Annotated in this window: 100 protein-coding genes, 1 tRNA gene and 1 pseudogene (2 of these 102 running past the window's edge); 54 read left to right on the top strand and 48 right to left on the bottom strand. The window is 67.8% G+C overall.

What is annotated here, in order from left to right; translation table 11 throughout:
• Nucleotides 1-47, top strand: partial view of a Dyp-type peroxidase gene (locus tag AC0KUR_RS02220; RefSeq protein WP_049028163.1) — the end only. Its footprint begins 835 nt before the window's first position; 47 of the gene's 882 nt are visible here — the last part of the coding sequence; the start codon falls outside the window, past its left edge; it ends in the stop codon at nt 45-47.
• A gap of 104 nt (nt 48-151) precedes the next feature.
• Here AC0KUR_RS02220 and AC0KUR_RS02215 read toward each other — a convergent pair whose 3' ends face one another.
• Together AC0KUR_RS02215 and AC0KUR_RS02210 are read right to left on the bottom strand one after the other, a co-directional pair.
• On the bottom strand, nt 152-553 hold the full coding sequence (locus AC0KUR_RS02215; protein WP_049028162.1) for an OsmC family protein: 402 nt from the start codon (nt 551-553) through the stop codon (nt 152-154).
• 81 nt (nt 554-634) lie between these two features.
• The gene (locus AC0KUR_RS02210; RefSeq protein WP_034185677.1) at nt 635-1558 is read right to left on the bottom strand and encodes a LysR family transcriptional regulator; all 924 of its coding nucleotides are present in this window, start codon (nt 1556-1558) and stop codon (nt 635-637) included.
• A 458-nt stretch (nt 1559-2016) separates the two neighbouring features.
• Here AC0KUR_RS02210 and AC0KUR_RS02205 point away from each other — a divergent pair, with 458 nt between their 5' ends.
• The 6 genes from AC0KUR_RS02205 (at nt 2017) to AC0KUR_RS02180 (ending at nt 8009) form a co-directional block, all read left to right on the top strand.
• Entirely contained in the window at nt 2017-3081 is a 1065-nt protein-coding gene (locus AC0KUR_RS02205) for a helix-turn-helix domain-containing protein (protein WP_301741938.1), read from the top strand.
• Nucleotides 3030-4346, top strand: a complete 1317-nt coding sequence (locus tag AC0KUR_RS02200; protein ID WP_175900455.1) for an Nramp family divalent metal transporter — start codon at nt 3030-3032, stop codon at nt 4344-4346. The genes AC0KUR_RS02205 and AC0KUR_RS02200 overlap by 52 nt, the downstream gene beginning before the upstream one ends.
• An 81-nt stretch (nt 4347-4427) precedes the next feature.
• Nucleotides 4428-5018, top strand: coding sequence for a phosphatase PAP2 family protein (locus AC0KUR_RS02195; protein WP_049028189.1), 591 nt, complete (start codon nt 4428-4430; stop codon nt 5016-5018).
• 435 nt (nt 5019-5453) lie between these two features.
• Nucleotides 5454-6242: an SDR family oxidoreductase gene (locus AC0KUR_RS02190; RefSeq protein ID WP_034185681.1), complete on the top strand. Its 789-nt coding sequence runs from the start codon at nt 5454-5456 to the stop codon at nt 6240-6242.
• Between the two features lie 37 nt (nt 6243-6279).
• Nucleotides 6280-7296 carry an NADP-dependent oxidoreductase gene (locus AC0KUR_RS02185; RefSeq protein WP_034185682.1) on the top strand — a complete coding sequence of 339 codons (1017 nt, stop codon included), beginning with the start codon at nt 6280-6282 and terminating at the stop codon, nt 7294-7296.
• 194 nt (nt 7297-7490) lie between these two features.
• Nucleotides 7491-8009, top strand: coding sequence for a thioesterase (locus AC0KUR_RS02180; protein ID WP_473375280.1), 519 nt, complete (start codon nt 7491-7493; stop codon nt 8007-8009).
• 9 nt (nt 8010-8018) lie between these two features.
• On the opposite strand, the gene AC0KUR_RS02175 is transcribed toward AC0KUR_RS02180, so the two are convergent.
• From AC0KUR_RS02175 to AC0KUR_RS02160, 4 genes are all read right to left on the bottom strand, one after another.
• Nucleotides 8019-9071, bottom strand: coding sequence for an AI-2E family transporter (locus AC0KUR_RS02175; RefSeq protein WP_473375279.1), 1053 nt, complete (start codon nt 9069-9071; stop codon nt 8019-8021).
• A gap of 236 nt (nt 9072-9307) precedes the next feature.
• Complete coding sequence (locus AC0KUR_RS02170) at nt 9308-9892, bottom strand: BPSL1445 family SYLF domain-containing lipoprotein (protein WP_034185685.1); 585 nt, start codon at nt 9890-9892, stop codon at nt 9308-9310.
• A 64-nt stretch (nt 9893-9956) separates the two neighbouring features.
• A complete protein-coding gene (locus AC0KUR_RS02165) occupies nt 9957-10343 on the bottom strand; it encodes an ElaB/YgaM/YqjD family protein (RefSeq protein WP_034185686.1) in 387 nt (128 codons plus the stop codon).
• Nucleotides 10344-10628: 285 nt separating this feature from the next.
• On the bottom strand, nt 10629-12476 hold the full coding sequence (locus AC0KUR_RS02160; RefSeq protein ID WP_473375278.1) for an ExeM/NucH family extracellular endonuclease: 1848 nt from the start codon (nt 12474-12476) through the stop codon (nt 10629-10631).
• A 207-nt stretch (nt 12477-12683) separates the two neighbouring features.
• Between AC0KUR_RS02160 and AC0KUR_RS02155 the strand changes: the two genes are divergently transcribed.
• From AC0KUR_RS02155 to AC0KUR_RS02120, 8 genes are all read left to right on the top strand, one after another.
• On the top strand, nt 12684-13037 hold the full coding sequence (locus tag AC0KUR_RS02155; protein WP_034185688.1) for a YciI family protein: 354 nt from the start codon (nt 12684-12686) through the stop codon (nt 13035-13037).
• Nucleotides 13038-13162: 125 nt separating this feature from the next.
• On the top strand, nt 13163-13582 hold the full coding sequence (locus AC0KUR_RS02150) for a YciI family protein (RefSeq protein WP_034185689.1): 420 nt from the start codon (nt 13163-13165) through the stop codon (nt 13580-13582).
• Nucleotides 13583-13620: 38 nt separating this feature from the next.
• The gene (locus AC0KUR_RS02145) at nt 13621-14037 is read left to right on the top strand and encodes a VOC family protein (RefSeq protein ID WP_034185690.1); all 417 of its coding nucleotides are present in this window, start codon (nt 13621-13623) and stop codon (nt 14035-14037) included.
• On the top strand, nt 14034-15302 hold the full coding sequence (locus AC0KUR_RS02140; RefSeq protein WP_049029219.1) for an RNA polymerase sigma factor: 1269 nt from the start codon (nt 14034-14036) through the stop codon (nt 15300-15302). The genes AC0KUR_RS02145 and AC0KUR_RS02140 overlap by 4 nt, the downstream gene beginning before the upstream one ends.
• Nucleotides 15303-15527: 225 nt before the next feature.
• Nucleotides 15528-15950, top strand: coding sequence for a rubrerythrin family protein (locus AC0KUR_RS02135; RefSeq protein WP_473375277.1), 423 nt, complete (start codon nt 15528-15530; stop codon nt 15948-15950).
• Between the two features lie 122 nt (nt 15951-16072).
• The gene (locus tag AC0KUR_RS02130) at nt 16073-17410 is read left to right on the top strand and encodes a heterodisulfide reductase-related iron-sulfur binding cluster (RefSeq protein ID WP_473375276.1); all 1338 of its coding nucleotides are present in this window, start codon (nt 16073-16075) and stop codon (nt 17408-17410) included.
• A 28-nt stretch (nt 17411-17438) separates the two neighbouring features.
• The gene (locus AC0KUR_RS02125) at nt 17439-18020 is read left to right on the top strand and encodes a DUF3501 family protein (protein ID WP_034185692.1); all 582 of its coding nucleotides are present in this window, start codon (nt 17439-17441) and stop codon (nt 18018-18020) included.
• Between the two features lie 704 nt (nt 18021-18724).
• On the top strand, nt 18725-19666 hold the full coding sequence (locus AC0KUR_RS02120; RefSeq protein WP_034185693.1) for a DUF6566 family protein: 942 nt from the start codon (nt 18725-18727) through the stop codon (nt 19664-19666).
• Nucleotides 19667-19813: 147 nt separating this feature from the next.
• On the opposite strand, the gene AC0KUR_RS02115 is transcribed toward AC0KUR_RS02120, so the two are convergent.
• Nucleotides 19814-21340 carry a mannose-1-phosphate guanylyltransferase/mannose-6-phosphate isomerase gene (locus AC0KUR_RS02115; RefSeq protein WP_034185694.1) on the bottom strand — a complete coding sequence of 509 codons (1527 nt, stop codon included), beginning with the start codon at nt 21338-21340 and terminating at the stop codon, nt 19814-19816.
• 428 nt (nt 21341-21768) lie between these two features.
• Here AC0KUR_RS02115 and AC0KUR_RS02110 point away from each other — a divergent pair, with 428 nt between their 5' ends.
• From AC0KUR_RS02110 to AC0KUR_RS02065, 10 genes are all read left to right on the top strand, one after another.
• Nucleotides 21769-23142, top strand: a complete 1374-nt coding sequence (locus tag AC0KUR_RS02110; RefSeq protein WP_034185967.1) for an undecaprenyl-phosphate glucose phosphotransferase — start codon at nt 21769-21771, stop codon at nt 23140-23142.
• A 63-nt stretch (nt 23143-23205) separates the two neighbouring features.
• Entirely contained in the window at nt 23206-24618 is a 1413-nt protein-coding gene (locus tag AC0KUR_RS02105; RefSeq protein ID WP_059558449.1) for a UDP-glucose dehydrogenase family protein, read from the top strand.
• Nucleotides 24619-24648: 30 nt separating this feature from the next.
• The gene (locus AC0KUR_RS02100; protein WP_034185696.1) at nt 24649-25092 is read left to right on the top strand and encodes a low molecular weight protein-tyrosine-phosphatase; all 444 of its coding nucleotides are present in this window, start codon (nt 24649-24651) and stop codon (nt 25090-25092) included.
• Entirely contained in the window at nt 25086-26264 is a 1179-nt protein-coding gene (locus AC0KUR_RS02095) for a polysaccharide biosynthesis/export family protein (RefSeq protein WP_034185697.1), read from the top strand. The genes AC0KUR_RS02100 and AC0KUR_RS02095 overlap by 7 nt, the downstream gene beginning before the upstream one ends.
• Before the next feature lie 50 nt (nt 26265-26314).
• On the top strand, nt 26315-28540 hold the full coding sequence (locus AC0KUR_RS02090; RefSeq protein ID WP_034185698.1) for a polysaccharide biosynthesis tyrosine autokinase: 2226 nt from the start codon (nt 26315-26317) through the stop codon (nt 28538-28540).
• A gap of 64 nt (nt 28541-28604) precedes the next feature.
• A complete protein-coding gene (locus AC0KUR_RS02085; protein ID WP_059558447.1) occupies nt 28605-29564 on the top strand; it encodes a glycosyltransferase family 2 protein in 960 nt (319 codons plus the stop codon).
• 43 nt (nt 29565-29607) lie between these two features.
• Entirely contained in the window at nt 29608-30744 is a 1137-nt protein-coding gene (locus tag AC0KUR_RS02080) for a glycosyltransferase family 4 protein (protein ID WP_034185700.1), read from the top strand.
• A gap of 10 nt (nt 30745-30754) precedes the next feature.
• Nucleotides 30755-32221: an O-antigen ligase family protein gene (locus tag AC0KUR_RS02075; protein WP_034185701.1), complete on the top strand. Its 1467-nt coding sequence runs from the start codon at nt 30755-30757 to the stop codon at nt 32219-32221.
• Nucleotides 32218-33402 (top strand): glycosyltransferase family 4 protein, encoded by a 1185-nt coding sequence (locus AC0KUR_RS02070; protein ID WP_034185702.1) that lies wholly within the window; start codon nt 32218-32220, stop codon nt 33400-33402. The genes AC0KUR_RS02075 and AC0KUR_RS02070 overlap by 4 nt, the downstream gene beginning before the upstream one ends.
• A complete protein-coding gene (locus tag AC0KUR_RS02065) occupies nt 33402-34568 on the top strand; it encodes a glycosyltransferase family 4 protein (protein WP_034185968.1) in 1167 nt (388 codons plus the stop codon). Before AC0KUR_RS02070 ends, AC0KUR_RS02065 begins: the two co-directional genes overlap by 1 nt.
• Nucleotides 34569-34697: 129 nt before the next feature.
• Here AC0KUR_RS02065 and AC0KUR_RS02060 read toward each other — a convergent pair whose 3' ends face one another.
• Nucleotides 34698-35933 (bottom strand): MFS transporter, encoded by a 1236-nt coding sequence (locus AC0KUR_RS02060; protein WP_473375275.1) that lies wholly within the window; start codon nt 35931-35933, stop codon nt 34698-34700.
• A 129-nt stretch (nt 35934-36062) separates the two neighbouring features.
• On the opposite strand from AC0KUR_RS02060, the gene AC0KUR_RS02055 reads away from it, so the two are divergent.
• Nucleotides 36063-36533, top strand: a complete 471-nt coding sequence (locus tag AC0KUR_RS02055) for a winged helix-turn-helix transcriptional regulator (protein ID WP_473375274.1) — start codon at nt 36063-36065, stop codon at nt 36531-36533.
• Between the two features lie 144 nt (nt 36534-36677).
• Here the strand turns inward: AC0KUR_RS02055 and AC0KUR_RS02050 are convergent, their stop codons facing one another.
• From AC0KUR_RS02050 to AC0KUR_RS02040, 3 genes are all read right to left on the bottom strand, one after another.
• Entirely contained in the window at nt 36678-38117 is a 1440-nt protein-coding gene (locus AC0KUR_RS02050; RefSeq protein WP_473375273.1) for an MFS transporter, read from the bottom strand.
• Nucleotides 38118-38243: 126 nt separating this feature from the next.
• Entirely contained in the window at nt 38244-39017 is a 774-nt protein-coding gene (locus AC0KUR_RS02045; RefSeq protein ID WP_034185705.1) for a helix-turn-helix transcriptional regulator, read from the bottom strand.
• Nucleotides 39018-39042: 25 nt separating this feature from the next.
• On the bottom strand, nt 39043-39384 hold the full coding sequence (locus tag AC0KUR_RS02040) for an FKBP-type peptidyl-prolyl cis-trans isomerase (RefSeq protein ID WP_034185706.1): 342 nt from the start codon (nt 39382-39384) through the stop codon (nt 39043-39045).
• A gap of 583 nt (nt 39385-39967) precedes the next feature.
• Between AC0KUR_RS02040 and AC0KUR_RS02035 the strand changes: the two genes are divergently transcribed.
• Entirely contained in the window at nt 39968-40885 is a 918-nt protein-coding gene (locus tag AC0KUR_RS02035; protein ID WP_034185970.1) for a metal-dependent hydrolase, read from the top strand.
• A 433-nt stretch (nt 40886-41318) separates the two neighbouring features.
• Nucleotides 41319-42800, top strand: a complete 1482-nt coding sequence (locus AC0KUR_RS02030; RefSeq protein ID WP_034185707.1) for a sigma-54 dependent transcriptional regulator — start codon at nt 41319-41321, stop codon at nt 42798-42800.
• A 1024-nt stretch (nt 42801-43824) separates the two neighbouring features.
• Here AC0KUR_RS02030 and AC0KUR_RS02025 read toward each other — a convergent pair.
• Complete coding sequence (locus tag AC0KUR_RS02025; protein WP_034185708.1) at nt 43825-44607, bottom strand: ABC transporter substrate-binding protein; 783 nt, start codon at nt 44605-44607, stop codon at nt 43825-43827.
• A gap of 234 nt (nt 44608-44841) precedes the next feature.
• Here AC0KUR_RS02025 and AC0KUR_RS02020 point away from each other — a divergent pair, with 234 nt between their 5' ends.
• Together AC0KUR_RS02020 and AC0KUR_RS02015 are read left to right on the top strand one after the other, a co-directional pair.
• Entirely contained in the window at nt 44842-45261 is a 420-nt protein-coding gene (locus AC0KUR_RS02020; RefSeq protein WP_049032081.1) for an MbcA/ParS/Xre antitoxin family protein, read from the top strand.
• A 2-nt stretch (nt 45262-45263) separates the two neighbouring features.
• Nucleotides 45264-45959, top strand: coding sequence for an RES family NAD+ phosphorylase (locus AC0KUR_RS02015; protein WP_080287698.1), 696 nt, complete (start codon nt 45264-45266; stop codon nt 45957-45959).
• Between the two features lie 45 nt (nt 45960-46004).
• Here AC0KUR_RS02015 and AC0KUR_RS02010 read toward each other — a convergent pair whose 3' ends face one another.
• A complete protein-coding gene (locus AC0KUR_RS02010; RefSeq protein ID WP_124668815.1) occupies nt 46005-46736 on the bottom strand; it encodes a metallophosphoesterase in 732 nt (243 codons plus the stop codon).
• Between the two features lie 137 nt (nt 46737-46873).
• Here AC0KUR_RS02010 and AC0KUR_RS02005 point away from each other — a divergent pair, with 137 nt between their 5' ends.
• Entirely contained in the window at nt 46874-47527 is a 654-nt protein-coding gene (locus AC0KUR_RS02005) for a DUF1345 domain-containing protein (RefSeq protein WP_034185712.1), read from the top strand.
• A 6-nt stretch (nt 47528-47533) separates the two neighbouring features.
• On the opposite strand, the gene AC0KUR_RS02000 is transcribed toward AC0KUR_RS02005, so the two are convergent.
• Both AC0KUR_RS02000 and AC0KUR_RS01995 read right to left on the bottom strand, forming a co-directional pair.
• Nucleotides 47534-48202 (bottom strand): glutathione S-transferase, encoded by a 669-nt coding sequence (locus tag AC0KUR_RS02000; protein ID WP_049033432.1) that lies wholly within the window; start codon nt 48200-48202, stop codon nt 47534-47536.
• Nucleotides 48203-48287: 85 nt separating this feature from the next.
• The gene (locus AC0KUR_RS01995; protein ID WP_473375272.1) at nt 48288-48995 is read right to left on the bottom strand and encodes a class I SAM-dependent methyltransferase; all 708 of its coding nucleotides are present in this window, start codon (nt 48993-48995) and stop codon (nt 48288-48290) included.
• Nucleotides 48996-49302: 307 nt separating this feature from the next.
• Here AC0KUR_RS01995 and AC0KUR_RS01990 point away from each other — a divergent pair, with 307 nt between their 5' ends.
• Nucleotides 49303-50955: a DUF3459 domain-containing protein gene (locus tag AC0KUR_RS01990; RefSeq protein ID WP_473375461.1), complete on the top strand. Its 1653-nt coding sequence runs from the start codon at nt 49303-49305 to the stop codon at nt 50953-50955.
• Nucleotides 50956-51025: 70 nt separating this feature from the next.
• On the opposite strand, the gene AC0KUR_RS01985 is transcribed toward AC0KUR_RS01990, so the two are convergent.
• From AC0KUR_RS01985 to AC0KUR_RS01965, 5 genes are all read right to left on the bottom strand, one after another.
• Nucleotides 51026-51619 carry a thiamine phosphate synthase gene (locus AC0KUR_RS01985; protein ID WP_124668818.1) on the bottom strand — a complete coding sequence of 198 codons (594 nt, stop codon included), beginning with the start codon at nt 51617-51619 and terminating at the stop codon, nt 51026-51028.
• 22 nt (nt 51620-51641) lie between these two features.
• Nucleotides 51642-52985, bottom strand: a complete 1344-nt coding sequence (locus AC0KUR_RS01980) for a hemolysin family protein (protein ID WP_034185715.1) — start codon at nt 52983-52985, stop codon at nt 51642-51644.
• 76 nt (nt 52986-53061) lie between these two features.
• On the bottom strand, nt 53062-53844 hold the full coding sequence (locus AC0KUR_RS01975) for a sensor histidine kinase (RefSeq protein ID WP_059558430.1): 783 nt from the start codon (nt 53842-53844) through the stop codon (nt 53062-53064).
• A 67-nt stretch (nt 53845-53911) separates the two neighbouring features.
• Nucleotides 53912-54835 (bottom strand): DMT family transporter, encoded by a 924-nt coding sequence (locus AC0KUR_RS01970; protein WP_473375271.1) that lies wholly within the window; start codon nt 54833-54835, stop codon nt 53912-53914.
• A gap of 41 nt (nt 54836-54876) precedes the next feature.
• Nucleotides 54877-55734 (bottom strand): LysR family transcriptional regulator, encoded by an 858-nt coding sequence (locus AC0KUR_RS01965; RefSeq protein ID WP_034185718.1) that lies wholly within the window; start codon nt 55732-55734, stop codon nt 54877-54879.
• A 116-nt stretch (nt 55735-55850) separates the two neighbouring features.
• Between AC0KUR_RS01965 and AC0KUR_RS01960 the strand changes: the two genes are divergently transcribed.
• The 3 genes from AC0KUR_RS01960 to AC0KUR_RS01950 all read left to right on the top strand — a co-directional run bounded on the left by AC0KUR_RS01960 (nt 55851) and on the right by AC0KUR_RS01950 (nt 58877).
• Nucleotides 55851-56234: a tautomerase family protein gene (locus tag AC0KUR_RS01960; protein WP_034185719.1), complete on the top strand. Its 384-nt coding sequence runs from the start codon at nt 55851-55853 to the stop codon at nt 56232-56234.
• A 125-nt stretch (nt 56235-56359) separates the two neighbouring features.
• On the top strand, nt 56360-58006 hold the full coding sequence (locus AC0KUR_RS01955) for a CHAD domain-containing protein (protein WP_473375270.1): 1647 nt from the start codon (nt 56360-56362) through the stop codon (nt 58004-58006).
• A gap of 34 nt (nt 58007-58040) precedes the next feature.
• Entirely contained in the window at nt 58041-58877 is an 837-nt protein-coding gene (locus AC0KUR_RS01950) for a TOBE domain-containing protein (protein ID WP_200086658.1), read from the top strand.
• Between the two features lie 167 nt (nt 58878-59044).
• On the opposite strand, the gene AC0KUR_RS01945 is transcribed toward AC0KUR_RS01950, so the two are convergent.
• From AC0KUR_RS01945 to AC0KUR_RS01930, 4 genes are all read right to left on the bottom strand, one after another.
• Nucleotides 59045-59746, bottom strand: a complete 702-nt coding sequence (locus tag AC0KUR_RS01945) for a sulfate/molybdate ABC transporter ATP-binding protein (protein ID WP_034185722.1) — start codon at nt 59744-59746, stop codon at nt 59045-59047.
• 55 nt (nt 59747-59801) lie between these two features.
• Nucleotides 59802-60479 (bottom strand): molybdate ABC transporter permease subunit, encoded by a 678-nt coding sequence (gene modB / locus AC0KUR_RS01940; protein WP_034185723.1) that lies wholly within the window; start codon nt 60477-60479, stop codon nt 59802-59804.
• A gap of 10 nt (nt 60480-60489) precedes the next feature.
• On the bottom strand, nt 60490-61290 hold the full coding sequence (gene modA / locus AC0KUR_RS01935; protein WP_034185724.1) for a molybdate ABC transporter substrate-binding protein: 801 nt from the start codon (nt 61288-61290) through the stop codon (nt 60490-60492).
• Nucleotides 61291-61419: 129 nt separating this feature from the next.
• Nucleotides 61420-62118 carry a phosphatase PAP2 family protein gene (locus tag AC0KUR_RS01930; protein ID WP_034185725.1) on the bottom strand — a complete coding sequence of 233 codons (699 nt, stop codon included), beginning with the start codon at nt 62116-62118 and terminating at the stop codon, nt 61420-61422.
• A 259-nt stretch (nt 62119-62377) separates the two neighbouring features.
• Here AC0KUR_RS01930 and AC0KUR_RS01925 point away from each other — a divergent pair, with 259 nt between their 5' ends.
• The gene (locus AC0KUR_RS01925; protein WP_124609078.1) at nt 62378-63487 is read left to right on the top strand and encodes an extracellular catalytic domain type 1 short-chain-length polyhydroxyalkanoate depolymerase; all 1110 of its coding nucleotides are present in this window, start codon (nt 62378-62380) and stop codon (nt 63485-63487) included.
• A 78-nt stretch (nt 63488-63565) separates the two neighbouring features.
• A complete protein-coding gene (locus tag AC0KUR_RS01920; protein WP_069245880.1) occupies nt 63566-63742 on the top strand; it encodes a DUF3563 family protein in 177 nt (58 codons plus the stop codon).
• A 107-nt stretch (nt 63743-63849) separates the two neighbouring features.
• Here AC0KUR_RS01920 and AC0KUR_RS01915 read toward each other — a convergent pair whose 3' ends face one another.
• The 5 genes from AC0KUR_RS01915 to AC0KUR_RS01895 form a co-directional block, all read right to left on the bottom strand.
• Nucleotides 63850-64269, bottom strand: a complete 420-nt coding sequence (locus AC0KUR_RS01915) for an organic hydroperoxide resistance protein (protein ID WP_034185184.1) — start codon at nt 64267-64269, stop codon at nt 63850-63852.
• A gap of 154 nt (nt 64270-64423) precedes the next feature.
• Entirely contained in the window at nt 64424-64876 is a 453-nt protein-coding gene (locus AC0KUR_RS01910) for a MarR family winged helix-turn-helix transcriptional regulator (RefSeq protein ID WP_473375269.1), read from the bottom strand.
• 195 nt (nt 64877-65071) lie between these two features.
• Nucleotides 65072-65881, bottom strand: coding sequence for a BPSS1780 family membrane protein (locus tag AC0KUR_RS01905; protein ID WP_034185728.1), 810 nt, complete (start codon nt 65879-65881; stop codon nt 65072-65074).
• Complete coding sequence (locus AC0KUR_RS01900; RefSeq protein ID WP_034185729.1) at nt 65872-66870, bottom strand: homoserine kinase; 999 nt, start codon at nt 66868-66870, stop codon at nt 65872-65874. Before AC0KUR_RS01900 ends, AC0KUR_RS01905 begins: the two co-directional genes overlap by 10 nt.
• A gap of 101 nt (nt 66871-66971) precedes the next feature.
• The gene (locus AC0KUR_RS01895) at nt 66972-67367 is read right to left on the bottom strand and encodes a hypothetical protein (protein ID WP_021160838.1); all 396 of its coding nucleotides are present in this window, start codon (nt 67365-67367) and stop codon (nt 66972-66974) included.
• A 129-nt stretch (nt 67368-67496) separates the two neighbouring features.
• Between AC0KUR_RS01895 and AC0KUR_RS01890 the strand changes: the two genes are divergently transcribed.
• Nucleotides 67497-69023 carry an AMP nucleosidase gene (locus tag AC0KUR_RS01890; RefSeq protein ID WP_473375268.1) on the top strand — a complete coding sequence of 509 codons (1527 nt, stop codon included), beginning with the start codon at nt 67497-67499 and terminating at the stop codon, nt 69021-69023.
• Nucleotides 69024-69113: 90 nt separating this feature from the next.
• Here the strand turns inward: AC0KUR_RS01890 and AC0KUR_RS01885 are convergent, their stop codons facing one another.
• From AC0KUR_RS01885 to AC0KUR_RS01870, 4 genes are all read right to left on the bottom strand, one after another.
• Nucleotides 69114-69677 (bottom strand): Tautomerase enzyme, encoded by a 564-nt coding sequence (locus AC0KUR_RS01885; RefSeq protein ID WP_226226847.1) that lies wholly within the window; start codon nt 69675-69677, stop codon nt 69114-69116.
• A 149-nt stretch (nt 69678-69826) separates the two neighbouring features.
• Nucleotides 69827-70819: a GlxA family transcriptional regulator gene (locus tag AC0KUR_RS01880; RefSeq protein WP_473375267.1), complete on the bottom strand. Its 993-nt coding sequence runs from the start codon at nt 70817-70819 to the stop codon at nt 69827-69829.
• Nucleotides 70820-70955: 136 nt separating this feature from the next.
• A complete protein-coding gene (locus tag AC0KUR_RS01875) occupies nt 70956-71255 on the bottom strand; it encodes a hypothetical protein (protein WP_034185731.1) in 300 nt (99 codons plus the stop codon).
• Nucleotides 71256-71645: 390 nt separating this feature from the next.
• Nucleotides 71646-72404 (bottom strand): LOG family protein, encoded by a 759-nt coding sequence (locus tag AC0KUR_RS01870; protein WP_034185732.1) that lies wholly within the window; start codon nt 72402-72404, stop codon nt 71646-71648.
• Nucleotide 72405: 1 nt separating this feature from the next.
• Between AC0KUR_RS01870 and polA the strand changes: the two genes are divergently transcribed.
• The 3 genes from polA to AC0KUR_RS01855 all read left to right on the top strand — a co-directional run bounded on the left by polA (nt 72406) and on the right by AC0KUR_RS01855 (nt 78044).
• Nucleotides 72406-75159 carry a DNA polymerase I gene (gene polA / locus AC0KUR_RS01865; protein ID WP_069705002.1) on the top strand — a complete coding sequence of 918 codons (2754 nt, stop codon included), beginning with the start codon at nt 72406-72408 and terminating at the stop codon, nt 75157-75159.
• A 278-nt stretch (nt 75160-75437) separates the two neighbouring features.
• Entirely contained in the window at nt 75438-76772 is a 1335-nt protein-coding gene (locus AC0KUR_RS01860; RefSeq protein WP_049036581.1) for an NAD(P)/FAD-dependent oxidoreductase, read from the top strand.
• Nucleotides 76773-77168: 396 nt separating this feature from the next.
• A complete protein-coding gene (locus tag AC0KUR_RS01855; RefSeq protein WP_034185735.1) occupies nt 77169-78044 on the top strand; it encodes a dienelactone hydrolase family protein in 876 nt (291 codons plus the stop codon).
• A 54-nt stretch (nt 78045-78098) separates the two neighbouring features.
• Here AC0KUR_RS01855 and AC0KUR_RS01850 read toward each other — a convergent pair whose 3' ends face one another.
• Together AC0KUR_RS01850 and AC0KUR_RS01845 are read right to left on the bottom strand one after the other, a co-directional pair.
• Nucleotides 78099-78968, bottom strand: a complete 870-nt coding sequence (locus AC0KUR_RS01850) for a sulfurtransferase (RefSeq protein ID WP_059558411.1) — start codon at nt 78966-78968, stop codon at nt 78099-78101.
• 117 nt (nt 78969-79085) lie between these two features.
• The gene (locus tag AC0KUR_RS01845; protein WP_473375266.1) at nt 79086-80192 is read right to left on the bottom strand and encodes an aromatic ring-hydroxylating oxygenase subunit alpha; all 1107 of its coding nucleotides are present in this window, start codon (nt 80190-80192) and stop codon (nt 79086-79088) included.
• 270 nt (nt 80193-80462) lie between these two features.
• Here AC0KUR_RS01845 and AC0KUR_RS01840 point away from each other — a divergent pair, with 270 nt between their 5' ends.
• From AC0KUR_RS01840 to folE2, 4 genes are all read left to right on the top strand, one after another.
• A complete protein-coding gene (locus AC0KUR_RS01840) occupies nt 80463-80756 on the top strand; it encodes an exodeoxyribonuclease VII small subunit (protein ID WP_034185738.1) in 294 nt (97 codons plus the stop codon).
• On the top strand, nt 80753-81637 hold the full coding sequence (locus tag AC0KUR_RS01835; RefSeq protein WP_034185739.1) for a polyprenyl synthetase family protein: 885 nt from the start codon (nt 80753-80755) through the stop codon (nt 81635-81637). The genes AC0KUR_RS01840 and AC0KUR_RS01835 overlap by 4 nt, the downstream gene beginning before the upstream one ends.
• A gap of 81 nt (nt 81638-81718) precedes the next feature.
• The gene (gene dxs, locus AC0KUR_RS01830; protein ID WP_473375265.1) at nt 81719-83623 is read left to right on the top strand and encodes a 1-deoxy-D-xylulose-5-phosphate synthase; all 1905 of its coding nucleotides are present in this window, start codon (nt 81719-81721) and stop codon (nt 83621-83623) included.
• A 154-nt stretch (nt 83624-83777) separates the two neighbouring features.
• Nucleotides 83778-84587, top strand: a complete 810-nt coding sequence (gene folE2, locus AC0KUR_RS01825) for a GTP cyclohydrolase FolE2 (protein WP_011355803.1) — start codon at nt 83778-83780, stop codon at nt 84585-84587.
• Nucleotides 84588-84675: 88 nt separating this feature from the next.
• Here folE2 and tsaD read toward each other — a convergent pair whose 3' ends face one another.
• Nucleotides 84676-85716, bottom strand: a complete 1041-nt coding sequence (gene tsaD / locus AC0KUR_RS01820; RefSeq protein ID WP_034185741.1) for a tRNA (adenosine(37)-N6)-threonylcarbamoyltransferase complex transferase subunit TsaD — start codon at nt 85714-85716, stop codon at nt 84676-84678.
• 130 nt (nt 85717-85846) lie between these two features.
• Here tsaD and AC0KUR_RS01815 point away from each other — a divergent pair, with 130 nt between their 5' ends.
• From AC0KUR_RS01815 to AC0KUR_RS01790, 6 genes are all read left to right on the top strand, one after another.
• Entirely contained in the window at nt 85847-87067 is a 1221-nt protein-coding gene (locus tag AC0KUR_RS01815) for a BaiN/RdsA family NAD(P)/FAD-dependent oxidoreductase (protein WP_473375264.1), read from the top strand.
• Between the two features lie 105 nt (nt 87068-87172).
• The gene (gene rpsU / locus AC0KUR_RS01810) at nt 87173-87385 is read left to right on the top strand and encodes a 30S ribosomal protein S21 (RefSeq protein WP_006479415.1); all 213 of its coding nucleotides are present in this window, start codon (nt 87173-87175) and stop codon (nt 87383-87385) included.
• Between the two features lie 194 nt (nt 87386-87579).
• On the top strand, nt 87580-88026 hold the full coding sequence (locus AC0KUR_RS01805) for a GatB/YqeY domain-containing protein (protein WP_006479409.1): 447 nt from the start codon (nt 87580-87582) through the stop codon (nt 88024-88026).
• 70 nt (nt 88027-88096) lie between these two features.
• Nucleotides 88097-89968 carry a DNA primase gene (gene dnaG / locus AC0KUR_RS01800; RefSeq protein WP_034185743.1) on the top strand — a complete coding sequence of 624 codons (1872 nt, stop codon included), beginning with the start codon at nt 88097-88099 and terminating at the stop codon, nt 89966-89968.
• Between the two features lie 88 nt (nt 89969-90056).
• Entirely contained in the window at nt 90057-92477 is a 2421-nt protein-coding gene (rpoD, locus tag AC0KUR_RS01795) for an RNA polymerase sigma factor RpoD (RefSeq protein WP_080287699.1), read from the top strand.
• 129 nt (nt 92478-92606) lie between these two features.
• Nucleotides 92607-92682, top strand: a tRNA-Ile gene (locus AC0KUR_RS01790).
• Between the two features lie 253 nt (nt 92683-92935).
• Here the strand turns inward: AC0KUR_RS01790 and AC0KUR_RS01785 are convergent.
• From AC0KUR_RS01785 to AC0KUR_RS01765, 5 genes are all read right to left on the bottom strand, one after another.
• Nucleotides 92936-95110 carry a TonB-dependent siderophore receptor gene (locus AC0KUR_RS01785; protein WP_473375263.1) on the bottom strand — a complete coding sequence of 725 codons (2175 nt, stop codon included), beginning with the start codon at nt 95108-95110 and terminating at the stop codon, nt 92936-92938.
• 181 nt (nt 95111-95291) lie between these two features.
• A complete protein-coding gene (fhuB, locus tag AC0KUR_RS01780; RefSeq protein WP_473375262.1) occupies nt 95292-97316 on the bottom strand; it encodes a Fe(3+)-hydroxamate ABC transporter permease FhuB in 2025 nt (674 codons plus the stop codon).
• Complete coding sequence (locus AC0KUR_RS01775) at nt 97309-98283, bottom strand: iron-siderophore ABC transporter substrate-binding protein (protein WP_473375261.1); 975 nt, start codon at nt 98281-98283, stop codon at nt 97309-97311. The genes fhuB and AC0KUR_RS01775 overlap by 8 nt, the downstream gene beginning before the upstream one ends.
• Nucleotides 98280-99110 carry an ABC transporter ATP-binding protein gene (locus AC0KUR_RS01770; protein WP_124609461.1) on the bottom strand — a complete coding sequence of 277 codons (831 nt, stop codon included), beginning with the start codon at nt 99108-99110 and terminating at the stop codon, nt 98280-98282. The genes AC0KUR_RS01775 and AC0KUR_RS01770 overlap by 4 nt, the downstream gene beginning before the upstream one ends.
• Complete coding sequence (locus tag AC0KUR_RS01765) at nt 99107-100780, bottom strand: cyclic peptide export ABC transporter (RefSeq protein ID WP_473375260.1); 1674 nt, start codon at nt 100778-100780, stop codon at nt 99107-99109. Before AC0KUR_RS01765 ends, AC0KUR_RS01770 begins: the two co-directional genes overlap by 4 nt.
• 220 nt (nt 100781-101000) lie before the next feature.
• On the opposite strand from AC0KUR_RS01765, the gene AC0KUR_RS01760 reads away from it, so the two are divergent.
• Together AC0KUR_RS01760 and AC0KUR_RS01755 are read left to right on the top strand one after the other, a co-directional pair.
• Entirely contained in the window at nt 101001-101786 is a 786-nt protein-coding gene (locus AC0KUR_RS01760) for an AraC family transcriptional regulator (protein WP_034185749.1), read from the top strand.
• Between the two features lie 202 nt (nt 101787-101988).
• Nucleotides 101989-103539: a phospholipase D-like domain-containing protein gene (locus AC0KUR_RS01755; RefSeq protein WP_473375259.1), complete on the top strand. Its 1551-nt coding sequence runs from the start codon at nt 101989-101991 to the stop codon at nt 103537-103539.
• Nucleotides 103540-103546: 7 nt separating this feature from the next.
• Here the strand turns inward: AC0KUR_RS01755 and AC0KUR_RS01750 are convergent.
• Nucleotides 103547-103960, bottom strand: a pseudogene (locus AC0KUR_RS01750) (MocR-like pyridoxine biosynthesis transcription factor PdxR); the annotation flags it as partial.
• Between AC0KUR_RS01750 and AC0KUR_RS01745 the strand changes: the two are divergent.
• On the top strand, nt 103937-104116 hold the full coding sequence (locus AC0KUR_RS01745) for a hypothetical protein (RefSeq protein WP_059558398.1): 180 nt from the start codon (nt 103937-103939) through the stop codon (nt 104114-104116). The pseudogene AC0KUR_RS01750 and the gene AC0KUR_RS01745 sit on opposite strands and share 24 nt — an antisense overlap.
• A gap of 51 nt (nt 104117-104167) precedes the next feature.
• Here AC0KUR_RS01745 and AC0KUR_RS01740 read toward each other — a convergent pair whose 3' ends face one another.
• The 6 genes from AC0KUR_RS01740 to AC0KUR_RS01715 form a co-directional block, all read right to left on the bottom strand.
• A complete protein-coding gene (locus AC0KUR_RS01740) occupies nt 104168-105784 on the bottom strand; it encodes a DUF3300 domain-containing protein (RefSeq protein WP_473375258.1) in 1617 nt (538 codons plus the stop codon).
• A gap of 450 nt (nt 105785-106234) precedes the next feature.
• Complete coding sequence (locus AC0KUR_RS01735; protein ID WP_034185753.1) at nt 106235-108067, bottom strand: S53 family peptidase; 1833 nt, start codon at nt 108065-108067, stop codon at nt 106235-106237.
• Between the two features lie 630 nt (nt 108068-108697).
• Nucleotides 108698-109660, bottom strand: coding sequence for a sensor histidine kinase (locus tag AC0KUR_RS01730; protein WP_473375257.1), 963 nt, complete (start codon nt 109658-109660; stop codon nt 108698-108700).
• Nucleotides 109657-110349 carry a response regulator gene (locus AC0KUR_RS01725; protein ID WP_473375256.1) on the bottom strand — a complete coding sequence of 231 codons (693 nt, stop codon included), beginning with the start codon at nt 110347-110349 and terminating at the stop codon, nt 109657-109659. Before AC0KUR_RS01725 ends, AC0KUR_RS01730 begins: the two co-directional genes overlap by 4 nt.
• Before the next feature lie 101 nt (nt 110350-110450).
• On the bottom strand, nt 110451-111881 hold the full coding sequence (locus tag AC0KUR_RS01720; protein ID WP_473375255.1) for an efflux transporter outer membrane subunit: 1431 nt from the start codon (nt 111879-111881) through the stop codon (nt 110451-110453).
• Between the two features lie 4 nt (nt 111882-111885).
• Nucleotides 111886-113896, bottom strand: the 3' portion of a protein-coding gene (locus AC0KUR_RS01715; protein WP_124668832.1) for an efflux RND transporter permease subunit. 1133 nt of this gene lie beyond the right edge of the window; the window shows 2011 of its 3144 coding nt (coding positions 1134-3144); the start codon falls outside the window, past its right edge — the gene reads right to left on this strand; the stop codon is at nt 111886-111888.

The following is a 113896-nucleotide window of genomic DNA, read 5'->3' as shown; positions in this document are numbered from 1 at the left end:
CGCCGATGAAGGGCGGCAAGCTGGACCTGTCCGCGCTCGGACTGTAAGCGCGCGGCGGTATCGATGAACGGGCGGGTCGCGCATCATGCGCGGCCCGCCCGTTTTGCATGTCGGGCGGCGATCGCGTGTCGCGTGTCGCTCGCCGCGTGCATCAGTTCAACGTCGTTTCGATCCGCGTGCCGCGCTTGATGAACTGCGTCACCGGCGTCTTCTCGCAGATTTCCGCGAGACGCTGGCGTTGCGCGTCGTCGAGCGGGCCGTCGAGCGTCACGACGCGCCGCACGTACTGCACGCCTTCGCGATCGGCATGCAGCTCGGTGCGCACGGCGATGCGCACGGCCGGCCACGTCTTGCGCTGCATGTACATGCGCAGCGTCGCGGCCGTGCATTGCGCGAGACCGGCCAGGACGAACTCGTACGGCGCCGGCCCGCGATCCTGGCCGCCTTCGCGCGGCGCTTCGTCGCCGGTCAGCGCGTGCGTGCCGGCCTGCAGCTGGACGACGTAGTCGGGTGCGTCCGCGTCGAGCACGGCGGCGGCATGGATGAGCGACATGGCAAGTCTCCGGTAAGCGGGAAGTAAAAGGCGGGCGCCGCGTGACGGCGCGCAGCCGTCAGCATACCGTCCCGGCCTGGGCTATGCGTTGGCGGCGCCGGCGCTGCTGCGCACGAGTGCGGCGATGCGTTCGCGTACCCACTGGTGCGCGCGATCGGTGTCGCGCGATTCATGCCAGTACGCGAGCAGCGGAAACGGCTTGAGCCGCAACGGCAGCGGCCGCACGACGATCGGCAGCAGTGCGGCCATCCGCAGTGCATACGTATGCGGCAGCGTGACCAGCAGGTCGCCCGTCGCGGCGATCTGGCACGCGGCGAAATAGTGCTGGCAGGTGAGGCGGATATCGCGGAAGCGCCCGTCGTTGCCGAGCAGCACGTCGAGCGATTGCGGTTCGCCGAGCGACGACACCGCGATATGTCGGGCCGCGAAATAGTCGCTGCGCCGCAGCGGGTCGCCCGCCAGCGGATGATCGCGGCGCAGCGCGACGACGAGCGAATCGTCGAGCAGGTGTTCGGTGGCGATGCGCGGGCCCGTCTGCACGCGACGATCGACGACGAGGTCGGTATTGCCCGACGCGAGTTCGCGCTCGATGTCGGCCACCGCGACACGGCGGCTCACGAGTCGCAGGCCCGGCGCTTCGTCGGCGAATGCCGCGACGATCCGCGGCAACGCAATGGATTCCAGCACGTCTCGAATGCCGACGGCGATGCTCAGGTCGAGCGTCGCGGGATCGAAGGCCGACGGATCGCGCACGGTGCGTTGCAGGCCCTTCAGATGCAGCTGCACGTCCGCGATGATCGCGCGCGTGCGTTCGGTCGGCACGACGCGATTGCCCTGGCGCACGAACAGCGGATCGTCGAAATGCGCGCGCAGCCGGTTGAGCGCGTGCGTGACGGCCGGCTGCGTGAGATGCAGCGCGCGGGCGGCCGCGCCGATGCCGCCGTATACGTACACGGCGTCGAGCACGCGAAACAGGTTCAGGTCGAGGCGATGATCGGCAGGCACGGCGCGCGGTGGGGGGTGAACGGTGGATCGATTCTAAGGGATGCGCAGGCAACGGATGCGCCGCGTGTGGTGCGTGACGTGCGTGCCGATCGAACACGTTCGATGCGTATCGATGCCGTTCGGACCGGTACGCGCGTGCGGCTTCGCCCGCAGTGCGGCAGGCCACGATGCGTGCCTCGCTTGCGTGATTCTGCATGGGCATACCGGCAATACGTGAGAGCCTGTAGTAATCCGCCATCATGCTGTCCACGTCGGCCATTTCGTGCCAAAGGCGCTACCCGTTCGGCTAAGATGCCGTCGCTTCATATTTCGGGATAGCCGTCCTGTCGCACGCATTCAAACCAAATATAAGCCTGACAGTTCGACGGTATTAGAAGAAGTCGAACAAGTCGGGGGCTTGGCCAGTGAATGCAGCAGATCAGCGGTGGGTCGTTATCTATTTGAGTACGGGGTTTTCGTTGGCCCAGGCCGCGCGTCTTGGCGAGGCCTTCAACCTGGCGAATCGCCTGCATGCGTACAGTGCGGATTACCAACTGAAGTACGTATCCGAAAGCGGGGGACTGTTGCAGTCGTCGTCCGGCGTGAGAATCGCGGCCGAGCCGCTTGGTGACGAGCATGGCCGTCGCGCACTCGCGTTCTTTCATCTTCACGGCGAGCGCGCGGCCGTCAACTGGGACGACGCGTTGCAGCGGCGCCTGACCGACATTCGACGGCATGCGCGCTGGATCGTCGATGCGATGGACCTGCCCGCGCTCGCGGCCACGCGGCGGCCGTCGGCGTCGATCGACGTGCGGCCGGGCCGGGGGGCGCGTCGTGGCGCGACGACGGTCGAGTTGCAGGCCGGCGAGACCGACGTGTTCGCCGCCGCGCTCGACATGTTCCGCGTCGACCTCGGCGACAGCGCCGCGCAGGAGATCGCCAGCAACATGATGCGGCCGGTCGAGCAGCGCTACGCGCAGTCGATGTGGGCGTTTCGCGAACTGAGCGCGAGCCCGCCGATCCGGATGTCGGCGCAGCGGCTGCGCGCGCAGAGCGTGAACCGCGTGTCGATCGCGAACGCCGCGCGGGTCGCCGCGATGAGCGAGCGCAATTTCCTGCGGCGCTTCAAGAAGGAGATCGGCGTGACGCCGACCGAGTTCGTTCAGCACGTGCGGCTCGAGCGTGCGTGCCACATGCTGATCCACACGACGCTGCCGGCCGACAAGGTCGCGCGGCGCACCGGGTTCGGCAGCGGCGAGCGGCTCGCGAAGCTGTTTCGGCAACGCCTGCTGATCTCGCCGACCGAATTTCGCGTCGCCGAGCGGGACCGGCTGCTGAATCGCGGCACCATGTCGACCGAGGCGGACGAGGGTTCCGGCGCCGCGTACCGCGCCGGCGACGGGGCGAGTTGGGACGCGTGTATCGACGCGCACGAGAAAACGGGACGGATACCCGTAAAATCGCCCTGTCGCGATCTCGATTCCCGGTTTCCATGCCCTTCCTCCCCACTACCGCCACCGCCCCTTTCTGCCCGTCGGAAGTAAAGGGCAGCATCACGATCGACGCCGGCGCGCCGCGCTGGCAGAAGCTCAAGCGCTTTTTCGGCCCCGGCCTGCTCGTCGCGATCGGCTACATGGATCCCGGCAACTGGGCGACCGACATCCAGGCCGGCTCGCAGTTCGGCTATTCGCTGCTGTGGGTCGTCGCGTTCTCGAGCCTCGCGGCGATCTTCCTGCAGATGCTCGCGGCGCGGCTCGGCCTCGTCGCGGGCAAGGATCTCGCGCAGGCCAGCTACGAACGCTACGGCCGGTTCGGCCGCATCGTGCAGTGGATCACCGCCGAAATATCGATCATCGCGTGCGACATCGCGGAAGTGCTCGGCTGCGCGCTGGCGTTCAAGCTGCTGCTCGGCGTGCCGCTCGCGTGGGGCGTCGTGCTGACCGCGCTCGACACGGTGATCGTGCTCGGCCTGCAGGGCAAGGGCTTCCGGCAGATCGAGGCGATCGTGCTCGGGCTGATCGCGACGATGGCGTTCTGCTTCGTCGCGCAGGTCGCGATCACGCCGCCCGACTGGCATGCGGTGGTCGGCGGGCTCGTGCCGGGCGATCCGGGCCATGACCGCAAGGACGCGATCGTGCTCGCGCTCGGCATCGTCGGCGCGACGATCATGCCGCACAACCTGTACCTGCATTCGTCGGTCGTGCAGACGCGGCATGTCGTCGGCGGCGCGCGCGGCATGATTCGCGACACGCTCGCGCTCGTGCGCATCGATACCTGCGTGTCGCTGTTCGTCGCGATGCTCGTCAATGCGGCGATCCTGATCGTCGCCGGTGCGGCGTTCCACGCGACCGGCCTGCACAACGTGACCGACATCGAGCAGGCCTACAAGCTGATTACGCCGATCGCGGGCGGCGCGGCCGCGTTGCTGTTCGGCATCGCGCTGCTCGCGTCGGGGCAAAGCTCGACGCTGACCGGCACGATCGCCGGCCAGGTGATCATGGACGGCTTCCTGCATACGAAGATCCCGTGCTACCAGCGCCGGCTGATCACGCGCGGGCTCGCGCTCGTGCCGGCGCTGATCGGCGTGCTGTGGCTCGGCGACGGGTCGGTCGGGCAACTGCTCGTGTGGAGCCAGGTGCTGCTGAGCCTGCAGCTGCCGTTCGCGATGTGGCCGCTGATCCGCTCGGTCAGCGACCGCAACACGATGGGCGAGCACACGATCGGCCGCGGGATGCAGGTCGCCGCGTGGGCGCTGTTCGTCGTCATCACCGGCACGAACCTGTTGTTGATTACCGGTGTCGCGGGCTGATACAGCCTGTCACAGGCTGACACAGCCGCGCGGCGCGCATGCGGTAAACTGCGGCCTTTCCATCGTTGTCCGAAGTCCGTTATGTGGAGTGAAATCAGCAACATCGGCGACGCCGCGCTGACCTTGCCGATCGCGCTGACCTGCGCGGCCTGGCTGGCGATGGCCGACTGGCGCCTCGCCGCCCGCTGGGGCATGCTGCTCGCCGCCGGCATGGGCGTCGTCGGCGCGACGAAGATCCTGTATGCCGGGTGCGGCATCGAGCTGCCGCAATTCGATTTCCGCGTGATCAGCGGCCATACGATGCTGTCGACGTCCGTGTGGACGGTCGCGTTGTCGATGCTGTGGCAGGCGTTCCGGCCCGGCAAGGCGCCCGGCATCGCGGCCGGGCTGGCCGTCGGCGCGATCACGGCCGTCGCGCGTGTGTTCGACCACTCGCACACGCTGCCTGAAGTCGTCGTCGGCTGGCTGCTCGGCGCGCTGGTCGCGCTGGTGTTCCTGCGCGGCTACGACGGCGCGCGGCAGCGCGCGTTCTCGCCGCGTATCGCGGCGGTTTGCCTGCTGCTCGTGTCGGGCATCGCGTACGGGCATCGCGCGCCGTTCCAGCAGATGATCGACATGCATTCGCCGCAGCTCTGCGCGTTCGTGCGCGCGCCGTCGGGCGACGGATTCTGACGGCTGGCCGTTTCCCGCCGGCGTTCGTCCGGCGGTTCCCCGATCGATTGTCCCGAGCGCCATTGCGCGTCCCGCGTCGCGGAACGTCACCCTTGCCATTCCCCGAATCGGCGCATCGGCCGGCCCGCCGGATCGTCCGTATCGGCTCGCGCGTTCGCGCAGGGGCGCGAAGGTCATGAACAGTGCCTATGACCGGGTATAACGAATATTCATTTCATCGATTGGCGGCATTCGCGTACGCTGGCTGACGTTCATCCGGGGCCGGCCGCCGGACTGACCGGTGCGCGTCACGATCATCTCGATATACTCGCGGAAACCGTGCGGTGCGTCGTCACGACCGCGCATGGTCGACCGGCCCGTGTCGGCCGGGATAGGCACGGAAAAACCCGTCGCGGCAGCGTTCCGCGACGACGAACCACGACAGGAGCCCGTCACATGACAGCCGTTTCATCGCGCCTCGCAGGCAAGTGCGCATACATTACCGGCGCCGCTGGCGGCCTCGGCCGCGCGATCGCGCGCCGGATGGTCGAGCAGGGCGCGCGCGTGTTCGTGACCGACATCGCCGAGGCGGCGGTGCTCGATGCGTTCGCGCAGGAACTCAACGCGGGCCACGCCACGCCGGTTGCGTTCGCCGCGACGCAGGACGTGCGCGACGAAGCGCGCTGGCAGGCGCTGCTGGCGCAGGCGGTCGATGCGATGGGCGGGTTGTCGGTGCTCGTCAACAACGCGGGCGTCGGCTCGATCGGTTCGCCCGCGCAGATCGAGCTGGACGAATGGCGGCGCGTGATGGCGATCAACGTCGAGAGCATCGTGCTCGGCTGCAAGCATGCGCTGTCGTATCTGGCCGAGAGCCATCCCGCGTCGATCATCAACATCTCGTCGGTCGCCGCGTTCAAGGTCGAACCGGATTTCACCGCGTACAACGCGTCGAAGGCGGCGGTCGCGTCGCTGACGAAGTCGGTCGCGATCGACTGCGCGCGCCGCGAAATCGACGTGCGCTGCAATTCCATTCACCCGGCGTTCATCCGCACGGGGATCGTCGAGCCGCTGTTCCAGTCGCTCGGCGAACGCGACGCGACGCGCAAGCTCGCGCGCGGCATTCCGCTGCGCCGGCTCGGCGAGCCGGACGACGTCGCGCACGCGGCGGTGTATCTCGCCTCCGACGAGAGCCGCTTCGTGACGGCCGCCGAACTCGTGATCGACGGCGGCATGTGCGCGGTCTGACGCGCATCCCGAACCACAACGACTGGAGGAGAACATCGTGTCGACACCCGTGAACCGCCAACTGCTGCTGAAGACGCGCCCCGAGGGGCGCGTCGGCCGCGAACATTTTTCGCTCGTCGAGACGCCGGTGCCGGCGCTCGCGGACGGCGAGGTGCTCGTGCGCGTGCTGTACCTGTCGATGGACCCGACCAACCGCGTGTGGATGAGCGACGTGCCGCAGTACCTGCCGCCTGTCGCGATCGGCGAGGTGATGCGCGCGCTCGGCATCGGGCGCGTGGTCGCGTCGCGTCATGCGGGGTTCGCGCCCGGCGATCTCGTGCAGGGGCTCGTCGGCTGGCAGGACTATGCGGTCGTGCCGGCCGACCAGGCCGCGCAGCTCGTGAAGCTGCCCGCGCAGTCGGGCCTGCCGCTGCCGACGCTGCTCGGCGCGTGCGGGATGAGCGGGCTGACCGCGTACTACGGGCTGACCGACATCGCGCCGGTGCAGCCGGGCGAGACGCTCGTCGTGTCGGCGGCGGCCGGATCGGTCGGCTCGATCGCCGGGCAGATCGGCAAGATCCACGGCGCGCGCGTGGTCGGCATCGCGGGCGGCGCGGACAAGTGCCGCTATCTGACCGAGACGCTCGGCTTCGACGCGGCCGTCGACTACAAGGCCGACGATTTCCGTCAGCAACTGAAGGCGGCGACGCCGGACGGCGTGCACGTGAACTTCGAGAACGTCGGCGGCGAGGTGATGCGCGCGGTGCTGTCGCGAATGGTGATCGGCGGGCGCGTCGCGCTGTGCGGCGTGATCTCGAACTACAACAGCGGCCGCGCGGCCGACGACGTCGGCGTGCTGATCTCGAAGCGGTTGACGATGCGCGGCTTCCTGATCCTGGACTACCGCAAGAGCCGCGAAGCCGTGCAGACGCTTGCCGGCTGGCTGCGCGACGGCCGGCTCAAGGCCGAGGAAACCGTGGCGGATGGTCTCGAGAATGCGCCTGACGTGCTCAATCGCCTGTTCGACGGCGACCATCGCGGCAAGCTCGTGCTGCGCGTCGATCCGGATGCGTGACGAGGCGGAGAGGCGGGTCGCCGGTTGCCGGCGACCGGTGCCGACTACAGTGAGTTCGATTAACCGGGCCGCATTTTAGGACTTGTCCCATATCTTGTCCCGGCCGCTCTCCCTAAAGTGATTGCCAGCAGACAGGCGGCGTGACCGACGCGTCACGCCGCCTTTTTTTGGTCACGCGAAAGGGGAGAGGGAACATGCGAAACGACGCGAAACGGGGGGCATCGGCATCGGGCGCGGTGCGCAATCGAACGGCATCGCGTACGGGTGCCGTGCAGCGGATCGCTGTCGGGCTCGGTGTCGCGCTGGCCATGTCGAGTGCGATGGCAAACGGGCAGGCGACGTCGGACGGCGTCGTGCATTTCACGGGCGCACTCGTCGATCTCTACGACGTGACGCTCGATGCGCCGTCCGGCGCCTTCGTTGAAGGGCGGGAGATGACCGGCAGCGCGGTGGCGACACTGCGGTTCGAAGCGCACGGCCGGCGCTTGCCGGGCGCGCAGGTGACGCTGGCCGCGGCCGATGGCACGCCGTTCGAGCCGGATGCCGGTTCGGGGGTACGCGCCACGTGGCGCGATGCGCGCGACGATCGAAGCGTGCCGCTGGTATCGGGGCGCGCGTATCGCGTCGGCCCGTACGGCGGTGTGATGACGGTTGCGGCGGATGACGAAACGGGCGCCGTGGCGCCCGTCGTCATCAACATCCGTCATCCTTGACGGCGCGCGTCACTCGCCCTGTTCCGAGCGTGCATAGATGTCCCAGCTCGCCATGAACAGCGCCGCCACGAGCGGCCCGATCACGAACCCGTTGATGCCGAACAGCGCCATCCCGCCGAGCGTCGAGATCAGCACGACCCAGTCGGGCATCTTCGTGTCCTTGCCGACGAGGATCGGGCGCAGCAGGTTGTCGACGAGGCCGATCACGCCGACGCAGAACGCGACGAGGATCACGCATTTCCAGACCGCGCCGATCATCAGGAAGTAGAGCGCCGCCGGTACCCACACGAGGCCCGCGCCGATCGCGGGCAGCAGCGACAGGAACGCCATCAGCGCGCCCCACAGCACGACGCCCTCGATGCCGAGGATCCAGAAGATCAGGCCGCCGAGCGCGCCCTGCACGAGCGCGACCGCGATGTTGCCCTTCACGGTGGCGCGCACGACCGTCGTGAATTTCGCGATCAGCAGGTTCTTGTGCTCGTCGTCGAGCGGCAGCGCGCGGCGCACGCGGCGGCCGATCTCGCCGCCGTCGCGCAGCAGGAAGAACACCATGTACAGCATCACGCCGAAGCTCACGATGAACTGGAACGTGTTCTGGCCGATGCTGAGCGCCTGGGTGGCCGCGAACTGGCTGATCTGCGCGGCGCCGTCGGTCAGCTTCTTCTGGATGCCCGGGATGTTGGTCAACCCGTATTTCTGCAGCAGGTGCTGGATCGACGACGGCAGCGCGTGAATGATGTCCTGGAAGTACTGCGAATAATTCGGCGGCGCCGACTTGATTTCCTGGTAGACATACGCGATTTCCTGCACGAGCGTCGCGGCGACGAACACGAGCGGCAGGATCACGATCAGGATGATCAGCGACAACGTGAGGAGCGCGGCCAGGTTGCGCCGCTTGCCGAAGCGCGCGGCGAGCCAGCGCTGCACGGGCTGGAACAGGATCGCGAGAATGGTGCCCCAGAACACGGCGCCGGAGAACGGCGCGAGGATCCAGCAGAGTCCGACGGTGACCGCGGCCAGCAGGAAATAGAAGAATTTTTGGTGATCGTGTCCGCTATCCATGGGTGGCGTTCGCGCAGATTGTTGCTTCGTTTGATTGAATTGCGTGGCCCGGCGCGCGATCGGCTCGCGAACGTCACGGGTTCGCGGCGGAGCGCGGCGCGGGGCGGCCCGAACGGGAGTATGCCCGCAAAGGCCCCGCGATCATAGCGGCTGCGTGTGACCCATGCGAAAACGCCGCGGCCGGGGCCGCGGCGCTGCCGGGAAGCGGGCGCGGCCCGAGGCCGCGTGCCGCATCGTCAGATGTTGAGCTTCGTCACCTTGGTGCCGTTCACCGACAGGTCGCCCATCAGGCCCGCGTTGGTCAGGACCAGCACCTCGACCGGTGCGGTGGCCGTGTTGGAGTCGACCGCGCCGTTCGCGCCGACCTTCACGACCGCGACCGACGCGTCGGCGCCGGCCGACCAGCCTTCGGACTTGCGGAACGAGTCGAGCGCATCCTGCGTCATGAACAGGAACACGATCGCCTTCGACTGCGCGCCGGCCTGCAGGCCGACCGACAGCGACGACGTGTTGTAGTAGCCGACGGTGCTGCCGCCGACGCGCAGCGCGCCATTGCCGGACTGGCCGCCGACGATGAAACCGGCCTGCAGCACGTTCGGGAACACGAGCGTGCCGCGCGATTTCGCGACGAGCTCACGCGAACCCGGCACCGTCGAATAGAGGCGCGACAGCGTGGCGTTCACGCTGGCGTCGATCGACTGGCGCTTCGATGCGCTGGCGGCGGGGCTGTCGGGTTTGTCGGGCGTGGTCGTGCAGCCGGCGAGCGCGAGGCTGCCGAGCATCACGGCGGCGGCGGCCTTCATGGCGAGAGACTTCTGCATGGCGGTTCTCCTTCGTTGTCTGATTGAAGATGGGCGGTGCGGGCAGCGGGGCGGCTGGCCGCGGTCAACGGCGGGACAGCAGCAGGCCCGCAACGAATGCGAGACCGGCCACGACGCCGGCGGTTTGCCACGGGTTGTCGTGCACGACCTGCGACACGCGTTCCGCCGACTCGCGCAGCCGGGCGGCCGCGCTGCCCGACGCGTAGTCGAGCGCGCCGCGTGCTTCGTCGAGTTTGGATTGCACGCGCTTGCGCAGGGCGGCGATATCGCCGTCGCCATCGTTTTTCAACAGGTCTTCCAGTTCGTCGACCAGCCCGCGCAGATCGTCGGTCACGTCCGCGTGCAGGTCGCGGGCGGCCGAGCGTGTCGTACGTCCCACGCGCCGGCCGGTGCGACGGATGTCGGAGAGGCCGCGGTCCAGCTTGTGTTCGATCGAGTCGGTGAGCGCCATGATGTTTATCCTCCTTCGATTCAAGGCCAATTTGAAGATAAGACGAATCCCAGCAACCAATGTGATTCACTTGACCCGATTGAGTTTCGAGACAATTTTTCAATTCGTCGGCGGAATTGCCGGGAAGCCCCGCCACGCGGGGCCGCGCGAAGATTGAAAAAAATTCTCAATTGGGCGAAACGCGTGCAGCTCAAAGCGATACGAAGTGAATGTGCGGTAAATATGGCGTCGCCCGGGGTACCAGGTAAATAGTGCCATTGCATGCGATGGGCTGATGCAAATGCACTAATCGACGCCGTACGGGCGAGCAGGGTTCGTGCCTGCGCCCGGCATTCGCGGGCCGTTGCCCAGTGCGAGGTCGACGACGACGGGATCGTGGTCCGATGACCGATACGCGTCGGGTGCGTAATAGGACGACCGATGCGCGGCCGTTTTGTAATCGGGCACCGGTTGCAGGGCAAACGGTTCATCGGCGTTGATGTGCCAGACGTGCACGGCCCTGACGCGCGCGGCCAGGCCCGGCGTCGCGAGCGCGTGATCGAGGCTGCCGGCTTCGCCGCCGAATACGTAGCTGTACGCAGTATCACCGACGAAGCGTGCCACCAGGTTCGTATAGCCGCGCGCTTCGAGCGCACGAACGGGGTCTTCCTTCGCATAGCTGTTCAGGTCGCCGATCAGCAGCACGCCGTCGGCCGCGGCGCCCGTCGGCGACGTGGCGAGCCAGTCGGCGACGCGCACGGCTGCCCGCGTGCGGGCCGCATTCCAGCAGCCCTGGCCGTCCGACTGGTCGCGATCGGCGCCGCTCGCGTTCGGGCAGTTCTTCGACTTCAGGTGATTGACCGCGACCGTGAACGCACGTGTGCCGCCGACGCGCCGGAATGTCTGCGCGAGCGGCGGTCGGTGCCGGCCGCCCAGCGTGACGGTGGCGGCGCGCCCGACCGGCTCGACCGCGCGGCTGTCGTACAGCAGCGCCACCGCGATCGCATCGTCGCCGAGCCGCGCGGTACCGGGATCGACCGCGCGCCAGCCGTCGCCGAGTTGCGTGGCGAGACGCCGCACGGCGCTCGTGTCGCCGTGGCCGTTGTTCGCGATTTCCATCAGCCCGATCACGTCGGCGTCCAGCGCGCGCAACGCCGCGACGATCTTTGCTTCCTGTCGCGCGAATGCCGCGGGTGATTTTGCGCCGCGATCGGCCGCTGCGCCGAATCCGCCGCCGTGGCCGTCGCCGTTGAAGTAGTTGAAAACGTTGAACGACACGATGCGCACGTCGGCGTCGGGATGCCGGCGTGGCGCATCGGTACGCGGATTCGTCGCGGCGTCGAACACCGGTGGTGCGCCGGCGGCCGGTTGCAGGCGCCACGCGCCGTAGCGCAGCTCGAGCACGCCTTCGACGCCGCGCACCGTGTAGCCCGCGCGCAGCGTGTTGGCGGCGCTCAGTGCGGGTGGCGGATAGCGGACTGCCGTGCGATCGAGGCGGTTCGAGCCGTCGTCGAGCACGATGCGGTTGCGCGCGTTGGCCGCCGCGCGCACCGCGGCCTCGGCGGGCGGCGCGACCTGGGTCGGGATGCGCAGCCGGCCGTTGCTGAGCACGACGCTGCCGTAGCGGCCGAGTTCGTGCGTGTCGCTGACCGTCAGCGTTTGCGGCAGGCGCACCAGCATGCTTTCGTGCGCGGCCAGCACGTCCGGCGTGGCGACCGGCAGCGTGAGCGTGGCGGGCGTGACCGTCTGCCCGCGTGCGCAGACGGCGATGCCGCCCGTCAGCGTGAATTGCGTGCGGCCGTATCGATCGTCGACCCGGCCGGTGAGATGCACGAGATCGCCGGCGTTCGCGCGTGCGTTCGGCGCGTATACGAACAGGCCTTCCGGGACGCCCGGCGTGCGCTTGCGCCGCGCGTCGGCCTGCTGGACGAAGAAGCCGCCGAGGCCGTCGGCCCCGCCGAACGCCGCCGTGACGACGGCCTCGATCGACGTCGTGTGCCCTGCCGCCGGCGACGGGCCGCCGGCGCGGCGCAGGTCGGCAATCGCCGAGGTCGCGCCGCCGCAGCCGGCGCTGACCGGCAGCGCGGCCCCGGCCGGGCGGACGAAGAGGGCGGGCAACAGCGCAACGGCAAGCAGCGGCGGCAGGCGTGACATGGGGCGGTCCTCGGGAAGAAAATCCGACAGTTCGGGCCTGCATCCTGAAGGCAAAATGTCAGGAAGCGGCCGAATGGGCCGTCAGGCCAGTGCCGATCGGCCAACGATGTCGGCCGGCCGCATCGCGGCTGTTACGCTTTCGCATCGGGTGCCGCGTGCCGATCGCGCGGCGAACGCTGCCGCGCCCCGTCCCCACAGGAGAAATCCATGTCTTACATGCTGTTGATTGTCGAACCGACCGAACAGCGCGCCGAGCGCACGCTCGACGAAGGTCAGGCGCTGTACGCGCGGATGGTCGATTTCGCCGAGACGTTGAAGGCGCGCGGCGTGCTGCGCGGCGTCGAGTCGCTGGAGCGCTCCGAGCGCGGCACGCGCGTGCAGGTGCGCGACGGCGAGACGCGCCTGCTCGACGGCCCGTTCGCGGAGGCAAAGGAAATGGTCGGCGGCTTCTTCCTCGTCGATGTCGACACGCGCGAAGAGGCGATCGAGATCGCGCGCCAGTGCCCGGCCGCGCAATGGTGCACGGTCGAGGTTCGGGCGGTGGGGCCGTGCTTCCTGTAACGACGGCGATTCGGTATTTACCCTGATGTGTCGCGGCGCGTGTCGATCCGGCCGTCTTTCGTCCGTCGTCCGGATAAGGCCCCGATGAACGGGCGCCTCCTGCCATCGACGACAAGGAGTACACGATGCGATTCATGATCATGATCCGGGCGAACGCCGTCAGCGAATCCGACGCGTTGCCGGACAACCGGCTGGTCGAGGCCATGACCGTCTATCACGAGGAACTGGCCAAGGCCGGCGTGCTGCTCGACGCGAACGGGCTGCGGCCGAGCGCGCGCGGCTGGCGCGTGCGCTACACGGGCGGCAAGGGCACGGTGGTCGACGGGCCGTTTGCCGAAACGAAGGAACTGATCGCCGGTTACACGCTGATCCAGGTGCGTTCGCGCGACGAGGCGCTCGAATGGACGCGGCGGTTTCCCGCGCCGTTCGGTGCCGAGATGGATTGCGAGATCGAGGTGCGGCCGCTGTTCGAACTCGACGACCTTACGCCGAGCGATGCGGTCGAGCGGTTCCGCGATCTCCACGTCGGCCGCGCCGGCGCCTGAGCGTCCACGTCGATTCAACTTCACCGGGAGCACCCGTCATGCACAAGATGGTCTTCATCAACCTGCCCGTGGCCGACCTGCCGCGCTCGAAGGCGTTCTACCAGGCCCTCGGCTTCGAAGTCGTGCCGGCCTATACCAACGACCAGGCCGCCTGCATCAAGATCAGCGACACGATCTTCGCGATGCTGCTCGTGCGGCCGTTCTTCCAGACCTTTACCGGCAAGACGATCATCGATCCGGCGACGCAGGTGCAGGTGCTGTCGTGCCTGTCGTGCGACAGCCGCGCCGAGGTCGACGCGATCGTCGCGAAGGCGCTCGCGGCCGGCGGCTCCGCGCCGCAGGCCCCGCGCGAGTATCCGAACATGTACGGCCACGGGTTCGACGATCCGGACGGCCACGCATGGGAGCTGATGGCCATGCCGCTGGACGCGTCGGGCCAGGGGCAGGCGTCGTGACGCTTGAGGCGACGCATCGTGCGATCGAAGCGGTCTGGCGGATCGAGGCGCCGAAGATCATCGCGCGTGCCGCGCGCGTGGTGCGCGACGTCGGCGTGGCCGAGGAACTGGCGCAGGACACGCTCGTCGCGGCGCTCGAACACTGGCCCGTCGACGGCGTGCCCGACAATCCGGCCGCGTGGCTGATGACGGCCGTGAAGCGCCGCGCGCTCGACCGTGTCCGGCAGGAGTCGCTGCATGCGGCGAAGCGCGACCAGCTCGGTCACGAGATGGACGCGCTCGAAGCGCACGTCGTCCCCGACATCGCGGAGGCGCTCGCCGACGCGAGCGAGGACGACATCGGCGACGACCTGCTGCGGCTGATCTTCACGTCGTGCCACCCGGTGCTGTCGACCGATGCGCGGGTCGCGCTGACGCTGCGGCTGCTCGGCGGCCTGACGACCGGCGAGATCGCGCGTGCGTTCCTGACGCCCGAGCCGACGATCGCGCAGCGGATCGTGCGGGCGAAGCGCACGCTGTCGGCCGCGCACGTGCCGTTCGAGGTGCCGGCCGCCGATGCACGGCCGGCACGGCTCGCGTCGGTGCTCGAAGTGATCTACCTCGTGTTCAACGAAGGCCATGCGGCGACCGCCGGCGACGACTGGACGCGTCCGGCGCTGTGCGACGAAGCGCTGCGGCTCGGCCGCGTGCTGGCCGGACTCGCGCCGGACGAGAGCGAAGTGCTCGGGCTCGTCGCGCTGATGGAACTGCAGGCGTCGCGCATGCATGCGCGCACCGATGCGCAGGGCCGGCCGGTGCTGCTGCTCGATCAGGATCGCAGCCGCTGGGATCCGCTGCTGATCCGGCGCGGCCTCGCGGCGCTGGAGCGGGCGACCAAGCTCGGCGGCGTGCGCGGGCCGTATGCGCTGCAGGCCGCGCTGGCGGCCTGCCATGCGCGTGCGCGGCAGGCGTCGGATACCGACTGGGCGCAGATCGTCGCGCTGTACGACGCGCTCGCCGAGGTTGCCCCGTCGCCGGTCGTCGAGTTGAATCGCGCGGTGGCGGTGGGGATGGCGTTCGGGCCGGCCGCGGCCCTCGACATCGTCGATGCGTTGCGCGACGATCCCGCGCTCGCGCGTTATCACTGGCTGCCGAGCGTGCGCGGCGACCTGCTGGCCAAGCTCGGCCGCACCGACGAAGCCCGGCTGGAGTTCCGGCGCGCGGCGGACATGACGCGCAACGCGCGCGAACGCGAATTACTGCTCAAGCGCGCGACCGATGCCTGACGCATGAGGCATGACCCACGCGGAGCGCGCCGAACGCATGGTCCCGACGCCACCCGCGCCCCCACCCGACACTATCGCGCGCATTGAAAAAGCCTATTGGGGGATGCGAACGCGAGCGCCTAGATTGAAGAGCACGATGTGCGCGCCCCGGCACACGCATCGTTCCCCACATACTTCATCGGCCCGGCTTCGCACGCGGCCGCGCCGACTCGAACGGAGGCGCAAATGGCTCAACTCAAGGGCAGCAAAACCGAAGAGAACCTGAAGGCCGCATTCGCGGGTGAATCGCAGGCGAACCGGCGCTATCTGTATTTCGCTTCGAAGGCCGACGTCGAAGGGCAGAACGACGTCGCCGCGCTGTTCCGCTCGACCGCCGAAGGCGAAACGGGCCATGCGCACGGCCATCTCGAATACCTGGAAGCGGTCGGCGATCCGGCCACGGGCTTGCCGTTCGGTTCGTCGCGGCTGAATCTCGAATCGGCGATCGCCGGCGAGACGCACGAATACACCGACATGTATCCGGGCATGGCGAAGACCGCGCGGGACGAAGGCTTCGGCGAAATCGCGAACTGGTTCGAAACGCTGGCGAAAGCCGAACGCAGCCACGCGAACCGCTATACGAAGGCGCTGGACAGTCTCGTCGACTGACGGGCCGCCGCGGGCCGCACGGCATCGCCGCGCGTCCGGCATGCGGCCGGCCGTTCGTTCATCGCTGCCCGCCGCGCGCGGGCGGCGCGCTCGCGCGCATGCGCGCCACGCTGGAGCGCCCCATGCCCCACAAGGAAGGCAGTCTCGAAGCCCCGACCCGGCATCCGCTCGACTGGCAGTCCGATGCGTTCTACGACCAGGCCGCGATCGATGCGGAAATGACGCGCGTGTTCGACATCTGCGCCGGGTGTCGGCGTTGCGTGTCGCTGTGCGGCGCGTTTCCGGCGCTGTTCGACCTGGTCGACGACACGCCGATGGGCGACATCGAGGAAGTGCCGAAGGCAGCGTTCGGCGAGGTCGTCGACCAGTGTTATTTGTGCGACCTCTGCTACATGACGAAATGCCCGTACGTGCCGCCGCACGCATGGAACGTCGACTTCCCGCACCTGATGCTGCGCGGCAAGGCCGCGCGCTACCGGCGCGGCGAAGTGGCGTTGCGCGACAAGGTGCTGTCGAATACCGATGCGCTCGGTCATTTCGCGGGCATTCCGATCGTCACGCAGGCCGTCAACGCGGTGAACCGCACGCCGCCCGCCCGCCACGCGCTCGAAGCGGCGCTCGGCGTCGATCGCGACGCATGGCTGCCGGAGTTCGCGCCGCGCAAGTTCCGGCGCGCCGCGCAGCGCTCCGGCAACCCGCCCGTGCGCGACGGTGAACGCACGCCCGGCAAGGTCGCGATCTACGCGACGTGCTACGTGAATTTCAACGAACCGGGCATCGGCCACGATCTGCTCGCGATCCTCGCGCATAACGACATCCCGTACGAACTCGTCGCGCGCGAAGCCTGCTGCGGCATGCCGCTGCTCGAGCAGGGCAACCTCGCGGGCGTGGCCGCGAAGAAGGCCGCGAACATCCCGGTGCTCGAACGCTATGCGCGCGAAGGCTACGCGCTGATCGGCGCGATTCCGAGCTGCGTGCTGATGTACAAGAGCGAGCTGCCGCTGATGTTCCCCGGCGACGACGCGGTGCGCGCGGTGGCCGATGCGTTCTGGGATCCGTTCGAATACGTGATCGCGCGCCATCGCGACGGGCTGCTGAAGACCGATTTCAAGACCGGCCTCGGCACCGTGTCGTATCACGTGCCGTGCCATGCGCGCGTGCAGAACATCGGCCGCAAGACCGCCGACGCGCTGTCGCTCGTGCCCGATACGCGCGTGAACGTCGTCGAGCGTTGCTCGGGGCATGCGGGCACGTTCGGCGTGAAGAAGGAATTCCATGCGGACGCGATGCGGATCGGCGCACCCGTGTTCAAGGCGATGGCCGAGCCGCGGCCGGACGTCGTGTCGTCCGACTGCGCGCTGGCCGGCCATCACATCGTGCAGGGCATCGACGAGAAGGGGCTGCCGTCCGCGCCGCTCGCGCATCCGCTCACGCTGCTGCGCCGCGCCTACGGCGTCTGACGACGCCCGCCATCCTCGAGGACCTCTCATGACGCTGACCCGCGACTCCCTGCTGACGCTCGAGGCGTACGCGAAGATCCGCCGGGCCGAACACGCGCGGCTCGTCGCGTACAAGCGCCGCCGCGCGGTGGCGCTAGGCAACCATCTGCGCTTCCTGTTCGAGGACGAGACGACGATCCGCTATCAGATCCAGGAGATGCTGCACATCGAGAAGATCTTCGACGAGGCAGGCATCGAAGGCGAGCTGGACGCGTATCTGCCGCTGATACCCGACGGCACCAACCTGAAGGCGACGATGCAGATCGAATACGAGCACGAGGCCGAGCGGCGCGCGGCGCTCGCGCGGCTGATCGGCGTCGAGGATCGCGTGTACGTGCGGGTCGACGGGCATGCGAGCGTCTACGCGATCGCCGACGAGGATCTCGAGCGCGACACCGCCGAGAAGACGTCGGCCGTGCACTTCGTGCGTTTCGAACTCGACGCGCCGATGCGCGCGGCGCTCAAGGGCGGGGCGGCGCTGTCGATCGGCTGCGATCATCCTGCCTATACGATGCCGCCGCAGCGCATCGACGCGGACGTGACCGCATCGCTGGCCGGCGACCTGCGCTGACCGAGCGCCGCGCGTCCCGCGCGCCCGGTTTCCGCCGTTCCGTTCCGACCCGAAACAGGGGGCCGCCCGGCTGTCGCCGCGAAGATGTAACACGCGTCACGAATTTGCACGCGGAGACATACCGTGCATCGCGCGTCACCGCCCTTTCATCACTCGCAGAGAAACAATATCAAGATTGTGTACGAAGATAATCACGGCGAACGGAAATTGAATGATTTACCGATTCGTGAATCTCTTGTTACGAATTTTCCCATGATTTACCGATTTTAGGCAGCAGTTCCGGCGATTGTTGCCGGCAAGGGTCGGACCAGCCTGTAACCGGTTATTTCAAGCCATTCTTCATACCCTGTAGAGCCCCGCCAGGCGGGCCTTTGCAGCGACGGGCATAAAGATCTCGCAAAAAAATTCAAGCGTAAATGGATTGCGCATCAATGGCAGGTTGTTTCAGTGCGTAACATTAAGTCATTGTCATATTGAGATAAACCCTGAGGATGGTATGCTTCGTGCACAAAAATTCCCACATTGGAGTGAGACCGTGATTTGTGCGCCATTGCCGGGAATCACGGCACCGTAAAAGTGCGGTGCCGAGCCGGCATGCACAACACCGGATAACCATAATGTGCAACCTGGCCGCCCCCGCGACGCGAAGTGTCGCAATGGCGCCGCCAATCGCAGCCCGGCCTGGCTGCGTGGAGAGATCTACTATGTTCTTCGATGAGCTTAACGATGAAGAGTGGTTTCGTCTTTCAACGCTGATCGCCGATGAACCCATCCGGCTGAATCGTCGCGGGCGTCCGCGCGCCGAACCGCGCGTCGTCGCCAATGCGGTGCTCTGGATCCTGACGACCGGTGAAGCCTGGTCCAAGCTGCCCGGCCGCTATCCGTCCGGGCCGACGTGCCGCCGCCGCTACGAGGAGTGGCTTGCGAACGGCACGCTGCTGCAGATGATCGACGTGCTGACCCAGTTCAGCGGGCGCACGTTCGCGTATATTCCGCCGCCGCCGGTGCCTGTGGTTCCCGCGCGCCGTGTGGAATCCGTGCCCGACAACGATCGCTTGCGCGGCGTGTTCTGGCAAAACCCCGAGTCGTGGCAATTGCCGGTCGCTCAGGCAAACGTTTGGGAGGGCGAAGGTGCGTCGGTCAGCGCGAGGCAGGACGATGCGGTGATCGACCGGTCCGACGCATCGTTCGTGGTGCCCGGCGCGCCGTCGACGGAGTTGCGTCATGCGCATGTGTCGTCGGCGAGCTTCGCCGCGGCCGAACCGCAAGTCGACTCGTATCGCGGCTATACGATCAGCGGCACCGCGCAGCCGGTGCAGAACCTGATGTATCGCGCGTGGGCCGAGATCTCGCAGGACGACCGGCGCGTGGAACGCTCGGGCCTGATCGGCCCGCGCTTTACCGACGCCGAGGAAGCCGAGCAGTACGCGCTCGACTGGGCGCGCCAGTGGATCGATCGCCACGGCGCGAGCGACGAGCCGGCGCGCGCGCCGCAAAGCGAGGTGCTGGCCGGTCTGTCGGCGCTGTCGCGTGCGGAGTCCGACATCAAGCGCTTCATCGCCGAGCGTCATACCGGTGCGCTGACCGAAAGCCGCAACGATCCGGTGCAGTCGGAACGTCGCGAGTACGCGTACCGCGTCGGCTGATCGCGGTGCCGATGCGAGGCGCGGGCCGTCGTGTGCCACGACGCCCGCGCGTGCCTGCCCGGGTACGTTCGCGAGACCGTTGTCGGTGTGAACGGGCCTGGCCCCCGGGGCGCCGCCGTCGAAGCGGCGCCCCGGGCGTTTGATGCATCACTGGCGGCCGTAGGTATCGTCGAAGCGGACGATGTCGTCCTCGCCGAGATACGCGCCCGATTGCACTTCGATCAGTTCGAGCGGCATCTTGCCCGGGTTCTCCAGGCGGTGCGAGACGCCGAGCGGGATGTAGGTCGATTCGTTTTCGGACAGCAGGAACGTTTCGTCGCCGCGCGTGATGCGCGCGGTGCCGCGCACGACGATCCAGTGTTCGGCGCGGTGGTGATGCATCTGCAGCGACAGTTGCGCGCCCGGCTTCACGACGATGCGCTTCACCTGGAAGCGCTCGCCCATGTCGACCGAGTCGTAGTGGCCCCACGGGCGATGCACCTTGCGGTGATCGGTGGCTTCCGCGCCGCGTTGCGCCTTGATGCGGCCGACGATTTTCTTCACGTCCTGCACGCGCGACTTGTCCGCGACGAGCACCGCGTCGGGCGTTTCGACGACGACGAGGTTCTGCGTGCCGACGCAGGCGACGAGCCGGCTTTCCGAATGCGCGAAAGTCGATTCGGCGCCTTCGAACAGCACATGGCCGCGGCCGACGTTCTGCGCATCGTCCTTCGGCGAGATCTGCCAGATCGCGTCCCACGACCCGACGTCCGACCAGCCGGCGTCGAGCGGCACGACCACGCTTTCGCACAGTTGCGGCAGGCTCGCGAGCGGCTCCATCACCGCGTAGTCGATCGAGTTCGACGGCGACGCGGCGAACGCTTCGCGATCGACACGGAAGAAATCGCCGTCGTCCTTGCCCTGGGCGACGGCCGTTTCGCACGCGGCGTAGATCGCCGGCTCGAGCTGGCGGATCGCCTTCAGCCAGACCGACGCGCGCACGATGAAGATCCCGCTGTTCCACCAGTATTCGCCCGATGCGACGTACTGCTGGGCGAGTTCGAGGTGCGGCTTCTCGACGAAACGGTCGAGGCGGCGCACGTCGAGGCTGCCGGTCGCGGCGTCGCCGAGCGGCGCACCCACGCGGATGTAGCCGTAGCCGGTCTCCGCGTGCTTCGGCACGATGCCCATCGTCGCGATCTTGCCTTGCGCGGCGCAGTGCACGCCGGCCGCGACCGCTGCATGAAAGCGCGGCAGGTCGGCGACCGCGTGGTCGGCCGGCATCACCGTCATCACCGCATCGTTGCCGCCGGCGACGAGCCGCAGCGCGGCCAGCGTGAGCGCGGGCGCGGTGTCGCGGCCGAGCGGCTCGAGCATGATCGTCGCGCGCTTGGCCGTCAGGCGCAGCTGTTCGGCGGTCGTGAAGCGGTGATCCTCGCCGCACACGATCAGCACGTCGTCGTTCAGCGGATGGTCGGCCGCGAGGCCGTCGAGGCGCAGGGCGGTCGACTGCAGCAGCGAATGATCGCCGAGCAGGCCGATCAGCTGTTTCGGAAAACGTTCGCGCGACATCGGCCACAGGCGTGTGCCGGAGCCGCCGGCAAGAATCACCGGTTGCACCGCGAGGCGCGTGCCGGCGGCGGGGGCGGCGGAAGAAGCATGGCGCGTTTCGGCTGCCACGGCCGGAGCATTCATGATGGCACTCTCCACGGTTGAAGTCAGTGCCTGTCGTTGTAGCATGAAGTAAATCGACAATAAAACCGGGCCCATTGCCTGATATTCATCGGGCATTCATCTGGAAAAATTTTCCGCGCTAGCATCGGATGCAAATAAAAAAATAAAAAATAATTCCGTCTGCCGGCGGCTGGCGCTTGCCTGTAAATGGATTGAGCCGAACGTAAAGTTTCCGAAAAATTCTCGATTTCAGATCGATTCGGGAAAACGTGCCGAATTAATTCAAAAAGTTCGCGGCAAGAATTTCCGATTATTTTTCGAAATACTTGTGCGCTTGAGGGGGGATTTTCTTGTCGCTTCAATAGCGTCATGCAACGTTTGAATCGAAGGTGCGGCACGGGTCGCACGAGGAGCTGTTCGGCAAACGCCTGTTCAAAGAGGAAGCAGACATGTTGAGCGTGCTGGCGAGAGTCATCGATATCGCGATGGTCGTAGCGGGGGCGCTGATCGCCGCCGCGCTGCACGACGGCAGTATCTGGCTCAACGACCTGCAGCGCACGACGGTGCTGTTCGACTGCCTGCTCGTCGTCGTGTTCTTTCCGGCCATCGGCATTTACCAGTCGTGGCGCGGCAAGCGTCTCGTCGGGCTGGTGGGCCGGGTCGCGTTCGCGTGGCTCGTGGTCGAGCTCGCGGGCATCCTGATGAGCTTCAGCTTTCACCAGTCGGGCGAACTGTCGCGGCTGTGGCTCGGCTACTGGGCGCTCGTGACGATGGCGCTGCTCGCCGGCTCGAAGACGTGCGTGCACGTCGTGCTGCGGCAGCTGCGTCGCGGCGGCTACAACCTGAAGGCGGTCGCGATCGTCGGCGGTACGCCGGCGGCGCGGCGGCTGATCGCGCAGATGCGGGCGCGGCCGGAAGCCGGTTTCAACCCGGTGTGCGTGTACGACGAAAGCGAGGCGCCGGGCGAAGTGGCGCTCGACGACGTGCGCATCGAGCGGCAGTTCGAATCGCTGGTGTGGCTGGTGCGCAGCCGCGCGATCAGCGAGCTGTGGCTCACGCTGCCGATCACGGAGGAGCGCCGGATTCACCAGATCGTGACGGTGTTCCGCCACGACTTCGTGAATATCCGCTTCATCCCGGACGTGCGCACGCTGTCGTTCTTCAACCAGGAAGTGGTCGAGGTGCTCGGCGTGCCGGCGATCAACCTCGCGGCGTCGCCGATCACCGACGTGCGGATCCTGCCGAAGTTCGTGTTCGACCGGCTGTTCGCGCTGGCGGCGCTCACGGCGCTCGCGCCGGTGATGGTGCTGATCGCGGCCCTGATCAAGCTGACGTCGCGCGGGCCGGTGTTCTTTCGCCAGAAGCGCAAGGGCATCGACGGGCACGAGTTCGAGATCTACAAGTTTCGCTCGATGAAGGTGCATCAGGAAGTGGCCGGGCAAGTCACGCAGGCGACGAAGAACGACACGCGCGTGACGCCGGTCGGCCGGTTCCTGCGCCGCACGAGCCTCGACGAGCTGCCGCAGTTCATCAACGTGCTGAAGGGCGAGATGTCGGTCGTCGGCCCGCGCCCGCATGCGCTCGCGCACGACGACATCTACAAGGATCTGGTCAAGGGCTACATGTTCCGCTACCGGATCAAGCCGGGCATCACCGGGTGGGCGCAGATCAACGGGTATCGCGGCGAGACCGACCAGATCGAGAAGATGATGGGGCGCGTGAAGCTCGATCTGTACTACATGCAGAACTGGTCGTTCTGGCTCGACATCAAGATCGTCGTGCTGACGCTCTGGAAAGGCTTTACCGGCAGCAACGCGTACTGACGCGCCGCGCAGGCGTTCCGGTTTTACGAATTTCGAATCATTGGTCACGAGGTCCGACACATCATGAATCTGACTATCATCGGCAGCGGTTACGTAGGTCTTGTCACCGGCGCCTGTCTCGCCGACATCGGGCACGACGTGTTCTGTCTCGACGTCGACCAGGCAAAGATCGACGTCCTGAACAACGGCGGCGTGCCGATCCACGAGCCGGGCCTGAAGGAAGTCATCGCGCGCAACCGCGCGGCCGGCCGCCTGCGCTTCTCGACCGACGTCGAGGCCGCGGTCGCGCACGGCGATGTGCAGTTCATCGCGGTCGGCACGCCGCCCGACGAGGACGGCTCGGCGGACCTGCAGTACGTGCTCGCCGCCGCGCGCAACATCGGCCGCTACATGACGGGCTTCAAGGTGATCGTCGACAAGTCGACGGTGCCGGTCGGCACGGCCGAGCGCGTGCGCGCGGCGGTTGCCGAGGAGCTCGCGAAGCGCGGCGGCGACCAGATGTTCTCGGTCGTGTCGAATCCGGAATTCCTGAAGGAAGGCGCGGCCGTCGACGATTTCACGCGTCCGGACCGCATCGTGATCGGCTGCGACGACGACGTGCCGGGCGAGCGCGCCCGCGAACTGATGAAGAAGCTGTACGCGCCGTTCAACCGCAACCACGAACGCACGCTGTACATGGACGTGCGCTCGGCCGAGTTCACGAAGTACGCGGCCAACGCGATGCTCGCGACGCGCATCTCGTTCATGAACGAGCTGGCGAACCTCGCGGACCGCTTCGGCGCGGACATCGAGGCCGTGCGCCGCGGGATCGGCTCCGATCCGCGCATCGGCTATCACTTCCTGTATGCCGGCTGCGGCTACGGCGGCTCGTGCTTCCCGAAGGACGTCGAGGCGCTGATCCGCACGGCCGACGAGCACGGGCAGGCGCTGCAGATCCTGAAGGCCGTGTCGTCGGTCAACGCGACGCAAAAGCGCGTGCTCGCCGACAAGATCGTCGCGCGTTTCGGCGAGGACCTGACGGGCCGCACGTTCGCGATCTGGGGCCTGGCGTTCAAGCCGAACACCGACGACATGCGCGAAGCGCCGAGCCGCGAGCTGATCGCCGAGCTGCTGTCGCGCGGTGCACGCATCGCCGCGTACGACCCGGTCGCGCAGCAGGAAGCGCGCCGCGTGATCGCGCTCGATCTCGCCGATCACCCGAGCTGGCTGGCGCGCCTGACCTTCGTCGACGACGAGGCGCAGGCCGCGCGCGACGCCGACGCGCTCGTGATCGTCACCGAATGGAAGATCTTCAAGAGCCCCGACTTCGTCGCGCTCGGCCGCCTGTGGAAAGCGCCGGTGATCTTCGACGGCCGCAACCTGTACGAGCCGGAGACGATGAGCGAGCAGGGCATCGAGTACCACCCGATCGGCCGGCCGGGCTCGCGTCAGGCCGTCGCCGCCCGCGTGCCCGGCGCCGCGCGCGCGAGTGCGTAACCCGTTTCCCGTCACTCGTTACGAGGCGCCATGTTCCGGAACATCCTGATCGTCTGCCACGCGAACGTTTGCCGCAGCCCGGCAGCGGAAATGCTGTTCAAGTCGCACGCCGCGTCGCGCGGCGGCCCGCGCCCGACCTTTCACTCGGCCGGCGTGCACGCGAATGACGGCGACGGCATCGATCCGGTGATGCGGCAACTGCTCGCCGAGCGGGGCGTCGATGCGACGACCCACCGCTCGCGGCGGCTGTCGCGCCGGCTGGTGCGCGACGCCGACCTGATTCTCGTCAGCGAGCGCGGACAGATCGCGGCCGTCGAATCGGTCGATCCGTTCGCGCGCGGCAAGGTCCACCTGCTCGGCAAGTGGGAAGGGGCCGAGATTGCCGACCCGCACGGCGGCCCCGAGGCCGACTACCGCGAGAGCTACTCACTGATCGAACGTCTGGTTCAAGGATGGCTACAGAAACTATGCTGAAACGCCCGATGCGCCCGGTGGCGCTTGCCGTCGCGCTGACGACTTTCCTGTCGGCCTGTGCAACCGCTCCCGGCAACTACCTCGACTCGTCGAACCTGAAGGACGAAGGTCGGCAGCAAGCCGCCGAAACCTATCCGGTGCATTACATCGACGCCAAAGTGGTGATGGACCAGCTGCAGAAGGCGCAGGTCGACCATCCGCTGCCGCCGGGACGTTACACCGACCCGTCGCAGTACACCTATCGCGTGGGCCCGCAGGACATCCTCGGCGTCACCGTGTGGGACCACCCCGAGCTGACGACGCCGCAGGGCCAGTCGTTCTCGAGCGGCGGCAACACGACGCAATCGGTCGCGGGCGCGCTGCAGCAGCCGTATACGACCGCGCTGCCGGGCCAGGCCGATCCGTATGGCCAGACGGTGGGCGCCGACGGCACGATCTTCTTCCCGTTCGTCGGCCGCGTGCGCGTGGCGGGCAAGACCGTCGCGCAGATCCGCGACGAGATGGCGTCCGGCCTGTCGCGCTACGTGAAGAATCCGCAGCTCGACGTGCGCGTGCTGTCGTTCCGCAGCCAGAAGGTGCAGGTGACGGGCGAGGTGAAGCAGCCGGGCCCGCTCGCGATGAGCGACGTGCCGCTGACGCTCGTCGACGCGATCTCGCGCTCGGGCGGCTCGACCAACGAGGCCGACCTGCAGCGCGTGCGCCTGACCCGCGACGGCAAGCTCTACACGCTCGACGCGAACGGCGTGCTCGATCGCGGCGAAGTCAACAAGAACGTGATGCTGCAGGCGGGCGACATCATCAACGTGCCGGACCGCAGCGACAGCCGTGTGTTCATCATGGGCGAGGTCAAGACGCCGGTCACGGTGCCGATGCTCAAGGGCCGGCTGACCATCGCCGACGCGCTGACCGCGGGCGGCGGCATCCTCGACACCGACGCGAACCCGCGCAAGATCTACGTGATGCGCGGGATGCGCGACAACCCGACGAAGCCCGAAGTGTTCCGTCTCGACATGACGCAACCCGATGCGCTGATGCTGTCGAGCCGCTTCCCGCTTCAACCGCTCGACGTCGTCTACGTCAGCACGGCCAGCTCGGTGCAGTTCAACCGTGTGCTGCAGCAGGTGCTGCCGACGATCCAGACGATCTTCTACATGCGGCAAATCACGCGCTGATAGCCCGCCGGGGCGGCGCCTCCGCCCCGGCACCACTCAAGCGGGAACGAATGGTGAACACGCAAGCGAAACACTCCTACGCGGATCTGTCCGTGAAAACCGAGGAAGAGGACGTCGTCCTCGGCCAGTTGCTCCAGGTGATCATGGACGACATCTGGCTGCTGCTCGGCATCGCGGTGACGGTCGTCGCGCTCGCCGGCCTCTACTGCTACGTGGCGAAGCCGGTGTACCAGGCCGACGTCCACGTGCGGGTCGAGAGCAACGACAACACGTCGCAGGCGCTCACGCAGACGCAGACCGGCGCGACGATCAACACCGGTCCGCAGCAGGCGCAGACCGATGCGGAAATCGAGATCATCAAGAGCCGCGGCGTCGTCGCGCCGGTGGTCGATCAGTTCAAGCTGAATTTCTCGATCGCGCCGAAGACGCTGCCGGTGATCGGCAGCCTCGCCGCGCGCCTCGCGACGGCGGGCGTGCCGTCGCGGCCGTGGCTCGGCCTGAAGTCGTATGCGTGGGGCGGCGAAGTCGCCGACGTCGATTCGATCAGCGTCGTGCCGGCGCTCGAAGGCAAGAAGCTGACGCTGACGGCCGGCCCGGACGGCACCTATTCGCTGGTCGATCCGAACGGGACGCGGCTGCTGTCGGGCCATGTCGGCGAAGCGGCGCAGGGCGGCGGCGTGACGCTGCTCGTGCAGAAGCTCGTCGCGCGCCCCGGCACGCAGTTCACGGTGGTCCGCTACAACGATCTCGACGCCATCAGCGGCTTCCAGGCCGGCATCCAGGTGACCGAGCAGGGCAAGCAGACGGGCGTCGTGCAGATCTCGCTCGAAGGCAAGGACCCGGACCAGACCGCCGCGATCGCGAACGCGCTCGCGCAGTCGTACCTGAACCAGCACGTGGTCGCGAAGCAGGCCGAGGCGACCAAGATGCTCGACTTCCTGAAGGGCGAGGAACCGCGCCTGAAGGCCGACCTCGAACGCGCGGAAGCCGCGCTGACGCAGTACCAGCGCACGTCGGGCTCGATCAACGCGAGCGACGAGGCGAAGGTCTACCTCGAAGGCAGCGTGCAGTACGAACAACAGATCGCCGCGCAGCGCCTGCAGCTCGCGTCGCTCGCGCAGCGCTTCACCGATTCGCACCCGATGGTGATCGCGGCCAAGCAGCAGCTCGCGGAACTGCAGGGCGAGAAGGACAAGTTCAGCAACCGCTTCCGCAGCCTGCCGGCCACCGAAGTGAAGGCCGTCCAGCTCCAGCGCGACGCGAAGGTCGCCGAGGACATCTACGTGCTGCTGCTGAACCGCGTGCAGGAACTGTCGGTGCAGAAGGCCGGCACGGGCGGCAACATCCACCTCGTCGATTCGGCGCTGCGTCCGGGCGATCCGGTCAAGCCGAAGAAGGTGCTGATCCTGTCGGCGGCCGTGTTCCTGGGCCTGATCCTCGGCACGGGCGTGGTGTTCCTGCGCCGCAACCTGTTCCAGGGCATCGAGGATCCGGACCGCATCGAGCGCACGTTCAACCTGCCGCTGTACGGGCTGGTGCCGCAAAGCGCCGAGCAGGTGAAGCTCGACGCGGCGGCCGAGAAGGGCGGCGGCCGCGCGCGGCCGATCCTCGCGAGCCTGCGTCCGAAGGATCTCAGCGTCGAGAGCCTGCGCAGCCTGCGCACCGCGATGCAGTTCGCGATGATGGACGCGAAGAACCGCGTGATCGTGCTGACGGGCCCGACGCCGGGCATCGGCAAGAGTTTCCTGACGGTCAACCTCGCGGTGCTGCTCGCCCATTCGGGCAAGCGCGTGCTGCTGATCGACGCCGACATGCGCCGCGGCCTGCTCGATCGCTATTTCGGCCTGACCGCGCAGCCGGGCCTGTCCGAGTTGCTGAGCGACCAGGCGCCGCTCGAGGATGCCGTGCGCGAAACGCCGGTGCAGGGCCTGTCGTTCATCGCGGCCGGCACGCGTCCGCCGAACCCGTCGGAGCTGCTGATGTCGTCGCGCCTGCCGCAATACCTCGAAGGGCTCGGCAAGCGCTACGACGTCGTGCTGATCGATTCGCCGCCGGTGCTGGCGGTGACCGACGCGACCATCATCGGCCGCATGGCCGGCTCGACGTTCCTCGTGCTGCGCTCGGGCATGCATACCGAAGGCGAGATCGCCGATGCGATCAAGCGCCTGCGCACCGCGGGTGTCGACCTGGAAGGCGGGATCTTCAACGGCGTGCCGCCGAAGGCGCGCGGCTACGGCCGCGGTTATGCGGCCGTGCATGAATACCTGAGCGCCTGATCCGTCTGGCGCGTAACCGGGCGGGCGGCGCGTGCTGCCCGCCCGGCCGACTGGAGAACCATCGATGAAAATTTCCGTGCTCGTTCCGACCTACCGGCGTCCCGCCGACCTCGCGCGCTGCCTGCTGGCGCTGCAGCGGCAGCAGCGGCTGCCCGACGAGGTGATCGTCGTCGCGCGCCCGGAGGATGACGCCACGCACGAGCGGCTCGCCGATCCGGCGGTCGGCGGCGCGCTGCCGCTGCGCGTCGTGCCGGTCGACGTGCCGGGGCAGGTCGCCGCGCTGAACAAGGGGCTCGATTCCGCGACCGGCGACATCGTGGCCATCACCGACGACGATGCGGCGCCGCATCGCGACTGGCTCGCCCGCGTCGAAGCGGTATTCGAGGCCGATCCGCGCGTGGGCGCGGTCGGCGGGCGCGACTGGGTCCACGAGAAAGGCCGCGTGCTCGACGAATCGCGCGAACGCGTCGGCCAGCTCACGCTGTCCGGCAAGATCGTCGGCAATCATCACCTCGGCGTCGGCGGCGCGCGCGAAGTCGACATGCTGAAAGGCGCGAACATGAGCTACCGCCGCGCCGCGATCGAGCGGCTGCGCTTCGACACGCGGCTGCGCGGCGCCGGTGCGCAGGTGCACAACGACATGGGCTTCAGCATGCGCGTGCAGCGCGACGGCTGGACGCTCGTCTACGACCCGGCGATCGCGGTCGATCATTTTCCGGCCGAGCGTTTCGACGACGACCGGCGCGATGCCGCGTCGCTGAATGCGATCAGCAACGGCGCGTACAACATGCACCTGATCCTGCGCGAGCACCTGCCGCCGCTGCGGCGCGAGATCGCGTGGTGGTGGTGGACGCTGGTCGGCACGCGCGTCTACCCGGGCTTCGCGCACGTGCTGCTGTCGCTGCATACGGCGAAGCGCGAGCGGATCCGCGAGCACTGGCGCGCGGTGCGCCGTGGCGCGCGCGATGCCCGCCGCGCGAACCTTGCCCCCCACCATGCGGCGATGCCGCCGGTGACGTCTTGAACGGCCCGCGCGCCTCGCGCGCGGCCACCCCCGGAGGGCTCGCATGACTGCAACGAACGTCCACGTCCATCTGTTTTACGGCGCCGATCCGCGTACCTACCGGAAAGGCGAGAACATCGGCTGCCTGTACGGCTATCACCACGCCGAATCCGACGAGTTCCGGCTGACCTATTCGCAGGACGGCGGCGAGAACCGCGTCGCCAGCCTTGCACGCCGCGCGCTGAAGGCGGCGCTCGGCTTCGACGTCGTGCATGCGTGGCGCAATCGCGCCGCGCTGCTGAACACCGACGTGATCTGGACGCATACGGAACAGGAGCATCTGGCGGCGGCGCTGGTCCTCAAGCTCGCCGGTACGCGGGGCAAGCGGCCGCTGCTGCTCGCGCAGAGCGTGTGGCTGTTCGACAAGTGGGACAGTTTCGGCGGTCCGCGCCGCTGGCTGTACCGCAAGCTGCTCAAGCGCGCCGACGCGCTGACCACGCTGGCGCGCGACAACGCCGAGCTGTGCCGTCGTTATCTCGGTCGCGAAGCCGAGTTCGTCTACTACGGGCTGAACACCCAGGATTTTCCGCCGGCCGAGCCGCGGCAGTGGACACCGAACCAGCCGCTGCGGATCGCGGCGATCGGCAACGACCGCGACCGCGACTGGCGCACGTTCCTCGCCGCGTTCGGCGGCGACGCGCGCTACGACGTGCGGCTCGCGACGCGCCGCCGCGTGCCGCGCGAGTGGCATGCGCCGAACGTGAAGATCGGCTCGGCGTCGGGGCTGGCGAAGCAGCACGAGCTGTACGCGTGGGCCGACGTGATCGTCGTGCCGTTGCGGCCGAATTTCCATGCGTCGGGTATCACCGTGATGCTCGAGGCGGCGGCCGTCGGCAAGCCGATGATCGTGTCCGATGTCGGCGGGCTCAGCGACTACTTCCCGCACGATACGGCCGCGTATGTGCCGGCGTTCGATGCACCGGCGATGCGCCAGGCCGCGGACCGCTTTGTCGCCGATCCGGCGGCGGCGCTCGATTGCGCGCGGGCCGCCGCCGCGTGCCTGCGCGATCGCGACCTGACCACGCAGGCGTTCGCCGAGCAGCACGTGCGGATCACGCGCGACATGCTGCGCCGGCGCCGCACGCCGGCCGCCGCGGGGCTGGCGATGCCGCTCGCCGATTCGCGCCCGTCGTCGCGGTGAGAGCGGATCGATGAGTACGATTGCCGCCGAGCGCGCACCGTCGCCCAAGCGCAGCCGGCTTCCCGAGCCGAAGCACTGGGTCGGGCAGGCCGCGCTGTGGTCCTTCACCGCCGCGCTGATCGCCGTGCATCAGGGCAAGGTGCTGACGCTCGCGTTTCCGGTGCTGGCCATCGCGGTCGGCTTCTGGCTGTATTTCAAGAGCCCGGCGCGCTATGTCGGCTTCATGTGGTGGGTGTGGTTCCTGAGCCCCGAGGTGCGGCGGCTGGCCGACTGGTCGAAGGGCGCGTTCACGCCGACGAGCCTGATCCAGGTCGCGCCGCTCGCGGTGACGATGATCGCCGGCTTCGGGCTGATTCGGCATTACCGCGTGCTCGCGCAGCGGCGCGGGATTCCCGTGCTGCTGATGCTGTTCGGGCTCGCGTATGCGTATCTCGTCGGGATCGTGTCGAGCGGCGTGATGGCCGCGACCTACGACCTGGCGAACTGGGTGTACCCGGTGCTGATCGGCTTTCACATCATGGTCAACGCGCGCGACTATCCCGAGTACCGCGACGTGCTGCTGTCCACGTTCATGTGGGGCATGCTGGTGATGGGCCTGTACGGCGTCGTGCAGTACTTCGTGATGCCGCAGTGGGACGTGCTGTGGATGATCGGGTCCGACATGGGCTCGCAGGGCGAGCCGGTGCCGTACGGCGTGCGCGTGTTCAGCACGATGAATTCGTCGGGGCCGTTCGCGTTCGCGATCATGGGCGCGCTGGTGTTCGTGTTCGCCGCGCCGCAGAAGATCCGCTGGTTCGCGGGGGCGGCCGGTTTCGTGTCGTTCGCGCTGTGTCTCGTGCGCTCGACGTGGGGCGGCTGGGTGATCGCGCTCGCGATCCAGCTCGCGCAGTCGAACAACCGCCTGCGGATGCGGATCCTCATCAGCGGCGTCGTGCTGGTCGGGCTGTGCGTGCCGCTCCTGACCGTCGGGCCGGTGGCCGACCGTCTCGGCGCGCGCCTGCAGTCGATCACGAACCTGAAGGACGACCGCAGCTACGACGACCGCAACAAGTTCTACGCCACCTTCGCGCAGACGGCGTTTACCGACGTCGCCGGCGAAGGAATGGGCGCGACGGGCGCATCCACGAAGCTGTCGAGCGACAGCGGCGAGCTCGGCAAGTACGGCAGCTTCGACAGCGGCGTGATGAACGTGCCGTTCGTGCTCGGCTGGCCCGGCACGCTGCTGTATCTCGCCGGCGTCGTGATGCTGTTCGGCCGCACACTGCGCGCGGCATTCCGGCTGCGCAAGGACAAGTTCGTCGGCGCGTGCCTGAGCCTGTGCCTGTCGACCTTCGCGATGCTCGTGTTCACGAACTCGCTGATCGGCACGGGCGGCCTGCTGATGTTCACAGCCATTTTTTCGATACTTGCCGCGGCGCACTGGCAAAAGGCACAGCGCCTGCTGGCCGCCGCGCGTTCACGGGGAGGCGACCATTGAGAATCGCGATCGTCACGCACGTCGTGCGACATAACGACGGGCAGGGCCGCGTCAATTACGAAATCGCGCGCGCGGCGCTGGCCGAAAACTACGAGGTCACGCTGGTCGCGTCGCATGTCGCGCCCGAGCTGCTGGCCGACCCGCGCGTGCGCTGGGTGCCCGTGAAGGTCGGCGGCTTCTGGCCGTCGAATCTCGTCAAGCAGCAGGTGTTCGCGCTGAAGAGCGCGGCCTGGCTGCGCGCGCATCGCGGCGAATACGACGTGCTGCACGTGAACGGCTTCATCTCGTGGATCAAGGCCGACGTGAATACCGCGCACTTCGTGCACGGCGGCTGGTTCAAGAGTCCGTACTATCCGTTCGGGCCGACGAAGGGCATCTGGTCGGCTTACCAGTACGTCTATACGCGCGTGAACACCACGCTCGAGCGCTGGGCATACCGGCGTTCGCGCGCGATCACGGCCGTGTCGCAGAAAGTGGCCGACGAGATTGCCGGGCTCGGCATCGACAGCCGCAAGATCAGCGTGATCTACAACGGCGTCGACGGCAGCGCGTTCGCGCACGCGCAGGCCGACCGCGCGGCGTTCAAGCTGCCGGACGACGCGTTCCTGCTGCTGTTCGTCGGCGACCTGCGCACGCCGCGCAAGAACCTCGGCACCGTGCTGAAGGCGCTGACGAAGCTGCCGGCGAACGTGCATCTGGCGGTGGCCGGCTATTTGCCCGGCAGCCCGTATCCGGAAGAGGCGCGCGCGCTCGGCATCGATGCGCGCGTGCATTTCCTCGGCCTCGTGAAAAACATGCCGACGCTGATGCGCTCGGTCGACGCGTATGTCTTTCCGTCGCGCTACGAAGCGATGAGCCTGTCGCTGCTGGAAGCGATGGCGGCCGGCTTGCCGGTCGTCACCGCGCGCACGGCGGGCGGCGCGGAGATCATCACGCGCGAATGCGGGATCGTGCTGGAGGATCCGGACGATCCGGCCGCGCTCGCGCAGGCGATCGGCTCGCTCGCGGCCTCGCGCGACACCTGTCGCGCGATGGGCGACGCGGCCCGCGAACTGATGACCCGTTTCGGCTGGGCGCACATGGGTGCCCAGTACGTCGCGCTTTACCGGCGCATCGGTCAACCCACGCAGCCGTCCGCCTTCGAGCGGGTCGAGCATGCAGTCACGCAGGAGCAGTCGTGATGTCCCAAACTTCCCGGCCGATCAAATCGTTGCAAATCGGCATGCACTGGTTCCCCGAACGCGCGGGCGGCCTCGACCGGATGTACTACTCGCTCGTCGGCGCGCTGCCGGGGGCCGGTGTCGAGGTGCGCGGGCTCGTTGCCGGCTCGCCGAAGGTCGCCGACGACACGGGCGGCGCGATCCAGGGCTTCGGTCCCGCGTCGGAGCCGCTCGCGCGCCGGATGCTCGCCGCGCGGCGCGCGCTGCGCGACGAGATCCGCAGCGAACGGCCGGACGTGATCTCGTCGCACTTCGCGCTGTACACGTTCCCGGGGCTCGACGTCACGCGCGGGATTCCGCAGGTGTCGCACTTCCAGGGGCCGTGGGCCGACGAAAGCCAGGTCGAGGGCGCGGCGTCGCTCGGGCAGCGCGCGAAGCGCTATCTCGAACAGGCCGTCTATACGCGCTCGTCGCGGCTGATCGTGCTGTCGCAGGCGTTCGGCCAGATCCTGACGAACCGCTACGGGATCGATCCGTCGCGCGTGCGCGTGATTCCCGGCTGCGTCGACACCGCGCAGTTCGATACGCCGCTGACGCCCGCCGAGGCGCGGCACAAGCTGCAGTTGCCGCAGGACCGGCCGATCGTGCTGGCCGTGCGCCGGCTCGTGCGGCGCATGGGGCTGGAGGACCTGATCGACGCGATCGGTCTCATCAAGCAACGCCACCCGGACGTGCTGCTGCTGATCGCCGGCAAGGGCAAGATCGGCGAGGAACTGCAGCAGCGCATCGACGCCGCCGGGCTGCAGGACAACGTGAAACTGCTCGGCTTCGTGCCCGACAACCATCTCGCGGCGCTGTACCGCGCGGCGACGGTCAGCGTCGTGCCGACGGTCGCCCTCGAGGGGTTCGGGCTGATCACCGTCGAATCGCTCGCGTCCGGCACGCCCGTGCTGGTGACGCCGGTCGGCGGGCTGCCGGAGGCGGTGGCCGGGCTGTCGAACGATCTCGTGCTGCCGTCGACGGGCGCCGATGCGATCGCGGAAGGGCTCGGCGGCGCACTGTCGGGTACGATCGCGCTGCCCGACGAGGCCGCATGCAAGCGCTACGCGCGTGACCATTTCGACAACGCGGTGATCGCGCGACGCGTCGCCGGCGTGTACGAAGAGGCGATCCAGGCGGCCGGCTGAACGCTCGCGGCGCGCAACTGGCGCGCCGACCAGGAAACCGGACCGGCGCAGGCACGTGGCCGGTGCGCGTGCCGGCCGCCCGACGCGGGCGCGCCGGCTTTTTTGCTCGATCCCGATGACCGGCGCGCATCACGCGCGCCTGAGCGTCGCGACCCATACGCCGAGCGCGGCGATGCTGACGGCCGCGCCGAGCACGCAGACGCCGGTCCATCCGGCGCGCGCATACATCATCGTCGACGCGATCGCACCGAGCCCGCTGCCGGCCGAGTAGAACAGCATGTAGCAGCCGACGAGGCGCGCGTGCGCATCGGGCCGCGCGCCGAGAATCATGCTCTGGTTGACGACGTGGACGGCCTGCCCGCCGACGTCGAGCAGCACGATGCCGACGATCAGCCACGCAATCGACGTGACGCCGAACGCGAGCGGCAGCCACGCACACGCGAGTAGCGCGAGCGCGGCGCCGGTCGTCGCTTCGCCGCGCCCGCGATCCGCGAGCCGGCCCGCGCGGGCGGCGGCCGCCGCGCCGAGTGCGCCGACGAGCCCGAATGCGCCGATCTGCGTATGCGACATCGCGTGCGGCGGCGCGCTCAGCGGCAGCACGAGCGCGCTCCAGAAGATGCTGAACGCCGCGAACATCAGCAGCGCGATCGCACCGCGCACGCGCAGCACGCGTTCATCGCGCAACAGCGACACCATCGACCGCAGCAGCGCCGCATAACCGATGCGCTCGCGCGGCGCGTCCGTGTCGGGCAACAGCCGCGACAGCACGGCGAGCATCGCGATCGCGAGCGCCCCCGACACGAGGTAGACGGCCCGCCAGCCGGCGAGATCGGTGACGACGCCGGCCAGCGAACGCGCGGCCAGCAGCCCGACCACGACGCCGCCTTGCGCGGCGCCCACCACGCGCCCGCGTTCGCCGGCGCCGGCGAGCGCGGCCGAGCACGCGATCAGCCCTTGCGTCATCGCGGTGCCGAGCAGCCCGACCGCGACCATCCCCGCGAGCAGCGCGATGCGCGTCGGCGACGCGGCGACGCCGATGCAGGCCGCCGTCAGCAGCAGAAGCTGCGCGGTGATCAGGCGCTTGCGGTTCAGCAGGTCGCCGAGCGGCACGACGAACAGCAGCGCGAGTGCGCAGCCGAGCTGCGTCGCGGTGATCACGCCGCCGACGGCGGCCTGCGACACACCGAAATCGCGCGCGATCGAATCGAGCAGCGGCTGCGCGTAGTAGACGTTCGCGACGCTCGCCGCACAGCAGACGGCCAGCAACGCGACGCGCGCCGAGGACAGGCGGCCGCCATCGGCCGCATGCGTTGCACGGGGCGGCACGTTCGATGCCGCGACGCCGGAATGACAGGAAGACTCCATGGGTTCCCTTGTGCAAAGTAGTTGCAAATTAAAACTGGTATGAAGTGTAGGAAAAGTAGTTTTAAAATGCAACTTGTTGTGCGGCGGGCGACGGGCCCGCGCACGGATGGCACGAGGGTGGAGAGGAACATGGCCAGGCAGAAAAGTCTTGCGGATTCGCCGTGCCCGGTGGCGCGGGCGACCGATATCGTCGGCGATCGCTGGGCGTTGCTGATCGTGCGCGATGCGTTCGACGGCGTGCGCCGGTTCGGCGATTTCCGCGCGAGCCTCGGCGTCGCGAGCAACATCCTGTCCGACCGGCTGAAGATGCTGGTGGACGCCGGCGTGTTCGACGTCGTGCCGGCGTCGGACGGCACCGCGTATCAGGAATACGCGCTGACGAAAAAGGGCGAAGGGTTGTTTCCGGTGATCGTGATGCTGCGGCAATGGGGCGAGGCGAACCTGTTCGCTCGCGGCGAGCCGCATTCGGTGCTGGTCGATCGCGGCACGGGGCGTGCGATCCGCAAGCTCGCGCTGCGCCACGAGGACGGCCGGCCCTTGAAGGCGGCCGAGACGGTCGTGAAGAAGACCGGCGACGAAGCGGGCGCGACACGGGGGTGAGCGCGCTGCGCGGCGGCCGGCCGGTCGGCTGGACTGCCGCGATCGTCGTTGACCGGAGCCGCGTCGCGATGACCCGTCCGCCGGATGCCGCGGGTTACCGGCGGCGGCTCCAGCGCGATCCCGGCGACGCGTGAGCACACGCGTTCAATCGGCCGCCGGCATTGCCCGATGCACGGGCGCCGCGCCGCGATGCGCATCGGGCCGCACGCGTGTCGCGAGCAGCGCGGCCGCGACCAGCAATGCGACCGATACGGCCGTTTCGATCCGCAATCCGTCCACGACCTGCCGCGCGCCGCCGCCGCTCGCGAGCGCGCCGAACGCCGCGACACCCATCGCGCCGCCGGCTTGCCGCGCGGTATTCAGCACGGCCGATGCGATGCCGGCCCGCTCGGGCGCGACCGACGCGAGCACGGCCGTCGTCATCGCGGGCACCGCGAACCCCATCCCCGACGGAATCAGCAGGAACGGCACGAGCAGCGCGGCGAGCGGCGTCGACGCATCGACGAAGTGCAGCGACCCGTAGCCGAGCGCGGCGACCAGTGCGCCCGCCAGCATCGGCCGTCGCGGGCCGTGACACGCGACGACGCGGCCGCTCGCGAGATTCGACAGCAGGAAGCCGCCCGTCAGCGGCAGGAACGCCAGGCCGGCCTGCAACGCCGTTTCGCCGCGCGCACGTTGCAGGTAGAGCGCCAGCACGAATACGGTGCCGTAGTACGTGAGGTTCACGCAGATCCCGAACAGCACGGCCGCGCTGAACGTGCGATGACGAAACAGCGACAGCGGCAGCATCGGCGTGGCCGTGCGCGATTCGATCGCGACGAAGGCGAGCGCGGCGAGCGCCGCGAATGCGAAGCCGCCGGCAACGATCGGGTGCGCGATGCCGAGCGGCCGCCATTCGATCACGGCGCCGGTCAGCGCGGTCAGCATCGCGATCGCGATGAGCTGGCCGCGCAGGTCGAGCGCGCGGACCGGGCGCGATGGCGCGGCCTGCGCGTGGCGTGCCGGCACCCAGGCCAACGTGGCGGCAAGCCCCGCCGCGCACAGCGGCAGGTTCACGAGGAAGATGCCGCGCCAGCCCCACGTGGCGGTCAGCAGGCCGCCGACCACCGGGCCGGCGGCGATCGAGACCGACCCGGCCGCCGTCCACCCGCCGACGGCCCGTGCGCGCAGGTGCGGGTCGTGCCGGCACGCGTCGTTCAGCAGCGCGAGCGAATTGGGCAGCATCGCTGCGGCGCCGATGCCCTGCCACGCACGGGCCGCGATCAGCATCGCGGGCGCGCGTGCGGCGCCGCACGCGAGCGACGCGAGTGCGAACAGCGCGAGGCCCGCGACGTACAGGCGGCGCGCGCCGAAGCGGTCCCCGAGCGCCCCGCCCGACAGCATCAGCACCGCGAACGCGAGCGTGTACGCATCGACGATCCACTGCAGCCCGGCGACCGGCAGATGCAGGTCCGCCGCGAGAGGCGCAAGCGCGATGTTGACGATCGTCACGTCGAGCTGCGTGACGACGAAACCGATGCTGACGGTCGCGACGACGCGGGCGAGCGCGGGCGGGAAAGCGGAGGCGGGGGTGGTCGTATCCATGCGTCCATCGTAGGACGCGGCGGACGGGCGATGTTTCAGCGGGAGGTGAAGCGTCGATACGCAGGCCGACGCGGCGGCGTCGTTCCTGCTACGCGCGTCGAGGCGTGTCCGGCGAGGCCGATGCGTTCAGTGCCGTTCGCCGCGCCAGCGTCCGGGCGCGACGCCGAAGCGCTTCGTGAACGCATGCGTGAACGTGCTCTGGTCCGCGAAGCCGACCATGCCCGCGATGTCGACGAGCGCATGCCGGCCGTCGGCGAGCAGCACGACCGCCGCGTCGAGCCGCAGCCGCTGCAGGTAGCGATGGGGCGTTTCGCCGAACGCTTCGACGAACAATTGATGGAACCGGCGCATCCCGTAACCGCAGTGCGCGGCGAGATCGGCGATGCGCAGCGGCTCCGCGAGCCGTGCGCGCAGCCAGCGGTCGATGCGCGCGAAATCGAGGCCCGACGCGGGCGCGGCGATGCCGGCGTCGTCGAGCAGCGCGTCGCACAGGCGCGCGGCGGCCTGCCACTGGAAGCGGTGCGCGGCGGCGTGCCGTGCGTCGCCGGCCGGCGCATCGTGTTGCACGGCGGCGGCCGCGACCTGCGCGACGAGCGACGTCAGCGCCGGGTCGATCGATACGGCGCGCGCCTGGTCGAACAGCCGCTGCGGCACCGCGAGCGATGCCGCGGGCAGGTCGATCACGAGCTGACGATTGTCGCCGAGGCCCGCGTAGTCGTGGCGCGCGCCGGCCGGAATCAGCCAGGCCGCGTGCCGGTCGATGCGCTGGCCGATCCCGTCCACCGCCATCACCATCGCGCCATCGACGCCGAGCACGACCTGGTGGAAGTCGTGCACGTCCGACGCTTCGCACGTGTCGTAGCGGCGCAGCGCGATGGCGGGGGAGGCGATGCGTTCCATCGGAAGGAAACGGCCGGGTGCGCGATCAGACGTCGAGCAGTTCGACTTCGAACACGAGCGTCGCATTCGGCGGAATCACGCCGCCTGCGCCGCGCGGGCCGTAGCCGAGTTGCGGCGGGATCGTCAGCCGGCGCACGCCGCCGACCTTCATGCCCTGCACGCCTTCGTCCCAGCCCTTGATGACCATGCCGCCGCCGAGCACGAACGCGAACGGGTCGTTGCGGTCCTTGCTCGAATCGAATTTCTGGCCGTCGGTCAGCCAGCCCGTGTAGTGGACGCTGACGGTCTTGCCGGCTTGCGCTTCCGTGCCGGTGCCTTCGGTCAGGTCTTCGTATTTGAGACCCGATTCGGTCGTGATGACAGACATGACTTCTCCTGAAAGAGGGTTGCGTAAAACCGCTATTGTAGGCGAGCGCGCCGCGGGCCGGCGCGGGTGGTTTTCGCGGCGCGGCGTGCGGTGCGGGAGCGGCGATGGACCATCCTCGCCGCGCTCGCCCGAAACACGATTGGAACGCGCGTTTGAATGGTTGCGCGGGCCGCCTCGCCGCGGTTGCACCACGCGGGTGCGCCATGCGTATGAATCGGCGTGGCTGCAGGGGCCGAGGTGCGTCGTGCGGCATCCGTCCGATGCCGCGAAATGCCCGCCCGACGGGGCTTTCAGGTCGCCGACAGCAGGCGCGGCCGGGCGTCATGCCTCGCGTGCCGGCTGGACGTCGCGTTCGAATCGCGGCTTGTCCCCACGCCGTTCGGGCGCCGTTTTTTCCGCCTGTTCGACCGTGCCCTGTTTGGAAGCGCGCATCTACCGCGCGGCTTGCGCGCGCCAGTGCGGGCGGCCTATCTTTACATTTGTCGATGTCAAGATTTTGGCGGCGCGCGACGCGCCGCCCGGGCCTGCGCCGGCCGCGTCGGATGACGCGCCGCGCCGCGCCGGAACCAGGAGAACCATGAACATGAAGTCAGCCGCTTCCGCCACCGCAGCCGGGATCATGCCGGTGCGCCGCGACCTGCGCTTCGACCTGCCGGTCGAACGCGCGAAGGACTGGCATGGCCTCGGGTCGCACGTGACCCATTTCTTCAACGCGCTGTCGCTGCTGTTTCCGGCCGGCGAGCGCTTCTTCATGGATTCGGTGCGCAACTACCGCGACCGGATCGACGATCCCGTGCTGAAGCAGCAGGTGCTCGGTTTCATCGGCCAGGAGGCGATGCACACGCGCGAGCACATCGAATACAACGAACTGATGCAGGCGAACCGCCTGCCCGCGCGCAAGCTCGACAAGCGCGTCTGGACGGTGCTGGCCTTCATGAAGCGCAAGCTGCCGCACTCGGTGCAGCTCGCGCATACGGTTGCGGCGGAGCACTACACGGCGATGCTCGCCGACTGGCTGCTGCGCGACCCGACGCGCCTGGATGGCTCGGTCGAAGGCTACCGCCAGATGTGGATCTGGCATGCGCTCGAGGAAACCGAGCACAAGGCCGTGTCGTTCGATGTGTGGAATACCGTGATGAAGCCGGGGCCGCGCCGCTATCTGATCCGCATCGGCGTGTATCTGCTGACGACGCTCACGTTCTGGCCGACCGTGTTCCTGATGCACGCGACGCTGCTGTGGCGCGATCGCGGCGCCGGTCATCACGTGCGCGGCATGCTGCGGATGATCGCGTTCCTGTACGGGCCGCGCCGCGGCCTGTTCCCGCGCATCGCGGGCGAATGGCTGAGCTTTTTCCGGCCGGGCTTCCATCCGTGGGATCACGACAACCATCACCATCTCGCGCGCGTCGACGCGCTCGCCGCCACCTACGGCGAACCGGCCGGCGCGCCCGCCGGGCGCGGCCGCGCGAACGCGCCGGCATCGCTCGCGTCGGGCCGCTGACACGACCCGCCGCGCGGCGCATGTTGCGTTCCTGCATCAACCGGCTTCCTATGACGATTGACCGAAGTCAACGGGAACCGGTTGCGCGGGCGCATGCGTGGCCGGCCGGCCGATTTCGCCTACCCGTGCCGGCCTGCCGATCCGGTCTGCACGGCATCGTACGCAAACGCCGTGCGCCAGCACCGGCGCGGCTCGGCGCCCGGCGCGCCCGCCTGTTTCGGGGTCTCGCCGCGCGCGCCACCGGGATAACACCCATCTAGTCGCCCGCCTGCCGCATCGATATACCGTTCATGACGGCGCCCACCTCGCGCGCGATTCGTGCGCGGGGGGATTTTATTCGGACGGAAATGCGGCCAATATGTCGGTTCAATCGTGGTCCGTCGGAGACGGCGGCGAGCCGGCGCACGATACCAACGCCAAGCGGGGAACAACGATGGTTGCAAGGTCACCCGACGCAAACGGGCAGGCGGCGCCCGAGATGACGGATGTAGCCGTCACCGCTCCCGAGGCCGGACGCAAGCTGTTCGCGATCATGCGGACGCCCGACGAGCCGCTGCTGGCGCAACTGCGCGGGCTCGGCTGGGAGATCGCGGTCGCGAAGACGGCCGGCGCCGCGCAGAACATGACCTCCGGCATGAGCGTCGCGGCCGGGCTGGTCGATTTCACGGGCTTCACGTCGCGCGACTATCCGGCGCTGAAAGCGTGCCTGAGCCAGCCGGCGATCGGCTGGATATCCATCGCGCAGGCCGGCATCACGATCAGCCCTGCCGTGCGCGAACTGATCCGCAGCTATTGTTTCGACTACGTCACGCTGCCGCTGCCCTACGAGTGGATTTCGCACGTGCTCGGTCATGCGCGCGGGATGGCCGCGCTCGATCGCGTCGATGGCGCGGCCTACGCGGCGTCGATCGGCGAACACGGGATGATCGGCAACTGCGAGGCGATGCAGCAGCTGTTCAGCACGATCCGCAAGGTCGCGAAGACCGATGCGAGCGTGTTCATCTCGGGAGAGTCGGGCACCGGCAAGGAGTTGACGGCGCTCGCGATTCACGAGCGCTCCGGCCGCGGCAAGGGGCCATTCGTCGCGATCAATTGCGGTGCGATTCCGCATCACCTGCTGCAGTCGGAGCTGTTCGGCTACGAGCGCGGCGCATTCACCGGCGCGAACCAGCGGCGCGCGGGCCGGATCGAATCGGCGAACGGCGGCACGCTGTTTCTCGACGAGATCGGCGACATGCCGGTCGAGAGCCAGGCAAGCCTGCTGCGCTTCCTGCAGGAAGGGAAGATCGAGCGGCTCGGCGGGCAGGAATCGATCGCGGTCGACGTGCGGATCATCTCGGCCACGCACGTGGATCTCGACGGTGCGGTCGAGGCCGGGCGCTTCCGCGCGGATCTCTATCACCGGCTGTGCGTGCTGCGCATCCACGAGCCGCCGCTGCGCGCGCGCGGCAAGGACATCGATATCCTCGCGCACTACGTGCTGCAGAAATTCAAGTCCGACAGCGGTCGCAAGATCAGCGGCTTCACATCGGCCGCGCTCGATGCGATGCGTCGCTACGAATGGCCCGGCAACGTGCGCGAGCTGATCAACCGTGTGCGGCGCGCGATCGTGATGGCCGAGAGCCGGCTGCTGACGCCGCACGATCTCGGGCTCGACACACCCGGCGAAACCGAGCCCGTGACGCTCGAACAGGCGAGGGCGCTCGCCGAGCGCACCGCGATCGAGAATGCGCTGCTGCGCAACGATCACCGGATCAACAAGGCTGCGGCCGAACTCGGCATCTCGCGTGTGACGCTCTACCGGATGATGATCGAGCACGGGCTGAACGATCACGACAACAACGGCGGAAACGGCGACAACGGCGGGCACGACGGCGCGCCGTCCGGCGACGCGGGGCATCAGCGGGTCGGCTGAGGCCGGCGCCGGTGCCGCACGCACGTAGCGATTGTCGCGTGCCGCCGGGCGATCGTCCGTTCGGCACTTGCCGATTCGTCCCGCCGACCGGCATGTAAAGCGCATGAAACATTTCGCCTCGGCAACCGGGCGAATTCTCGCGGGAAACCGGGCTGAACGGGCCGGCACGTGTCGGTAAAAACGCCGCGCTCCATTGTTCAGCCTTATCCCGCAAGGGTGGGCCGCGACCGGTCCGACGCGTGCCGCGCGCCGCATGTTTCAGATTCGCAACTTCCGCCCATCCGCCCCCGTTCCGGTTGCCTGTCGGCCGCGCCAAACCCTTGCCCGGACAGGCGCGCGCGCGGCTGGCCCGCTCCTTGCGAAGAGTGTCGTGCGACAGTCGACGACGCGAGGTCCGGCCGGTTCCAGCGGCCTGGACGCACTCCGCGGGGATGCGGCGGCGGAGCGCGGCACGGCAGCCGCGTTCCGGCGGGCACGGAACGTCTTCGGCCGATCGTCGGGGCACCGGCAGGGTCCGGTTGCCGGAATAAACATCACACTGCAAACGGGGTAGAAAAATGAACGATCGCCACACGCCGCGGCCGGCAGGCCGCGATCGCAGTGATGCGGGGCATCGCCGGTCGAACGTCGCACTTGCAGCCGGCCGGCATGCGTCGACAGGCCATCTCTCCGCGCCCGGGGCGAGGCGGATCCGGCTGGTTGCCGGTCATCCGCGCCGGGTCGGTACTTTCCTGCACGCCAACCCGAGTCGCATGGGCATGTGCGCACGGGCGCCGATACCGCGGCGCCCGATCTTCGCCTATTGATTCGCGCAGCACCGCATCCGTTCGCGTGGCCGGTCGTTCCTTGATCAATCGATCTGCAATCCGAACGATGTGCGAGGTGACGCGCCGCGTGCGCGACGCAAGACGAGCAGCATTCGATGCAACGGCGAGCCGCGCGGTGCCGTTGCCATCCGGTTAAAGGGGAGGGGCGGTCGGACGCGCGCGACGGGAAGTGGTACCCGTACGCGCGCGACGCCGTTTCAGCCGCCGTAGATGTCGAAGTCGAAGTACTTCGACGCGAGCCGCTTGTAGGTGCCGTCCTTGACCATGTCGGCGATCGCGCGATCGATCTTCGCCTTCAGGTCGGTGTCTTCCTTGCGCAGCCCGATGCCGGCGCCGATGCCGAGCACTTTCTCGTCGACGAGTTCGGGACCGACGAACGTGTAGTTCGCGCCGCGCGGCGACTTCAGGAACCCGATCGCGGCCTGCACTTCATCCTGGAGCGCCGCGTCGAGGCGGCCCGACGTCAGGTCCGCGTACACGCCGTCCTGGTTCTGGTACGACACGACGTTCGCGCCTTGCTTGCCCCAGTACGCCTTCGCATACGTCTCCTGCGTCGTGCCCTGCTCGACGCCGATCGACTTGCCCTTCAGCGATTCGGCCGTCGGCAGCAGCGGCGAGCCCTTCTTCACGACGAGCCGGGTCGGCTGGTTGTAGATCTTGGTCGTGAAGCCGATCTGCTCCGCGCGCTGCGGCGTGATCGACATCGACGACAGCACCGCGTCGAACTTCTTCGCCTTCAGCGCCGGAATCATCCCGTCGAAATCGTTCTCGAGCCACACGCACTTTGCCTTCAGGCGCGCGCAGATCTCGTTGCCGAGGTCGATGTCGAAGCCGACGAGCTTGCCGTCGGGCGCCTTCGACTCGAACGGCGCATAGCTGGCGTCGGTGCCGAAGCGGATCGTGGTCCAGTCCTTCGCGACGGCGGGGCCTGCGGATACCGCGAGCAGGGCGATCGAAACAGCGGCAATCAGTCTCTTCATGGTGCGTTCCTTGGCGGGTGCTTCCGGGTTCTGTGCGACACGGTTCTTACGGATACGGGCCGCGTCCGGGCGCGGTGTCCGCACGGCCATTAACGCAGAAAATAAAATAAGAGTCCAGAATGGACAAAAAATATCATTTTGTCTCAAACCATCGCCGGTCGACGGGTGTCGACCCTTGCAAAAATACGAAAATGGACTAATCTTGTTAGTAAATTCGTTTCGAGACTAACGATCATGTCACAGCCCGCCTACGATTCGCATTCCGCCCCGCCGCAGGCCTCGGTCGCGCAGATGTCGGCGGCCGGCCTGCGTGCGTTTTTCAACATCGCGCGCGACTGGGAACTGACGATCGACGAGCAGATCGTGCTGCTCGGATCGCCCGGCCGTTCGACGTTCTTCAAGTGGAAGGCCGCGCCGGAATCGGCGAGGCTGCCGCGCGACACGCTCGAGCGGCTGTCGCTGCTGCTCGGCATCTACAAGGCGCTGCAGATCCTGTTGCCGCAGCCCGCCGCGGCCGACGCATGGGTCAAGCGGCCCAACGACGCGGCGCCGTTCGGCGGCAAGCGCGCACTCGACCGGATGCTCGCCGGCAACGTCGGCGATCTGGTCGCCGTCCGGCAATATCTCGACGCGATGCGAGGTGGCTGGGCGTGACGATGCCGATCGAGACACAACAATGGCCCACGACCACGGTCGACTGGGTGCCTGCCTACCGAGTCATCCCCACCCGTTTCCCGGCGATCAACCTGTTCGACCGCGTGGCATCGGCGGACGATTTCGACGCGCTGTACGCGCTCGAATCGTTGACCAATGACCGCATCCGCAACGAAATCGGCGCACTCGATCTCGTGCCGCCCGCCGAGCGCCGCTACGGGCTGGGCTGGGGGCCGATCATGGCCGCCTTCACGCACCTGAATCCGCAGGGCAGCCGCTTTTCCGACGGCAGCTACGGCGTGTTCTACTGCACCCGTTCACGCGATACGGCGATCGCCGAAACGCGCTACCACAGCGCGCTGTTCCTGGCCGCGACGAAGGAACCGCCGATGCGCCAGCAGATGCGGCTCTACACGGTGATCGCGCAAGGCAGCGTGGTCGACGTGCGCACGTGGCCGCAGCGCGATCCGGCCTTGCTGCATCCGCTCGACTACGGCGCGGGGCAGGCGTTCGGCCGCGCGGTGCGCAACGCGGGCGGCGCGGGGATCGTCTATCCGTCGGTGCGCGACCCGCGCGGCGAATGCCTGGCCGCGTTTCGCACCGCGCTGCTGCGCGATTGCCATCACGCGGCCTATCTCGAATACAACTGGAACGGCTCGGTTGTCGACGCGGTGTTCGAGCTGAACCAGGTCGGCTAGCGTTCGCCGCTTCGCGAGCCGTTCCGGCACGAAGGCGCGAACGCGTTACGGCAACGGCCAGTCGCCCGCATGGCGCTCGCGCGCCTCGGCCTGCGTCATCGACCACGTGCTGCCGGTACGCGGCTCGGCGAGCGTGAGCCGACCGGACGGTGCGAACGCACCTGTGTCGATGAACCATTGCGCACCGATCCGCTGCGGCGCACGCACGGGCGTATGCCCGGTGCAGGTCAGTGACAGCCCCGCCTGCCGCGCCGGATCGGCGAGCCCCTGGACGAGATCGCGGCCCCAGATCAACCGCTCGCGCACGTCGTGCGAGTAGCTGCCGGCATCGAGGTCGGCGTCCGAGCCGAAGAATTCCGCATGCAGCACGTTGAAGCGTCCGGGGCCGTCGCCGATCACGCGCACCAGCGGCAGCGCGTCGACACGCGCCGCATGCGCGTGCAGCCGCTCCGGTGGCAGGTCGGCGCCCCAGTCGCCGCCGATTCCGCGCCACGCATCGGGCGACAGCTTGCCGCGCGACACGAGGCTCAGCACTTCCTCGTGGTTGCCGCGCACGACATGGCACCACGGGCGGTCGAGCAGGTCGAGCGCGGTTTCGGAGGCCGGGCCGCGATCGACCAGGTCGCCGACCGAGAACAGGCGGTCGCGGGCCGGATCGAAGCGGATGTCGTGCAGCAGCGCGCGCAGCACGTCCACGCACCCGTGCAGGTCGCCGACGACGAAGTCGCGGCCGGCGGCGTTCGCGGGGTGGCAGCAGAGGGGGGCGGTGGCGGTCATCCCCTCATCTTAGGCGCTCCTGCCCATCGCCACGTCACGAGGGAATGGCGATAATCGGGGCGCGGCACCCGCCCGAGGCGCAGCGGGCCGTCCCGCGCGCCGTTCGAATCCTTTCCATCCGCTTTCGGAATCACACGATGACGCTTTATCCGCAGGTATTACGCAACCGGCCGCGCATGGTCGCGGCATTCGTCGCAGGCGTGCTGTGCGCGGTGCTGCTGCCGTTTGCGCTGCGCCCGGCCGTGCGTGCGCTGATCGGCTGGGATTGCGCGATCTGGCTGTATCTCGTGCTGATGTGGGTGCGCATGGTCACCGCGCACCATCACAAGGTGCGCGAAGTCGCGATCCGCGAAGACGAAAACGCGACGACCGTGCTGACCGTCGTGTGCTCCGCGACCGTCGCGAGCGTCGCCGCGATCGCGATCGAACTGGCCACGGCCAAGAGCGTGGGCTTCAGCGCGGGGCTCAGTCACTACGCGATCACGGCTGCGACGCTGTTCGGCGCGTGGTTCCTGATTCCGACGATCTTCACGCTGCACTACGCGCGGCTCTATTACGGTTCGCCGGGCAACGATCGCGCGCTGCGCTTTCCGGACCGCAACCCCGAGCCCGATTACTGGGATTTCCTGTATTTCGCGTTCACGATCGCGGTCGCGTCGCAAACGGCCGACGTGTCGCTCGCGAACCGTTCCGCGCGGCGCTCGGTGCTCGCGCAGTCGATCCTGTCGTTCTACTTCAACATGGCCGTGCTCGGGCTGTCGATCAACGTCGCGGCCGGCCTGCTGAGCTGACGCCGCTTACTTGAGCAGGTCGTACGGGCCGCCGCGCTCCAGCGCCCGCTGGTACGCCGGCCGTGCGTGGATCGCGTCGAGGAAGCGCGCGATCGCGGGATACCGGTTGCCGCCGCCGCGTGCGGTCGCGGCTTCGAGCGGGAAGCTCATCTGGATGTCGGCCGCGCTGAAGCTGTCGCCGACGAACCAGCCGGTGCGTTGCAGCGCGCCGTCGACATGGCCGAGATGCAGCGCGATCTGCGGATCGACGAAGCCCGACTGCAGCGTGTCGGCGATCTTGCGTGCGATCGGCCGCGCGAAGAACGGCATCGGTGCCTGGGCGATCCGCAAGGCGACGAGCTTGAGCAGCAGCGGCGGCATCGCCGACCCTTCCGCGTAGTGCAGCCAGTACGTGTAGTCGTGCCGCTCGGGCGTGCCGGGCGGCGGCGCGAGACGCCCGTTGCCGTAGCGTTCGGCGAGGTACTCGATGATCGCACCCGATTCGGCGAACGTGCGGCCGTCGTCGGTGACGACCGGCGACTTGCCGAGCGGATGGATCGCGCGCAGTTCGGGCGGCGCGAGCATCGTTTTCGGATCGCGCGCGTAGCGCACGATTTCGTACGGTACATCCAGTTCTTCGAGCAGCCAGAGCACGCGCTGCGAGCGCGAGTTGTTCAGGTGATGGACGGTGAGCATGTCGAGGTCGGAAGGGGACGGAACCGACATCATACCCAGCGCGCGCGGCACGCACGCGCATCCGGTCGCACGCCGTGCCGAACCGCTATGCGCGCCGCACCGCGACCCACGCGCCCCAGAACAGGCTCGCGAAAAAGCGCAGCGGCGCATCGAAGCCCGCATCGCGCAGCAGGGCGAACACGGCTTCTTCGGTGGCCGGCGGATCGGCGCCCTGCAGGATCTTCGCGAGTTGCACGCGCACGGCGTCGGGCGTGGCGCCCTTCATGCGCCAGCGTTGCTGCCACGCGTCGAGCAGGCGAGGGTGGTCCGCGTAACGGCGATGGTTGCCGGCCAGCACGAGCGGCGCGCCGGGTTTCAGGCGCCGCGCGATCGCGTGCAGCAACGCGGCCTTCGCCGCGTCCCCCGGCACGTGATGCAGCACGCCGATCAGCGTGGCGCCGTCGAATGCGGGGGCATCGGGCAGTGCATCGACGCCGTCCTCGACGAATGCCGTGCGCGACCCGAAGCCCGCGGCCTCGACGTTCGAACGCGCAAGCGCCAGCATCGGCGCGGACGGGTCGATGGCCGTGAATTGCCAGCCCGGTTCGAGCGCGGCGGCCACGCAGATTTCCTGGCCCGTGCCGCCCGCGCCCGCGACGAGGATCCGCGCATCGGTCGCTCCGATCGTCGACGCGAGCATGCAGGCGGTGAGTTCGTGACACGCATCGTAGCCGGCGAGCGCGATGCGCGATTGCGCGGCATAGTCCTGCGCGCGCGAGGGATCGAATTTCGCGGCACTGGCGGGAAGCGACATGGCGGGCTCCTGGGGTCGAGGGCGGACGACGGGTCCGCGAGCATGACGTGGAGCGTAGGGGCGCGCGGCCCGCGCAACAAGGCGGGCAGACATTCCGGTATGCCGACTACCCGGCTTGCGGGCCCAGGCCCGCCAGCCCGTTTTCGCAGGGTCGATTCGCATTTAAAAATGTCTGATCAGCGTATATCGCGATGGCGAATCCGGCGCATACTCGGTGCTCTCCCCCCGCCTGGCCGTCGCATGCCGGGCCCCGATGCGCCGCGCCACGGGCGCGGCCATGCCGCTCGGCACGCACGAGGAGCGCATGATGTCCGATTGTCCGCACGATCCGTACGCGCAGCACTACATTCATTGCTTGCCGTTTGGCGCCCAGCCCTGTGGCGCGCTCTGCGCGACACCGCGCACGCATTTCCGCGTGTGGGCGCCGGGCAGTACGCAGGTTCAACTCGAACTCGATTCCGGCTCCGACCCGACGCTCGTGCCGATGGCGGCCGCCGGCCCGCACTGGTTCGAGGTCTTCGCCGACTGCGGTGCGGGTACGCGTTACCGCTATCGCCTCGACGATGCCGTGTCGATTCCCGATCCCGCGTCGCGCTCGCAACCCGACGGGCTCAACGGCCCGAGCGAGGTCGTCGATCCGCGCGCGTTCACGTGGCGCAACACGTTCTGGCGCGGGCGTGCATGGGAAGACATCGCGCTCTACGCGATCCGGCCGCATGCGGTGGGCGGTTTCGACGGCGTGCGCCGCCGCCTGCCGCGGCTCGCGCGGCTCGGCGTGACCGCGCTGGAGCTGCTCGCGTCGCCGCACGACAGCCTGCCGTTCGCGCCGCTCGCGGCCGAAGGCGGCCCCGACGCGCTGAAGGCGCTGATCGACGACGCGCACGGCTACGGGCTCGCGGTGCTGCTGGAACTCGACTACGCGCGCTTCGGCAGCGGCACCGATGCGCTGCGCCACTACGCTGCGCCGTTCTTCCATACGCGCGACGATCCGCTGCAGGCCGCGCCGCTGGCGCTCGATCATCCGGAAGTCTGCGATTTCTTCTGCGACAACGCGCTGTACTGGATCGACGAATACCGTTGCGACGGGCTGCGCCTGCGCGAGGCCGACCGGATCGGCGTGTCGTGGCTGCGCGAGATCGCGGACCGCGTGCGCGCGGCCGTGCCGGCCGACCGGCTCATCCATCTCGTGCTCGGCAGCGAGCGGCATCCCGCGCACCTCGCCGATACCCATTTCGATGCGCAGTGGAACGGCTGCGGCGAACGCGCGCTGCACCGTCTGACGGGGCGCGATCCGTCGGCCCACGAAGGCATTTCCGCGCGCCAGTCGATCCACACGCTCGCGCGTGCACTGACCGCGGCCGGCGCGGCGTTCCAGCCGGCCGCGTCGGGAGAGGGCATCGCGGCCGACAGCGGGCTGGCGCTGACGTCGCTCGTGCTGTCCGATGGGGCGTGGCGCGACGGCGGCCCGGGCGACCCCGCGCAGGCGTCCGGCCTCGCGGCGCTCGCGCTGTCGCTGCTCACGCCGCAGATCCCGCTGATCTTCGATGAAACCGCGCGCGACGCCGATCGTGCGCATGTCGTGCAGTCGGCGCTCGCGGTGCGCGCGAAGCTGATCGCGCCGCGGTTGTCCGATTGCCGGCCGCAGGATGCGCATGCGCTGAAGGCGGACGGCGACGGCGATGCCGACGCGCTGCTCGCGTCGTGGCGGCTCGCCGACGACGAGACGCTGACGATCGCATTGAACCTGTCGCCCGACGCGGTGCGGTTCGACGCGCCGCGAGGGCGCGTCGTGTTCGAGACGCCGGCACGTGCGCGCGACCGCGTCGATGAAGGGGAGTTGCCGCCGTATTCGCTTGTTGCGTGGCTCACGGGCGACGTCAACCACTATGCGCTGACGCACGACGCGCGGCGTATCGACGACGGTTCGTGGCGCGGCATGCGTCCGAACCTGAACGCATGAGCGGATGACGGCGTGAGGGTTGGAAGGCCGGGCGCATGCGCACCCGGCTGCGCGGCGGGCGATCCCGGACTTACCAGAACCCGCGAATGCCCGCGATGCCGTAGGCGCCGTGGCGGCGCGCGTCGTCGAGATGCGTGCGCGTCATCCCGCCGAGCGCGAAAACGGGCATCGTGGCCTGCGCGGCCAGCGCATCGAACCGCGCCCAGCCGAGCGTTGCCGCGCCGGGGTGGCTGAGCGTCGGCAACACCGGCGACAGCGTGACGAAATCCGCGCCGATGCGGGCGGCAAGCAGCAGATCGTCGAGCGTGTGACAGGCGGCGGACACCCGCCGCTCGGCCGGCAACGGACGCTGCGCGGCGGCGCGCAACGCGGTGCCGTCGAGATGCCAGCCGGCGCCGTCGAGCCGCATCACGCCGGCTGCATCGATCGGCCCGTTGAGCATCAGCTGCGCGCCGGCGGCGTCGCAGCGCGCGAGCGCGGCGGCGGCGAGTGGCGCGAACGCGGCCGCATCGAGCGACTTCACGCGCAGTTGCACGAGCGTTTCGCCGCGCGCGAGCACGGCCGACAGCCGGTCGAGGAACGCCGCGCAATCGGCCGCCGACGCGGACGCCGGTTCCGGCGTGATCACGCAGCAGCGCGGCAGCGGCGCGGCCGTGCCGTTCATCGCGTGCGGCACTGTAGGGCCATCATTCGTCGGCCTCTTTCGCGACCTTCGGATAGACGCGCACGAGCACGATGCGCGGCCCGTTCATTTTCTTCACGACCACGTCGAAGCGGTCGAACGACACGCGTTGCCCTTCGGTCGGCAGGTCGCTCAACGCCTGGATCACGAGGCCGCCGACCGATTCCGCGCGGCCTTCGTCGATATCGATGCCGAGCGCCTGCTCGAGCGACACGACGGGCAGGCTGCCCTTGCCCATCAGCGTGCCGTCGTCGAGGCGGCTCCAGTCGGCATCGCCCTGGCGGAACTCGTCGTGGATCTGGCCGACCAGCGCGCCGAGCAGGTTGTCGAGCGTCAGGAAGCCGATCGGCTTCTCGCCCTTGTTGCCGACCAGCGCGAAGTGCGGCGCGCCCTTGCGGAAGCGGCGGAACAGGTCGAGCGCCGGCGTGTCGGGCCGCACGTACTGCACGGGGCGCACGTAGTCGGACAGGTCTTCGAGCGCGGCGCCGGCATGACGCGCGAGCAGCAGGTCCTTCAGGTGGATCAGCCCGCTCACCTGTTCGCGCGACGCATCCTCGAACAGCGGATAGCGGCTGAAGCGGTGCCGCGCGACGATCTCCATGTTGTCGGGCAGCGGCAGGTCGCGCCGCAGGCCGATCATTTCATGGGCCGGCCGCATCAGGTCCGACACGGTCATCGACGAGAAATCGAGCGAATGCGCGAGCGTGTTCCACTCGTCGTCGCTGTACGTGCCGCGCGCCGGTTGGGCGGCATTGCCGGCCGTGCTGCGGCGGCTGCGCAGGATCAGCTTCAGCTCGTCGGTCGAGTAGTGCGCGTCGCTGCCGTGGTCGGCCGACAGCCCGGCGAGCCGCAGCACCGCGTTGGCGCTGGAGTTGAGCACCCAGATCGCCGGATACATCGCCCAGTAGAACGCATACAGCGGCAGCGCGACCCACAGGCCGACCTTCTCGGACTGGCGGATCGCCATCGATTTCGGCGCAAGCTCGCCGACGACGATATGCAGGAACGAGATCAGCGAGAACGCGAATATCAGCGAGATCAGGTGCACGACGCGTTCGGACTGCACGCCGATCAGGTCGAGCACCGGGGCGAGCAGTTGCGCGAACGCCGGTTCGCCGACCCAGCCGAGGCCGAGCGACGCGAGCGTGATGCCGAGCTGGCACGCGGAAAGGTACGCGTCGAGGCGGCCGTGCACGATGCCGAGGATGCGGCCGCGCAGGCCGTGCTTGCGGGCCAGTGTCTTGACGCGCGTGGCGCGCAGTTTGACGAGGCCGAATTCGGCCGCGACGAAGAACCCGTTGAGGGCCACCAGGAACAACGCGCCGATGAGCGCGAAGATCTGTAACAAAGAATCGCTCCGGTTATGACAGGCCCATCAGTATAGAGCCGGAAAGGAATTTGTAATGTACTGGACGGCCGAATACTTACACCGGCGCCTCGCAGGGGACGGAGAAGGTGAGGGTGGCCGCCGCACCGTCGGCGAACGCGGTATGCGAGAACGTGCCGCCGTGCGCGAGCGCGACGCGCTGGCACAGCGCGAGGGTCCATGCGACCCGCTTCGCGTCGCGCTCGCGCAGCATCTCGCGCCGGGCGAACGCCTCGAACGCGTGCGGTTGCGCGGGATCGGCGAGGGCGGCGGCATTCACGGTGCAGGCGGCGCGCGCGGTGAACCGGGCGCCGTCGCGCGCGCATTCGAACGTCACGCGTGAGCCGGCGGCGCTGGCTTCGACGGCGGTCGTCAGCATCGTCCACAGCGCCTGCGCGATGCGCTCGCGGTCGGCGGACAGCGACGGCGCGCCGTCGTCCGGCAGCGTCGCGTCGAGCGCGACCTGCCGCGCGTCGGCGAGCGCCGCGCGCACGAGCGCGAGCGTGTCGTCGAGCAGCGCGCGCAGCGCGAACGGCCGCGGCTCGAGGGCGAGCGTGCGGGTTTCCGCGCGCGGCGCGTCGAGCACGTCGTCGATCAGCGCAACCTGCTGGTCGATGCCCGTGCGGATGCCCGCGAGCGCGCGCTGCAGGTTTGGATCGGCATTGGCGAGCTGGCGCTCGAGCACGTACGCCCAGCTGTGCATCGCGTTGAGCGGGCTGCGCAGGTCATGCGACGCGGTGGAGAGCGCCTGATCGCGCAGGAACAGCGCCGCCTGGGCGGCGTAATGCGCTGCGCGTTCGCGCAGCAGGTCGGCGGCGGGATCGACGGAAGTGGACGTCACGGAGCTGGCCTGTCGGAAACGGTTGGCGTGGAAGTCACGCGAATCGCCATTATAGGGACGGTGCGTGTCACGCCGGCAGCGCGTCCTCGTCCTTTTTCCGGGCGTCGCCGTTCGGCAGCAACTGGCAGGCGAGCAGGCCGGCCAGCATCAGCGCGCAGCCGACGAGCGCGCGCAGCGTCAGCGTTTCGCCGAGCGCGGCCCAGCCGGCGAGCGCCGCGAACACGCCTTCCATGCTGAAGATCACGGCCGCGTGCGCGGGCGCCGCGTCGCGCTGCGCGACGACCTGCAGCGTATAACCGACGCCGACCGACAGCAGCCCGCCGTACAGCAGCGTCGGCAGCGCGCCGCGCAGCATCGCGACGCTGACCGGCTCGACGGCGACGCCGACCGCGAGGCACGCGATGCCGCACACGAGGAACTGCAGGAACGCGAGCACGAGCGGATCGTGCCGTTTCGCGAGATGGCCGACGGCCATCACGTGCGCGGCGATGATGACGGCGCCCGCGAGCTGGAACCAGTCGCCGTAGAGCACCGAGAAATGCTCGTCGATGCTGAGGAAATACAGGCCGATCGCCGCGAGCAGCGCGCCGAACCACGTGCCCGCGCCGATCCGGTGGCGCGCGAACACGCCCATCAGCGGCACGATCACGACGTACAGCGAGCTGATGAAGCCGGCGTTGGCGATTCGCGTGTATTGCAGGCCGAATTGCTGCAGCGAGATCGATACCGCCAGCAGCCCGCCGAGCGCGACGCCCGGCAGCAGCAACGCCGGTTCGCGGCGGATCGCCGCGCACTGCGCGCGCGACGGCGCGTTGAGCATCAGCAGCGGCACCAGCACCAGCGCGCCGAGCAGGAAGCGCAGCCCGGTGAACAGGAACGGCCCGATCACGTCGAGGCTCAGCCGCTGCGCGACGAAAGCCGAGCCCCAGATCGCGGCGGCGGCGAGCATCAGCAGGTTGGCGCGGAGGTGCTGGCGGGCTTCGGGCTTCATCGGAATTCTTCTGGAGATTGCGGACGGCGAAACCCGCTAGTTTACGCCGAGATTGCAAGGCTGTCGGCGAACCGGCGCAGCGCGGCCGCGGCCCGGGCGTCGCGTACGCGCGAATACAGCACGACCTGCGATTGCGGCAGCGGCGGCAGCCCGAATTTCGCGCCGACGTCGACCAGCGTGCGCGGTGCGACGCGCCGCGCGAGCGGGCAGACGGCGAGCCCGGCCGCGGCCGCCGCCGTGACCGCCGCGACGCCGCCGCCGATGAAGCGTTCGCGCCACGGCCGCGCCGCACGGTCGAGCGCGCGCAGCGCGGCGGCCCGCACGCCGCACGGGCCGGCCAGCACCGCGAGCGGCAGCGGCTCGCCCGCGCGCGGTGCCCAGTCCGGTGCGGCGAGCCAGGCCAGCGGTTCGGTGAACAGCAGCGTGCCGTCTTCGCGCGGCGGATCCTCGCCCGGCTCGTGCCGCACGATCGCCGCGTCGAGCCGGCGTTCGTCGTATTGCGCGAGCAGGTTCGTCGACGTCCCGAGATGCATTTCCAGCGACAGCCCGGGGTCCTGCCGATGCAGGCTCGTGAGCACCGCCGGCAGGTCGGGCACCGCGACGTGCTCGCTGACGCCGAGCGACAGGCGATACGTACCGGCCGAGATCGCGCCGAGCGCGTGCTCGTGCGCGTCGAGCAGAGCGCGGGCGGCCGGCAGGAAGTTCTCGCCGTCGGCCGCCAGCTTGACGACGCGCGGCGTGCGCGCCAGCAGCGGCTTGCCGAGATGGGCCTCCAGGCGCTTCAGCTTCAGGCTGACGGCCGATTGCGTGGTGCCGAGCGCATCGGCGGCGCGCGTGAAGCTGGCGAGATCGGCGACCAGTACGAACGCACGGACCGCATCGAGATCGAGTACTTTCATTTCAAGTGTAAATGAATGAAATAAGCATCAATGACTGTTCATTATAGTTCGGCGCGCCTAACCTGATGCCGTGTTTCCGTTTCTTCCACGTCAACTTCACCGACAGGAGCAGGACCATGCCATTCACCCGTATCGCCGTACGCGAAGGCAAACCGGCCGCCTACCGCGCGGCGCTCGTCGACGGCGTGCATCGCGCGCTGATGCAGACCTTCAACGTGCCCGAGGACGACATCTTCATGGTCGTGACCGAGCATGCGGCCGAGAACTTCGTGTACGGCCGCCATTACCTCGACATCGAGCGCAGCGACGATCTCGTGATGATCCAGATCACCGCGAACAACACGCGCACGCTCGAGCAGAAGCGGGCGCTGTACCGGACGATCGCGGAGAACCTCTCGCAGCAGCCCGGCGTGCGCCAGCAGGACGTATTCATCAGTCTCGTCGAGGTGCTGAAGGAGGATTGGTCGTTCGGCAACGGCCTCGCGCAATACGCCGTTTGATATCCGACAGGCGACAGGGCCAGATCGCCGCCGGCACGATTTGACGGCGTGTACTATGGAAGCTGCTTCACGGGCGACGCCGGCGGGGTCGATGCGCCGGCGATTCTTCTTGTGCAGGAGCCTTCATGTCGCGTGTGCTGGAAATCGTGTTGTCGCTGTCGCTGGAAGGGTGGCCGGTCAAGCCCGCGGGTCGCGCCCGCGGCACGCAGCGCGACTTCGGCGCCGAGCTCGTGCGCGCGTGGCGGATCTGCCCGCAGGTGCGGATGCGGCGGGGTCATGAACGCGTGACGATCGAGCCGTGCCAGATCGAGGAGGCCGAGGCGAGCCCCGGCGCAAGCTGGTGGACCTGGGTCGAATCGAACGCGCACGGCAGGCGTGTCGTCGCGTCGCGCACGAAGGCGTTCGCGCCCGGCGTCACCGCGCGCGAACTGTTCGATGCGGAGCATGCGGGCATCGTCGTTGCGATGCCGCTGCCGGTATCCGTGACGACGACCGCAGCCGATGCCGACGCACCGACGGGCGAAGTCGACGGCGTCGCGCCTGACGCCGCCGCGCCCCCGGCGGCGGGCGAGCAGCCCGATGCGCCGGCGCTGCGCCTCGTCAGCGAACGGCGACGCGGGCGGTGGGCCGACGACAGCGGCGTCGTGGTCGAGATGACGCTCGACGACATCACGCTGTCCGGCGGCGGCGAGCCGCCGCGCCGCTACGTCGAGTTGCGGCTTGCCGCACCCGACTGGGAAACCGTCGCCGCGCGCACGGCCGCGCTGCACGCGTTGTTTGCCGCGGCGCGCGAGCTGAGCGGCGCGTGGCCCGCCTTCGTGCAACTGACGAGCGTGATCGACCGCGCCTGCGCGGGCGGCCCGGTGGCCGGCGGGCTGGTCAAGGCGCAACCGGTCGACCTGACCGGCATCCGCACGCAGCGCGCCGCGCTGTTCGCGCTGTCCGGCGACATCACCGCGCAGTGGCTCGGCAACGAGGGCGGCGTGCTCGAGCGCGACGATCCCGAATTCGTCCACCAGATGCGCGTCGCGCTGCGCCGCCTGCGCACGCTGATGCGCTTCTTCCCGCGTTTTGCCGACCGCCAGTGGCGCGACACGCTCGGCGTCGACCTGCGCTGGCTCGCCGGGCTGCTCGGCACGGTGCGCGACTGGGACGTGTTTTCGACCGAAAGCCTGCCCGCGCTGATCGCGGCCGACGGCGGCGACGGCGACTGGGACGGCACGCTCGACGCGGCACGCGCGCAGTCGACGACCGCGCGTGTCGAGCTGCGTCAGGCGTTGCATTCGGCCCGCTACGCGCGGCTGACGCTCGGCTGGCTCGAATGGCTGAGCACGCTCGCGCTGCCGGCAGCCGAGGGCGGCGCCGCGCCGCCGCTGCGGCGGCATGCGGCCAAGCGCGTGCGCCGGCTGTTCGGCCATCTCTATGCGTCGCCGTCGCTCACGTCGCTCGATACGGCCGCGCGCCACCAGGTGCGGATCGACGCGAAGCGGCTGCGCTATGCGCTCGAATTCTTCGCGTCGCTGGCGTCGCGCCGCACGCGCAGCGAAACGGTCAAGACGCTCACGCGCGTGCAGAGCGTGCTCGGTGAAGCGAACGACGCGATGGTCGCGCTGCATCACCTCGAGCAACTGGGCGCGCCGCCGTACCAGCTCGGTTTCGTGCGCGGCTATGGCGCGGCGCTCGAACAGCGCGCGGCGCGCGACGCCGAGGCGCTGCTGGCCGGCCTGCGGCCGCCGAAGCTCGACGGCAAGCCGGGCCGAGCGGCGCGCTGACTATAATGACCGCCCGTTTCCCATACGCCGCCCGATGACCGACGCACCGCACGCTTCCCCATCCGCCGAACCGCTCGAACTGGGCGGCGAGCTGTGGCTGCGCGCCGGCGAGCAGACGCTCGGCGGCGCAACGCGCATCGCGCTGCTCGCGGCGATCGGCGATACCGGTTCGATCACGCGAGCGGCGAAGGCCGTCGGCCTTAGCTACAAGGCCGCGTGGGATGCGGTCGACACAATGAACAATCTTGCCGGCGAACCGCTCGTCGCGCGTTCGACGGGCGGCAAGGGCGGCGGCGGCACGACGCTGACGCCGCGCGCGACGTCGCTGATCGCCGCGTTCCGCACGATCGAGCGCGAGCATCGCCGCTTCATCGAGGCCGCGAGCGCGGCCGTCGCCGGTTTCGACGTCGACTGGGCGCTGATCGGCCGGATCGGGATGAAGACCAGCGCGCGCAACCAGTTGTTCGGCAAGGTTGCGTCGATCGTGCGCGGCACGGTCAACGACGAGGTGACGCTCACGCTGCCCGGCGGGCAGCCGGTCGTTGCCGTGCTCACGCACGAAAGCGCCGAGGCGCTCGGCCTGCGCGAAGGCGCGGAGGCCTGCGCACTGGTGAAGGCGTCGTGGGTCGTGCTGGCGGTGGACGATGACGGGCCCGACCTGAAGGTGTCCGCGCGCAACCAGCTGAGGGGCCGCGTGGAAGCCGTCGTGGCGGGTGCGGTGAACAGCGAGGTGACGCTGGCGCTCGACGGTGGCGGGACGCTGACGGCGGTTGTCACCCACGACAGCGTCGCGGCGCTGCAACTCGACGCGGGCCGGCCGGCGATCGCGCTGTTCAAGGCGTCGAGCGTGATTCTCGCGGTGACGGGCTGACGCAGCGGCTCGGGCGGCGCGCGTCGAAGATCGCGCGACGGACGGGGCGAAGCCGGCGTCGCACGGCACGTGCACGGCACCGACTTCGTTTCCGTTTTCAGCCGGTGCCGCGCCGCGCGGCTTCTCTCAGGCGCCCACCCGCCTGCCGCGACCACGGCCTCGCGCGCTCAGCTGACGCGCGTCGGCCACCCGGCGTGCGGCGGGGCCGCCTGCACGCGTCCTTCGCTCAACTGCACGACCTGGTCGCCGAATGCGGCGACGTCGTCGGGGTCGTGCGAGATCAGCACCATCGGGATATCGAGCCGCGCCTGCAGCTCGGCGAGCTCGTGGCGCATGCGCTGGCGCATCGCGCCGTCGAGCGCCGCGAACGGCTCGTCGAGCAGCAGGATCCGCGGCTGCGCGACCAGCGCGCGCGCCAGCGCGACGCGCTGCTTCTGCCCGCCCGACAACTGCGACGGATACTGCCCCGCGAGCGTTTCCAGGTCGAACGCGCGCAGCCAGTACGCGACCTCGGGCGGCACCGTCTTCGCGCGCGGATTGCGCAGCCCCGACGTGAGCCCGAACGCGATGTTCTGGCGCACGTTCAGATGCGGAAACAGCGCGTAGTCCTGGAACAGGTAGGCGACGCGGCGGTCGCGGGTCGGCACGTCGATGCGGCGCGCGGCGTCGAACAGCGCCTCGCCGTTCAGCGTGATCGCACCTTCGTCGGGCGACAGCAGTCCGGCGATCGCCTGCAGCGTCATGCTCTTGCCCGCGCCGGACGGCCCGAACAGCACGACGCGCTGCGTCGTCGCGGTGAACGACACGTCGAGCGTGAAGCGGCGCTCGGCGTTTGCGTAGGTCTTGCGGATGTCGACGACGAGGCTCATGTGGGCCTCCGCCGCAACGATCGGGCCGCGGAGCGAGACGGACGGCGCATGCGCTTCATGTCGGCTGGCTCCGTCGGGCGCGCGACGGCACGAGCCAGCCGGTCGCGAGCAGCACGAGCATGCAGGTGATCGACGTCACGAGCACGAGGAAGTTGGCCGTGTGGTCGTCGCCGGCCTGCACGGCCGCGTAGATGGCGACCGACAGCGTCTGCGTGCGGCCGGGCAGGTTGCCCGCGATCATCAGCGTCGCGCCGAACTCGCCGAGGGCGCGTGCGAACGCGAGCAGCGCGCCGGCGAGAATGCCGCGCGTGGCAAGCGGCAGCGTCACGCGGAAGAACACCGCGACCTCGCCGAGCCCGAGCGTGCGCGCGGCGCGCTCGAGATGCGGATCGACACCCTCGAACGCGGCGCGTGCCGACTTCAGGATCAGCGGAAACGCGACGACCATCGACGCGATCACCGCGCCTTGCCACGTGAAGACCAGCTCGATGCCGAGATCGTCGAGCCACGCGCCGAACACGCCGCGCCGGCCGAGCAGCACGAGCAGGTAATAGCCGAGTACCGTCGGCGGCAGCACGAGCGGCAGCGTCAGGATGGAATCGACGACATCGCGCAGCGGCGAGCGCCAGCGCGCGAGCACGAACGCGGCCGCGACGCCGAGCACGATGTCGAGCGCGGTTGCCCAGCCGGCAACCTTCAGCGACAGCAGCAGCGGTACCCAGGCGTCTTGCATCGCGCGCCGCTCACTTGCCCGCGGGCTTGAAGCCGAACGTCGACAGCACGGCCTGGCCCTGCGGCGACGCGACGAAGTCGATGAACGACTGCGCCTGCGCCGCGTGCCGGCTGTCCTTCACCACGGCGATCGGGTAGGTGATGGCCGTCCTGGTCGGCACCGTCAGCGCGACCTTCACGCGGCCCGGCATGATCGCGGCGTCCGTGCCGAACACGAAGCCCGCGTCGACCTCGCCGCGCGCGACGTAGTCGAGGCTCTGGCGCACGTTGGCGGCCAGTACGCCCTTCGCGCTGACGGCGTCCCACACGCCGGCCGCGCGCAACGCGCCTTCGGTGTAGCGGCCGACCGGCACCGATGCCGGGTCCCCGTACGCGATGCGCTTCACGCCGGGGGCCGTCAGGTCGTTCAGCGACGCCGGTGCCGCCGTGCGGCTGTCCGCCGGCACGATCAGCACGAGCGAGTTCGCCGCGAAATCGCGGCGCGTGCCGGGCGCGATCACCTTTTCGTCCACCGCGCGATCCATCGCCTTCTGGTCGGCCGACGCAAACACGTCGGCCGGCGCCCCCTTGGCGATCTGCTGCATCAACACGTCCGACGCGCCGAAGTTGAACAGCACCTTGGTGTCTGGGTGTTGCTTCTCGTACGCCTCGCCGACGGCCTTGAATGCATTCGTCAGGCTGGCGGCCGCCGATACGACCAGTTCGTCGGCGGCGGAAGCGGGCGCGCTGAACGCGATGCCGGCGGCGGCAAGCGTGGCGATCGGCAGCAGGCGGAGCAGGGTGCGGCGAAGCGGACGGACGGTTGGGCGCATGGCGGATTCGTTTTTGAATGGGTGGAAACCGTAATCGTAATATAGGGCGGGTTATAACGCTCGACATACCGCTCATGCGACGGCGCGCATGAAATGGTCAGACCTGGAACGGGGCGGCCGGGCGGCCCGTCACGTGCGCAGCGCGTGCGCCGACGATTCGGTGCGCTGCAGCGACGACGGCTGTGACGCGGGATGGTAGTTCGGGTTGGCCTTCCAGCGCGCGCGGACGAACGGGCGCTCGTGGCCGGACAGTTGCAGCGCGACCTTGGTGACCCAGCGATGCGACGGCACCGTGATGCCGTGCAGCGCGACGGTGACGATCGCGAGGCTCGCGACGACCGCCGGCACCGACCAGCGGTGCGGCACCGCGCGCCACGAGCCGGCAATGAACGCGAGCGCGGCGATCGCGCCGACGATGCAGCCGGTGATCGATTCGGACGGCGAATGCGCGTCGAGTGCGACGCGCGACACGCCGACCGCGATGCCGGCCGCGAGCCCGAGTGCGATGCCGGCGATTCTCACCGGCGTGCGCGTGCGGATCAGCGCGAGGAAGATCGCGACCGGATACACCGACGTCGACAGCATCGCGTGGCCGCTGAACCCCGTGAAATCCCACGCGCGGATGCCGATGCCCCAGCCGAGGAACGCGATCTTCGTGAGCGCCACCACGCCGATCGCGGCCGCCAGCACGGCGAGCCATGCGGCCGCGCGCCGCCACGAGTAACCGAGCGCCAGCCAGACGGCGATCGTGATCGCGAGCGGCAAGGTCAGGCCGGCGCCGCCGAACGCGGTGATCATGATCCACAGGTGAGACGACAGGTCGAACATCGGGAAGGGGACGGACGAAGGCGGGGAGAATGCTTAAATCAACGCGCGAGCCTGGAAGAACGACTACAACGGATACAAGCGGCGAAACCCCAGTATAGCGCCGCGTGTGCATGCGGCCCGTTTTTTGCGCCGCCGGGAACGACGCGCATGCAGGAAAAATCCTGGAAACAATGTTATGGTGCATTGCACAAAGTCGAACGATGCATCCGTTGCGGCGCCTTCATGGTGCCCCTATTTTTCCTGACTGCGAGCCCGATCGATGACCAAAAGTCTGACCAAGGTGTGGCTGGGCGGCATGAAACGCATGCTCTCTCCGGCCGCGAAGCGCGCGGCGCGCGATGCACAGCGCATCACACGCGACGCACTCGAGGCTGCGGCTTCTCCCGCCGCAGCCGATCTGTCCCCGCCACGCGAATCGCGCGTGCGCCCGCGTGCCGCCGCATGGGCGGCGGGCGAGTGGACGCGCGGCGAATACCCGATGGCGCCCGCGCTCGGGCGCCTCGTCCAGCATCTCGCGTACGGCCTGTATGTGCCGCCCGGCCGCCGGCGCGGCGCGATGCCGCTCGTCGTGATGCTGCACGGCTGCCAGCAGTCCGTCGACGAATTCGTGCAGGGCACGCGGATGAACCTGCTGGCCGACAAGCACGGTTTCGCGGTGCTGTATCCGGAGCAGTCGCTGCGGGCGCACGCGCACGGCTGCTGGCACTGGTATGAAGATACCGACCGTGCGGGCCGCGGCGAGGCGAACGCGGTGGCTTCGCTGGTCGATGCGCTCGTCGACGAACACGGTTTCGATGCGTCGCGCGTCTACGTGGCGGGGCTGTCGGCCGGCGCGGGGCTCGCGTCGCTTCTTGCGCTGCACCATCCGGACCGCTTCGCGGCGGTGGCGCTGCACTCGGGCCCCGCGCTCGGCGAGGCGAATTCCGGCATCACGGCGATGGACGTGATGCGGCGCGGCCTGCGGCAGAACCCGGCCGCGGTGATCGACGCGCTGGTCGATGTGGCCGCGTATCCCGGCATGCCCGCCCTGATCGTCCAGGGCGACGGCGATCACGTCGTCGCGCCGAAGAACGCCGACCAGCTGACGGTGCAGTTCATGCGCCTGAACGGGCTGGCCGATGCCCGCGGCGCACTGCGCGGCGGCGAGCGCGTCGAGACGCGCGAAGCAGGCGCGCAGATCACCGACGTCTGCCGCGACGGCGAGCCGGTCGTGCGGCTTTGTCACGTAAAAGGGCTCGATCATGCGTGGGCCGGCGGCGACGACGCCGTGGCGTTTCATGCGGCGGTCGGCCCCGATGCGAGCGCGATGATCTGGGCTTTTTTCGAGGCGAATCAACGGACTGTGGCGACCGAACGACGCATCGTCTAAGCAACGCTGGCCAAAGCCTAGGGTTTTCCCTATAATTCGGGAAAACCCTAGTCCAAGACCATTGAAAGCGAGATCGCCATGTACCTGCTGAGCCACCTCTTCCTGATGCTGACCAAGAACGCCGAAAAGGCCGCGAAAGAGCGCGCCGACGCGTACCTGGCCGATGCCACCGACATCTACGATCTCGAATTCCGCATGCGCAAGATCGATCGCGAAGCGGCGATGAATCGCCCGTACTCGATCGGCTCGCGCTAAGCAGCGCAGGCGGGCACGCTGGCCCGCCGTTTCGACGAATCGCGCAAAAGGGCGCGTGCGGCAAGTGGCCGCACGCGCCCTTTTTGCGTGGGCGGTCCTGCGTCGCGTCAGACGACCGTCAGGCGCACCGGCACGTTGTTGCGCGTGGCGTTCGAATACGGGCACACGTGGTGGGCCTTTTCGACCAGCGCCTGCGCGTCGGCCTTGTCGAGACCGGGCAGCGATACGCGCAGCTCGATGTCGAGCCCGAAGCCGCCGGCGTCGTTCGGGCCGATACCCACTTCCGCCGTGACCTGTGTATCGGCCGGCAGCGCCTGCTTGTTCTGGCCGGCGACGAATTTCATCGCACTCAGGAAACAGGCCGAGTAACCTGCGGCAAACAGCTGCTCCGGATTCGTGCCTTCCGCACCCGTGCCGCCGAGTTCACGCGGCGCGGCCAGCTTCACTTCCAGCTTGTTGTCGGCGGAAACCGCGCGGCCGTCGCGGCCGCCCGTGCTCGTGGCGCTGGTCTTGTACAGAATGTTCATCGTGCAGCTCCTTGTCGGGAAAAGAGGAAAAGCGGTCCGGTCAAACGGGATGTCGCCGGCCACGCATAAAATATAGAACACTAATCATTAGTGTGCAAATGAAATTTGCAAGAAAAACCCGGCAGCGCCGGGCCGGTCGGTCGGCGCGCGCGTATCAGCGTTCGTTGGCGGCCGACAGCGCGTCGCGCAACTGCTGGAGGTCGGCGCGCAGCCGGATCAGGAATTCGGGCGTCTGCTGCATGGCGCAAAAGAGATCGGCGGGCACCGAGCGTGCGCGATCCTTCAGTGCGTGGCCCTGCGGCGTGACGCGCACGTTCACGACGCGTTCGTCGGCTGCGCTGCGCACGCGTTCGACGTAACCGAGCGCCTCCAGCCGCTTGAGCAGCGGCGTGACGGTCGCCGGGTCGAGATCGAGCCGCGCGGCGATGTCCTTCACCGCGATGTCGTCGCGCTCCCACAGCACGAGCATCGCCAGATATTGAGGATAGGTCAGCGACAGCTTGTCGAGCAGCGGCTTGTACGCCTTCGTCATCGCGTGCGAAGTCGAGTACAGCGCGAAGCACAGTTGCTCGTCGAGCGTCTGGGGCAGGGCGGGTAGGCGGTCCATGAGTCGAAGGGCGCGGTAGACGCGCAAACAATTTGCACACAAATTATTTTGCGCGCAAAAAATCGCATTGAACAGGGGCGCCCGGCGAGGGTTTGCCGGTAGTGGAGGCGGGAAAGGGGAGATCGGCGGTGCGCCGGGTGGCGACCCGGCGCGATGAACGGCGTGCCGGCCGGCGCCGTGCGCCGGCCAGGGGTGTCAGCGGCCCGACGTGGCCGTCGGCGCGCCCGGCTCCTGCACGCCGAAGCAGCCGCGATAGGTCGCGTAGAACGAGCAGTACAGCATCGTGACGATGATGATCGTCACCGGCATCATGATCGTCAGCGCGTAGGCGCCGGCGCCGAGCGCCTGCAGCAGCAGCGACAGCGCGAGCGACGTGCCGAGCGCGACGGCGAACCACAGCATGCCGTACACGACGAACGCGCCGCGATTGCGCCAGCAGCTGACGACGCTGAAGAACAGCGCCTTCGCGGGCGGCACGTCATGCCATGCGACCAGCACCGGCGCGAACCAGAACAGCATCGCGACCGGCAGATAGAGCAGCGTCGCGAAAAACAGCGCGCCGAGCGTGCCTTGCGCGGCCAGCGATTCCGGCGTCGCGCTGGCTTCGTCGGCCGCGCCCATCATCACGTGGAACAGCGCGCCGCCGTCGACGAACGACGAAGCGGCGAACACCAGCACCATCGACGCGACGTAGATCAGGCCGAGCACCAGCAGCCGCTGGGTCGCGACGGTACCGTACGAGCGGAAGCCGTCGACGAGGATCGTCGGCATCACGGGTTTGCCGGCCACCGTGTCGCGGCACGCGGCCATGAAGCCGACCGCGATGCCGGGGATGAAGACCAGCGGCAGCGCCGAGCCGATCACGGGCACCATCGACACCAGCGTGATCGCCAGCAGGTACGTGAAGAACAGCGTGATGAAGGCGAGCGGATTCCGGCGGAACAGCCAGACGCCTTGACGGAACCAGACATAGCCCGTTTTGGCGGGCACTTCGATCAGTTGCATGCGGTTTGGATCTCGGGAAGCGCGGGCGTATGCGCGATGCGCTCGCGCAGGATGCGTTCGAAATGACCGGGGTCGTGCGGCTTGAGCATCTCGGCCGCACGCGGCAGGTAGAAGTCGTACAGGCGCGATACCCAGAAGCGGTACGCGCCCGCGCGGAGCATGTCGCTCCAGTGGCGCCGCTCCTCGGCCGTGAACGGTCGCACGGTCTGGTACGCGCGCAGCAGCGCATCGGCGCGCGCAGCGTCGAGCACGCCGGTCGCGAGGTCGACGCACCAGTCGTTGACCGTCACCGCGACGTCGAACAGCCACTTGTCGCAGCCGGCGAAATAGAAGTCGAAGAAGCCGCCGAGCCGCACGTCGTGGCCGGTGCCGGGCGCCGCGTGCGCGAACAGCACGTTGTCGCGGAACAGGTCGCAATGGCAAGGGCCGGCCGGCAGCGCCGCGTAGTCGTCCGACGCGAAGAAGGCCGCCTGGTGCGCGAGCTCGCCTTCGAGCAGCGCGCGTTGCGCGTCGGTGATGAACGGCACGATCGCCGGCACGTTTTCCTGCCACCACGGCAGGCTGCGCAGGTTCGGCTGGTGGTTCGGATAGTCGCGCCCGGCGAGGTGCAGGCGCGCGAGCATCTGCCCGACCTCGATGCAGTGTTCGACCCCCGGCGCGAGTTCCGCCGCGCCGTCGAGCTTCGTGACGATCGCGGCCGGCTTGCCGTGCAGCTCGCCGAACAACGCGCCGTCGTCACGCGGAATCGGGTCCGGCACCGGCACGCCGTGGCCGGCCAGGTGGCGCATCAGGTCGAGGTAGAACGGCAGCTGTTGCGCCGAGAGCTTTTCGAAGATCGTGAGGACGTACTCGCCGCGCGTCGTCGTCAGGAAGAAATTGCTGTTTTCGATACCGGACGGAATGCCGCGGAACGCAAGCACGTCGCCCAGTTCGTAGTGGCGCATCCATTGCGCGAGATCGGAGTCGGAAACAGCAGTGAAAACGGCCATGCGGGATGCGTCAGGTCAGGGTGTCGGCACGCGGGCGGCGTGCGTCGCGACAGCAGGTGAAGGGAGGCGGCGTGCCGCGAACGATGCGGCGGGCCACGGAATCAGTAGCGCAGATTCAGCGACGGCAGCCGCGTGATCGGGATGCCCGCGTCGTGCGGCTTCGGCGACGTGTCCGGCGTCGAGCTCATCTGGTAGCGCGTGCCGAAATTCGACTTCACGTCGATCTCGACCGGCTTGCCGCGGTCGCGGTACTCGGTGACCTCGGTGCCGTTCTTGCTCTTTTCGTGGAAGCTCGGCGTGCGGCGGATGTCCGCGAAGTCCACTTTCGACGTGACTTCGGCGCCCGGCCGGTTGATCTTGCGGAGATCGGGCAGGCCGGCGGCCTCGTTGGCCTCGGCCCGGGCCTGCGCGTCGGCGTCAGGCGTGCCGCCGGCGGCGTAAGCGGCGCTGGCGGCGGCAAACGCGGCGGCAGCGACGACGAGAATGAGCGGCTTCATGATGAGTCTCCAGTGAACCTACCGATTTTAGCAAATACTGCGCGCCATCCGGCCCTGGCGTGCGCAGGGCCGGCCACAAGGGTGACCGGGTTCCGTGGTAATGTCGTTCGATCAGACGAGGTGATGAAAATGAAGAACGATTTGAGCCGCCGGCACCGCGTGCTGTCGCCCGACAGCCCGTCGGTCGAGGCTTTCGACGACCCGATCGCCGCCGTTGCGCGGCTGTCCGCGATTTACGACACGAATACCGGTTTCCTGCGCGACGCCTTCGCGCGCTATCGCCGCCACGAACCGATTACCGAGCACGTGCGCGCGTGTTATCCGTTCGTGCGGATCCGCACCGACGTCAACACGCACGTCGATTCGCGCCGCTCGTACGGTTTCGTCGCGGGCCCGGGCGTGTTCGAGACGACGGTCACGCGCCCCGATCTCTTCGCGAACTACTATCGCGAGCAGTTGCGCCTGCTGTCGAAGAACCACCATGTCAAGATCGAGATCGGCGTGTCGTCGCAGCCGATTCCGATTCATTTCGCGTTTCCGGAAGGCATCCATCTCGAGGGCGAGCTCGACCGCGACCGCCTGCTCGCGATGCGCGACATCTTCGACACGCCCGACCTGTCGTATCTCGACGACCGTATCGTCAACGGCACGTTCGAGCCGGCGCCGGGCGAGCCGCATCCGCTCGCGCTGTTCACGGCCGCGCGCGTCGATTTCTCGCTGCACCGGTTGCGTCACTACACGGCGACGTCGCCCACGCACTTCCAGAACTACGTGCTCTACACGAACTATCAGTTCTACATCGACGAATTCGTGAAGCTGGGCCGCACGGTGATGACGGAAAGCGACGATCCCGAGGTGCGCGCCTACCGCAGCCAGTACAGCGCGTTCGTCGAGCCGGGCGATGTCGTCACGTACAACGCGAACCTCGGCAGCGAGCCGTCCGAGGGCGCCGCGCCGCCGCGCCTGCCGCAGATGCCCGCCTATCACCTGAAGCGCGCGGACGGCAGCGGGATCACGATGGTCAACATCGGTGTCGGTCCGTCGAACGCGAAGACGATCACCGATCACATCGCGGTGCTGCGTCCGCACGCGTGGGTGATGCTCGGCCACTGCGCGGGGCTGCGCAACACGCAGCGTCTCGGCGATTACGTGCTCGCGCACGGTTACGTGCGCGAGGATCACGTGCTCGACGACGACCTGCCGCTGTGGGTGCCGATTCCGGCGCTGGCCGAAGTGCAGCTCGCACTCGAGCGCGGGGTGGCCGACGTCACGCGGCTGGAGGGCGCGGAACTGAAGCGCGTGATGCGCACGGGTACGGTCGCGAGCGTCGACAACCGCAACTGGGAACTGCGCGATCATCGCGAGCCGGTGCAGCGGCTGTCGCAGAGCCGAGCGATCGCGCTCGACATGGAAAGCGCGACGATCGCCGCGAACGGCTTCCGCTTCCGCGTGCCGTACGGCACGCTGCTGTGCGTGTCGGACAAGCCGCTGCACGGCGAGCTGAAGCTGCCCGGCATGGCCGACACGTTCTATCGCGGGCAGGTCGACCAGCATCTGCAGATCGGTGTGAAGGCGATGGAGATCCTGCGGACCAACGGGCTCGACAAGCTGCATAGCCGCAAGCTGCGGAGCTTTGCAGAAGTGGCGTTTCAGTGACGTAAATGCCGGCCCCGGCCAGGATGCGCGTCGCGATGGTCGACGCAACCGCCTACCGGGGCACGGCCGCTTTCCTTCTGCCAACCGCCGTCAGCGAACGACGCCGGCAGCCGGTTCGTGAAACCCGTTCCGATCCGTTTCCCGCATCGAATCGCGCACGACATCGACGACCCGGCCCGCATCCGCGCGCCGCTTGGTCGCCAGGCGTTGTTCCCCGAGCGCCCGCAATGCCGCGCCACCGAAATACTCCATGATGTCCGGCAGGCGACGCACCGTGCCGCGGCTGCCCCAGCAGCCGTCGTCGATTTCCGTTGGAAAGACCCACACGCGTGTCGCGACGGCGTCGACCGCCGCGCCTTCCGCGCGTGCGACGGCGGCGGTCACGTCGGCGATCAGCGCCGCACGCGCGGCGTCCGTGTACTGTCCTTCGGGCACGGTCGGCACGATCCGGTAGAGCGGCGCAGGCGCGACGGCACCGGCGCGATATACGGCCGCCGGCCGATGGACGAAGATCCAGGTCACGTCCCGCACACGCGGATCGTCGGGATCGAGTCCTTCGTGACGGATCAGTGTCCCGGTCAGCTCGTTCATCAGTTGCGCTTCGGCGTGCGGCGCGAGTGCCCCTTCGGGGAGGGTGACGTCGATCATCGGCATGGCGGTGTCCTGGTTCGGTGGAGGCGGCGTCGCTCCGGTTCCGGCGACGTGAATCCAGTGTATGAACCGCATGCCGACGCGCGAAGTGGCGAAACTGCCATTCGACGATGCCATTCCCGACAACGTGTCCCGCGCCCGTTCCAGTCGGGCTAGCGCGCGAAACGACGACGATATTCGCCGGGAGAGATGCCGGTTTCGCGCTTGAACAGTTGCCGGAAACCGCTGATGTCCGCGTACCCGACGCGTTCGCACACCGCATCGATCGCGAGCTTCGTTTCCGCGAGCAGCCGCTTCGCGACTTCGATCCTGAGCGTCTGCAGATACCGGAGCGGCGGGGCGCCGACCGCATCCCGGAAGCGGCGATGCAGCGTGCGTTCGCTCATCGCGACGTGGTCGCTCAACCGCGCGAGGCTGAACGGCTCGCGCAGATGCTTTTCCATCCAGCGTTGCGCGCGCGCGATGGCCGGATCGTCGTGTCGATGGTGGCCCATCCGGTCGAGGTCGATGAACGAGTCCTGCGAGTCGCGGTTCGCGTCGATCAGCATGAGCCGTGCGACGGACGCGGCCAGGCGCGCGTTCGCCAGCTTGTCGACGACCCGCAGCGCGAGAGTCTGGTACGACGTGACGGCGCCGCCGCACAGGATCCCGTCCTGTTCGGTCAGGACGTCCGACGCGCGTAGCGCCACGTCCGGATAACGCGCGCGGAAGCTCGAGGCTTTCGACCAGTGCGTCGTGGCGACGCGGCCGTCGAGCAATCCGGCTTCCGCGAGCAGGAACGCGCCGGTGCAGTACGTCGCGATCAGCGTGCCGCGCGCGTGTTGCCGGCGCAGTGCATCGAACAGCGGGGCGAGCGGTGCGGGCCGGTCCAGCAGCCGGTCGAGATCGGCGACGAACGGACCCGTGAGCCAGATCGCGTCGGCGCGGCTGCCGCCGTCGATTGCGCCGTCGACCGGAAGGAGCTGGCCGGAGGCCGTGCGCACGGGCCGTCCATCGACCGATTCGACGCGCCAGCGGAACGGCGCGGCCGCGTGGCCGGGCGGCATCGACGACGCGAGATGGTTGGCCGCCGTCAGGATGTCGGTCGGCGCGGCGATGCCGGACGCGAGGGCGTGGTCGACGGCCCAGATTCGGATGAGCGGCATGAGTGGCGGAAGGGGCCCTGGACGAGGGCAATCCTACCATTCGGCCTCATGCGATATCGGCTGCCGAAAATCAAACGGCCGCCCGGCGGCGAAGCGCGCGGACGGCCGTGCGTAGCGGGTGAACGTGCAGTGTCGCTCAGCACTCGCCCTTTTTCGCGTGTCCCGGCGGGCAGTGATAACCGCGACGATCGTCATGACCGCGATAGCGCTGGTGATCTTCCCACTCGCGACGTTCCCAGTAGCGGCGGCCGTCCCAGTAGCGGTCGCCGTGCCAGCCGACGATGACCGCCGGCGCCGGGGCGACCACGACGGGCGCGGGCGCGACGACGACCGGCGCGGGTGTGCCGATGTTGACGTCGACGTTGACGGCATGGGCGAGGCCGGACAGCGAAAGGCCGAGGCCGGCGAAAGCGAGGGCGATCAGCGAGCGTTGCATGTTCTTTTCCGTGATGTCGTTGTAAAGAGGCCGGCACGACGCGATGGAAGCGAGGGGGATCGTTCCACCGGGGGGAACGCCGCGCCGACAGAATGCAGTGTGCGGGCACGCGACGGAAAAGGCGAGACGGGTTTGTTACGGAGGGTTGCCGGCCGGCAGCGGCGGGGTGCGGGTATGCGCCAGCGCCATTTGACAATGGCGAGCCGCGGGTGCGGACAGGCGCTCCGCGACGTGGCACGCGGGCCGTGCGAATTTGACATTCGGCGGCACGCGGCCGCAAAGCGGGATTAACGGTGCGTTACAAACTGACACGCGGCAGGCAGCCGAGGCGCCGCCTGCCGCGTGGCGAACCGCACGCCGGCCGTCGGGCCGGCGGCTGCCAAGGATGCGTTACAGATAGAACATCCGGTCTTCTTCCGGCCGCGGCGGATGACCGTCGTCGTCCGAGCCTTCTTCCTCGCCGCTGTCCTCGTAGAACGCGAGCACCGCGTCGAGCACCTGGTCGGGATCGTCGATCACCTGCATCAGATCCATGTCGTCCGGATTGATCAGGCCCATCGGGATCAGCTGGTCGCGGAACCACTGCAGCAGCCCCTTCCAGAACTCGCTGCCGACCAGAATGATCGGCACGAGGCGCGACTTCTTCGTCTGGATCAGCGTGAGCACTTCGGACAGTTCGTCGAGCGTGCCGAAGCCGCCCGGCATCACGATCACCGCATCCGAGTTCTTCACGAACGTGACCTTGCGCGTGAAGAAGTGGCGGAAGCGCAGCGAGATGTCCTGGTAGTGGTTGCCGGCCTGCTCGTGCGGTAACTCGATGTTCAGCCCGACCGACGGCGCCTTGCCGGCGTGCGCGCCCTTGTTCGCGGCTTCCATGATGCCGGGGCCGCCGCCGGAGATCACGGCGAAGCCGGCGTCGGACAGCTTGCGCGCGATCTGCACCGCGAGCTTGTAGTGCGGCGTGTCGGGTTTGAGGCGGGCAGAACCGTAGATGCTGACAGCCGGGCGGATCTCCGACAGGTACTCGGTCGCCTCGATAAACTCTGCCATAATCGTGAACATCTGCCACGATGCGCGCGCCTTCTTGGCCGTCGCGCGTTCTTGATCTGCGAGCGAACGCAGACTCGGAATCACTTTTCTCTTGTTCATAATGCCTGAAGAACGAAATCTGGAAGGTAAGACCCTGCTATTGGTTGACGGTTCGAGCTATCTGTATCGGGCTTACCATGCGATGCCTGATTTGCGTGGCCCTGGCGGGGAGCCGACCGGAGCGCTCTACGGAATCATCAACATGCTGCGCCGTATGCGCAAGGAAGTCAGTGCAGAGTATAGCGCTTGCGTGTTCGATGCAAAGGGCAAGACGTTCCGTGACGACCTTTATGCCGACTATAAGGCAAACCGTCCGTCGATGCCGCCCGATCTTGCATTGCAGGTCGAGCCGATCCACGGCGCGGTGCGCGCGCTCGGCTGGCCGCTGCTGATGGTCGAAGGCGTCGAGGCCGACGACGTGATCGGCACGCTCGCGCGCGAAGCCGAGCGGCACGGGATGAACGTGATCGTGTCGACCGGCGACAAGGATCTCGCGCAGCTCGTGACCGACCGCGTCACGCTCGTCAACACGATGACCAACGAAACGCTCGACCGCGACGGCGTGATCGCGAAGTTCGGCGTGCCGCCCGAGCGCATCATCGACTACCTCGCACTGATCGGCGATACCGTCGACAACGTGCCCGGTGTCGAGAAGTGCGGGCCGAAGACGGCCGTGAAATGGCTCGCGCAATACGACAGCCTCGACGGCGTCATCGAGCACGCGGGCGAGATCAAGGGCGTGGTCGGCGACAACCTGCGCCGCGCGCTCGATTTCCTGCCGCTCGGCCGCAAGCTCGTGACCGTCGAGACGGCCTGCGATCTCGCGCCGCATCTCGAGTCGATCGAAGCGTCGCTGAAGAGCGACGGCGAAGCGCGCGACATGATGCGCGACATCTTCGCGCGCTACGGCTTCAAGACCTGGCTGCGCGAAGTCGACAGCGCGCCGGCGGAAGGCGGCGGCGCCGATGCGCCGGAAGGCGAGCCGGCACCGGTGGTGGCGGCCGACATCGTGCGCGAATACGACACGATCCAGACCTGGGAGCAGTTCGACGCCTGGTTCGCGAAGATCAACGACGCGAAGCTGACCGCGTTCGACACCGAGACGACCGCGCTCGACCCGATGCTCGCGCGCCTCGTCGGCCTGTCGTTCTCGGTCGAGCCGGGCAAGGCCGCGTATCTGCCGGTCGCGCACCGCGGCCCCGACATGCCCGAGCAACTGCCGATCGACGAGGTGCTCGCGCGCCTGAAGCCGTGGCTCGAATCGGCCGACCGCAAGAAGGTCGGCCAGCACCTGAAGTACGACGCGCAGGTGCTCGCGAACTACGACATCGAACTGAACGGCATCGAGCACGACACGCTGCTCGAATCGTACGTCGTCGAATCGCACCGCACGCACGACATGGACAGCCTCGCGCTGCGTCATCTGGGCGTCAAGACGATCAAGTACGAAGACGTCGCGGGCAAGGGGGCGAAGCAGATCGGCTTCGACGAAGTGGCGCTTGCGCAAGCCGCCGAATACGCGGCCGAAGATGCGGACATCACGCTGCAGCTTCATCACGTGCTGTATCCGCAGGTCGCGCGCGAACCGGGCCTCGAGCGCGTGTATCGCGAGATCGAGATGCCGGTCTCGCGCGTGCTGCGCAAGATGGAGCGCACGGGCGTGCTGATCGACGATGCGCGGCTGCATGCGCAGAGCACCGAAATCGCGACGCGCCTGATCGAGCTCGAAGCGCAGGCGTACGAGCTGGCGGGCGGCGAATTCAATCTCGGCTCGCCGAAGCAGATCGGGCAGATCTTCTTCGAGAAGCTGCAGTTGCCCGTCGTGAAGAAGACGCCGAGCGGTGCGCCGTCGACCGACGAAGAGGTGCTGCAGAAGCTGGCGGAGGACTACCCGCTGCCGAAGCTGCTGCTCGAGCATCGCGGGCTGTCGAAGCTGAAGTCGACCTATACCGACAAGCTGCCGCGCATGGTGAACCCTTCGACGGGGCGCGTGCACACGAACTATGCGCAGGCCGTCGCGGTGACGGGCCGCCTCGCATCGAACGACCCGAATCTTCAGAACATTCCGGTGCGCACGGCCGAAGGCCGGCGCATCCGCGAGGCGTTCATCGCGTCGCCGGGTCACCGGATCGTGTCGGCCGACTATTCGCAGATCGAACTGCGGATCATGGCGCATATCTCCGGCGACGCGTCGCTGCTGCGCGCGTTCTCGCAGGGCGAGGACATCCACCGCGCGACGGCCGCCGAGGTGTTCGGCGTGACGCCGCTGGAGGTCAATTCCGACCAGCGCCGGATCGCGAAGGTGATCAACTTCGGGCTCATCTACGGGATGAGCGCGTTCGGCCTCGCGTCGAACCTCGGCATCACGCGTGACGCGGCGAAGCTCTATATCGACCGTTATTTCGCCCGCTACCCGGGCGTCGCGCAGTACATGGAGGACACGCGCTCGCTGGCGAAGGAGAAGGGCTACGTCGAAACCGTTTTCGGCCGCCGCCTGTGGCTGCCGGAAATCAACGGCGGCAACGGCCCGCGCCGCCAGGCGGCCGAGCGCGCGGCCATCAACGCGCCGATGCAGGGCACGGCCGCCGACCTGATCAAGCTGTCGATGATCGCGGTGGACGACTGGCTCACGCGCGACAAGCTCGCGTCGCGCATGATCATGCAGGTGCACGATGAACTGGTGCTCGAGGTGCCCGACGACGAGCTGTCGCTGGTGCGCGAGAAACTGCCGGAAATGATGTGCGGCGTCGCGAAGCTGAAGGTGCCGCTCGTCGCCGAGGTCGGTGCCGGCGCGAACTGGGAAGAGGCACACTGACGCACCCCCGTGCGGTTCGCGTTTCCCGCGGCATATTGTTGCAGGGATGCTGAATATCGGGATGGTTTGCTTGTGGTCAACGCGCAAGCTCCCGGACAATGCATGTCAGTCATGTCATTGACGCGGGGCCGCGCGCCCCGCGTTCCGGGTCGGTCGCATCGAAGTGCTTCGAACTGCACAACGATGGTGTCCGAACCGGTTAATCCACCGGGCGGCGTGAATGCATCGCATTGGCTTTGCCCGGCGGCAGCAGTTTCGAATCGCAAAGGGGGAATCAGATGCATCGGATCATCATCGTAGGCGGAGGCGCGGGCGGCCTGGAACTGGCGACGCGGCTCGGCGACCGTTACGGCGCGCGCGGCAATCGTCCCGCGCGTGCGCTTGTCACGCTCGTCGACCGCAATCCGACCCACATCTGGAAACCGCTGCTGCACGAGGTTGCGGCCGGCAGCATGGACCCGTTCACGCAGGAACTCGAATACGCGGCGCAGGCGCGCTGGCACGGCTTCGAGTTTCAGCAGGGCGAGCTGACCGGGCTCGACCGCACGGCGAAGCGCGTCACGTTGTCGCCCCTCAACGACAGCGACGGCGCGGAACTGCTGCCGGCGCGCGAGCTGGAATACGACACGCTCGTGATCGCGATCGGCAGTACGACCCACTTCTTCGGCGTGCAGGGCGCACCGGAAAACGCGATCGCGCTCGATACGGTCGGGGAGGCCGAGCGCTTCCGCAAGCGGCTGATCGCCGCGTGCATGCGCGCCGAACACCAGGCGCCTGCGCCGACCGCCCCGGGCGAAACGGCCGAGCCGCGCATCCAGGTCGTGATCGTCGGCGGCGGCGCGACGGGCGTCGAGTTGTCCGCGGAACTGCGCAACACGGCGCAGGTGCTGTCCGTGTACGGGCTGCACAAGCTCGATCCGCGCCACGACGTCGGCATCGTGTTGATCGAATCGGGGCCGCGGATCCTGCCGGCATTGCAGGAGCGCGTGTCGACCGCGACGGCCGAACTGCTCGAGAAGCTGGGCGTGCGATTGATGCTCGGCGAGCGCGTGACCGAGGTCGCGCCGGGGTTCGTGCATACCGCGAGCGGCAAGGCGGTGCGTGCGGACCTGACGGTCTGGGCGGCCGGCATCAAGGCGCCGTCGGTGCTGTCGCATCTCGACGGCCTGCAGGTCAACAAGCTCGGCCAGCTCGACGTGCGCCGCACGCTGCAGACCTTCACCGACGACAACGTGTTCGCGCTCGGCGACTGCGCGGCGTGCGTGTGGCCCGGCAACGAACGCAACGTGCCGCCGCGCGCGCAGGCTGCGCACCAGCAGGCGAGCTTCCTGCTGAAGGCGATCGGCTGCCGGCTCGAAGGGCGTCCGCTGCCCGAGTTCACGTACAAGGATTTCGGCTCGCTCGTGTCGCTCGGCCACTTCAGCGCGGTCGGCAACCTGATGGGCGGGCTGATCGGCGGCAACATGCTGATCGAAGGGCTGTTCGCGCGCTTCATGTACATGTCGCTGTACCGGCTGCACATCGCGGCGCTGCACGGCTATCCGCGGATGATCCTCGACACGGTCGCGCACTGGCTGCGGCGCACGACGCTGCCGCGCGTCAAGCTGCACTGATCGCGCGTTCGCGCGGGGGCGGGCGGGTAGCGTGCGCGTCGCGCAGGTTCCCCGCCCGTTGTTTTTGCAGGAGGCGACGGCATCGCCCGCGGGATTTTCTTTTCAATCGGCAAGCATCCGGCGAGTCGCGACGGCCGGCAGGCGACGGGCCGGGCGATGATCCGACAGGCCACCAGCGGGCTTGTGCGTGGGGATCGAGGCGGTCGACGCAACACGTCGTAATCGAGTCTTACACATCTGACAGTTGACGCGACAACGGATTATTGGGCATCTTGTCCGGGTTTCCGTCCGCGGCGGGGGTGCCCACCGCCGCGACGTCCGCGCCGTGCGCCGGCGCGATGCCCCGTCATACGCATCCGGAATCGTGACGGCGGCGCCCAATCGAGGAGTGCATTCATGTTGAAACCCGAAGTCGACAGCCTGGTCCCCCACGTTCCGTTCTCGCGCCGCAAGTTCATGCAGGCCGCGCTGGGCGGCACCTTCGCGGCGGCCGTGCTGCCCGTTTCGGCGCAGACGGTCACGACCGACAGCGCCGGGCTGGACGTCGACACCGTCGAGATCCGCTCGGGCGACGCGAGCGTGCCGGCTTATCGCGCGCAACCGGCCGACAAGACGAACCTGCCAGTCGTGATCGTGATCCACGAGATCTTCGGCGTGCACGCGCATATCGCCGACGTCTGCCGCCGTTTCGCGAAGCTCGGTTATCTTGCGATCGCGCCCGACCTGTTCGCGCGGCAGGGCAATGCGGCGAAGTATCCGACGATGAAGGAGCTGTACGACCACATCATCAGCAAGGTGCCGGACCGCCAGGTCACCGAGGATCTCGATGCGACGGTGGCGTGGGCCGGCAAGAACGGCGGCGACCTGACGCGTCTCGGCGTGACGGGCTTCTGCTGGGGCGGGCGCCAGGCGTGGCTGTATGCCGAGCACGATCCGCACGTGCGCGCGGCCGTTGCATGGTATGGCTTCGTCGAGGGCAAGACCGACGAGATGACGCCGTTCAACCCGGTCGATCATGCGTCGTCGCTGAAGGTGCCGGTACTCGGTCTGTACGGCGAGAAGGATACGAACATCACGCAAGCGTCGCTCGCGGACATGCGCAAGGCGATCCAGGCGAGCGACTCGAAGCTCGCGCGCGAATCGGAGATCGTCGTGTATCCGGATGCCGGTCACGCGTTCTTCGCCGACTACCGGCCGAGCTACGTCAAGGGTGATGCCGAGGACGGCTGGAAGCGCGCGATCGCGTGGTTCCACAAGTACGGCGTGATGTAAACGAGCAGCGGCGGCCCATGCCGCCGCTTCGTCACTGCTGCGTGACGCCGGTGCTTACGGCGTCGGGCCGGTGGCGATCGGCCGCGACGGATCGGCGCTCCATTCGCTCCACGAGCCCGGGTACAGCGATGCGCCGTGCAGCCCCGCCACCTCCATCGCCAGCGCGTTGTGGCACGCGGTCACGCCGGAGCCGCATTGCAGGATCACGCGGTTCGGCTCGGTGCCGGCCAGTACGGTCGAGAACGCTTCGCGCAATTCATGGCCGGTCTTGAAGCGGCCGTCGGCATTCAGGTTGTCCTTGAAGAAGCGGTTGCGCGCGCCGGGGATGTGGCCGCCGACACGATCGATCGTTTCGTTTTCGCCGCGGTAGCGGTCCGGTGCGCGCGCATCGATCACGATGCGCGTGGGCGACGTCACGTTCGCGAGCACGGCTGCCGCGTCGACCGTCGATTCGAGCGGCGCTGCCGCGCGGAAATCGCCGGCGGCCGGTTGCGGCACGTCGGCCGTCAGCGGCTGGCCCGCTGCTTCCCAGGCCTGCAGGCCGCCGTCGAGCACGGCGACCGAATCGTGGCCGAGCCAGCGTAGCAGCCACCACAGGCGCGCCGCATACGCGCCGCCTTGCGCGTCGTATGCGACTACCTGCTGGCCTTGCTTGACGCCGCGGCTGGCGAGCAGCGTGGCGAATGCGTCGCGGGTCGGCAGCGGATGGCGGCCGTTGGTGCCGGTCTTGCGGCCCGACAGGTCGCGGTCGAGATGAAGGTAGTGTGCGCCGGGGAGGTGGCCGGCCGCATAGGCCGCTTCGCCTGCGCCGGGATCGGCGAGATCGAAGCGGCAGTCGAACAGGACGACGCTGCCGGGCGCCGCGGCCAGGCGCTCGGCGAGGTTGGCGGCGGAGATGAGCGTGGTGTAATGAGTGTGTGGCATGACGACTCCCTGGAGTGCAATTGGCCTGACACTCCAAGTCTAAACAAAAAAAGACGGGCCGAAGCCCGTCTTTTCGTCTGCCGGATACCATGCGGCGTCAAGGCGCCGCACCGGCCGTCAGAGGTCGCCGAGGTGGCGGCGCAGGAATTCGTGGAAGTGCTGCATGCCGTCTTCCATCGGGCTCTGGTACGGGCCGACCTGCGACTCGCCGCGTGCCATCAGCGCACGGCGGCCTGCGTCCATCCGCATGGCGATCTCGTCGTCCTCGACGGCCGTTTCCATATAGGCGGCGCGCTCGGCCTCGACGAATTCGCGTTCGAACAGCGCGATTTCCTCGGGGTAATAGAACTCGACGATGTTGGTCGTCTTCTGCGGGCCGCGCGGGATCAGCCACGACACGACGAGCACGTGCGGGTACCACTCGATCATCAGGCCCGGGTAGTAGACCATCCAGATCGCGCCGAACTCCGGCGGCACGCCGTTGCGGAACTTCAGCACCTGCTCGTGCCATTTCTGGTAAGTCGCGCTGCCCGGTTTCGCGAGCGCGTTGTGCACGCCGACCGTCTGCACGCTGTACCAGTCGCCGAACTCCCACTTGAGGTCGTCGCACGACACGAAGCTGCCGAGACCCGGGTGGAACGGGACGACGTGGTAATCCTCGAGGTAGACCTCGATGAACGTCTTCCAGTTGTAATCGCACTCGTGCACTTCGACGTGATCGAAGTGGTACTCGGAGAAGTCGAAGTGATGCTTGGTGCCGAGGTGGGCAAGATCGCGCGCGACGTTGCGGCCTTCGGCCTCGAACAGCAGCCCCTGCCAGTTTTGCAGCGGGCTCTTGCCGAGGTTCAGGCACGGCTTGTCGGGGAAGTGCGGTGCGCCGAGCAACTCGCCTTCCAGGTCGTACGTCCAGCGGTGCAGCGGGCACACGATGTTCTGCGTGTGGCCGCGCCCGTTGAGCATGATCGCCTGACGGTGGCGGCAGACGTTCGACAGCAGTTCGATCTGGTTCGTCTGGTTGCGGACCAGCACGCGGCCTTCCTGCTCGGACGGCAGCGCGAAATAATCCCCCGCCTCGGGCACCATCAATTCGTGCCCGACGTAACGAGGTCCTTTCTTGAAGAGGGTTTCGATCTCGCGCTCGAGTAGCGCCTCATCGAAATATGCAGTGACTGGAAGCTGGCTGTGGGCCGACTTCAACTGAAGCGCATCGCTCAGATTGGACATTCCCACTCCCGGTGTTAGCGTGAAAGCAGTGAACAACCCAACCATCGAAAAATCGATTTAGGGAAACGGAGAATTATACCCGGTTCGCCTCGCAAGGCTAGGATTAAGTGCCTGATTTGTGTCAATTTTTTGTCGGGCGACCCGCGGGAGGCGCACAATGTGCGTCGGAGATGGGGCCGGAATATGTACCGGGGTGCCCACGACGGCAGGTCGGAAAATTCTCTTTTGCCGTAGAATGTCCGACTTGTTTTGAAATTTGACACCTCGTCCATGGCGAAAACCGCATCCCCAGGCGCCACGCCGCCCGGCAATGGCACCGAACCGTTGCCGGACAATTACGAGATGGCGCTCGCGGAACTCGAGACGCTGGTTGCCCGGATGGAAGGCGGCGCGTTGAGCCTCGAGGATTCACTGACGGCATACCGCCGCGGTGCGGCCCTCGTTGCGTTTTGCCAACAGCAGCTCGAGAAAGTGGAGCAGCAGGTTCGCGTGCTCGACGGCGCGACGCTGAAGCCGCTTTCGTCCGGAACGGCCGCCACGGACGGCGAAGACGACGATCTATGACATTCGAACAATGGATGCGGTCCGTGCTTGACCGTGTCGAGAACGCACTCGGCCACTATCTGCCCGCCGATACCGCGATGCCCGCGAAACTTCACGAGGCGATGCGCTACGCGGTCCTCGGTGGCGGCAAGCGGGTTCGTCCGCTGCTGTGCCATGCAGCAGGCGAACTGACCGGCGCGACGGAAGCGGCACGCAATGCGGCGGCGGCGGCGCTGGAGATGATCCACGTCTATTCGCTCGTGCACGACGACATGCCGTGCATGGACGACGATGCGTTGCGCCGCGGCAAGCCGACCGTGCACGTGCAGTACGACGAGCCGACGGCCCTGCTGGTCGGCGACGCGCTGCAGTCGCAGGCGTTCGTCGCGCTGACCGACGCCGAGGCGCTGTCGCCGGTGCAGCAGGCCGCGCTCGTGCGTGAACTGGCGCTTGCGAGCGGCTCGATCGGCATGGCGGGCGGGCAGGCGATCGACCTGGCGAGCGTCGGCCTCAAGCTGACGCGCGAACAGCTCGAAACGATGCACCGGATGAAGACCGGCGCACTGCTGCGCGCGGCCGTGCGGATGGGCGCGCTGGCCGGCGAGACGCCGTCGGCGGAAACGATGGCCGCGCTCGACGTCTATGCGGGGGCCGTGGGTCTGGCCTTCCAGGTCGTCGACGACATTCTCGACGTCACGACCGATTCGGCGACGCTCGGCAAGACGGCCGGCAAGGACGCGGCGAACGACAAGCCGACCTACGTATCGATCCTCGGCCTCGAGGCGTCGCGCGAGCTGGCAGCGCAGCTGCGCGCCGAAGCGCACGACGCGCTGAAACCGTTCGGCGCACGCGCACAGCGTCTCGCCGAACTTGCCGACCTGGTAGTGAACCGGGTCAGCTGACGCGAAAGCCCGCCGCCGCGCACACGCTACGGTGCGTGCAATAGAATGCGGGCGCGTTTGATTTCCTACAATGGAACGACGATGTACGACTTGCTGAAAACCATCGACGACCCGGCGGATTTGCGCCGCCTCGATCGTCGCCAACTGCAACCGCTCGCGGATGAACTGCGTGCGTTCGTGCTCGACAGCGTGTCGAAGACGGGCGGCCATTTGTCGTCCAACCTCGGGACGGTCGAGCTGACGATCGCGTTGCACTACGTGTTCAACACGCCGAACGATCGCATCGTCTGGGACGTGGGCCACCAGACCTACCCGCACAAGATCCTGACGGGCCGCCGCGACCAGATGCATTCGCTGCGTCAGCAGGACGGCATCTCGGGCTTCCCGCGTCGCAGCGAATCCGAATACGACACGTTCGGCACCGCGCACTCGAGCACGTCGATCTCGGCCGCGCTGGGCATGGCGATCGGCAGCCAGCTGAACGGCGACGACCGCTTCTCGATCGCCGTGATCGGCGACGGCGCGATGACGGCCGGCATGGCGTTCGAGGCGATGAACAACGCGGGCGTGTCGGAAGACGCGAAGGTGCTCGTGATCCTGAACGACAACGACATGTCGATCTCGCCGCCGGTCGGCGCGCTGAATCGTCATCTCGCCCGCCTGATGTCGGGCCGCTTCTATGCGGCCGCGCGTGCCGGCGTCGAGCGCGTGCTGAGCGTGGCGCCGCCGGTGCTCGAACTCGCGCGCAAGCTCGAGGAGCACGCGAAGGGCATGGTCGTGCCGGCCACGCTGTTCGAGGAGTTCGGCTTCAACTACATCGGCCCGATCGACGGTCACGATCTCGATTCGCTGATCCCGACGCTGCAGAACATCCGCGAACTGCGCGGCCCGCAGTTCCTGCACGTGGTGACGAAGAAAGGCCAGGGCTACAAGCTCGCCGAAGCCGATCCCGTGCTCTATCACGGTCCCGGCAAGTTCAACCCGGCCGAAGGCATCAAGCCGTCGGCCACGCCCGCGAAGAAGACCTACACGCAGGTGTTCGGCGAATGGCTGTGCGATGAAGCCGAGCGCGATACGCGCGTCGTCGGCATCACGCCCGCGATGCGCGAAGGCTCGGGCATGGTCGAGTTCGAGAAGCGTTTCAAGGATCGCTACTACGACGTCGGCATCGCCGAGCAGCACGCGGTGACGTTCGCGGGCGGCCTCGCAACCGAAGGGCTGAAGCCGGTCGTCGCGATCTATTCGACGTTCCTGCAACGGGCATACGACCAGCTGATTCACGACGTCGCGCTGCAGAACCTGCCGGTCGTGTTCGCGATCGACCGCGCGGGCCTCGTCGGCGCGGACGGCGCGACGCACGCGGGTGCGTACGATCTCGCGTTCATGCGCTGCATCCCGAACATGACGATCATGGCGGCATCCGACGAGAACGAATGCCGCCAGATGCTGCACACGGCGCTGCAGCAGCCGAACCCGACCGCGGTGCGTTATCCGCGCGGCGCGGGCACCGGGGTGGCGACGGTGAAGGAATTCACCGAGATCCCGGTCGGCAAGGGCGAAGTGCGTCGCCGCACGTCGCAGCCGGAAGGCAAGCGCGTCGCGATCCTCGCATTCGGCACGATGGTCGCACCGTCGCTGGCGGCGGGCGAGGAGCTCGACGCAACGGTCGCGAACATGCGCTTCGTGAAGCCGGTCGACGCGGCGCTCGTGCGCGAGCTCGCCGAAACGCACGACTACCTCGTCACGGTCGAGGAAGGTTGCGTGATGGGTGGCGCGGGCTCGGCCTGCGTGGAAGCCCTGATGGAGAGTGGGGTTATCCGACCCGTACTACAATTGGGCCTCCCTGACCTGTTCATCGATCACGGCGATCCCGCGAAGCTGCTGTCGCAATGCGGCCTCGACGGCGCGGGCATCGCGAAATCGATTCGCGAACGCTTTCTGAGCCCGGCGGCCGATGTCGCCGGTCAGGCGAAGCGCGTCGCATAAGCTGGCGCCGCCCGTGGGCGGTGCCGGTGCGACTGGCGCAACCGGTCTTCATTGATGCGGAAAACATGGGCCTGCGGGCCCATGTTGCTTTTCCGGCTGCCGCATGACGCGGCGTGCGCGTCGTCGGACGCGCGGCTTACAAGGATTGAACAAGATGAACCAGATGAATCCCGCCTTCGTGATGCCCGACGTGCAGAGCACGGTGGATACCCGTCAGATCCCGATTCAGCGCGTGGGCGTGAAGGCGGTCCGGCATCCGTTGACGGTGTGCACCGAAAGCGGCGACGTGCAGCCGACCGTCGGTGTCTGGAACCTCGACGTCCGCCTGCCTGCCGACCAGAAAGGCACGCACATGTCGCGCTTCGTCGCGCTGCTCGAAGAGAACCGCGCGCCGCTGACGGTCGAGCGTTTCCGCGCGATGCTCGCGTCGATGCTCGAGAAGCTCGAAGCCGAAGCCGGCCGCATCGAGGTCACGTTCCCGTACTTCGTGAACAAGACGGCGCCGGTGTCGGGCGTGCAGAGCCTGCTCGACTACGAAGTGACGCTCGCGGGCGAAAGCCGCAACGGCGACACGCGCCTGTTCCTGAAGGTGCTCGTGCCGGTGACGAGCCTGTGCCCGTGCTCGAAGAAGATCTCGCAGTACGGCGCGCACAACCAGCGCTCGCACGTGACGATCGATGCGGAGCTTGCAGCCGACCTGCCGGTCGAGGCGCTGATCCGTATCGCGGAAGAAGAGGCATCGTGCGAACTGTGGGGCCTGTTGAAGCGTCCGGACGAGAAGTTCGTCACCGAGCGCGCCTACGAGAATCCGAAGTTCGTCGAGGATCTCGTGCGCGACGTCGCGCAGCGTCTCGATGCGGACGAGCGCGTGGCCGCCTACGTGCTCGAGGCCGAGAACTTCGAGTCGATCCACAATCACAGCGCGTACGCGCTGATCGAGCGCGACAAGCGTCAGGCTGCATGACGCCGCGTCTTTTTGTCGCGCCATGAAGAAGGCCGCTCGAACGAGCGGCCTTTTTGTTGTCTTGCGTGCGGTGTCGCGTTGCGGGGAGTCAGCGGGCGAGCGACGCGAGATCCCAGCGCGGCTTCACCGTGAATGCGTAGTCCGCATTCGCCTGCTCGGGCCAGCGGCCGAGCCGCAGTGCGCCTGCGAGCGCGATCATCGCGCCGTTGTCGGTGCAGAGCGCGAGATCGGGGTAGTGCACGTCGAAGCCGCGCTTGGCCGCGGCGGCCGACAATGCCGCACGCAACTGGCGGTTCGCGCCGACGCCGCCCGCGACCACGAGGCGCTTGAGTCGGGTCTGCTTCAGCGCGGCGAGCGACTTCGCAACGAGCACGTCGACGGCCGCGTCGACGAAGCCGCGCGCAAGATCGGCTTTCGCGCGCTCGAGTGCTTCGCCTTCCAGCTTCGCCGCCTCGAACTTCTTCATCTGCGTGAGCACGGCCGTCTTCAGGCCGCTGAAGCTGAAGTCGAGATCGCCCGAATGCAGCATCGGGCGCGGCAGCACGACCGCGCCCGGCGTGCCCGTCTCGGCGAGCTTCGACACTTCCGGGCCGCCCGGGTAGCCGAGGCCGATCAGCTTCGCCGTCTTGTCGAACGCTTCGCCGGCCGCGTCGTCGAGCGTTTCGCCGAGCGTCTCGTACACGCCGACGTCGGTCACGCGCATCAGCTGCGTGTGGCCGCCGGATACCAGCAGCGCGATGAACGGAAACGGCGGCGGCGCGTCGACGAGCAGCGGCGACAGCAGGTGGCCTTCGAGGTGATGGATGCCGACGGTCGGCTTGTTCCATGCGAGGGCGAGCGCATTCGCGATGCTCGCGCCGACCAGCAGCGCGCCGGCGAGGCCGGGGCCCTGCGTGAACGCGATCGCATCGATGTCGTCGCGGCGCGTGCCGCTTTGCGCCATCACTTCCTCGAGCAGCGGCAGCGCGCGGCGGATGTGGTCGCGCGACGCGAGCTCGGGCACGACGCCGCCGTAGTCGCGATGCATCGCGATCTGCGAATGGAGCGCGTGCGCGAGCAGGCCGCGCTGCGTGTCGTAGAGCGCGAGGCCGGTTTCGTCGCAGGAGCTTTCGATGCCGAGAACGAGCATGGGTGCGGGCAGGGCGCGCGGTGTCGGGCGCGCCGCGGGAAGGTCAACGTAACCGGAAAGTATAGCAGGCGAGGGCCGGCCGGCGCAGGCGGCGGCCCGGGCCCGATGCCGGGCAGGTACAATCCGCGCCATGGAAACCTATGACATCGCCGTGATCGGCGCGGGCGCCGCCGGGATGATGAGCGCCGCGGTCGCCGGGCAGCTCGGCCGCCGCGTCGTGCTGATCGATCACGCGCCGCGGCTCGCCGAGAAGATCCGCATCTCGGGCGGCGGCCGCTGCAACTTCACGAACCTGTACGCCGGCCCCGACAACTATCTGTCGTCGAATCCGCATTTCGCGCGCTCGGCGCTGGCGCGCTATACGCCGCGCGACTTCCTCGGGCTGCTCAAGCGCCATCACGTGACCTGGCACGAAAAGCACAAGGGCCAACTCTTCTGCGACCACGGCAGCGACGCGATCATCGACGTGCTGAAGCACGAGTGCGACGCGGGCGGCATCGCGTGGCGCCGGCCCGTCGTCGTCGATGCGGTGCGCCACGCGCCGGCCGACGGCTTCGTGCTCGACACGCAGCAGGCCGGCGCGATCGGTGCGCGCGCCCTGATCGTCGCGACGGGCGGCCTGTCGATTCCGAAGATCGGCGCGACCGACTTCGGCTACCGGCTGGCGAAGCAGTTCGGCCACAAGCTCGTCGATACGCGGCCCGCGCTCGTGCCGCTGACGTTCGCGCCGCAGGACTGGGAGCCGTTCGCGGCGCTGTCGGGCGTGTCGCTCGAGGTACGCGTGTCGACCGGCGACAGGAAGCGCGGCGGCGAATTCGTCGAGGATCTGCTGCTGACCCATCGCGGCCTGTCCGGGCCCGGCATCCTGCAGATCTCGAGCTACTGGCAGCCCGGCGACCCGATCCGCGTCGACCTGCTGCCGCAGCGCGACTCGGTGGCCGACCTGCTCGACGCGAAGCGCACATCGAAGCGCCAGATCGGTTCGCTGCTCGCCGACTGGGTGCCGTCGCGTCTCGCCCATGCGTGGCTCGATACGCATCGCGTCGCGGCCGACGCGCGGCTCGCGGACCTGCCCGACCGGACGCTGCGCCAGATCGGCGAGGCGCTGTCCGGCTGGACGCTGACGCCGAACGGCACCGAGGGCTACAAGAAGGCCGAAGTGACGAAGGGCGGGGTCGATACGCGCGAGCTGTCGTCGGCGACGATGATGAGCGCGCGCGTGCCGGGGCTGTATTTCGTCGGCGAGGCGGTGGACGTGACGGGCTGGCTCGGCGGCTACAACTTCCAGTGGGCATGGGCGTCCGGCACGGCGGCCGGGCAAGCGGCGGCGGAGTATTCGCGCGTCGTCTGACGGGCCGCGGCGGCCCGTTCAAGCGGGACCAGGCCCCGTGCCTTTAGGCAATCGCTCTGCTATACTCGGTAGTCTTTCCCTGCAAACCTTTATTCGTGTCGGATCATGACGATCATTCGCGTTAAAGAGAACGAGCCGTTCGAAGTTGCAATGCGTCGCTTCAAGCGCACGATCGAGAAGAATGGTCTGCTGACCGAGCTTCGCGCGCGCGAGTTTTACGAGAAGCCGACCGCGGAGCGCAAGCGCAAGAAGGCCGCTGCGGTGAAGCGTCATTACAAGCGGATTCGCAGCCAGACGCTGCCGAAGAAGCTGTACTGAACGATTGGGCGCCGCGCGGTTCGCTGAGCGGCGCACCGGCGACTCCGTGCGATCGGGTGCGATCGCACAGCCGATCAGGCGGCGAGTCGCCGATGCCGGATTCGAGCAACCCGCTTGAGACACTGTCCCAAGCGGGTTTTTGTGTTGACGCCCGCTCACGGGCGTCGGATTCACGTTTCCATCCCGGGTGAAAGATGAGTTTGAAAGAGCAGATCAGCGAAGACATGAAGGCCGCGATGCGCGCGAAGGAAAGCGAGCGCCTGGCGACGATTCGCCTGCTGATGGCCGCGATCAAGCAGCGTGAGGTCGATGATCGCGTGACGCTCGACGACGCGGGCATCACGGCCGTGATCGACAAGATGATCAAGCAGCGCAAGGATTCGATCAGCCAGTTCCAGGCCGCCGGCCGCGACGACCTCGTCGCGAAGGAGCAGGCCGAGCTGACCGTGCTGGGCGGTTACATGCCCGCGCAACTGTCGGACGCCGAAGTGGCGGCCGAAGTCCAGGCGGCGGTCGCGCAAACCGGCGCAGCCGGTCCGCAGGACATGGGCAAGGTGATGGGTGTGCTGAAAGGCAAGCTCGCCGGTCGTGCCGACATGACGGCCGTTTCCGCGCAGGTCAAGGCCGCGCTCACGAAGTAAAACCCGTTCCCGGCGCGCCCAGCGATGCGTGCGCCGGGCGCCGTATTGTCTTTTTTCGTTCGATCCCACGGTGATTCCGCATTCGTTCCTGCAGGACTTGCTGAACCGCGTCGATATCGTCGACGTGGTGGGTCGGTACGTGCAGCTCAAGAAGGGCGGCGCCAACTTCATGGGGTTGTGCCCGTTCCATAACGAGAAGAGCCCGTCGTTTACCGTCAGCCCGACCAAGCAGTTCTATCACTGCTTCGGTTGCGGCGCGCACGGCACGGCAATCGGCTTCCTGATGGAGCACGCGGGGCTCACGTTCCCGGAAGCCGTGCAGGAACTCGCGCAGTCCGTCGGGCTGACCGTGCCGCACGAGCCGTCGATGCGCGGCGGAGGCGGGGGCGGTGGCGGCGACTATCCGGCGCCGGTGTCGAAATCGGTCGCGACCGCGCTGTCCGATGCGATGACGGCCGCGTGCGACTACTACCGCAAGCAGTTGCGCGGTGCGACCGTCGCGATCCAGTACCTGAAGAATCGGGGCCTGACCGGCGAGATCGCCGCGCGTTTCGGCCTCGGCTACGCGCCGGACGGCTGGCAGAACCTCGAAGCCGCGTTCCCGGACTATCGCGACGAGTCGCTCGTCGAGTCGGGGCTCGTGATCGTCAGCGAGAAGACCGACGCGCAGGGCGTCGCGCGCCGCTACGACCGGTTCCGCGAGCGGATCATGTTCCCGATCCGCAACGTGAAGGGACAGGTGATCGGCTTCGGCGGCCGCGTGCTCGGCAGCGGCGAACCGAAATACCTGAACTCCCCCGAAACGCCGCTGTTCAACAAGGGCAGCGAACTGTACGGGTTGTTCGAGGCGCGGCTCGCGATTCGCGAGCGCAAGTACGTGCTGGTCGTCGAAGGCTACATGGACGTCGTCGCGCTCGCGCAGCTCGGGTTCCCGAACGCGGTCGCGACGCTCGGCACCGCGTGCACGCCGATTCACGTGCAGAAGCTGCTGCGCCAGACCGACACGGTCATTTTCAGTTTCGACGGCGATTCGGCCGGGCGGCGGGCGGCGCGGCGCGCGCTCGAGGCTTGCCTGCCGCATGCGGGCGACAACCGCACGATCCGGTTCCTTTTTCTGCCGACCGAGCACGATCCGGACAGCTATGTGCGCGAGTTCGGCGCCGAAGCGTTCTCCGAGCAGGTCGAGCGCGCGATGCCGCTGTCACAATTTCTGTTGAACGAAGCAATTTCGGGCAAGGCGCTCGATCAGCCGGAAGGCCGCGCGAAGGCGCTGTTCGATGCGAAGCCGCTGCTGCAGGCGCTGCCCGCGAACGCATTGCGCGCGCAGATCATGCACATGTTCGCGGACCGCCTCGATATTCCGTTCGAAGAGGTCGCGGCGCTGTCCGACGTCGATACGCGGATCGCGGCGCCGCCGCGCCAGGCGCCCGCGCGCAGCGAGCGGCGCCGCGTGACGGACAGCGAAAAGCGCGCACTGCGCACGCTGGTGATGCATCCGCGCATCGCGTCGCAGCTCGACGACGAGCAGATTGCGACCCTGCGCACGTTGCCGCGCATCGGCGAGCTGTTCGCGGAAGTCGTCGACCATGCGCGCGCGCTGGGCGACGGCGCGGAGTTCCGGTTGCTGTCGGATGTCCTGCGGACGTCCTCGAACGGGGCGACTTACGAGGAAATCTTCCGCGAAATTCTGGACTATGATGAAAACGTCCGCGATTTGCTGTTACAGAATCCGGCAGACGAGACGGTGCCCGAGCGGCAGCGTGAGCAGGAACGGATCGCGGGGGAGGAGCTGCAGGCGGCGGTGCTCAAGATGCGTTATGACGCCTGCTGCGACCGGCTTGACCGGCTGGCGCGGCAATCCACCTTCACACCCGAGGAGTTGGCCGAATTGACGGAATTGAACCAGCAGCGAACCGACATGAAACGTCGGCTCGGGCTGTAGGCGGCCGGGGCGCTTAGAGAGGGCTCCCCAGCGTGCTATAATATAAGGTTTCCAGCGGTTTGTTTTCTAAGCAGAGGCGAGATTCGCGATGGCAAAGACGACAGGCGGAAAGAAAGCAACAGGCAAGGGCTCGACGGAGCCGACCAAGAAGGTCACAGCGGCCAAGTCTGCTTCTTCCTCCAGGACAACGTCTTCAGCCACGTCAGCCCCAGCAGGAAAGAAAACCGCGGCCGGCACTGCTCAGGCTGCGCCGGCACCGGCAGCCAGAACACGGGCTGCCGCGAGACCCGACTCCGGGCCGGCCAAGCCGGCGGCGAAGCGGGCAAGTGCGAAAAGCGCAAGGGACACGACTGCCGACGCGGACGAAACGGCAGTACGTACTACTCATGCACCCACGGTTCAACCGGCTGTCGTCCAGCAGCCGCGAGTCGATATAGCCGGTACGGCGAACTCCATGACCAAAAAGCTGAACGAAGTATCCGTCGAAGACGACGCAAATCAGAGCGACGAGCAGCCCGCCGCAGCCGCGGCTGCTCCGGGCAAATCCAAGGTGCGCGATCGTCGCGCCAAGGAAAAGGCGCTGCTGAAGGAAGCGTTCGCGACGAGCACGCCGGGCACGGCCGAGGAGCTCGAAGAGCGCCGCGTGAAACTGCGCGCGCTGATCAAGCTCGGCAAGGAGCGCGGCTTCCTGACGTACGCCGAAATCAACGACCACCTGCCGGACAACTTCACCGAGACCGAAGCCCTCGAAGGCATCATCGGCACGTTCAACGACATGGGCGTGGCGGTTTACGAGCAGGCGCCGGACGCGGAAACGCTGCTCCTGAACGACAACGCACCCGCTGCGTCGTCGGACGATGAAGTCGAGGAGGAAGCGGAAGTCGCGCTGTCCACCGTCGATTCGGAATTCGGCCGCACGACCGATCCGGTCCGGATGTACATGCGCGAAATGGGCACGGTCGAGCTGCTCACGCGCGAAGGCGAAATCGAGATCGCGAAGCGGATCGAGGACGGCCTGCGCCACATGGTGATGGCCATCTCCGCGTGCCCGACGACGATCGCCGACATCCTCGCGATGGCCGAACGCGTCGCGAACGAAGAGATTCGCGTCGACGAACTCGTCGACGGCCTGCTCGATCCGAATGCGTCGGACTCCGCCGATACCGACGGTTTCTCCGCGAAGGAAGCGGAAGCGATCGAGAACGAGGACGAGGAAGCCGAAGAGGAAGAGGAAGAAGAGGAAGAGGAGGAAGACGACGGTGCCGCGCAGGCATCGGCGAACGCCGCCCAGCTCGAAGCCCTCAAGCGCGCATCGCTCGAGAAGTTCTCGCAGATCAGCGAGTGGTTCGACAAGATGCGCCGTGCGTTCGAAAAGGAAGGCTACAAGTCGAAGGCCTACCTGAAGGCGCAGGAAACGATCCAGACCGAACTGATGACGATCCGCTTCACCGCGCGTACCGTCGAGCGCCTGTGCGACACGCTGCGTGCGCAGGTGGACGAAGTGCGTCAGGTCGAACGTCAGATCCTGCACATCGTCGTCGACAAGTGCGGCATGCCGCGCTCGGAATTCATCGCACGCTTCCCGGGCAACGAGACCGATCTCGACTGGGCCGAGAAGATCACCGCCGAAGGCCATTCGTACAGCGCGGTGCTGTCGCGTAACGTCCCGGCGATCCGCGAACAGCAGCAGCGCCTGCTCGACCTGCAGGCGCGTGTCGTGCTGCCGCTGAAGGACCTGAAGGAAACCAACCGCCAGATGGCGGCCGGCGAACTGAAGGCGCGCCAGGCGAAGCGCGAAATGACCGAGGCGAACCTGCGTCTCGTGATCTCGATCGCGAAGAAGTACACGAACCGCGGCCTGCAGTTCCTCGACCTGATCCAGGAAGGCAACATCGGCCTGATGAAGGCGGTGGACAAGTTCGAATACCGTCGTGGCTACAAGTTCTCGACCTACGCGACGTGGTGGATCCGTCAGGCCATCACGCGTTCGATCGCGGACCAGGCGCGCACGATCCGTATTCCGGTTCACATGATCGAAACGATCAACAAGATGAACCGCATCTCGCGGCAGATCCTGCAGGAAACCGGTCTCGAGCCGGATCCGGCAACGCTCGCCGAGAAGATGGAGATGCCGGAAGACAAGATCCGCAAGATCATGAAGATCGCGAAGGAGCCGATCTCGATGGAAACGCCGATCGGCGACGACGACGATTCCCATCTCGGCGACTTCATCGAGGACAACAACACGGTCGCGCCGGCGGATGCAGCGCTGCATGCCAGCATGCGCGACGTCGTGAAGGATGTGCTCGATTCGCTGACGCCGCGCGAGGCGAAGGTGCTGCGGATGCGTTTCGGTATCGAGATGAGCACCGACCACACGCTCGAGGAAGTCGGCAAGCAGTTCGACGTCACCCGCGAGCGGATCCGTCAGATCGAGGCCAAGGCGCTGCGCAAGCTGCGTCACCCGAGCCGTTCCGACAAGCTGAAGTCGTTCCTCGAAGGGAACTGATTTCCAGCGTCTCTCCTGCGAACGCCGCCGGCATCCGCGTGATGCCGGTGGCGTTTGTCTCCTTTGTTGTTACAATGCCGGCCCGGCTCCGTTGCCGGGGTCGCGTGTAGCACGCGTCGTCATTCACCAGGGCTTGTAGCTCAGCGGTTAGAGCAGTCGACTCATAATCGATTGGTCGCGGGTTCGAACCCCGCCGGGCCCACCAGATTCGCTTCCAACGTTGTCCGAGGAAGTCTCGAAACCCGCGATGCCATAAGGCTTCGCGGGTTTTTTGTTTCCATGGACAGTGACAGGGCAAGCGAGGGCGGCCGGTGGACTTTTCCCGTTATCTGTTGCCCCCGGACCTGTGCAGCTTCGCGAATCGCCGTGCGTTCGGTGCGGCCATGCTCGGCGCCCGAGCGACGGCTATCGGACGATAGAGCCGTCCGTGGCGCGACGGATTGGCCGCGAGGCGGCGCCTAGAAATCCGAGCGCACCGTCAACATCACGTTGCGCGCGTCGCCGAATACGCTGTAATAGGTGCTGGGCGGACGAATGTAGTACCTGCGATTGAACACGTTATTCAATTGCAGCGACGCCGTCACGTGCTTGTTGAAACGATATCCCGCTTGTGCGTCGAAAACCGCATAGCCACCCTGTTCGACGCCACGCGAAATACGCGTTTGCGCGAGCATGCCGCCCCCGATCGAGAATCCGCGTAACGGGCCTCGCGAGAGCGTATATCGGGTCCACAGCTTGAACAGATGCTTCGGATCCGTGCCGTCGGTGAGATCGGGCGAGTCGTTCTCGTAGTGGGCGTTCAGATACGTGTAGCCAGCATAGAGATTCCAGTCCGGCGTCGGCTGGCCGGTGAGTTCGAGTTCGATACCCTGATTGCGTGCCTTGCCTGCGGATACGTAATAGAACTGATGGGCAGGATCGGCAACGGCACGGTTGTCGTCGTTGATGCGGAACAGCGCGGCGTTCGCATTCAGGCGGCCGTCGAGCAGGCTGCTTTTCATGCCCACTTCGTACTGCTCTCCCGAGCGCGGCGGCAGGCCCGGCCCCGAGTACGTGCCTTGCGTTTGCGCATCGAGGAAACGCGCATAGTTGGCATAGGCCGTCAGCGACGGCACGATATCCCACAGCAAGCCGGCGGACGGCAGGAAGCGATGATTGACCTGCGCGTTGGTCGTCCAGTCCGCGACGCTCGGCAACGTCGACTGCGTGCGGTCTTGCAGGAACGCCTCGCGGCCGCCGAGCACGAGCGTCAGCGGCGCGGCGAGCTTGATGCGCGCCTGCGCATAGACGCCGTATTGCACGGTGCGGTGATTGGTGCCGAACGTGTACGGTACGTCCACGGCGGGTACCGCATTGGGATCGTAGAGACTGTAGGCGCCCCCGTACGGGCCGCTCAACGCGCGGTAACCCGACTGCGCGCCCGAGGTCATCACCGCGTAGTTCGCGCCGATGGTCAGCGTGTGCGTTTGCCCCCAGAGGCGGACCGGGCCGGACACATTGGTGTCCGCGCCGAACCAGTCGTAGCTCGTGCGCTGCCGCTGGTCTCCGAAACGCGCGAGGCCGTTTGCGGTCGCGCCGGGGCCGGAGTACGCGTAGTAGGCCTTGGAGAGTTCGTGGCGGTAGAACAGCGTGGTCGAGGATTGCCACGCGCTTTCGAACCGATGCACGAGGTTGGCGTTGACCTCTTGCAACGAGGTGTACGCGTAGTTCCAGCTTGGGCTGAAGTTCCGTGTATATTCGCTCGGCACGCGCCCGGTGAGCGCGGTACGCGTGCTGTTCAGCACGCCGCCCGCACCGTAATCGATGCCGGAAATCGGCGAGACCTGATAGCCGCCCGAGAGCGACAGCGTCGTGCGCGGCGTGAGGTCCCAATCGAGCGCGCCGTAGGCCATCGCCTCCTTGCTGCGCGTGCGCTCGATGGATTGCGGACCGGTGCTGCCCACGAGAACGGCACGTCCGCGCAGCGTGCCGTCCTTGTTCAGCGGCCCGGTGACGTCGATCATCTGGCGCACGCTGCCGAACGAATCGACCTGTGTTTCCGTGGCGAGGTGGAACTGATCCTGAGGGCGCTTGCGCACGAGATTGACGACGCCGCCCGGCTCGCCCATGCCATCGATCGAGCCTGCCGGGCCGCGCAGGATTTCGACGCGGTCGTACATCGCCAGATCGAATTGCAACTGGTACTGCAGGCCGCTCAGTGTCGGGACCCCGTCGAATTCAATGCCGAGCTGCGAGCCGCGCGCGCGGAAGTACGCGGTACCGTCGCCGTAGTCGATCGAACTGACGCCGGTCACGGAGCGCAACGCCTGCTGGATGGTCGTGACGTTCTGGTCGTCCATCCGCTCGCGCGTGAGCACCGAGACCGAGTTTGGCGTCTCCTTGATCGATTGCGCGACTTTTCCGCCGATGGTGGCCCACTTCGCAGCGTAGCTGCCGCTGCCTTCGGTGGTCGCATCGGCGTCCCTTGTGCCCACCACCGTCAAGGCGGGCAGCATGTCGCCGGCCGGGGCCGGCGTGCCTTGCGCGTGCGCCCACGAGGAGGCGAGGCACAGCGCCGAAAAGGCGAGCGGGGCACCGCTGCATCGTCCCGTCGTCGCGCGCCGTGCGCGCGGGTGGTCTATTCTCGTTGTCATGGTTGATCATCCCGATGTTGAAAAATGTCGAACTGCTTCCTCCCGCCAGCGGCGGGTTGAAAAATGGGGGGGACGATCGTTATCGACGGGCATCAGAGATGCCTCGTCTATCTGTAAATCAATGCACTACTGAATAACTTCCGGACCGACATCGTGGTCGATCCCGCGACCCGTGACGCAATTACCGCCGCAACCCGCGCAGCATCACGAGCGCGACGAGCCACGGTCCGCCGAGCAGCGTGGCGACGAGGCCGGTCGCGATTTCCTGCGGAAAAGCGATCTGCCGCCCGAGCCAGTCCGCCGTCACCATCAGCAGCGCGCCGAGCGTTGCGGCCAGATAAAGCTGCGGCACGGGGCGGCGCGCACCGGAAAACCGAGCGATATGCGGCGCGATCAGCCCGACGAACGACAACGGCCCGACAATCACGGTAGCCGCCGCCGTTGACATGGCCGCCAGCAGCAGCAACGCGAAGCGCGCGCGACCCACGGGCACGCCGACGCTTGCCGCGACGTCGGTGCCGAGCGCAAGAGCGGCGAGCCAGCGTCCGGTCAGCGGTGCAACGGCGAGCGTCAGGAGCGCCAGTGCCGCGACGCTCCAGGCGATGTCGGGCGCGACGTAGTAGGTGGATCCGATCAGCAGATCGACGAGCACGCCCGCCCGCGGATCGCCGCTTGACATCAGCGCGCCGACTACCGCGTTGAACAGCGCACTGATCGACAGCCCGACGAGCAGCAGGCGCTCGGGCGCGAATCGCGCGCGCCGTCCGAACCAGACGAGCAGCACCAACGTCGCGAACGTGCCGGCCACGCACCCTGCTACCAGTGCGGCGGGAACAAGGTGGTGACTGAGAAACAGTACGGCAACCATGCCGAACATGCCGCCGGAACCCACGCCGAGCACGTCGGGACTCGCCATCGGATTCGCGCTCATGCGTTGCAGCAGTGTTCCCGCGACGGCGAGCAGAGCGCCCGCCGCCAGCGCCGCGACGAGGTGGGGTACGCGCCAGAACAGCAGGCTTTCGATTTGCGTGAGCGTGGCGACGCTCGCGCCGGCGGGGCCGCGAGAGACCGCCAGCGACAGCACGCATGCGAGCGGTAGCAGCATGACCCACGCCAGCGCCATCGCGCGAGGCGCGCGACGCTCATGCCGGGGGGCTGCTGCAGTATGCGCATCGGGCCGCGTGCGCAAACGCGGCAGCAACCCGACGAGCAGCGGCACGCCCACGATCGCGGTCGCGCTTCCGGTCGCGATCACGTGCGCGGAAAACATGTCGGCCCGCGCGGCCGTGCGCACGATTTCATCGGTGAGCCACAGCAGCGCCGCGCCGGTGAGCGGTGACCACACGAGCCGCGCGCGCAATTGCCGCGCGCCGGCCAGGCGGGCCAGCAACGGCGCGGCCAGGCCGATGAAGCCGATGACGCCCACTTCGGCGACCACGAACGCCGTGAGCGCGACCGCGACGAACAACGCGGCGCCGCGCACCCATCCGACCGCGACACCAAGATGGCGCGCCGTCGTGTCGCCTGCGTCGAACAGACTCAGCGGACGATAGAGCAGTGCGGCGGCGCCCGCGCAGGCGGCGAGCTGCATGCCCAGATGCAGCGTCGGTTGCCAGCCGTTCTGGTCGAGCGCGCCGCCGCCCCAGATCTGCAAGCCTGCAAGCCGGTCGAAATGCACCACCGAGATCGCGAGACTGATCGCGCCGCAGTACAGGTTCACGACCATGCCGCCGAGGATCACGCCGAGCGGCGACATACGTTGCGCCCATGCCAGCGCGAACACGACGAGCATCGCGGCCGCGCCGCCCACCAGCGCCAGCGTGCTTCGACCCATGGCCAACCAGCCGGGCATCCAGATCGTCGCGACAGACAGCGTGAGATACGCGCCGGGGAACACCCCGAGCGTCATGGGTTCCGCGAGCGGATTGCGCAGCACCTGTTGCATCAGCGCGCCCGCGAGACCGAGTGCGGCGCCGCACAGCAGGGTCATCGCGACGCGCGGCAGCAGGCTGTAGTGGACGAGCAGGGCCCCCACGTCCTGCGTGTCTGCGGTGGCCGCGAGCGCGCGCCACAAGGATGCGCTCGCCAGTGCGCGATGCACGTCCGTGGCGGTGAGGCACGCGGCGAGTACGGCCATGGCGCCGACCAGCGCCAGGCGCCGATCGCTTGTCCGCGCGATGCGTCCGGCCAGCACGAGATTACGCAAGGCCGCCTCCGCCTTGCTCCAGTGTGGCCAGTGCGATCGAGACGGCCGCGGCGAAGCGGTGCATCGACACGAGTCCGCCGAAGGCCGCGATCACCGGCAGGACTGCGACGCGTTTCTCGCGCACGGCAGGCAGCGCACGCCACAACGGGCTCTGGTTCAGCGCGGCACGCACGGCGGCGCGCAGCGGACCGATCAGCAGGATGTCCGCGTGCGGGACATCGAACAGCCGTTCCAGCGCGACGGCGGCCGAACCGGTGACGGAGGTGCGCCACGGCGTGGCGACCGTTCGGCTCGCCACGTCGCGAGGATGGGCGGCATTGTCGACACCGATGCGCGCGAGCACGTCGTCGAACAGGCTACCCGTGCCATAGACGCGAAAATGTCGCTCGTCGAGTGCTTCGGCGACGATCACGGCTCGCGCCGGGTGAGCCCCGGTGTTCGCGATCCGGGTGGCCACCGACGCGAATTCCCGTTGCGCGGCGGCGATCAGCTCGGTGGCGCGTAGCGGCGCATCGATCGCGCGCCCCATCGCGGATGTTTCGTCGCAGAGCACCTCGAGAGGCCGTGCAGCGCTCATGTATGTGCCGAGCGTGAGCGTCGGCGCGATGCGTCGCAGCGGCGTCATCAACGCGGCATGCGCCGGCGTGACGATGATGAGATCCGGCGCGAGCGCGAGCAGCACCTCGAAGTTCGGCTGATAGAGCAGGCCGACATCGGCGACGCCGGGCGGCAACGGCGGCGTCACGATGCCGCTCGCATACCAGTCGGGCAATGGAATGCCGACGGGCGCGCGCCCGAGCGCGAGCAGCGTTTCCGTGAGTTCCCAGTTGAGCACCACGATGCGATGCGGGAACCGCGTGACCGCGGCAGCGACGCATGGCGCGGAGAACCATGGGCCTGAGCCGGCGAGCGCGGTGAGCGCGACGAGCAGTTGCCGGCGGCGCGGATTCGCAACGAGCAGGTTCATGCCGGAAACCCCAGACGCCGCCCGCTGACCGGATCGGCACTCACGCGCATCGGCACGCCGTAGATCGATTCGAGGTGCACCGGGTTCATGATGTCGGCGGCGCGCTCGCGCATCAGCAGACGGCCCTCGCGCAGCGCCACGATACGGTCGCAGAACCGCGCGGCCATGTTCACGTCGTGCAGAACGACGACGGCGCTCATCGCCCTCGTCGCGCAGAGCGTGCGCACGAGTTCGAGCACGGAGAGCTGATGGTTGAGGTCGAGCGCCGACGTCGGTTCGTCGAGCAGCATGCAGCGGCAGTCCTGTGCGACCAGCATCGCCAGCCATGCACGCTGACGCTCGCCGCCCGACAGGACGTCGACGGGACGATCGGCGTGACGGAGCACATCCGCTGCACGCATCGCGCGCTCGACGTGCGCGGCGTCTTCTTCCTCGAAGCGACCGAGTGCGCCATGCCACGGATAACGCCCGAGGGCGACCAGTTCGTGCACGGTCATACCGTCGGTGGGCGGCGTCTGCTGCGGTAAATACGCGACCTGACGCGCGAACTGGCGTGCGCCCCAGCCGGCGAGCGGCTTGCCCGCGTAGCGAATCGTGCCGGCAGTGGGGGCGAGCTGACGAGCGAGCAATTTGACGAGCGTGGATTTGCCCGAACCGTTGTGCCCGACCAGTCCGGTCACGCATGCGGGTTCGAGCGCGAGATCGATCGATTGCAGCAGGGGACGGCCGCTGGCGACGTACGACACGCGTTCGAGCGAGAACGTCGCGGCAGGGCCGGTGTTGCCGCATGCGGAGCGGGCTGCTTCGTCGCGCACGATTGGGCTCATGCCGCGCTCGCCATGTCGTTGCCGCCCGTATGCCGCGCATGGTCCGCGCCGGCGGTAATCGCGGCGATTCGCCCGTTCTCGAGCTTGACGAGCCGGTCGGCAAGATCGAAGTAGCGATCGTCGTGCGTGATGACCAGCACGGTCTTGCCGTTCGCCTTCAGCGCGGGCAACAGCGTGCGATAGAACACGTCCTTGAAGGCCGGGTCCTGATCGGCCGCCCATTCGTCGAAGACATAGAACGGTCGATCCTCCAGGAATGCGACCAGCAGCGCGAGGCGTTTGCGCTGACCTTGCGAAAGGGCGAGCGTGGAGAACGTGCCGTGCTCGATGCGCACCTTGTGGTCGAGTTGCAGCGCGACGAGCAACGTACGTGCCATCCCTTCGCGTTCGCCGGTCAGGCCGAGCAGCGAATCGAACAGATGGAAATCGCTGAAGACCACCGAAAAACGCTGTCGATACGCGGCGCGCGTCGCGTCGTCCACGGCGACGCCGTCGACGAGCAGACGGCCGCGCTCGGGCGCGTAAAGGCCGACGAGCAGCTTCGCGAGCGTGGTCTTGCCGCTGCCGTTGCCGCCGACGAGATACACGAGTTCCCCCGCGTCGAAGGTCAGATCGATGGGCCCGAGCGTGAACAGGCCATCGTCGCTTTCGCGCACATAACGATGTTCGACACCCTCGAACACGATGCGCGAGAATCCCTCGGCCGGGGCCGGTGCGGTGGCGGAATCGGCGTGATTGCCTGGTTCGGCCGGCAGCGCCGCCTCGAGCTCGCCGATGCGCTCGAACGCGACGCGTGCCGAGTTGAGCGACGGCAGCGCCGCGAGCAGCCCTTCGACCGGCATGATCAGATAGAGGAACACGAGCGCGTAGCCCGACATGACGTGCGCGTCGGCGCCGAACAGATGCGCGAGCACGAAAGTCGTCAGGCCGACGAAGCCGAACAGCAGCAAATTTCCCCAGCTTGCCGCGAGCGCGTGCAGCACATAACCGCGCGTGCGCTCCACGCGCACCGCCTCCACGTGCGGTGCGAGCTCGCTACCGACGAACGCGTTCGCACGCGCGCGATGCAGCTTGAGTTCCTTGGCGCCGTCGAACAACGCGCGAAACCGGTTCAGCAGTTTGTCCTCGCGGTCGCGCGATGCGCGCAGATGACGCAGCGCGCGGGTGCTCACCAGCTGCGTGCCGAGCGTGCCTGCCCCGAGCACGCCCAATGCGACCGCGAGGATCGGCAGCGACAGCATGCCGAGGTACGCGAGACACCCGACGATCACGGCGCCCTGCATCGCCATGGAGGGCAGGCTCACGAAGAACACGACGATGCTGTCGAGATCCTGGGTCAGCGCGCCCATCGCGCGGGCCGCGCCGCAGCGCTCCAGATCGCGGAACGACGCGGCGGTAATGCGGCCGATCGTCTGCATGCGCAGTTGCGCCTTGACGCGTTGACCGAGATACATGAATAGCGCCTGCGAGCCGATGCGCGTCACGAGTACCAGCGCGGCGAGCAGCACGAAGCGCATGCCCAGGTGCATCAGTTGTGCGCCTGACGCTTGCAACGCCTGATTGATGAGGGCCACGAGCGCCGCGTTCGCGAAGCCGCTCGCGAGACTCGCGAGCAACGCGACCGGCAGCAGCCAGCGTGAGTAGCGGATCAATGAGGCAATCAGAGGCATAAGTGGCGGAAGGTTCGTGCGGACGTGCAAGCTGCATGTGTCGTGTCTCATACATGAGAATGAGACGTATTAAATATGTCGGACGGGATTTGGCCGTGACCATTGATGGATAAGGAGATTAATGCCTCGAGCCGCCGAAAGGTAGACACTCGATATCGATTTTTTGACAAAATTTGGTGAATTTGAAATATCATGGCTCACCTCCTTTCGACCGTCTCCGATGAAGGCCTTCCTGCTCAAGCGCTATCCGCTGGCGCGGGTGCCGCTGCCGCGCGAAGTGGCCGCCACCCTCGTGAATTACCGTCAAGGCGAACGCGTTGCCTGGCATCAGCATCGTCATGGCCAGCTCGTCTTTGCAGCCAAGGGCGTCGTCCGCGTGCTCACACCGGCCCGCACATGGACACTCCCGCCGTCGCGGGCGGTGTGGCTGCCGTCGGACGTCGATCACGAACTGCATGCCGTGGGCGACACCGCGCTATGCAGCGTCTATGTGGAGCCCGAGGTGTTTCCGTGGTCCTGGGAAGAACCGGCGGTCATCGCCGTGTCGGTGTTGCTGCGGGAGCTCGCGCTCACGGTGGTCGACGGGGCGGATACTTATACGGCCACGAGCCGCGCCGGGCTGGCCGCGTCGTTGCTGATGAAAGTGCTCGCGGAAACGCCGAGCCTCGCCGAGCCTGGTGTGCCCTTGCCACGCGACGAACGCCTGCTCAAGCTGTGCGAGCACATGATGAACGACCCCGCGAGCGATCTCACGCTGGACTTCTGGGGCGAGCAATTCGGCGCCAGCGGCCGTACGCTCGCGCGCCGGCTGCATGCCGAGACGGGGCTGACGTTCGTGGCCTGGCGGCAGCAGATGCGTGTCGCGGAAGCGATCACGCGCCTCGCGCTCGGCCAGTCGGTTGCGCAGGTGGCGAAGGATCTCGGGTATCGCAGCGCGAGCGCGTTCATCGTCATGTTCCGGCGGATCACCGGCGAATCGCCGCAGCGATATCTCGCGGCAGGTTGAGCGGCATGATTCGGACGGTCGGCGGTTCGGCCACATGACCGGCGGGAAACACGGAAATGGTGCAGTACCGATCGCAATCGAAGTATGCTGTGGCGCGGCACGGCCCGTGCGCGATACGCGTCGCGCAACGGACGGCCGACCCGCGCCGTGAGTCATCCGGCGACCAGAAAAACAGACTTCGCCGGGAGTGGGGACGGTCATCATGACCATGCTGCGTTCGTGGGGTGCGATTCTTTCGTTGCTGGCGCTCGTTGCGTGCGCCAGCCTTCCGCCGCAGGCCGATCGCGCGCCGACGCATGCGTACACCGATACGGAACACACCCGCCTGGGCGCGGCGTTCCAGCAGCAGGCCAGCGCCCATCCCGGGCAGGATGCGTTCCATCTGCTGACCGATCCGGTCGATGCGCTGGATGCGCGCGTGCTGCTGGCCGACCGGGCCGACCGGTCGCTGGATCTTCAGTACTACATCTGGCACGACGACCTGACCGGACATGAACTGGCCGATGCGGTCATTCGCGCGGCCGATCGTGGCGTGCGCGTGCGCGCGCTGCTCGACGATCTCGGCACGAACGCGGACGACCGCAAGCTGCTCGAGATCAGTTCGCATCCGAACATCGAGATCCGGTTGTTCAATCCGGTGGCCACGCGCCGGTTCAAGAAGATCGGCACGGTGTTGGAGTTCGCGCGCGTCAACCGGCGCATGCACAACAAGGCGATGATCGCGGACAACCAAGTGGCGATCGTCGGTGGCCGCAATATCGGCGACGAGTACTTCGGCGCATCGTCGATGCTGGAGTTCGGCGATCTCGACGTCGTCGTCCACGGTCCGGCCGTGAAGGACATCTCGACCGAATTCGATACGTTCTGGAATTCTCCGTACGCGTATCCGATCGATGCGCTGGTCGGGCACGATGCGGCGCCGGGCGGGCTCGATCGCGAGCGCGAACGGCTGCGCGACTACCTGCGGGCGATGGAGGACAATCCGTACGTGCTCGAGGCCCGGCAGCGGCTCGACCAGATCGTGCATGGGCAGGGCACGGAACTGTCGTGGGGGCACGCGACGGTGCTGTACGACGATCCGTCGAAGATCGCGCATGCGCCGAAGGACGCCGACGGACACCTGATGCCGCAGCTGCGTGCGCTTGCATTGCAGCCTCGGCACGACCTGCTGATCGTGTCGCCGTATTTCGTGCCGGGCAAGGAGGCCGTCGAACGATTGCGGGCGCTCACGGCGCGCGGCGTGAGCGTGACGGTGTTGACCAACTCGCTTGCGTCGACCGACGTGGCGGCCGTGCATGCCGGCTACCGGCATTATCGAAGCGATCTGGTGAAGGCCGGCGTGCGGCTCTACGAGCGGCGGCCGTCGGGCGACAAGAGCATTTCGAAGCAGGTCATCATCGGCTCGTCGCGCGCGTCGCTGCACGCAAAGACCTACGTGTTCGATCACACGAGCATTTTCATCGGATCGATGAATCTCGATCCGCGCTCGTTGAACCTCAATACGGAGATCGGAGTTTACTGCGAGAGCCCGGCGATTGCGTCCCAGGTGGCGAACGATCTCGAAGCGCGACTCGACCGGATCGCGTGGCGTGTCGAGCCGCGCACCGATGCGGCCGGGCAGGGGCGGCTCAAGTGGATCCAGACCGATGCGGACGGGAAGGTCACCGAGATCGATCACGAGCCGGAGGTTTCAGCGGCGCGACGAATGGAAGTCTGGTTTCTGGGGTTGTTTCCGATCGAATCGCAACTGTGAGCGCCGCTCAGCGGCGCGGGCGGCCGAGTCGTTCGATGACGGCCGCGAACTGCGTCGTCGCCGTTTCGATCGTCGTGTCGTCCAGCCCGGAATAGCCGAGCACGAAGCCGTTGTACGTGCGGCCCTCGCCGACGCGATAGCTGCTCAGCGGCTGCAGCAGCAAGCCATGCGCGGAGGCGGCGCGCGCGACTTCGGCGTCGTGCAGCGGCGTCGCGAGATCCGCCGACAGATGCATGCCGCCCGGGCTGTCACGCACGCTCAACACGGTGCCGAGGTGGCGCGCGAGGGCCGCCTCGAGGCGGCTGCGCCGGTCGGCATAACGCGACTTCATCGTGCGCAGATGTCGTGCAAAGAGGCCGGTGTCGATGAATTCGGTCATCGCGAGCTGATCGGCCGAATGACCGCGATGGACGAAGCGGCGGTGAAAATCAGCGATTCGCTGCCGTCCGACAAGGACGAGGATCTGGCGTTTGCGGTGTGGACCGGAATACTGCCGCTGAAGACGGCGCGCGGCACACCGGTGCATGCGGACGGCGGCGTGCCCGTGCCGGACTACGTGCGGAGCTGGGCCGATTGATCGGCGGATCGCCCGACGGCAGCGCGGCATTCGCGCTACCGTCGGCGGGACTTACCCCGGATGATGCTCGTGCGACTCATGCTGCGGGTGGGACTCGGGCGGGTGCGGATGCGGCGCCGCCGCGTGCTCGGTTGCCGGTTGCCGAGGGCGCGGTGCCGCGTGTTCCTGCAGCGGCGCTTCGGCGTGCGGCTGCATCTCTTTGCGCTGCTGCTGCTGAGCCTCGTTGCGTCGCTGGGCCTGCGCGCGTTCCTGTTGTTGCGCTTCGTTGCGTTGCTGCAGCGCTTCGCGTTGCTGCGCCGCGTTGTGCTGTTGCATTTCCTCGCGTTGTTGTTGCTGTGCTGCCGCATGATTTTCCTGCGCGGTTGCACGCTCCTGTTGCATCGCCTGCTGCCGCTCTTCGCGCGTCGCGCCGGACGGATGCTGCGCCGGTGCCACGGCATGTGGCGCATTCGCACGGTTCTGCGCGAATGCTTCTGGCGCGGGTCGCGTGCCGGGGCGCGCGTCGTTCGCGCCGAAGTGCGGCATCGTCATCGGCGCTGCGCCCGCGCGCGGCGCCATGGCCTGTCCGCGCATCGGTTCGGCACCCGGCTGTGCGGCATTGCGTTCGATCGTCGTGTTGTTGTTGGTGACGTTGCCGCCGTAGTTGTTCGTGATGCGCGTGTTGCGGATGTTGGTGATGTTGTTGATCACGGTGGTCGACTTCGTCACGTACGTGGTGTGGTTGTACACCACGGCCGGGCGCTGCCACCCGCCGTTCCACCTCGGGCCTTCCGGATGCGGTGCCCCCCAGTTCACGCCCCACGCATGCCAGCCCCAGTCGTGGTGTCCGAAGATCGCGGCGCCGACGGCGATGCCGACGCCGAACGTGATCACGCTGGCCGCCACGACTTCGCCGGTGCTGTATGCGGGCGGCCGGTAAACGTAGCCGGGGTAGGCCGATACCGGCTCGCCGTAGACGACGGTCGGGTTGTACGACGGCACGTACACGACATCCGGCTGCGCGGGCTCGATCTCGATTGCCTGCCCGGGCGGCGGCACGATCGCCGGCCCGGCGTACCCCACGGGCGCGTCGGTGGCCGGCGTATAGCCGGTCGGTGCGGCCCGCGCGACTTGCGTGACGCGTATCTGGCCGCCCGAGCGGAGATGGCCGGACGTCTGGGCGCGCTGGCGCATCACCTGGATCGCGTTCATCACGTCGGTCGGATCGTTGTAGTACGCCTGGCCGAGCGACGTGGTCCAGACCGGGTTCGACGCCATCTGCGACAGCACCGCGGGGAAGGCGGTCAGCGCCTTGACGGACGGGTCCCACGGCTGCGCATCGGCGGCGGCCGCGAGTGCCTGCCCCTTCAATGCCGGATTCTGCGTGACCCAATTGTTCGCGGCGCTCACCTGGTCCGGATACGTCGCACCCGCCAGCACCAGCGCGACGAGCTTGTCGGGGAACAGCGCGATCGGCGCGACCATCTGGTAGAGCTGGTCGGCGCTCGGCGGCGTGTAGGCAACGGGTGTCGAGGCCGGCTGCGCGGCCGCGGCCGCGCTCGCGTCGCTCGCCGGTGCGGCGGGGCTGCCGTCGCCGTTCTTGTTGCAGGCCGACAGGCCGAGCAGCGACACGATGAGGGACGAAGCGATCAACGTCCTGACGGGGCGGTGTGCACGTGTGTTGTTCATGTTGTTGTCCGTTCGGTGTGGAGGCAGCGTTGGCAGGCACGCGGGCTGCGCGATCGGCTTGAGCACCGTGCCGCGATCGTCCGCGCCTGCGCCGGCGGCAGCGGCCGGCGCAGGCGGCAAGATCGTGTTCGCATGATGGAAGTCCCGCGACGAATCGTCATATTCGGTTAAACGCACGACACGCGCGGAAGTTGTCGCAGCGTTGTGTAACAGTGTGTACCTTGCGGTCCGTAAGCGGGCGGCCACCCGGCGGGTAAGGAACCTGAAAGTTGCTGGCGCAACGATTGCAAGGTCGGCGCGCGTATCGTCCTGCCCGATGCCGCTTCGCGAGCTGACGCGGAATGCAGAAAACCCGCGACGGCTTGCACCTGTCGCGGGCTTTACGCGGTTGCGTGCGGTCCGGGGCGCGCGCAACGACGCGCACGCGGAACCGCGTCGGTCATCGGCGCATCAGCGTGCGAAGTCCGACGTGCTCTGGATGAATGTATTCAGCTTCGAGATGTTCACGCTGCCGAAGCCCGTCGTCGCGTCCCAGCCGGCCTTCGCCTTGTAGCCGTACGTGCCGCTGCCGTTGTTGCCGGACGTGACGTCGTGCAGCAACGCCGCGTTGGACGGGAAGTACTTGTAGATGCTCGACGCGGGGAAGCCGAGCGCATTGTTGTTGGCCGACTGCAGCCGCGCCCAGATGCCCGTGAAGATCGGCGCGGCGAGGCTCGTGCCGCCTTCGTTGTTCAGGTAGCCCGAGCCCCACAGCGTGTCGGAGGTCTGGCCGTTCACGACGAGAATCGCGCCGGTGCGCAGGTCGGCGTCGAAGCCGACGTCGGGCAGCGCGCGCTTGGTCGAGCCGGTCAGGGTCGACGACTGCCACGTAGGCGCGGCCTCGTACTTGCTGTACCCGCCGCCCGTCGACCACACCGTGCCCGGCTGCCAGCTCGGATCGTTCCAGACGATCTCGCTGTTGTACGCGTTGGTCGACGTATTCGTGAACAGCGTCGTGCCGCCTACGGCGATCACGTACGGCGACGTGGCCGGTTCGCTCACCGTGTAGGTCGAGCGCGACGGCGTGCCGCTCGCGCATTCGTACGCGCCGTGGTCGCCGGCCGACACGGAGAAGGTCTGCCCCTGCGCGACCGCCTGCTTGAAGATGGTGTCGTCGGTGGCCTGCGAGCCCGTGCTGTTGGCGGACGATTCGCACACGCCGAGCGACACGTTGATCACCTTCGCGACGTTGTCGGTCACGGCCTTGTTGTAGGCGGCGGTGATCGCAGTGAGCGTCATCGACGGCGCCACGTAGAACACGACCTGCTTCACGGCACCGCCTGCCGAGCCGACGATCGACTGGCTGTCGAGGTTCCATTCGACGGTGCCGTCGGTGTCGGTGTACGAACTGCCGGACGGGCCGGTCTTCACGATGGCGCTTGCGATCGTGCCGAGGCCGTTGTTCGCCGCGAACGTATTGAGGTCGCTCACCGTCTGCGACAGGTCGCCTTCGGAGATGACGCCGACGGTGGTTTGCGACGCGTTCGGCACGCCGTCGCCGCCGTAGATCGACGAGAACTCGGTCGGGTTGTGCGGCACCGCCGACGCGCCGGCCGGAATCGTCAGGTTGCTGGTGTTGCCTTGCGGCTTGCTGCCCGCACCGGTATGCATCAGCTCGACGTTCTGCAGCCCGAGCACCGCACCCACGATGTTGCCGATCGCGTTCGGCACTTGCGCGGCATCGGTATTCGCATAGACGCTGCGGCCGTTGCGCGTGAAGCGCTTGAGTGTCGTGCGGAATGCGGACTTGACGGTCGCCGCGGTGCCGGACGCGGATACCAGCAGGCGGTTCGGCGCGACCACGATGTTCACGAAACCTTCCTTGCGCAGGTGCGCGACGACGGACGCGACCTGCTGGTCGGTCGGCGCATATTGCGCGGCGAACTGCGCCGGCGTGAGGAACTGCCTGTAGTGCGGCGAGCCGGGCGTATGCAGATCGCGCAGGTACTGGTCGAGTTGCGCCTCGTTGCGCAGGTTCAAGCCGAGCACGATGTCGACCGATTCGCCGGGCGCCATCTCGATGGCCGACGCGGCGGCGGCGGCCGTGCTCGCGGCGGGCGCGCCGGCGGTACCGGCTTCGCTCTGCTGCACGAGCGGCAGGAATCCCTTGGTGCGGGTTTCCGTCCAGCCTGCCGCCGGTGCGGCATGGGCGGTCGCCATGCCGAACGAAGCGAATGCCGCGGCGGCGAGTGCGAGCTTGACGATGCGAATGTGCTTGTGTTTCTTGTCTGCAACCTGATTCATTTGAATTACCCCTCCGGTTGAACATCGAACGGCACGAACAACAACGGTCGACAGCGGTGCGGATCGTGCACCGCCGCTTGCTGCCGCATGCGTGCGGATGGCACGGACGCGACAGGGCCTTTCACCCGATCCGGAGAGATGGGTTTGCTCCGGGGGCGAAATACGGAAAACGCGATAACGGGAGGGCTGCGTCGCGCTGCGAGGCAGCCGCGCCGGACTGGATGCAGGCGGGATTGCTAGAGCAACAGTTTCGTTGTCCTGCTCATTTGATTCGATCCTTCGGCCCGCTGCCGGATGACAGCCGTCCAATGAGATGCATCGGGATATTGCATGCGCCGGTGTGCGAGAAGATCAGCCGGCGGCGAGCACTGCGGTGCGGCGGAAGCGAAAAAACGTAGAGCGGAATCGATTGCGTGGTGAGCAATCCGTCAGATTGCTTGCATCGGAAGTTATCAAGAACGAAAGCGCAGTGTCAAACTTTTTTTGATTATATGAAACAAAATTAAACCGAATAAAGCGCAATGATTTTGAAAAGATCGACGGCATTTTGTAATGATCGAAGCCGAAAATAAAGGTAATGCCGGAATCGATTCGTCGATCATTTCCGATTCGTTTCGTAATGGCCGGTTGCTATCGAGGAAATGCTCGAATGGCCGGCGGGTGTCGCTGGAGGTCGAATTCGAGAACGGCATTGCCGCGGGGCGAGGCGAGATGGCGCAACTGCCCGCCGTGCGCCTGGACGATCGCGCGCGCGACGAACACGCCGAGCCCGGATTCGACGAATCGTCGCGAACCTTCGTCTTCGATCCGGACGACGGCGCCCGCGGCGCGATCTTCGACGAAGAGCTTCAGCGTGGCCGGCGCGGAATGGCACCGCATGTCGTCGAGCAGCGCGAGAACGGCCTGCCGGATGCGCGCGCCGTCGCAGGTCACGACGGTTGCGTCGGTCGTCAGGTCGATGACGAACCCCGCTTCACGAAACGCTTCGCGGACCGAATCGATGGCACCGGCGATTTCGCGGTCGAGCGCCGTCGAGCACAGGTCGAGCGTCAACCCCTCCGGCCGTTCGGCAACCTGAAGGTCGTCGACGAACCGGAACAGGTCGTCGACATGGTGAAGCAGCGCGTCGCTTGACGATGCGTCGGCTTCGTCGACGAGCCCCTTGATGGCTTCGAGCCGGGTTTCGAGTGCCCGGAGATGTTTCAGTTGATGGGTCATCGCATTGAAGTCCTCGATGAAGCGCGACAGGCCGGAGATGCAGCCGTCGCGGGAAATCGCACGCGCCGACCGGTCGCCGGCGGCGATGCGGGCGGTGTCGGCGGCCATCGCGTCGAGTGCCGCGAGCGTACGGCGCATCTGCCGGAACAGGTCGAACGCGGCGGCCAGCAGGCACACGAACAGCACCGTCGCGAGCATCAGGTAAGTGGACGCGCTGCCGATCATCGTGCCGGCCGCTGCATCGTGCGGAAATGCCGCCGGGTGACGTGACGCGTAAAGCAGGAAGGCAACGGTGCAGGCGGTCAGCACGGCGACGATTGCGCCCAGGCCGATCGCCTGTCCGATTTGCCGGCCGGGCTTCGCCGGCAACGTCACTGCAGGCCCCGCAGCCGGTAGCCGACACCGCGCATCACTTCGGGCATGCCCGGTGCGCCGGCCTGTTCGAGCTTCTTGCGCAGCCGGCAGATGTGGCTGTCGACCGTGCGCTCCAGCGCGCTCGCGTCGGCCATGCACGCATCGAGCAGTTCGCCGCGCGTGAACACGCGGCTCGGCGATCGCGCCATGTGAGCGAGCAGCCGGAATTCCGTCAGCGTCAGCGTGATCGGTATCTCGGCGGAATCCGTCCGCACGCGGGCCAGATAGCTGTCGGTGTCGATCTCCAGGTCGCCGACGCGCAACATGAGTGCCGCCGGTGGCGCGGCCGACCGGCGCAGGATCGCGCGCAGCCGCGCGACGACTTCGGCCGGGTTGAACGGCTTGACGATGTAGTCGTCCGCGCCGGCGTGCAGCGCCTGCAGCCGGTCGAGGTCGCGGTCGAACGCGGTGAGGACGACGACGGGCGTGTTGCCGCGCCGCCGCAGCTCGGTGAGCACGTTCCAGCCGTTTTCCCGCGGCATCTTCACGTCGAGCAGGATCAGGTCGGGCTTCAGGTGCGGCTGTACGTCGAGCACCGCTTGCCCGTCGGCGACGCGGTAGGTGCGAAAGCCGTCGTGCGTCAGGTATGCATCGAGGATGTCGGAGATATCGGGTTCGTCTTCTGCAATCAGTATCAGGGAATTCGTCATGGGGTTCGCCGTGCGATGTCGAACAATCGGGGCAGCCCGTTGCCGGGCCGGATCGCGCCGTTCCGTCCCGCTGCCGCGCGGGATGGAGCGGCGCCGTTCGTTCAGTTCTGCACCACGCTCGCCGACGGTGCGACGTCCTTGTCCGTCAGGCCGCCGCCGAGCGCCTTGTACAGTGCAACGGCGTTGCCGAGCTCGCTGCGACGCAGGTCGAGCAGCGCCTGCCGTGCCGAGTAGAGCTGCCGCTGCGAATCGAGCAATTCCAGCCGCCCCTCGACACCCGCGCGATAGCGCAGGTTCGACAGGTCGGTGCGGCGCTCGGCCGAGCCGACCACGCGCGTCTGCGCGTCGATCTGCCGTCCGAAGGTCTCGCGCCCGGCGATACCGTCGGCTACTTCGCGGAACGCGGTCTGGATCGAGCGTTCGTACTCGGCGACGGCACTCGACTTGCGCACTTCCGCGAGACGCAGCTCGGCGCGCAGGCGCCCGCCCTGGAAGATCGGCACCGTGACCTGCGGCGCGAAGCTCCACGTGCGTTGTCCGCCGTCGAACAGGCCGCCCATCGCCGGGCTGAGGAAGCCGATCGACGACGTCAGCGACAGGCGCGGGAAGAACGCTGCGCGTGCGGCGCCGATATCGGCATTGGCGGCGACGAGATTCTGTTCGGCTTGCTGGATATCAGGACGACGGAACAGCAGTTCGGACGGCAGCCCGGCCGGCAGTTGCGTCATCACCGGTTGCTGCTGAAGCGGCACCGGCTCCGGCAGATCCTTCGGCAAATCGGTGCCGACCAGCAGGCGCAATGCGTTGCGTGCCTGCTCGACGGCGCGCGTGCGCGCTTCGAGATCGGCCGTGGCGCTCGCGACCTGGCCTTCGGCCTGTGCGATGTCGACGCCGCTCGCCTGATGCGCATCCTTCAGGCGGCGCGCGAGGTCGAGCGACTGTCGCCAGTCGGCGAGGGTGCGCTCGGACAACTGGCGTTGCTCCTGCGCGAGGCGTTCCGCGAAGTACGCGTCCGCGACGCCGCCGACCAGCGAGATCTGCACCGCGCGGCGGCCATGATCGGTTGCGAGGTAGCGCGCAAACGCCGCATCCGACTGCGACTTCACGCGACCGAACAGGTCGATCTCGAACGCGCTGATGCCGACGTTCACGCCGTACTGGTTCTGCGTCGTGCCGAACAGCGGCGGACTCGACTGCGTGTCGTCCGACGTACGCTGGCGCGTGAAGCTCGCGCCGGCGCCGATCGACGGCAGGCGCGCGGAGCGCTGGACGCCGTACTGCGCTTCGGCGGCCTCGACGTTCAGCGCCGCGACGCGCAGGTCGCGGTTGTTCTCGAGCGCGAGCTCGATCAGGCGCTGCAGGCGGCGATCGCCGAACATCGTGCGCCAGCCGAGATCGGCGGCGTTGGCCTGGAGGTCGGCGGCCGCGGCGGCCGTGTAGGCCGTCGGCACCGGCATCGAGGGCTTGACCAGCGTCGGCGCGAGCGAGCAGGCCGACAGGGCGAGGACGAGAGGGAGAATGAGCAATCGCATGGCATCAACCTTCCTGTCCGTGAGTCGGGGCGGCCGGCTGCTTGCGGGAAGCCCGCCATGCGCCGATGCGCTCCTGGATGCTCGTCACGAACACAAAGAAAACAGGGACGAAGAAAATGGCCAGCACCGTGGCGGTCACCATGCCGCCGAACACACCGGTACCGATCGCGTGCTGCGTTTCGGCGCTGGCGCCGGTCGCGATCATCAGCGGCACGACACCGAGGCCGAACGCGAGCGAGGTCATCAGGATCGGGCGCAGGCGCAGCTTCGACGCCTGCACGGCCGCTTCGACGAGCCCCTTGCCTTCCTCGCGCAGCTGCTTCGCGAATTCGACGATCAGGATGGCGTTCTTCGCGGACAAGCCGATCACGGTGATCATCCCGACCTTGAAGAACACGTCGTTCGGCAGGCCGCGCAGCAGCACCGCCCCGATCGCGCCGATCAGGCCGAGCGGCACCACCAGCATCACCGACAGCGGGATCGACCAGCTTTCGTACAGCGCGGCGAGCACGAGGAACACGACGATCATCGACAGCACCATCAGCATCGGCGCCTGCGACGCCGACTGGCTTTCCTGCAGCGATTGGCCGGTCCACTCGACCGCGAAGCCCGGCGGCAGTTGCGCGGCGAGACGCTCCATCTCGGCCATGGCCGCGCCGCTCGACTGGCCCGGTGCGGCGTTGCCCGAGATCCGCGCGGACGGGTAGCCCTTGAAGCGCACCATCTGCAGCGGCGTCTCGGCCCATACCGGGCGAACCACTTCGGACAGCGGCACCATGCCGCCGGCCGCGTTGCGCACGTACAGCTTCATCACGTTGTCGATCTGCATGCGCGCCGGCGCGTCGGCCTGGATGATCACCTGCTGCATGCGGCCCGCGTTCGGGAAGTCGTTCACGTAGGTCGAACCCATCGCGGTCGACAGCGTGTCGCTGAGCGTCGTGAACGACACGCCGAGCGCTTGCGCCTTCGCACGGTCGATTTCGAGGCGGATGCTCGTGCCGGCAGGAAGGCTGTCCGGGTACACGCCCGCCACGACCTTGCTTTGCGCGGCGAGTTCGAGCAGCTTGACTTCCGCCGCCTTGAGCGCCGCCGCGCCCTGGTTGGCACGGTCTTCCAGACGCATCGAGAAGCCGGAGCTGTTGCCGAGTTCGTCGATCGCCGGCGGCAGCAGGCTCATCACCGTGCCTTCGGTCACGCCGGCCATCGCTTGCTGCGCGAGCATGCCTTCCTCGAGGGTCGACGCGCCGCCCCGGTTCTTCCAGTCCTTCATCACGGACCAGTTGATCGCCGCGTTCGGACCTTGCCCCGAGAAGCCGTAGCCGATCACGGAAATGCTCGACTGGATTGCCGGACGCGAGGCAAGATGCTTCTCCAGCGTCTCGACCACGTCGTGCGTACGTTCGGCGGTAGCGTCCGCGGGCAGCAGAAAGCTGGTGATGAAGTAACCCTGGTCCTCGTCCGGCAGGAACGACGACGGCAGGCTGCGGAAGCCGAACACCAGGGCGCCGGAGATCGCGACGAACACCAGCATCACCCGGCCCGTGCGGCCGACCAGGCGGCCGACGCGCGTCTCGTACCATTTCGTCAGGCGATCGAAGCGGCGGTTGAACCAGCCGAAGAAGCCGCGCTTCTCGTGATGGCCCGGTTCGAGCGGCTTGAGCATCGTCGCGCACAGGGCCGGCGTGAGCGTCAGCGCCAGCAGCGCCGAGAACAGGATCGACACGGCCATCGACATCGTGAACTGCTGGTAGATCACGCCGACCGAGCCGCTCGCCATCGCCATCGGCAGGAACACCGCGGTCAGCACCAGCGTGACGCCGATGATCGCGCCGGTGATTTCCTTCATCGCCTTCGAGGTCGCGTCCTTCGGCGACAGTCCTTCCTCGGCCATCAGGCGCTCGACGTTCTCGACGACGACGATCGCATCGTCGACGATGATGCCGATCGCGAGCACCATGCCGAACATCGTCAGCACGTTGATCGAGAAGCCGGTCATCAGCATCACCGTGAACGTG

It is taken from the genome of Burkholderia sp. YHN3-13 (genome assembly GCF_055810675.1).
The sequence above is the reverse complement of the archived record's forward strand: the minus strand, read 5'-3'. Positions and strand labels throughout refer to the sequence as shown.

Bases quoted from the DNA above. Each gene is read 5' to 3' on its own strand.
- AC0KUR_RS01765 (WP_473375260.1), bottom strand. From the start codon at position 100,780: ATGCCTCTGATTGCCTCATTGATCCGCTACTCACGCTGGCTGCTGCCG.
- AC0KUR_RS01970 (WP_473375271.1), bottom strand. From the start codon at position 54,835: ATGAAGCCCGAAGCCCGCCAGCACCTCCGCGCCAACCTGCTGATGCTC.
- AC0KUR_RS02000 (WP_049033432.1), bottom strand. From the start codon at position 48,202: ATGCTCACCGTCCATCACCTGAACAACTCGCGCTCGCAGCGCGTGCTC.
- AC0KUR_RS01930 (WP_034185725.1), bottom strand. From the start codon at position 62,118: ATGTTCGACCTGTCGTCTCACCTGTGGATCATGATCACCGCGTTCGGC.
- AC0KUR_RS01760 (WP_034185749.1), top strand. From the start codon at position 101,001: ATGAAGGCCTTCCTGCTCAAGCGCTATCCGCTGGCGCGGGTGCCGCTG.
- AC0KUR_RS01985 (WP_124668818.1), bottom strand. From the start codon at position 51,619: ATGAACGGCACGGCCGCGCCGCTGCCGCGCTGCTGCGTGATCACGCCG.
- AC0KUR_RS02015 (WP_080287698.1), top strand. From the start codon at position 45,264: ATGCCGATCGAGACACAACAATGGCCCACGACCACGGTCGACTGGGTG.
- AC0KUR_RS02020 (WP_049032081.1), top strand. From the start codon at position 44,842: ATGTCACAGCCCGCCTACGATTCGCATTCCGCCCCGCCGCAGGCCTCG.
- AC0KUR_RS02045 (WP_034185705.1), bottom strand. From the start codon at position 39,017: ATGGAACGCATCGCCTCCCCCGCCATCGCGCTGCGCCGCTACGACACG.
- AC0KUR_RS02050 (WP_473375273.1), bottom strand. From the start codon at position 38,117: ATGGATACGACCACCCCCGCCTCCGCTTTCCCGCCCGCGCTCGCCCGC.
- AC0KUR_RS01955 (WP_473375270.1), top strand. From the start codon at position 56,360: ATGTCGCGTGTGCTGGAAATCGTGTTGTCGCTGTCGCTGGAAGGGTGG.
- AC0KUR_RS01845 (WP_473375266.1), bottom strand. From the start codon at position 80,192: ATGTCCAATCTGAGCGATGCGCTTCAGTTGAAGTCGGCCCACAGCCAG.
- AC0KUR_RS01945 (WP_034185722.1), bottom strand. From the start codon at position 59,746: ATGAGCCTCGTCGTCGACATCCGCAAGACCTACGCAAACGCCGAGCGC.
- AC0KUR_RS02075 (WP_034185701.1), top strand. From the start codon at position 30,755: ATGAGTACGATTGCCGCCGAGCGCGCACCGTCGCCCAAGCGCAGCCGG.
- AC0KUR_RS01770 (WP_124609461.1), bottom strand. From the start codon at position 99,110: ATGAGCCCAATCGTGCGCGACGAAGCAGCCCGCTCCGCATGCGGCAAC.
- AC0KUR_RS01960 (WP_034185719.1), top strand. From the start codon at position 55,851: ATGCCATTCACCCGTATCGCCGTACGCGAAGGCAAACCGGCCGCCTAC.
- AC0KUR_RS01855 (WP_034185735.1), top strand. From the start codon at position 77,169: ATGTTGAAACCCGAAGTCGACAGCCTGGTCCCCCACGTTCCGTTCTCG.
- folE2 (WP_011355803.1), top strand. From the start codon at position 83,778: ATGAACCAGATGAATCCCGCCTTCGTGATGCCCGACGTGCAGAGCACG.
- AC0KUR_RS02025 (WP_034185708.1), bottom strand. From the start codon at position 44,607: ATGAAGAGACTGATTGCCGCTGTTTCGATCGCCCTGCTCGCGGTATCC.
- rpoD (WP_080287699.1), top strand. From the start codon at position 90,057: ATGGCAAAGACGACAGGCGGAAAGAAAGCAACAGGCAAGGGCTCGACG.
- AC0KUR_RS02085 (WP_059558447.1), top strand. From the start codon at position 28,605: ATGAAAATTTCCGTGCTCGTTCCGACCTACCGGCGTCCCGCCGACCTC.
- rpsU (WP_006479415.1), top strand. From the start codon at position 87,173: ATGACGATCATTCGCGTTAAAGAGAACGAGCCGTTCGAAGTTGCAATG.
- AC0KUR_RS01745 (WP_059558398.1), top strand. From the start codon at position 103,937: ATGACCGCGATGGACGAAGCGGCGGTGAAAATCAGCGATTCGCTGCCG.
- AC0KUR_RS02175 (WP_473375279.1), bottom strand. From the start codon at position 9,071: ATGGATAGCGGACACGATCACCAAAAATTCTTCTATTTCCTGCTGGCC.
- AC0KUR_RS02135 (WP_473375277.1), top strand. From the start codon at position 15,528: ATGGCTCAACTCAAGGGCAGCAAAACCGAAGAGAACCTGAAGGCCGCA.
- AC0KUR_RS01895 (WP_021160838.1), bottom strand. From the start codon at position 67,367: ATGAAGCCGCTCATTCTCGTCGTCGCTGCCGCCGCGTTTGCCGCCGCC.
- AC0KUR_RS01965 (WP_034185718.1), bottom strand. From the start codon at position 55,734: ATGAAAGTACTCGATCTCGATGCGGTCCGTGCGTTCGTACTGGTCGCC.
- AC0KUR_RS01870 (WP_034185732.1), bottom strand. From the start codon at position 72,404: ATGAACAAGAGAAAAGTGATTCCGAGTCTGCGTTCGCTCGCAGATCAA.
- AC0KUR_RS02150 (WP_034185689.1), top strand. From the start codon at position 13,163: ATGCGATTCATGATCATGATCCGGGCGAACGCCGTCAGCGAATCCGAC.
- AC0KUR_RS01915 (WP_034185184.1), bottom strand. From the start codon at position 64,269: ATGAACATTCTGTACAAGACCAGCGCCACGAGCACGGGCGGCCGCGAC.
- AC0KUR_RS01910 (WP_473375269.1), bottom strand. From the start codon at position 64,876: ATGGACCGCCTACCCGCCCTGCCCCAGACGCTCGACGAGCAACTGTGC.
- AC0KUR_RS01840 (WP_034185738.1), top strand. From the start codon at position 80,463: ATGGCGAAAACCGCATCCCCAGGCGCCACGCCGCCCGGCAATGGCACC.
- AC0KUR_RS01925 (WP_124609078.1), top strand. From the start codon at position 62,378: ATGACCAAAAGTCTGACCAAGGTGTGGCTGGGCGGCATGAAACGCATG.
- AC0KUR_RS01860 (WP_049036581.1), top strand. From the start codon at position 75,438: ATGCATCGGATCATCATCGTAGGCGGAGGCGCGGGCGGCCTGGAACTG.
- AC0KUR_RS01725 (WP_473375256.1), bottom strand. From the start codon at position 110,349: ATGACGAATTCCCTGATACTGATTGCAGAAGACGAACCCGATATCTCC.
- AC0KUR_RS01785 (WP_473375263.1), bottom strand. From the start codon at position 95,110: ATGACAACGAGAATAGACCACCCGCGCGCACGGCGCGCGACGACGGGA.
- AC0KUR_RS02165 (WP_034185686.1), bottom strand. From the start codon at position 10,343: ATGGCGCTCACCGACTCGATCGAACACAAGCTGGACCGCGGCCTCTCC.
- AC0KUR_RS02120 (WP_034185693.1), top strand. From the start codon at position 18,725: ATGTTCTTCGATGAGCTTAACGATGAAGAGTGGTTTCGTCTTTCAACG.
- AC0KUR_RS02110 (WP_034185967.1), top strand. From the start codon at position 21,769: ATGTTGAGCGTGCTGGCGAGAGTCATCGATATCGCGATGGTCGTAGCG.
- AC0KUR_RS01880 (WP_473375267.1), bottom strand. From the start codon at position 70,819: ATGCCGCTCATCCGAATCTGGGCCGTCGACCACGCCCTCGCGTCCGGC.
- AC0KUR_RS01920 (WP_069245880.1), top strand. From the start codon at position 63,566: ATGTACCTGCTGAGCCACCTCTTCCTGATGCTGACCAAGAACGCCGAA.
- AC0KUR_RS02055 (WP_473375274.1), top strand. From the start codon at position 36,063: ATGGCCAGGCAGAAAAGTCTTGCGGATTCGCCGTGCCCGGTGGCGCGG.
- AC0KUR_RS02160 (WP_473375278.1), bottom strand. From the start codon at position 12,476: ATGTCACGCCTGCCGCCGCTGCTTGCCGTTGCGCTGTTGCCCGCCCTC.
- AC0KUR_RS02080 (WP_034185700.1), top strand. From the start codon at position 29,608: ATGACTGCAACGAACGTCCACGTCCATCTGTTTTACGGCGCCGATCCG.
- AC0KUR_RS02100 (WP_034185696.1), top strand. From the start codon at position 24,649: ATGTTCCGGAACATCCTGATCGTCTGCCACGCGAACGTTTGCCGCAGC.
- AC0KUR_RS02170 (WP_034185685.1), bottom strand. From the start codon at position 9,892: ATGCAGAAGTCTCTCGCCATGAAGGCCGCCGCCGCCGTGATGCTCGGC.
- AC0KUR_RS02125 (WP_034185692.1), top strand. From the start codon at position 17,439: ATGACGCTGACCCGCGACTCCCTGCTGACGCTCGAGGCGTACGCGAAG.
- AC0KUR_RS01875 (WP_034185731.1), bottom strand. From the start codon at position 71,255: ATGCAACGCTCGCTGATCGCCCTCGCTTTCGCCGGCCTCGGCCTTTCG.
- polA (WP_069705002.1), top strand. From the start codon at position 72,406: ATGCCTGAAGAACGAAATCTGGAAGGTAAGACCCTGCTATTGGTTGAC.
- AC0KUR_RS02195 (WP_049028189.1), top strand. From the start codon at position 4,428: ATGTGGAGTGAAATCAGCAACATCGGCGACGCCGCGCTGACCTTGCCG.
- AC0KUR_RS01900 (WP_034185729.1), bottom strand. From the start codon at position 66,870: ATGGCCGTTTTCACTGCTGTTTCCGACTCCGATCTCGCGCAATGGATG.
- AC0KUR_RS02035 (WP_034185970.1), top strand. From the start codon at position 39,968: ATGAAGTCAGCCGCTTCCGCCACCGCAGCCGGGATCATGCCGGTGCGC.
- AC0KUR_RS02145 (WP_034185690.1), top strand. From the start codon at position 13,621: ATGCACAAGATGGTCTTCATCAACCTGCCCGTGGCCGACCTGCCGCGC.
- AC0KUR_RS02060 (WP_473375275.1), bottom strand. From the start codon at position 35,933: ATGGAGTCTTCCTGTCATTCCGGCGTCGCGGCATCGAACGTGCCGCCC.
- AC0KUR_RS02200 (WP_175900455.1), top strand. From the start codon at position 3,030: ATGCCCTTCCTCCCCACTACCGCCACCGCCCCTTTCTGCCCGTCGGAA.
- AC0KUR_RS01905 (WP_034185728.1), bottom strand. From the start codon at position 65,881: ATGCAACTGATCGAAGTGCCCGCCAAAACGGGCTATGTCTGGTTCCGT.
- AC0KUR_RS02065 (WP_034185968.1), top strand. From the start codon at position 33,402: ATGTCCCAAACTTCCCGGCCGATCAAATCGTTGCAAATCGGCATGCAC.
- AC0KUR_RS01995 (WP_473375272.1), bottom strand. From the start codon at position 48,995: ATGTCGCTTCCCGCCAGTGCCGCGAAATTCGATCCCTCGCGCGCGCAG.
- AC0KUR_RS02130 (WP_473375276.1), top strand. From the start codon at position 16,073: ATGCCCCACAAGGAAGGCAGTCTCGAAGCCCCGACCCGGCATCCGCTC.
- modA (WP_034185724.1), bottom strand. From the start codon at position 61,290: ATGCGCCCAACCGTCCGTCCGCTTCGCCGCACCCTGCTCCGCCTGCTG.
- AC0KUR_RS02190 (WP_034185681.1), top strand. From the start codon at position 5,454: ATGACAGCCGTTTCATCGCGCCTCGCAGGCAAGTGCGCATACATTACC.
- AC0KUR_RS01755 (WP_473375259.1), top strand. From the start codon at position 101,989: ATGACCATGCTGCGTTCGTGGGGTGCGATTCTTTCGTTGCTGGCGCTC.
- AC0KUR_RS01890 (WP_473375268.1), top strand. From the start codon at position 67,497: ATGAAGAACGATTTGAGCCGCCGGCACCGCGTGCTGTCGCCCGACAGC.
- AC0KUR_RS02180 (WP_473375280.1), top strand. From the start codon at position 7,491: ATGCGAAACGACGCGAAACGGGGGGCATCGGCATCGGGCGCGGTGCGC.
- AC0KUR_RS02040 (WP_034185706.1), bottom strand. From the start codon at position 39,384: ATGTCTGTCATCACGACCGAATCGGGTCTCAAATACGAAGACCTGACC.
- AC0KUR_RS02105 (WP_059558449.1), top strand. From the start codon at position 23,206: ATGAATCTGACTATCATCGGCAGCGGTTACGTAGGTCTTGTCACCGGC.
- dxs (WP_473375265.1), top strand. From the start codon at position 81,719: ATGTACGACTTGCTGAAAACCATCGACGACCCGGCGGATTTGCGCCGC.
- AC0KUR_RS02115 (WP_034185694.1), bottom strand. From the start codon at position 21,340: ATGAATGCTCCGGCCGTGGCAGCCGAAACGCGCCATGCTTCTTCCGCC.
- modB (WP_034185723.1), bottom strand. From the start codon at position 60,479: ATGCAAGACGCCTGGGTACCGCTGCTGCTGTCGCTGAAGGTTGCCGGC.
- AC0KUR_RS01720 (WP_473375255.1), bottom strand. From the start codon at position 111,881: ATGCGATTGCTCATTCTCCCTCTCGTCCTCGCCCTGTCGGCCTGCTCG.
- AC0KUR_RS01885 (WP_226226847.1), bottom strand. From the start codon at position 69,677: ATGCCGATGATCGACGTCACCCTCCCCGAAGGGGCACTCGCGCCGCAC.
- AC0KUR_RS02005 (WP_034185712.1), top strand. From the start codon at position 46,874: ATGACGCTTTATCCGCAGGTATTACGCAACCGGCCGCGCATGGTCGCG.
- tsaD (WP_034185741.1), bottom strand. From the start codon at position 85,716: ATGCTCGTTCTCGGCATCGAAAGCTCCTGCGACGAAACCGGCCTCGCG.
- AC0KUR_RS02010 (WP_124668815.1), bottom strand. From the start codon at position 46,736: ATGACCGCCACCGCCCCCCTCTGCTGCCACCCCGCGAACGCCGCCGGC.
- AC0KUR_RS02030 (WP_034185707.1), top strand. From the start codon at position 41,319: ATGGTTGCAAGGTCACCCGACGCAAACGGGCAGGCGGCGCCCGAGATG.
- AC0KUR_RS02095 (WP_034185697.1), top strand. From the start codon at position 25,086: ATGCTGAAACGCCCGATGCGCCCGGTGGCGCTTGCCGTCGCGCTGACG.
- AC0KUR_RS01835 (WP_034185739.1), top strand. From the start codon at position 80,753: ATGACATTCGAACAATGGATGCGGTCCGTGCTTGACCGTGTCGAGAAC.
- AC0KUR_RS01735 (WP_034185753.1), bottom strand. From the start codon at position 108,067: ATGAATCAGGTTGCAGACAAGAAACACAAGCACATTCGCATCGTCAAG.
- AC0KUR_RS01990 (WP_473375461.1), top strand. From the start codon at position 49,303: ATGTCCGATTGTCCGCACGATCCGTACGCGCAGCACTACATTCATTGC.
- AC0KUR_RS01850 (WP_059558411.1), bottom strand. From the start codon at position 78,968: ATGCCACACACTCATTACACCACGCTCATCTCCGCCGCCAACCTCGCC.
- AC0KUR_RS02155 (WP_034185688.1), top strand. From the start codon at position 12,684: ATGTCTTACATGCTGTTGATTGTCGAACCGACCGAACAGCGCGCCGAG.
- AC0KUR_RS01805 (WP_006479409.1), top strand. From the start codon at position 87,580: ATGAGTTTGAAAGAGCAGATCAGCGAAGACATGAAGGCCGCGATGCGC.
- AC0KUR_RS01775 (WP_473375261.1), bottom strand. From the start codon at position 98,283: ATGAACCTGCTCGTTGCGAATCCGCGCCGCCGGCAACTGCTCGTCGCG.
- AC0KUR_RS02090 (WP_034185698.1), top strand. From the start codon at position 26,315: ATGGTGAACACGCAAGCGAAACACTCCTACGCGGATCTGTCCGTGAAA.
- AC0KUR_RS01815 (WP_473375264.1), top strand. From the start codon at position 85,847: ATGGAAACCTATGACATCGCCGTGATCGGCGCGGGCGCCGCCGGGATG.
- AC0KUR_RS01740 (WP_473375258.1), bottom strand. From the start codon at position 105,784: ATGAACAACACACGTGCACACCGCCCCGTCAGGACGTTGATCGCTTCG.
- AC0KUR_RS02215 (WP_049028162.1), bottom strand. From the start codon at position 553: ATGTCGCTCATCCATGCCGCCGCCGTGCTCGACGCGGACGCACCCGAC.
- AC0KUR_RS01950 (WP_200086658.1), top strand. From the start codon at position 58,041: ATGACCGACGCACCGCACGCTTCCCCATCCGCCGAACCGCTCGAACTG.